General features: G+C 34.8%; 94 protein-coding genes (1 of these 94 running past the window's edge). 54 read left to right on the top strand and 40 right to left on the bottom strand.

The window, feature by feature from the left end; translation table 11 throughout:
• Positions 1-8: 8 nt before the first annotated feature.
• Entirely contained in the window at positions 9-482 is a 474-nt protein-coding gene (locus tag QWY92_RS05005) for a lipocalin family protein (RefSeq protein ID WP_290268982.1), read from the top strand.
• Between the two features lie 9 nt (positions 483-491).
• On the top strand, positions 492-1,196 hold the full coding sequence (locus tag QWY92_RS05000) for a YiaD family glycine zipper/OmpA-like lipoprotein (RefSeq protein WP_290268980.1): 705 nt from the start codon (positions 492-494) through the stop codon (positions 1,194-1,196).
• Between the two features lie 129 nt (positions 1,197-1,325).
• Here the strand turns inward: QWY92_RS05000 and dinB are convergent, their stop codons facing one another.
• Positions 1,326-2,543: a DNA polymerase IV gene (dinB, locus tag QWY92_RS04995; protein WP_290268978.1), complete on the bottom strand. Its 1,218-nt coding sequence runs from the start codon at positions 2,541-2,543 to the stop codon at positions 1,326-1,328.
• Positions 2,540-5,548 (bottom strand): DNA polymerase III subunit alpha, encoded by a 3,009-nt coding sequence (locus tag QWY92_RS04990; protein WP_290268976.1) that lies wholly within the window; start codon positions 5,546-5,548, stop codon positions 2,540-2,542. The genes dinB and QWY92_RS04990 overlap by 4 nt, the downstream gene beginning before the upstream one ends.
• 69 nt (positions 5,549-5,617) lie before the next feature.
• On the opposite strand from QWY92_RS04990, the gene QWY92_RS04985 reads away from it, so the two are divergent.
• A complete protein-coding gene (locus QWY92_RS04985) occupies positions 5,618-6,397 on the top strand; it encodes an XRE family transcriptional regulator (protein WP_290268974.1) in 780 nt (259 codons plus the stop codon).
• A gap of 74 nt (positions 6,398-6,471) precedes the next feature.
• Positions 6,472-6,918, top strand: coding sequence for a LexA family protein (locus QWY92_RS04980; RefSeq protein WP_290268972.1), 447 nt, complete (start codon positions 6,472-6,474; stop codon positions 6,916-6,918).
• Positions 6,919-6,999: 81 nt separating this feature from the next.
• Here the strand turns inward: QWY92_RS04980 and QWY92_RS04975 are convergent, their stop codons facing one another.
• The 7 genes from QWY92_RS04975 to QWY92_RS04945 all read right to left on the bottom strand — a co-directional run bounded on the left by QWY92_RS04975 (position 7,000) and on the right by QWY92_RS04945 (position 18,001).
• Positions 7,000-7,278, bottom strand: a complete 279-nt coding sequence (locus QWY92_RS04975; RefSeq protein WP_290268970.1) for a F0F1 ATP synthase subunit delta/epsilon — start codon at positions 7,276-7,278, stop codon at positions 7,000-7,002.
• Positions 7,279-7,353: 75 nt separating this feature from the next.
• On the bottom strand, positions 7,354-8,862 hold the full coding sequence (atpD, locus tag QWY92_RS04970) for a F0F1 ATP synthase subunit beta (protein ID WP_290268967.1): 1,509 nt from the start codon (positions 8,860-8,862) through the stop codon (positions 7,354-7,356).
• 169 nt (positions 8,863-9,031) lie between these two features.
• Positions 9,032-10,603 carry an SGNH/GDSL hydrolase family protein gene (locus tag QWY92_RS04965; protein ID WP_290268965.1) on the bottom strand — a complete coding sequence of 524 codons (1,572 nt, stop codon included), beginning with the start codon at positions 10,601-10,603 and terminating at the stop codon, positions 9,032-9,034.
• Between the two features lies 1 nt (position 10,604).
• Positions 10,605-13,388 (bottom strand): TonB-dependent receptor, encoded by a 2,784-nt coding sequence (locus QWY92_RS04960; RefSeq protein WP_290268963.1) that lies wholly within the window; start codon positions 13,386-13,388, stop codon positions 10,605-10,607.
• Positions 13,389-13,610: 222 nt separating this feature from the next.
• On the bottom strand, positions 13,611-15,464 hold the full coding sequence (gene glmS, locus QWY92_RS04955; protein ID WP_290268961.1) for a glutamine--fructose-6-phosphate transaminase (isomerizing): 1,854 nt from the start codon (positions 15,462-15,464) through the stop codon (positions 13,611-13,613).
• An 11-nt stretch (positions 15,465-15,475) separates the two neighbouring features.
• Positions 15,476-17,164, bottom strand: a complete 1,689-nt coding sequence (locus QWY92_RS04950) for a BamH family beta-barrel-assembly machinery protein (protein WP_290268960.1) — start codon at positions 17,162-17,164, stop codon at positions 15,476-15,478.
• Positions 17,165-17,191: 27 nt separating this feature from the next.
• Positions 17,192-18,001 carry a glycogen/starch synthase gene (locus QWY92_RS04945; protein WP_290268959.1) on the bottom strand — a complete coding sequence of 270 codons (810 nt, stop codon included), beginning with the start codon at positions 17,999-18,001 and terminating at the stop codon, positions 17,192-17,194.
• Positions 18,002-18,164: 163 nt separating this feature from the next.
• Here QWY92_RS04945 and panC point away from each other — a divergent pair, with 163 nt between their 5' ends.
• The 10 genes from panC to QWY92_RS04895 all read left to right on the top strand — a co-directional run bounded on the left by panC (position 18,165) and on the right by QWY92_RS04895 (position 33,439).
• Positions 18,165-19,016 carry a pantoate--beta-alanine ligase gene (gene panC, locus QWY92_RS04940; protein ID WP_290268957.1) on the top strand — a complete coding sequence of 284 codons (852 nt, stop codon included), beginning with the start codon at positions 18,165-18,167 and terminating at the stop codon, positions 19,014-19,016.
• Between the two features lie 13 nt (positions 19,017-19,029).
• On the top strand, positions 19,030-19,380 hold the full coding sequence (gene panD, locus QWY92_RS04935) for an aspartate 1-decarboxylase (RefSeq protein WP_290268955.1): 351 nt from the start codon (positions 19,030-19,032) through the stop codon (positions 19,378-19,380).
• Positions 19,381-19,383: 3 nt separating this feature from the next.
• Positions 19,384-20,346: a lysylphosphatidylglycerol synthase transmembrane domain-containing protein gene (locus QWY92_RS04930; protein WP_290268953.1), complete on the top strand. Its 963-nt coding sequence runs from the start codon at positions 19,384-19,386 to the stop codon at positions 20,344-20,346.
• Positions 20,347-20,652: 306 nt separating this feature from the next.
• Positions 20,653-21,804: an alpha/beta hydrolase gene (locus QWY92_RS04925; protein ID WP_290268951.1), complete on the top strand. Its 1,152-nt coding sequence runs from the start codon at positions 20,653-20,655 to the stop codon at positions 21,802-21,804.
• Positions 21,805-21,847: 43 nt separating this feature from the next.
• Positions 21,848-23,206 carry a DNA repair protein RadA gene (gene radA / locus QWY92_RS04920; protein ID WP_290268949.1) on the top strand — a complete coding sequence of 453 codons (1,359 nt, stop codon included), beginning with the start codon at positions 21,848-21,850 and terminating at the stop codon, positions 23,204-23,206.
• Positions 23,207-23,399: 193 nt separating this feature from the next.
• A complete protein-coding gene (locus tag QWY92_RS04915) occupies positions 23,400-24,218 on the top strand; it encodes a T9SS type A sorting domain-containing protein (protein ID WP_290268947.1) in 819 nt (272 codons plus the stop codon).
• 712 nt (positions 24,219-24,930) lie between these two features.
• On the top strand, positions 24,931-28,764 hold the full coding sequence (locus QWY92_RS04910; protein WP_290268945.1) for a LamG domain-containing protein: 3,834 nt from the start codon (positions 24,931-24,933) through the stop codon (positions 28,762-28,764).
• 117 nt (positions 28,765-28,881) lie between these two features.
• Positions 28,882-32,355, top strand: coding sequence for an isoleucine--tRNA ligase (gene ileS / locus QWY92_RS04905; protein ID WP_290268943.1), 3,474 nt, complete (start codon positions 28,882-28,884; stop codon positions 32,353-32,355).
• A 4-nt stretch (positions 32,356-32,359) separates the two neighbouring features.
• Positions 32,360-32,737 (top strand): TraR/DksA family transcriptional regulator, encoded by a 378-nt coding sequence (locus tag QWY92_RS04900; RefSeq protein WP_290268941.1) that lies wholly within the window; start codon positions 32,360-32,362, stop codon positions 32,735-32,737.
• Positions 32,738-32,818: 81 nt separating this feature from the next.
• Entirely contained in the window at positions 32,819-33,439 is a 621-nt protein-coding gene (locus QWY92_RS04895) for a lipoprotein signal peptidase (RefSeq protein ID WP_290268939.1), read from the top strand.
• 18 nt (positions 33,440-33,457) lie between these two features.
• Here QWY92_RS04895 and QWY92_RS04890 read toward each other — a convergent pair whose 3' ends face one another.
• From QWY92_RS04890 to QWY92_RS04875, 4 genes are read right to left on the bottom strand one after another with little or no spacing between them, the layout of a single operon-like run.
• Positions 33,458-34,027 (bottom strand): 5-formyltetrahydrofolate cyclo-ligase, encoded by a 570-nt coding sequence (locus QWY92_RS04890; protein ID WP_290268936.1) that lies wholly within the window; start codon positions 34,025-34,027, stop codon positions 33,458-33,460.
• Positions 34,028-34,066: 39 nt separating this feature from the next.
• Positions 34,067-35,041: a succinylglutamate desuccinylase/aspartoacylase family protein gene (locus tag QWY92_RS04885; protein WP_290268934.1), complete on the bottom strand. Its 975-nt coding sequence runs from the start codon at positions 35,039-35,041 to the stop codon at positions 34,067-34,069.
• Positions 35,042-35,917: a 30S ribosomal protein S6--L-glutamate ligase gene (rimK, locus tag QWY92_RS04880; RefSeq protein ID WP_290268932.1), complete on the bottom strand. Its 876-nt coding sequence runs from the start codon at positions 35,915-35,917 to the stop codon at positions 35,042-35,044.
• Entirely contained in the window at positions 35,917-36,339 is a 423-nt protein-coding gene (locus QWY92_RS04875) for an ATP-dependent zinc protease family protein (RefSeq protein ID WP_290268930.1), read from the bottom strand. Before QWY92_RS04875 ends, rimK begins: the two co-directional genes overlap by 1 nt.
• A 346-nt stretch (positions 36,340-36,685) precedes the next feature.
• On the opposite strand from QWY92_RS04875, the gene uvrC reads away from it, so the two are divergent.
• From uvrC to QWY92_RS04825, 10 genes are all read left to right on the top strand, one after another.
• The gene (gene uvrC / locus QWY92_RS04870; RefSeq protein ID WP_290268928.1) at positions 36,686-38,494 is read left to right on the top strand and encodes an excinuclease ABC subunit UvrC; all 1,809 of its coding nucleotides are present in this window, start codon (positions 36,686-36,688) and stop codon (positions 38,492-38,494) included.
• 53 nt (positions 38,495-38,547) lie between these two features.
• Complete coding sequence (locus QWY92_RS04865) at positions 38,548-40,779, top strand: patatin-like phospholipase family protein (protein ID WP_290268926.1); 2,232 nt, start codon at positions 38,548-38,550, stop codon at positions 40,777-40,779.
• A gap of 293 nt (positions 40,780-41,072) precedes the next feature.
• Positions 41,073-42,230 carry a homogentisate 1,2-dioxygenase gene (locus QWY92_RS04860; RefSeq protein ID WP_290268924.1) on the top strand — a complete coding sequence of 386 codons (1,158 nt, stop codon included), beginning with the start codon at positions 41,073-41,075 and terminating at the stop codon, positions 42,228-42,230.
• Between the two features lie 308 nt (positions 42,231-42,538).
• Positions 42,539-43,699, top strand: a complete 1,161-nt coding sequence (hppD, locus tag QWY92_RS04855) for a 4-hydroxyphenylpyruvate dioxygenase (RefSeq protein ID WP_290268922.1) — start codon at positions 42,539-42,541, stop codon at positions 43,697-43,699.
• A 455-nt stretch (positions 43,700-44,154) separates the two neighbouring features.
• Positions 44,155-44,937, top strand: coding sequence for a DUF3108 domain-containing protein (locus tag QWY92_RS04850; RefSeq protein WP_290268921.1), 783 nt, complete (start codon positions 44,155-44,157; stop codon positions 44,935-44,937).
• 3 nt (positions 44,938-44,940) lie between these two features.
• Positions 44,941-45,861, top strand: coding sequence for a tryptophan 2,3-dioxygenase family protein (locus QWY92_RS04845; protein WP_377878549.1), 921 nt, complete (start codon positions 44,941-44,943; stop codon positions 45,859-45,861).
• Positions 45,819-47,135, top strand: coding sequence for a peptidoglycan DD-metalloendopeptidase family protein (locus QWY92_RS04840; RefSeq protein ID WP_290268919.1), 1,317 nt, complete (start codon positions 45,819-45,821; stop codon positions 47,133-47,135). The genes QWY92_RS04845 and QWY92_RS04840 overlap by 43 nt, the downstream gene beginning before the upstream one ends.
• A 21-nt stretch (positions 47,136-47,156) precedes the next feature.
• Entirely contained in the window at positions 47,157-48,776 is a 1,620-nt protein-coding gene (gene pgi, locus QWY92_RS04835; protein WP_290268917.1) for a glucose-6-phosphate isomerase, read from the top strand.
• Positions 48,777-48,947: 171 nt separating this feature from the next.
• On the top strand, positions 48,948-52,232 hold the full coding sequence (locus QWY92_RS04830; protein WP_290268915.1) for a TonB-dependent receptor: 3,285 nt from the start codon (positions 48,948-48,950) through the stop codon (positions 52,230-52,232).
• A gap of 173 nt (positions 52,233-52,405) precedes the next feature.
• Positions 52,406-52,843, top strand: coding sequence for a hypothetical protein (locus tag QWY92_RS04825; protein ID WP_290268914.1), 438 nt, complete (start codon positions 52,406-52,408; stop codon positions 52,841-52,843).
• 133 nt (positions 52,844-52,976) lie between these two features.
• Here QWY92_RS04825 and QWY92_RS04820 read toward each other — a convergent pair whose 3' ends face one another.
• The gene (locus tag QWY92_RS04820; protein ID WP_290269987.1) at positions 52,977-53,999 is read right to left on the bottom strand and encodes an endonuclease/exonuclease/phosphatase family protein; all 1,023 of its coding nucleotides are present in this window, start codon (positions 53,997-53,999) and stop codon (positions 52,977-52,979) included.
• Between the two features lie 126 nt (positions 54,000-54,125).
• Here QWY92_RS04820 and QWY92_RS04815 point away from each other — a divergent pair, with 126 nt between their 5' ends.
• From QWY92_RS04815 to QWY92_RS04800, 4 genes are all read left to right on the top strand, one after another.
• Positions 54,126-56,927, top strand: a complete 2,802-nt coding sequence (locus tag QWY92_RS04815; protein WP_290268912.1) for a TonB-dependent receptor — start codon at positions 54,126-54,128, stop codon at positions 56,925-56,927.
• 29 nt (positions 56,928-56,956) lie between these two features.
• The gene (locus QWY92_RS04810) at positions 56,957-58,390 is read left to right on the top strand and encodes a DUF5689 domain-containing protein (protein ID WP_290268910.1); all 1,434 of its coding nucleotides are present in this window, start codon (positions 56,957-56,959) and stop codon (positions 58,388-58,390) included.
• Positions 58,391-58,444: 54 nt separating this feature from the next.
• Positions 58,445-59,956: an alkaline phosphatase D family protein gene (locus tag QWY92_RS04805; protein WP_290268908.1), complete on the top strand. Its 1,512-nt coding sequence runs from the start codon at positions 58,445-58,447 to the stop codon at positions 59,954-59,956.
• A gap of 95 nt (positions 59,957-60,051) precedes the next feature.
• Positions 60,052-60,429 carry a hypothetical protein gene (locus tag QWY92_RS04800; protein ID WP_290268906.1) on the top strand — a complete coding sequence of 126 codons (378 nt, stop codon included), beginning with the start codon at positions 60,052-60,054 and terminating at the stop codon, positions 60,427-60,429.
• Between the two features lie 73 nt (positions 60,430-60,502).
• On the opposite strand, the gene QWY92_RS04795 is transcribed toward QWY92_RS04800, so the two are convergent.
• Positions 60,503-61,471 carry an endonuclease/exonuclease/phosphatase family protein gene (locus tag QWY92_RS04795; protein ID WP_290268904.1) on the bottom strand — a complete coding sequence of 323 codons (969 nt, stop codon included), beginning with the start codon at positions 61,469-61,471 and terminating at the stop codon, positions 60,503-60,505.
• Between the two features lie 62 nt (positions 61,472-61,533).
• On the opposite strand from QWY92_RS04795, the gene hflX reads away from it, so the two are divergent.
• Both hflX and QWY92_RS04785 read left to right on the top strand, forming a co-directional pair.
• The gene (gene hflX / locus QWY92_RS04790) at positions 61,534-62,751 is read left to right on the top strand and encodes a GTPase HflX (protein WP_290268903.1); all 1,218 of its coding nucleotides are present in this window, start codon (positions 61,534-61,536) and stop codon (positions 62,749-62,751) included.
• A gap of 22 nt (positions 62,752-62,773) precedes the next feature.
• A complete protein-coding gene (locus tag QWY92_RS04785) occupies positions 62,774-65,029 on the top strand; it encodes a penicillin-binding protein 1A (protein ID WP_290268901.1) in 2,256 nt (751 codons plus the stop codon).
• Between the two features lie 69 nt (positions 65,030-65,098).
• Here QWY92_RS04785 and QWY92_RS04780 read toward each other — a convergent pair whose 3' ends face one another.
• From QWY92_RS04780 to QWY92_RS04725, 12 genes are all read right to left on the bottom strand, one after another.
• Positions 65,099-66,040 (bottom strand): DUF3078 domain-containing protein, encoded by a 942-nt coding sequence (locus QWY92_RS04780; RefSeq protein WP_290268899.1) that lies wholly within the window; start codon positions 66,038-66,040, stop codon positions 65,099-65,101.
• Between the two features lie 138 nt (positions 66,041-66,178).
• Entirely contained in the window at positions 66,179-66,685 is a 507-nt protein-coding gene (locus QWY92_RS04775; protein WP_290268897.1) for a DUF2480 family protein, read from the bottom strand.
• A gap of 39 nt (positions 66,686-66,724) precedes the next feature.
• The gene (locus QWY92_RS04770) at positions 66,725-67,051 is read right to left on the bottom strand and encodes a DUF59 domain-containing protein (protein ID WP_290269985.1); all 327 of its coding nucleotides are present in this window, start codon (positions 67,049-67,051) and stop codon (positions 66,725-66,727) included.
• Positions 67,052-67,140: 89 nt separating this feature from the next.
• The gene (locus QWY92_RS04765) at positions 67,141-67,563 is read right to left on the bottom strand and encodes a SufE family protein (RefSeq protein ID WP_290268895.1); all 423 of its coding nucleotides are present in this window, start codon (positions 67,561-67,563) and stop codon (positions 67,141-67,143) included.
• Between the two features lie 37 nt (positions 67,564-67,600).
• Positions 67,601-68,005 carry an META domain-containing protein gene (locus QWY92_RS04760; protein WP_290268893.1) on the bottom strand — a complete coding sequence of 135 codons (405 nt, stop codon included), beginning with the start codon at positions 68,003-68,005 and terminating at the stop codon, positions 67,601-67,603.
• A 45-nt stretch (positions 68,006-68,050) separates the two neighbouring features.
• Entirely contained in the window at positions 68,051-69,265 is a 1,215-nt protein-coding gene (locus QWY92_RS04755; protein WP_290268892.1) for an aminotransferase class V-fold PLP-dependent enzyme, read from the bottom strand.
• 112 nt (positions 69,266-69,377) lie between these two features.
• Positions 69,378-70,583, bottom strand: coding sequence for a sensor histidine kinase (locus tag QWY92_RS04750; protein ID WP_290268890.1), 1,206 nt, complete (start codon positions 70,581-70,583; stop codon positions 69,378-69,380).
• Positions 70,584-70,676: 93 nt separating this feature from the next.
• Positions 70,677-71,990, bottom strand: coding sequence for a Fe-S cluster assembly protein SufD (gene sufD, locus QWY92_RS04745; RefSeq protein ID WP_290268887.1), 1,314 nt, complete (start codon positions 71,988-71,990; stop codon positions 70,677-70,679).
• A 132-nt stretch (positions 71,991-72,122) separates the two neighbouring features.
• Positions 72,123-72,875 carry a Fe-S cluster assembly ATPase SufC gene (gene sufC / locus QWY92_RS04740; protein WP_290268886.1) on the bottom strand — a complete coding sequence of 251 codons (753 nt, stop codon included), beginning with the start codon at positions 72,873-72,875 and terminating at the stop codon, positions 72,123-72,125.
• 72 nt (positions 72,876-72,947) lie between these two features.
• A complete protein-coding gene (locus tag QWY92_RS04735) occupies positions 72,948-73,337 on the bottom strand; it encodes a hypothetical protein (protein WP_290268883.1) in 390 nt (129 codons plus the stop codon).
• Positions 73,338-73,356: 19 nt separating this feature from the next.
• Entirely contained in the window at positions 73,357-74,805 is a 1,449-nt protein-coding gene (sufB, locus tag QWY92_RS04730) for a Fe-S cluster assembly protein SufB (RefSeq protein WP_290268881.1), read from the bottom strand.
• Positions 74,806-74,823: 18 nt separating this feature from the next.
• Entirely contained in the window at positions 74,824-75,153 is a 330-nt protein-coding gene (locus QWY92_RS04725; protein WP_290268878.1) for a HesB/IscA family protein, read from the bottom strand.
• A 747-nt stretch (positions 75,154-75,900) separates the two neighbouring features.
• Here QWY92_RS04725 and thiL point away from each other — a divergent pair.
• The gene (thiL, locus tag QWY92_RS04720; RefSeq protein ID WP_290268876.1) at positions 75,901-76,944 is read left to right on the top strand and encodes a thiamine-phosphate kinase; all 1,044 of its coding nucleotides are present in this window, start codon (positions 75,901-75,903) and stop codon (positions 76,942-76,944) included.
• On the opposite strand, the gene QWY92_RS04715 is transcribed toward thiL, so the two are convergent.
• From QWY92_RS04715 to QWY92_RS04700, 4 genes are read right to left on the bottom strand one after another with little or no spacing between them, the layout of a single operon-like run.
• The gene (locus QWY92_RS04715) at positions 76,941-77,063 is read right to left on the bottom strand and encodes a hypothetical protein (protein ID WP_290268874.1); all 123 of its coding nucleotides are present in this window, start codon (positions 77,061-77,063) and stop codon (positions 76,941-76,943) included. The two genes, thiL and QWY92_RS04715, sit on opposite strands and share 4 nt — an antisense overlap.
• Positions 77,050-77,352, bottom strand: coding sequence for a DUF1660 family phage protein (locus tag QWY92_RS04710; protein ID WP_290268872.1), 303 nt, complete (start codon positions 77,350-77,352; stop codon positions 77,050-77,052). The genes QWY92_RS04715 and QWY92_RS04710 overlap by 14 nt, the downstream gene beginning before the upstream one ends.
• A gap of 58 nt (positions 77,353-77,410) precedes the next feature.
• Positions 77,411-78,190, bottom strand: coding sequence for an alpha/beta fold hydrolase (locus QWY92_RS04705; RefSeq protein WP_290268870.1), 780 nt, complete (start codon positions 78,188-78,190; stop codon positions 77,411-77,413).
• A gap of 50 nt (positions 78,191-78,240) precedes the next feature.
• Entirely contained in the window at positions 78,241-78,897 is a 657-nt protein-coding gene (locus tag QWY92_RS04700) for a hypothetical protein (RefSeq protein ID WP_290268868.1), read from the bottom strand.
• Between the two features lie 115 nt (positions 78,898-79,012).
• Between QWY92_RS04700 and QWY92_RS04695 the strand changes: the two genes are divergently transcribed.
• Positions 79,013-80,335, top strand: a complete 1,323-nt coding sequence (locus QWY92_RS04695; RefSeq protein ID WP_290268866.1) for an aspartate kinase — start codon at positions 79,013-79,015, stop codon at positions 80,333-80,335.
• Positions 80,336-80,422: 87 nt separating this feature from the next.
• On the opposite strand, the gene QWY92_RS04690 is transcribed toward QWY92_RS04695, so the two are convergent.
• Positions 80,423-81,715, bottom strand: coding sequence for an aminopeptidase P family protein (locus QWY92_RS04690; protein WP_290268864.1), 1,293 nt, complete (start codon positions 81,713-81,715; stop codon positions 80,423-80,425).
• A gap of 154 nt (positions 81,716-81,869) precedes the next feature.
• Here QWY92_RS04690 and QWY92_RS04685 point away from each other — a divergent pair, with 154 nt between their 5' ends.
• The 5 genes from QWY92_RS04685 (at position 81,870) to QWY92_RS04665 (ending at position 88,342) form a co-directional block, all read left to right on the top strand.
• Positions 81,870-83,630 (top strand): T9SS type A sorting domain-containing protein, encoded by a 1,761-nt coding sequence (locus QWY92_RS04685; protein ID WP_290268862.1) that lies wholly within the window; start codon positions 81,870-81,872, stop codon positions 83,628-83,630.
• Between the two features lie 187 nt (positions 83,631-83,817).
• Positions 83,818-84,495: a succinate dehydrogenase cytochrome b subunit gene (locus QWY92_RS04680; protein ID WP_290268859.1), complete on the top strand. Its 678-nt coding sequence runs from the start codon at positions 83,818-83,820 to the stop codon at positions 84,493-84,495.
• Between the two features lie 12 nt (positions 84,496-84,507).
• On the top strand, positions 84,508-86,520 hold the full coding sequence (locus QWY92_RS04675) for a fumarate reductase/succinate dehydrogenase flavoprotein subunit (protein WP_290268857.1): 2,013 nt from the start codon (positions 84,508-84,510) through the stop codon (positions 86,518-86,520).
• An 11-nt stretch (positions 86,521-86,531) separates the two neighbouring features.
• Positions 86,532-87,272: a succinate dehydrogenase/fumarate reductase iron-sulfur subunit gene (locus tag QWY92_RS04670; protein WP_290268855.1), complete on the top strand. Its 741-nt coding sequence runs from the start codon at positions 86,532-86,534 to the stop codon at positions 87,270-87,272.
• 152 nt (positions 87,273-87,424) lie between these two features.
• The gene (locus tag QWY92_RS04665) at positions 87,425-88,342 is read left to right on the top strand and encodes a M28 family peptidase (protein WP_290268853.1); all 918 of its coding nucleotides are present in this window, start codon (positions 87,425-87,427) and stop codon (positions 88,340-88,342) included.
• Here the strand turns inward: QWY92_RS04665 and QWY92_RS04660 are convergent.
• Positions 88,339-91,761, bottom strand: coding sequence for a DUF8818 domain-containing protein (locus tag QWY92_RS04660; RefSeq protein WP_290268851.1), 3,423 nt, complete (start codon positions 91,759-91,761; stop codon positions 88,339-88,341). The two genes, QWY92_RS04665 and QWY92_RS04660, sit on opposite strands and share 4 nt — an antisense overlap.
• Positions 91,762-91,935: 174 nt before the next feature.
• Between QWY92_RS04660 and QWY92_RS04655 the strand changes: the two genes are divergently transcribed.
• The 3 genes from QWY92_RS04655 (at position 91,936) to QWY92_RS04645 (ending at position 94,417) form a co-directional block, all read left to right on the top strand.
• Positions 91,936-92,697 carry an exodeoxyribonuclease III gene (locus QWY92_RS04655; protein ID WP_290268849.1) on the top strand — a complete coding sequence of 254 codons (762 nt, stop codon included), beginning with the start codon at positions 91,936-91,938 and terminating at the stop codon, positions 92,695-92,697.
• Between the two features lie 27 nt (positions 92,698-92,724).
• A complete protein-coding gene (locus QWY92_RS04650) occupies positions 92,725-93,684 on the top strand; it encodes an OmpA family protein (protein ID WP_290268847.1) in 960 nt (319 codons plus the stop codon).
• Between the two features lie 262 nt (positions 93,685-93,946).
• Entirely contained in the window at positions 93,947-94,417 is a 471-nt protein-coding gene (locus tag QWY92_RS04645; RefSeq protein WP_290268845.1) for an Lrp/AsnC ligand binding domain-containing protein, read from the top strand.
• Positions 94,418-94,591: 174 nt separating this feature from the next.
• On the opposite strand, the gene QWY92_RS04640 is transcribed toward QWY92_RS04645, so the two are convergent.
• Positions 94,592-96,133: a glycine--tRNA ligase gene (locus QWY92_RS04640; protein WP_290268844.1), complete on the bottom strand. Its 1,542-nt coding sequence runs from the start codon at positions 96,131-96,133 to the stop codon at positions 94,592-94,594.
• Positions 96,134-96,206: 73 nt separating this feature from the next.
• Between QWY92_RS04640 and QWY92_RS04635 the strand changes: the two genes are divergently transcribed.
• Both QWY92_RS04635 and QWY92_RS04630 read left to right on the top strand, forming a co-directional pair.
• Positions 96,207-96,884, top strand: coding sequence for a ComF family protein (locus QWY92_RS04635; RefSeq protein ID WP_290268842.1), 678 nt, complete (start codon positions 96,207-96,209; stop codon positions 96,882-96,884).
• Between the two features lie 56 nt (positions 96,885-96,940).
• The gene (locus QWY92_RS04630) at positions 96,941-98,545 is read left to right on the top strand and encodes an Ig-like domain-containing domain (RefSeq protein WP_290268840.1); all 1,605 of its coding nucleotides are present in this window, start codon (positions 96,941-96,943) and stop codon (positions 98,543-98,545) included.
• A 119-nt stretch (positions 98,546-98,664) separates the two neighbouring features.
• On the opposite strand, the gene tyrS is transcribed toward QWY92_RS04630, so the two are convergent.
• Complete coding sequence (gene tyrS, locus QWY92_RS04625; protein WP_290268838.1) at positions 98,665-99,960, bottom strand: tyrosine--tRNA ligase; 1,296 nt, start codon at positions 99,958-99,960, stop codon at positions 98,665-98,667.
• 380 nt (positions 99,961-100,340) lie between these two features.
• Entirely contained in the window at positions 100,341-101,657 is a 1,317-nt protein-coding gene (gene ahcY, locus QWY92_RS04620) for an adenosylhomocysteinase (protein WP_290268835.1), read from the bottom strand.
• Positions 101,658-101,788: 131 nt separating this feature from the next.
• On the opposite strand from ahcY, the gene QWY92_RS04615 reads away from it, so the two are divergent.
• The 7 genes from QWY92_RS04615 (at position 101,789) to QWY92_RS04585 (ending at position 108,754) form a co-directional block, all read left to right on the top strand.
• Positions 101,789-102,421 carry a 4'-phosphopantetheinyl transferase family protein gene (locus tag QWY92_RS04615; protein WP_290268832.1) on the top strand — a complete coding sequence of 211 codons (633 nt, stop codon included), beginning with the start codon at positions 101,789-101,791 and terminating at the stop codon, positions 102,419-102,421.
• An 83-nt stretch (positions 102,422-102,504) separates the two neighbouring features.
• On the top strand, positions 102,505-103,215 hold the full coding sequence (locus QWY92_RS04610; protein WP_290268829.1) for a phosphoglycerol geranylgeranyltransferase: 711 nt from the start codon (positions 102,505-102,507) through the stop codon (positions 103,213-103,215).
• A 47-nt stretch (positions 103,216-103,262) separates the two neighbouring features.
• The gene (gene pnuC / locus QWY92_RS04605) at positions 103,263-103,886 is read left to right on the top strand and encodes a nicotinamide riboside transporter PnuC (RefSeq protein ID WP_290268826.1); all 624 of its coding nucleotides are present in this window, start codon (positions 103,263-103,265) and stop codon (positions 103,884-103,886) included.
• Positions 103,847-104,413, top strand: a complete 567-nt coding sequence (locus tag QWY92_RS04600; protein WP_290268824.1) for an AAA family ATPase — start codon at positions 103,847-103,849, stop codon at positions 104,411-104,413. The genes pnuC and QWY92_RS04600 overlap by 40 nt, the downstream gene beginning before the upstream one ends.
• Positions 104,413-105,960, top strand: coding sequence for a DUF4301 family protein (locus QWY92_RS04595; RefSeq protein WP_290268823.1), 1,548 nt, complete (start codon positions 104,413-104,415; stop codon positions 105,958-105,960). The genes QWY92_RS04600 and QWY92_RS04595 overlap by 1 nt, the downstream gene beginning before the upstream one ends.
• Positions 105,961-105,962: 2 nt before the next feature.
• The gene (arfB, locus tag QWY92_RS04590) at positions 105,963-106,370 is read left to right on the top strand and encodes an alternative ribosome rescue aminoacyl-tRNA hydrolase ArfB (protein ID WP_290268822.1); all 408 of its coding nucleotides are present in this window, start codon (positions 105,963-105,965) and stop codon (positions 106,368-106,370) included.
• A 248-nt stretch (positions 106,371-106,618) separates the two neighbouring features.
• Positions 106,619-108,754: a TonB-dependent receptor gene (locus tag QWY92_RS04585; RefSeq protein WP_290268819.1), complete on the top strand. Its 2,136-nt coding sequence runs from the start codon at positions 106,619-106,621 to the stop codon at positions 108,752-108,754.
• Between the two features lie 51 nt (positions 108,755-108,805).
• On the opposite strand, the gene QWY92_RS04580 is transcribed toward QWY92_RS04585, so the two are convergent.
• The gene (locus tag QWY92_RS04580; RefSeq protein ID WP_290268817.1) at positions 108,806-109,243 is read right to left on the bottom strand and encodes a hypothetical protein; all 438 of its coding nucleotides are present in this window, start codon (positions 109,241-109,243) and stop codon (positions 108,806-108,808) included.
• 171 nt (positions 109,244-109,414) lie between these two features.
• Between QWY92_RS04580 and greA the strand changes: the two genes are divergently transcribed.
• Positions 109,415-109,888 (top strand): transcription elongation factor GreA, encoded by a 474-nt coding sequence (gene greA / locus QWY92_RS04575; protein ID WP_290268815.1) that lies wholly within the window; start codon positions 109,415-109,417, stop codon positions 109,886-109,888.
• Between the two features lie 100 nt (positions 109,889-109,988).
• The gene (locus tag QWY92_RS04570; protein ID WP_290268813.1) at positions 109,989-110,378 is read left to right on the top strand and encodes an HIT family protein; all 390 of its coding nucleotides are present in this window, start codon (positions 109,989-109,991) and stop codon (positions 110,376-110,378) included.
• Here the strand turns inward: QWY92_RS04570 and QWY92_RS04565 are convergent.
• Together QWY92_RS04565 and QWY92_RS04560 are read right to left on the bottom strand one after the other, a co-directional pair.
• Positions 110,362-110,727 carry a hypothetical protein gene (locus tag QWY92_RS04565; protein ID WP_290268811.1) on the bottom strand — a complete coding sequence of 122 codons (366 nt, stop codon included), beginning with the start codon at positions 110,725-110,727 and terminating at the stop codon, positions 110,362-110,364. The genes QWY92_RS04570 and QWY92_RS04565 overlap by 17 nt on opposite strands.
• A complete protein-coding gene (locus tag QWY92_RS04560; RefSeq protein WP_290268810.1) occupies positions 110,714-111,877 on the bottom strand; it encodes a sensor histidine kinase in 1,164 nt (387 codons plus the stop codon). Before QWY92_RS04560 ends, QWY92_RS04565 begins: the two co-directional genes overlap by 14 nt.
• A gap of 119 nt (positions 111,878-111,996) precedes the next feature.
• On the opposite strand from QWY92_RS04560, the gene QWY92_RS04555 reads away from it, so the two are divergent.
• From QWY92_RS04555 to aat, 3 genes are all read left to right on the top strand, one after another.
• Positions 111,997-112,866 carry a flavin reductase family protein gene (locus QWY92_RS04555; RefSeq protein WP_290268808.1) on the top strand — a complete coding sequence of 290 codons (870 nt, stop codon included), beginning with the start codon at positions 111,997-111,999 and terminating at the stop codon, positions 112,864-112,866.
• A gap of 47 nt (positions 112,867-112,913) precedes the next feature.
• Positions 112,914-113,291, top strand: coding sequence for a DUF3127 domain-containing protein (locus QWY92_RS04550; protein ID WP_290268806.1), 378 nt, complete (start codon positions 112,914-112,916; stop codon positions 113,289-113,291).
• A gap of 117 nt (positions 113,292-113,408) precedes the next feature.
• A complete protein-coding gene (gene aat, locus QWY92_RS04545; RefSeq protein WP_290268805.1) occupies positions 113,409-114,032 on the top strand; it encodes a leucyl/phenylalanyl-tRNA--protein transferase in 624 nt (207 codons plus the stop codon).
• A gap of 73 nt (positions 114,033-114,105) precedes the next feature.
• On the opposite strand, the gene QWY92_RS04540 is transcribed toward aat, so the two are convergent.
• Positions 114,106-115,343, bottom strand: the 3' portion of a protein-coding gene (locus QWY92_RS04540) for a M48 family metallopeptidase (RefSeq protein ID WP_290268804.1). The gene runs 256 nt beyond the window's last position; the window shows 1,238 of its 1,494 coding nt (coding positions 257-1,494); the start codon falls outside the window, past its right edge; the stop codon is at positions 114,106-114,108.

Below are 115,343 nucleotides of genomic sequence, written 5' to 3'. Positions count from 1 at the left end.
TAATAGCAATGAAAAAAATAGCAATTTTATTAGTATTGGCCTTGGCCTTAGTCGCATGCGGCACGTCAAAAGTAGTGCGTACTTCAAAAAAAGTAATGAAAGGGGATTGGACGTTAAACTCCATTTCTTATAGTGAAACAGGAACCTTTAACGTGTCTCTATTAGACGATGTTTCAAAAGCATGTTTCGAAGGTAGTGATTGGCAGTTTATTCCAAATAATAATTCTGGAGTTTACACCATTAACGATACTGATTGTAGTATTGGAGCTCGTAACTTCATTTTTACTATTCAAGAAATTGATCCAACAACCGATTTATACGATTTTCTTTTAAAACCTACAGATGAAAAGGGGAAATCGGCAACTAATTCGGGTTACAGAATGCAACTTGCACAACTTTCTGAAACTAACATGCAGTGGCAACAAACGCTAAACGTCGAAGGTAAGCCGTTTACAATTACAATGAATTTTATAAAAAAATAAAACCTACTTATGAAAACAATATTTAAAAAAACAGGATTAGTACTTTTAATGGTCGCATTAACACTAAGTGCAGCGAGTTGTAAAACCGTTGAAAATGCAAACAACAAACAAAAAGGAGGCGTTATTGGCGCAGCTGGAGGAGCCATTTTAGGCGCTATTATAGGAAACAACATTGGTAAAGGAGGTAATGGTGAATTAGGTGCTGTTATTGGTGGAGCTATTGGTGGTGGAGCAGGTGTACTTATCGGAAATAAAATGGATAAGCAAGCGCAACAAATAGAAAACGAAATACCTGGAGCAACCGTAGAACGTGTAGACGATGGTATTGTAGTAACTTTTGATGAGAATAGTGGTGTGTATTTCAATACAGCAAAGTATGATGTAAATACAGCTTCTCAAGAAACTTTAAATAAATTAGTAGCTGTTTTTCAAGAATATCCAGATACTAATGTTTTAGTTGTTGGACATACGGATAGTGTTGGTAGCGAAGCTTCTAATATGACTTTGTCTAAAAATAGAGCCAATGCGGTTACTAATTATTTTTTAGGAAAGGGACTAAGTGCTGGTCGTTTTACAACCAATTGGTTTGGTGAAGCTCAACCAACGCACGATAACGCAACTGCAGAAGGGCGTGCTAAAAATAGGAGAGTAAACATTGCTATTCTTCCAAATGAAAAAATGATTGAAGATGCTAAAACTGAAGCTGGACAATAAGCTGAATTTTTATATCGATTAATTTAAAGGCTATTCTGAAAAGAGTAGCCTTTTTTTGTTTTAATATGAAAGGCCTTTGGCTATTCATTTTCAAGAGGTTTATATAAGTTGATGGGGTTGCTTCCTTTTTTACTGACGTCTATTGGGAAGTAAGGGTGGTGGTTCGCCATTAAAAGGATTCCATCGGCTAATGCTTTTAGCGCCCATGCCGGCAGCACTTATTACTGCACGGTCACCGTAACGTTGGCGCATATTATCAATAGCTTGGGTTAAATGAAGTTGTTTTTCATTGTCTTCAAATAGATTAATTTGATAGCCACCTTCTACTAAATGGCTAAATTTAACACCAATTAATCGAACCAATAATCTCCGATTGTATATTTTTTTATACAAATCTAACACTACGGGAATAATACTGTGATCCATTGAGCTATATGGAATACGTTGTTGTTGGGTATAGGTTTGAAAATCGGAATACCTAATTTTAAAAGTGATGCAAGCCGTTAATTTATTACCACGCCGTAATTGATACGCCAAGTTTTCGGTCATAGCAATAATAATTCCTTTTAGTTTTAAAACATCTGTGGTGTCTTTATTAAAAGTCCGTTCGGTGGAAATAGATTTCCGTTCTTGGTATTGTACCACGGGGCTGAGGTCGATACCGTTCGCTTTTTTCCAAATACTTAAACCGTTTTTCCCAAGTACTTTGTGCATTAAATCCATAGGCATATCTTGCACGGTTTTAATGCGTTTTACGCCTAAATCGCAAAGAGATTTATAAGTAACTTCGCCAACCATAGGGATTTTTCGAACGGAAAGTGGCGCTAGAAATGGTTTTTCGGTACCCGATAAAATTTTAATTTCATTGTTCGGCTTCGCTTCACCTGTAGCTATTTTAGAAACCGTTTTATTAATAGATAGTCCGAAAGAAATGGGGAGTCCGGTTTCCTTCATAATACGTTGTCGTAATTCCGAAGCTAATTTATGGCAACCAAAAAACTTATCCATGCCTGTTAAATCGATATAAAATTCATCGATGGACGATTTTTCATAAAGTGGGACACTGTCCTTTATAACATCGGTAACGTTTTTAGAAAAATTACTGTAGATACCAGCGTTTCCGCGTAAAATAACCGCTTCGGGACAAAGTGATTTGGCTAAACGCATGGGCATAGCAGAATGAATGCCAAATTTTCGTGCTTCATAACTACAAGATGCTACAACGCCGCGGCTAGATGTACCTCCAATAAGTACAGGTTTACCAATTAATCGGCTGTCGAGTAGGCGTTCGCAAGACACAAAAAAAGTATCTAAATCCATGTGAACTATGGAGCGGTTTTTATTCATTTTAAATGTCGATTTGTAGGTGTTTTTTTGTTTTGGGTGATAAATTTTGGCGATGGATCACTATAGCGTGGATCTTGGACTATGGCTAGTTTTTCCATGGCAATAACCTCAATAGTAACACAGTCGAATTCTTCTATAACTTTCCCTGTAATGGTATAAATTCCTTTTCCTCTGAACGGATATTTACTTGCTACTGGTGGAAAATGAACGGTGTCAATAAAATGCCCATCATAATCTAAAAAGGTTCCAAAATGCATGTATTTACCGTTTGATGTTCGTGTGTTTTTTGTAGTTACCAAATAGCCTTCGATAGAAATAATACGGTTTTTAAATTTTGTGAGTTGAGTGGCGCGTAACGGTTGCACTGCAGTTTGTTCTAGTAAATAAAAAGGATTACAGAGTGTAAAACCTAAAAGTTCCAAAGCGTCAAAAGCATCTTCTAATGTTGTACTTGGCAGCTCGGGTGTTTTATAATCTATACGTTTGGTTTCAAATAAATTAATAACATGGTCTTGAATTACTGTTTTGCTGGTTTTTAAATGGGCTTCCCAAAGTAATTCACGCTTATTAACACCCGTAAACCGAAACGCATTTATTTTAATAAGAAGTGCTGTTTGCTCTACGGATATCGATAGGCGCTCAATAAAGTCATCCAAACTTTTAAAAGCGCCATTTTTTTCGCGTTCGAAAAGTAATTTTTTAATGGTTTTAACCTCTAAACCATGTAAAAACATAAAGCCTAAATAAATCGTTTTTCCGTTAATAATAGTGTCATTAAAACTCGTGTTAACACAGGGGGCTTCAATACTGCCACCGTGCATTCGCGCTTCGTGAACGTAAAGTTCTGTGCTGTAAAAACCGCCAAAATTATTAATGGTAGCCACCATATATTCCAAAGGAAAATAAGCTTTTAGGAAAAGACTTTGATAACTTTCTACCGCATAAGACGCCGAGTGTCCTTTTGCAAAGGCATAACCAGCAAAACTCTCAATTTGTTTCCATATCTCTTCAACAACATGTTGAGGTTCTCCTTTTGCTTTACAATTATTAAAGAAGAGCTGCTTTACAGATAAAAATTCGTCTCGCGATCTAAATTTACCCGACATACCACGACGTAATTTATCGGCTTCCGCTAAAGTTAAACCGCCAAAATAGTGGGCTACTTTAATTACATCTTCCTGATACACCATTACGCCATAAGTTTCGGGCATAATATTAAGTAATACTGGATGCGCCGTTTTACGGCGTTCGGGATCCCGATAACGTAAAATATATTCTCGCATCATTCCTGATTTTGCAACACCTGGACGAATAATAGAACTTGCCGCCACTAAACCTAAATAATTATCTACTTGTAACTTTTTAAGTAGCATGCGCATGGCGGGCGATTCTACATAAAAACAGCCAATAGCCTGTGCATTTCGTAATATGTGCTTTATGTTTTCGTCGGTTTTAAAACTTTTAATATCATGGATATCAATAGGTGGTTTTTCGGGGTGATTATATTGTACAATGGCTACGGTATCTTTTATTTTTCCTAAACCACGCTGACTTAAAATATCGAATTTATACAATCCAATATCTTCTGCAACTACCATATCGAAATGGGTGGTAGCAAAGCCTTTCGGCGGAAAAAATGTGGCTGTATAATAATGAATAGGCTTTTCCGAAATGATAATGCCGCTAGCATGGATACCCAAATAATTAGGAAACCCCTGAATATATTCACTATAAATAAGGACTAGTTTTGATAACTTATCTAGAGTTTTAATATTATAATGGCCTTTGCTTAGTGTATCAATTTCCGATTTTGGTAATCCGAATACTTTACCCAATTCGCGCACCGATGCTTTAAATTTAAAGGTGTTGTAAACCGCTAAAAGTGCCGTGTTTTTAAATGTTTTAAAGATGAATTGTGTAATATCGTCCCGATCGGTCCATGAAAAATCGATATCAAAATCGGGTGGATTTTTACGATATAGGTTTATAAAACGTTCAAAATATAAATCGAGTTCTACGGGATCCACATCGGTAATACGCAGCAAATACGCCACAATACTATTGGCGCCACTACCTCGGCCTACGTAATAATAGTTTTTACTTCGGGCATATTTGAGAATTTTCCAATTCATTAAAAAATAAGACACAAAATTTTTCTCCTTAATAATACCAAGTTCTTTTTCTATACGGTTAAAAATAACAGCATCTGGTTTTTGGTACCGATAGTCTAAACCATCGTAAGTGAGTTTCTTCAGTAATTTAAAATCTAAATCTTCACTTTTTGTGTACGATTTTTGATTGTTTGGTGTATCTCCCGAAAAATCGAAATTTATAGTACATTGTTTTAAAATAGACTTTGTGTTTTCAATAAGTTCGGGGAATTCATTGTAAACTTCACTTAATTGTTTAGCGGAAAGCATATTGTCGGTTTCTTGACCTTCTTCACTTTTCGGTAATTTACTTAACAAGCAATTATTGGCTATGGCACGAAGTAATCTATGTGTGTTGAATCCTTTTTTATCTTCAAAAGAAACGGGTTGTAAAATGACTAATTTGCTTCTGTTGTTATTTGTTTTAGAGAATTTAAGTTTGTTTAAATCTTGTGGTTTTACACCAATATATTCATGTGTTTTTAGATTGAAATTTTTTCCATGTATATATGGGTAAATCACATAGGTGTCTTCTAATGTTGGAGCTTGCTCTGGTATTATTAAACTGGTATCGTGTAAAAAAGTTGATAAATACGTGTTTATATTATGAAAGCCTGTATTGTTTTTGGCGAGTATTATAAATTGCTGTTGTGCACCGTTTCTAAAATCGACACCTAAAACAGGATTTATATTATATTTGTCTGCAAGCCGGGCAAAATCTAAACAAGCCGATGTGTTATTAATATCGGTTAATGCCATGGTTTTAAACCCATTTGCTGCAGAAAGAGCAAGGAGTTTTTCAGGACTAATAGTCCCGTAACGAAGGCTGAAATAGGAATGACAATTTAAATACATAAGTTTTGCAAAATTAGCTACATTTAAAAGTAATTGTTGCTTACATTTGTAGTAAATAGTATTTATTATATGAAATTCATTCAAACCAATATTAAACATTTACGAGCTCTGAAAAGTTTTTCGCAAGAACGTTTTGCTGATGAGTTGGGATGGACACGTTCCATTGTGGGTTCGTATGAGGAAGGGCGCTCAGAACCTCCAATAGATCGTTTAGTGGAGCTTTCTGCTTATTTTGATATACCTATCGACATCTTGGTGAAAAACGATTTGAGACGCACTAAAAACACGTCGTTTATTGAAGTAGGGAACAAGCGCGTCTTATTTCCAGTAACGGTAAATGATATGGATGAAGATTTAATTGAAATTGTGCCAACAAAAGCTTCAGCAGGCTATTTGCAAGGTTACGCCGATCCAGAATATATTGAGCAACTTCAAAAAATAAAATTACCTTTTTTGCCAACAGGAACGCATCGGGCTTTCCCAATTAGCGGAGATTCTATGTTGCCCGTAAAAGACGGATCGTTTATTGTTGCTAAATTTATAGATACTATAGATGAGGTGAAAAGCGGACGAACCTATATTGTACTCACTAAAGATGATGGACTTGTTTACAAACGGGTTTATAATAAAATTAAAGAAAACGGTTGTTTGGAATTACGTTCAGACAATAGATTATACACGCCTTATGATGTGAAAACCGAAGATATTGTTGAAATATGGGAGTTTACCTGCTGTATTAATACTCAGGAATATTCTGCAGAAGAACTTAAATTAAGCAGTATTCTGAATATGTTTCAGGAGCTTAAGGTTGAGTTAAAATCTATTAAAGGTTTAGAGCCTTATATTTAGTAAAGAACAAAAAATAAGAAGAAAATTATCAATCAATAACGACCAACCAGAAGTATTAACCAAAACCCACCGCTATGTTTTTACCAAAATCGTCACCTTTAACTATTTTTAATCCTGAAGAAGCAGATCATGAAGGAGCACTTTTTTTCGATACAGGAATTTCTGCGGGTTATCCGGCACCGACTGAAGATTTTAGTCATCAACACCAACATTTATCCTTAGATACAGAACTTGTTCGGAATCGAGAAACTACGTTTTATGCACGTGTTAGCGGGCAATCTATGATAGGGGCAGGGTTAGATGATAATGATTTATTAGTAATTGATAGAAGTTTAGAGCCTTCAAACAATAAAATAGCTGTTTGCTTTTTAGACGGGGAGTTTACAGTAAAACGCCTAAAGGTTGATAAGGATGAAATGTGGTTAAAACCTGAAAACCCAGATTATCCTATTATAAAAATAACGAGCGATAATAAGTTTCTTATTTGGGGGATTGTAACTAACGTGATTAAGAAGGTTTAATAATTAATAGGGTTAAGTTTAAAGCAAAAAAAAATGCGAAGTGTAAAACTTCGCATTTTTTATATGGTATAAATTAATGTTTTAGTCTGCTAAAACAATTAATTTATTGTCTTTTAATTCTAACGTTCCAGAGTTAATTTTTAATAAAGTAGCTCCTTTATCGTTTTTAGTAAACTTATCTTGAACCGCTTTATCTATTTCAACGTTTCCTGAAATTTTTACAAAACCGGCTTTCAAAATAGAAATAATCGGTACGTGATTATTTAACATTTCGAATTCGCCATTTACGCCAGGAACAGCAACGCTAGTTACTTCTCCGCTAAATAATGTGGCCTCTGGTGATACAATTTCTAAATACATATTCTTTTAGTTGTGTGTTATTAGTTAATGGTTATTGGTAATACTAGTAACCAACAACTGTAAACTATTAACCAATTACGCTTCAGCTAACATTTTATCTCCAGCTTCAATAGCTTCTTCGATAGTTCCTTTAAGGTTGAATGCTGCTTCTGGTAAGTGATCTAATTCACCATCCATAATCATGTTAAAACCTTTAATAGTTTCTTTAATATCAACTAACACACCTTTAAGACCTGTAAATTGTTCTGCTACGTGGAAAGGTTGAGATAAGAAACGTTGTACACGTCTTGCTCTACCTACGGCTAATTTATCTTCTTCAGATAATTCTTCCATACCTAGAATAGCAATAATATCTTGTAATTCTTTGTAACGTTGTAATAACTCTTTAACTCGTTGTGCACAGTTATAGTGATCGTCACCTAAAATTTCCGCAGTTAAAATTCTTGAAGTAGAATCTAATGGATCTACCGCAGGATAAATACCTAACTCAGCAATTTTACGAGATAATACTGTTGTTGCATCTAAGTGAGCAAAGGTTGTAGCCGGTGCAGGATCCGTTAAATCATCCGCAGGTACGTATACCGCTTGTACAGATGTAATAGAACCTCTTTTAGTTGAAGTAATACGCTCTTGCATAGCACCCATTTCTGTTGCTAATGTTGGTTGGTAACCTACCGCAGAAGGCATACGACCTAATAATGCAGATACCTCAGAACCAGCTTGTGTAAAACGGAAGATATTATCTACGAAGAATAATACATCTTTCCCTTGTCCTTCTCCAGCACCATCACGGAAATACTCAGCAATAGTTAATCCTGAAAGTGCTACACGAGCACGAGCTCCAGGAGGCTCATTCATTTGTCCGAATACGAAAGTCGCTTTAGATTCTTTCATTCCAGATTTATCAACTTTAGATAAATCCCATCCGCCTTCTTCCATAGAATGCATAAAGTCATCACCATACTTGATAATTCCAGACTCTAACATCTCACGTAGTAAATCATTTCCTTCACGAGTTCTTTCACCCACTCCAGCAAATACAGATAAACCACCGTGTCCTTTTGCTATATTGTTAATCAACTCCTGAATTAATACTGTTTTACCTACTCCAGCACCACCAAATAAACCAATTTTACCACCTTTTGCATAAGGCTCAATTAAATCGATTACTTTAATACCTGTAAATAAAACTTCAGTAGAAGTTGATAAATCTTCAAATTTAGGTGCTTGACGGTGAATTGGTAACCCAGCAGAACCTGCTTTAGGTAAATCTCCAAGACCATCAATAGCATCTCCAATTACGTTGAATAAACGTCCGTAAACATCATCACCAATTGGCATTTGTATAGGTGCACCAGTAGCGTTAACTTCTGTACCTCTACTTAATCCATCCGAAGAATCCATAGCGATAGTACGCACAGTATCTTCACCAATGTGAGATTGTACTTCTAATACTAAAAGTGTTCCATCAGCTTTTTTAATTTCTAACGAATCATAAATTTTTGGAAGTTCAGCACCAGCTCCGAATTCAACATCGATAACTGGACCTACTATTTGTGCAACTTTACCTGTAACTTTAGACATTACTTATGTGTTTAATATTATGCGTTTTATTCAATGAAAACACTTTGAGTTTTCGCGTGCAAATATAGGGGTTTTAATTTAAAATGAAAGTTGTTTTTTGAAGCTTTTTTAGAATAAAAAAAACGCATCCCATTGGAATGCGTTTTTTGAATAATTTTTAAGGATACTTTTATTGTAATGTTGGCGAGTAATTTGTTGGATAATCTCCCGCTTTTGTTATGTTTCCAGAGGCTACAAAATTAGAATTAAACGTAGCATCTATAGCTTCTAAAAATTTATTAGCCATTAAAGCGTAACCTCTTGCTGTTAGGTGTATACCGTCTAAACTAACAGCGCCGCCAGTAACTAAGCTGGCACTTAAGTTATAATTGTCAAACATGATACCTGTTGATGCTAATTCATTTAAAATAGCATTTAAATCTACTAATGCTACATTATCATTTGCATCTGAAATAGTTTTAATGGTTAAGTTGTATGCGTCTGTAGCGTCTTTAATGGCGAGTTGTTCTTCAGGTGTTAAAACCCATTGATCGGTTAATGGACGGGCTACTCCATTTACAGTTTGTGGATTTCCAGGAATAGCTTCTGTACCTATAAAAGAAGAAGCGCTTAGCACTAGTAAGTCGTCCGCCGTTGCTTGTCTAATATTAACTAATGCGGAATTTATAGCTGTTAAATCGGTTAAATCTTCATCCATAATTACAACAGCATTTCCTGCTCCTGCTGTAAATGTAATGGTTCGTTTTGCTATTTCAGCATCGGCTAATTCTTGTGTAAATGGTGTGTTTGCTACTAAATAATCAAAGGCTTGCACAATCCCCGCGTTGTATGCTCCATAAACATTAGCACTATTTAAATAGGCTGCTGTATCTGCATCTAAAGGGATTGGGTTGTGTGGTACCGTTGTAAAATGTGGTAAATCTGTTATATACGGTACATTTGTTACTACGCCTTTTGCGCCACCACTAGTTAAAGTGGTTAATAAACCATTAAAAACACTAGCAAAAATATTAGGATCGGTGATGTCATTAGATCCGTAAGTGGTTAGATCTAGGTTACCTTTTTGATCTTTTCCAAGTCCGCCAGAAAGCGCAAAACTTAGTACATCATTTCCTCCCATTTCCGAAAGGGTAAAAAACGTTGGACTTTGAGCCATGGCATCTTCTATGATTGAAGCATTAGAACTAGATGCCATTCTAATAAAGTAAGGATTAGCGGTAGATCCTAAACCTGCTAAATTTCCATAATCTGTTGAAAGTAAATGAAAACTTTTAGCTCCAGGAACTCCCATATTATTGAAGGGTCCTGTTGGTTTATTTAAAACAATATCTGTAGATACCGTTACTGGGCCAACCACAGTTTCTAAAGGTACTGGAGTAGAACCGCCAAAAACAAGTCTTGGTTCTGCTATTCTTGTGCCGCCTGCCGCTAGTCCTCCAAAATTATCATTGGTTATTGGTTGTGTAAAGTTTCCACCTCCTGCAAGGGCAAATTGATTTGCCAATAAGTTTGGAAAAGAATTGTTTTGCCCCGCCATAAACAACGCGCCATCAGTATATCCTGAGGTAAATGAAGCGCCTAATGAAACATAATTTGAGAAATCGGCAGAACCAGAGGTGAGTTCTGGTAAAATTTCAACGGTTTCTTCTCGACTAACATCTTCAATTTCGTTACAACTTGTAAAAGCTATTAAGGCTGATAATACGACTATATATTTTGAATTTATTATTGTGTTCTTCATCTTATAAATTATTAATTGTCCATGAAACATAGTACATTGATCCGATATGACCTGTACCTACTGCAGTGAAATATTCATCTCCTAAAAGATTGGTGGCACCGGCTTTAAAAATAGATTTCATAGATGGAACCTTCAAGTTAATTTGTGCATCTACTACATGAAATTCTGGAACAACACCATCAGCAAAAGTTGCTTCCCAATAATAATCATCACTAAATCTATAAGCGATGTTAAATCCGAAGTTTTCAAATAAATCGGTATTACCAAAAGAGGCTTTAAATTTATGTTCTGGGGTATTAAAGTTTGTTGCAAAATCTGGATATGCTTCGCTATCAAAATCTAATTTAGCATAAGTATAACTTCCGCTTAAATCGAAATCACCAAATACTTTAGTAGAAACGCCGATAGATGTACCATACGAGTTTACGTTAGCCTTAGAGTTTGTATAGGTGCTATATGCTTGGCTATCTCCATTTGCTAAAGCCAGTACTGATGCTCCACCATCACCAACTGTTCCATAAAAAGGAGCCACAACAACTTCTTGAGATATAAAATCTTTATAACTATTGTAATAAGCACTAAGGTCGACAGTGATTTTATTAAATTTACCTCTGTATCCAACTTCTCCTGATGTTACTTGTTCTGGTTTTACAACATCTGGATTTGCAACTTCTAAAACAGCAGGGTTTCCTGTTGCGGCTAATTCTAAAGCAGAACTTGCCGTATATGAATTATTATAAGCTGCAGCTCCTGTTTGATTAACGGTGGTGGATTGTAATATAGCAGCTCCTCCCGGTGATAAATCGTAATTTCTAGTCCAACGATCTAAATTACTAGGAGCAGAACCTACTAAAATGGCTCTACCCGCATTTAGGCCGATAAATAAATCTTGAGTTGTAGGGTTTCTAAATCCTGTTTGCACAGAAGCTCTAATATTATGGTTTTTATTAAGTGTAAGTGCTGCAGAAATTCTGGGAGATACAAAACCATCGAAAAACTCTGACTTATCATAACGCGCAGACCCTGTTAATTTCAGTTCCATTTCGTCGTTAAGCTCGAGGTTTTTCTGAATTTGAGTATAAATTCCATATTCTGAATACGTAATAGGTGCGTCGATATCAGTATAAATAGTACCTGAAGAGTTTAAACTATATTCTCTAAAAGAACCACCAACTTGAATATCTGCAAAATCGATAAGATGACTGAAATTATAATTAGCATCTGCATGGTAATATTTAGAAGCATCTTGAAATTTGGAGCCTGTAGTTAAATCTGGATCTGCTATACTTTTGTTAAAAGCAGCAACAAACTCATCAGAACCTGGAAGAAATCTTCCTGTATCAGCAGCTGCTCTGGCTGCGGCATGTGCTTGAGTTTCATCCGCACCACCAAGGGTTGCCGAAATAAAGGCACCTGTATATTCGCCAAACCATGTATTATTATCTTTCCAGGCACTATTAATGTTTATACCAGTAAAAACCATATCGTAAGAATCTCCAGCTTTATCTGATACTACATAACCCCTAACAAAGAAGTTATCGTTTCTAATTTCAAGTTTATGTTGTTCTTGAAAAAAGTTATTAATGTTATACCTGTTAGTTCCTTGATAAATAGTTGAACCTGTTCCAACTTTACCAACATAAGATACTTCAAAATCATTTTCCCATGGGCGATAGTATAAACCCCAATCAGATTTAATACTGCTCGCATCATAATTTGTTAGATCTTTCTCATCATACCCCGTTCTACTTACATCAACAAGTGGTACTAATTTTGCTAAATCCCGATTTGGCAACTGTGCTAAAAAAGTTTCGCTTTCTATTACATTTTTTAAGTTTGTAGAAACCTCATCGCCATAAACATTTACACCGTCGTAATCTATATTTGCTCTTGTTCCTCCTATATTGGTTTTGTCATCTTCATTAACTGCAGCCCAATCGGTTCCTTTTAAGTAACCAAAGTTAATTTTAGCTGCAAATTTATTGCTGAATTTATAAGCAGCTCTAATACTAACATCTGTATATGTATTATCGCCAGAAGCTTCTTGTGAAGTAAGTCCTCTTTTTACCGATGCACTCAGTCCTTGATGATCGAAAGGGTTTTTACTTCGCATAAATAAAATTCCATTAAAGGCGTTTGCGCCATATAAGGCTGAAGATGCTCCGGGAAGTAATTCTACACTTAAAACATCCGTTTCTGTCATGCCTACCAAGTTTCCAATAGGGAAGTTTAAAGCGGGTGTTGAGTTATCCATGCCATCTACCAATTGCATAAATCTGTTATTAGCAAATGTGGCAAAACCTCTCGTGTTTACTGATTTGAAAGTTAAACTATTCGTATTTACATCTACGCCTTTCAAGTTTTCTAGACCATCATAAAAATCGGCAGAGGCTGTGTTTTTAATTTCTTTTAATCCGAAGCGCTCAACGGTAACAGGAGATTCAAATATGCGCTCTGGTGTTCGTGAAGCGGAAATTACAACTTCATCTAAAGAAGTTCCTTCTTTCAATACAAAGTTTACCTTTTGTTTGTTAACGGTAATTTGTATAGTTTGAGTTTCAAAACCAACGCTACTAGCTTGTACCGAAAAAGGTGGTGCTTGGTTATACGTTAGAGAGAAATTACCATCGAAATCGGTGACATTTCCAGTGGAAGTTCCAACAACGATAATATTTGCTCCAGGAATGGGTTGGCTGTTATCATCGACGACAGTACCGGTAATAGTTGTTTGCGAAAACGATAATCCACAAAAAAACAACATGAGTAAAGGAAGAATTCTTTTCATTGCTTTCAATAAGTTTTGGGTTTACATTAGCACAATATATAGATATTAAATATCATTTTTGCATAAATTCGCAAAAAACTTATGCATGCATAGTATAAATTAGCAAAAATAGGTGCTTTAAATTGCGAAATATACAATTGAAGTGTTTTAAAACGAAAAATCAGCATAATTTATTTCTAAACTATGCTGATTTGTTTTTAACTTGAAAAGAAGAGGTTTCTTCTATTCCACGGTAACCGATTTTGCTAAGTTACGTGGTTGATCTACATTTTTATCAAGAAGTACCGCAATATGATACGATAATAATTGAAGTGGAATAGTTGTTAATAATGGTGAAAGTGATTCTAAAGTTTCTGGAACTTCAATGACGTGGTCGGCCAATTCCCTAACCTGTGTATCTCCTTCGGTAACTATACCTATAATTTTTCCTTTTCTAGATTTTATTTCCTGAATATTGCTTACAACTTTTTCGTAATGGCCTTTTTTAGTTGCGATAACTACAATCGGCATATTTTCGTCTATTAAAGCAATTGGCCCGTGCTTCATTTCTGCGGCAGGATAACCTTCAGCATGAATATACGAAATCTCTTTAAGTTTCAATGCGCCTTCTAGAGCTACAGGGAAGTTAAAACCACGACCTAAATAAAGGATATTTCTAACATCTTTATAAATGTCTGCTATCATTTTGATATGTTCGTCCGATTTTAATGCTTCTTCAACTTTCTTCGGAATCATTTCTAATTCAAGTAAGTGTTGACGGAAGTCTGAACTACTAATAGTGCCTTTGGCTCTAGCTAATCGTAAAGCAATAAGAGTTAATACTGTTATTTGTGTTGTAAATGCTTTTGTTGATGCTACTCCAATTTCTGGTCCAGCATGTGTGTAAGCTCCAGCATCCGATTCTCTAGCGATAGATGAACCAACTACATTACAAACTCCAAACACAAAAGCGCCTTTAGATTTTGCTAGTTTTATAGCTGCTAAAGTATCTGCTGTTTCACCAGATTGTGAAATAGCAATAACGATATCTTTTTCTGTTATTATTGGGTTTCTGTATCTAAATTCCGAAGCATATTCAACTTCAACAGGAATTCTAGCTAAATCTTCAAAGATGTATTCAGCGACTAATCCGGCATGCCATGATGTTCCGCAAGCTACAATAATAATACGGTCGGCATTAAGAAAACGTTTCATGTTATCTTCAACACCTGCCATTTTAATAATAGCTTCGTTTCTTAATAATCTACCACGATATGTATCGGTGATGGCTTTTGGTTGCTCATGAATTTCTTTAAGCATGAAATGATCGTAACCCCCTTTTTCAATTTGCTCTAAATTTAATTGAAGCTCCTGAACGTAGGTTGGTACTATAGTATCATCTTTTATTTTTCTAACTTTTATGCCTTTATGGAATCGAATAACAGCCATTTCTTCATCTTCTAAATACACGGCGTTTTTGGTGTATTCTAAAAATGGAGAAGCATCACTAGCAATAAAAAATTCGCTTTCATCTTCGCCAATACCAATAGCAAGTGGGCTACCTAAACGGGCAACGACAACTTCTTCTGGTTTGTTTTTATCGAAAACAGCAATAGCATAAGCGCCTATAACTTGGTTAAGTGCTACTTGAACAGCTTTACCTAATTTTACGTTTTCTTTCTTTTTTACGTCTTCAATTAAATTAATAAGGACTTCTGTATCTGTATCTGATTGGAAGGTGTATCCTCTAGTAATTAATTCTTGTTTTAGAGCGTCGTAATTTTCTATAATTCCGTTGTGAACAATAACCAATTCACCGGAATTTGAAACGTGAGGATGTGAGTTAACATCGTTTGGTACACCATGAGTGGCCCAACGTGTATGTCCAATACCAACATTACCGGTATTAGAAATCTCTATTTTAGCACGAGCTTCTAAATCGGCTACTTTTCCTTTAGTTTTTGATACTTTTAAGTCGTTGCCATCAAAAAGGGCAATACCTGCGCTATCGTATCCTCTGTATTCTAGTCGTTTTAATCCTTCAATTACAATCGGGTAAGCTTCTCTATGGCCAATATAGCCTACAATTCCACACATAAGTTAAGTCATTAGTTATTTGGCGCTGTATAAAACACCTTAAGTTTCATTCTTGTTTTGTCATCAACATTAACGTTAGAACCATATAGTATAGTGCCCTCAGGTGTTATAATAGAAGCTGCTGGTACGTTAGTAACATCATCACTTTCACTATCAGCGATAGCAGCATTTGTTGTGTAATTTACATTGCTTGATAACACTAAACCTATTTTGGTGTTTGTTGAATTCCGGACCAATATATTGTTTAAATGTTCTGTTAAACGAATTTTATATTTGTAATTGTCGTTTTCATCGATAACACGTTGTCCTAAGCTAATAAGCTTAGAATTAAAGGGATCTGTGCTAGATTCGATCACATCGTTAGAATAATCACTAGTAATAAAGCTGTTTTCAATATCGTAAGCATAAATTCTATTGTAGTGACTAAAGTCATTACCATTTTCGTCTTGTGGGAAGTTGGCACCTTGCATAAGGTCGTTTTCAAAAACAATAAGTTGTGCATCATTGATCAGTCTAGATAGAAGGAAATTTCCATCGTCGTCGGTTTTATAACCTCCCGCACCGTCAGACACTCTGTAATCATCAATAAAGTTGGCTTTAGCATCTTCATCTTCGAATAAATCAACAACAACCATTGCGTTACCGGCTCCTTTTAAGTAGAGCGTTTCATCGCCATCAACATCATCGCCATCAGCTAAAGTAACTTCAGTAATATCGTTTGTAAACGAGTTAAGTGTATTTCCTGAAAAGGTTAATACATAAGTGCTTGCTACTGTTTCTCCATCGGTAGCAGAATCTTGTTGGTAATAAATGGTAATATTTGCAGCGGTAGTTCCCATGTTTAATAGAATCATGCTGCCATCGGCAGCTTCGGCTTCAGCTTTAAAGAATAGACCTCTAAAGTAGTTGCTAAAGTTATTTGAGTTACTCAATTCTGTACTGTTATTTTTCTTGATAATAGTATTATGCCAGAATGTGGTATCTAATTTCACTCTAAAAGCAGGCACCGATCGTGTTATTACTTCATCATCGGTATCTCTATCTGTAACTAGAATGATAGGGTTTGCGCTTGGTGTAACACTGGTTGGTTCTAAAATAGTTTCGCCAATATTAGCATCAAAATTAATAGGAGATGTGCCGTTGTAAACAAAATTATCTGAGCTACCATCTGAATAAGAATAGTATTTTTGAGAATCTGTTAGCTCGCCAGCAGGATCAAAATTTCTTAAAAAGTAATTATTCTGATAAATAGATAATTTAAAAGGCTTTGTTGTGCCGTTATAATCACCATATAATGAATCTTGAATGGTGTAAAGCGCATTACCGTCATCATCGAAGTCGTTCGTTCTGCTGTAATAAGGAATAGAAACAACAACAGAATCTATCGTAGGGTTATCACCAAGTTCGCCACTTGTGTTTGAAGGTGATACTTGCGTTATAATACTTGCCGTGGTTTGCCCGTAAGCAGGATCGTTATATACCCCAAGTAAATACGATGCTAAACCATTAACTTGAACAGATTCTAGTTTTTTGTTATAAGCCGTAATAGGAATTTCCTCAACGTTTGTATTAAAATTTGAATTATTTTCTCCTAAAACATTACTTTCTATTACTGTGAAATCTTTGTCGCAGGCAACAAAAGCAGCTGTTGAAAATAGGAAAATTGCAGAAAATTTAAGGGCTTTAAATGTCTTTTTCATAAGTTGTTTTAAATGAATCTGAGAAGGCTAGCCTAAAACTTCGTTGTTAAAGAAATTTGTATAAGCTTCGCCAAATTCATCTTTGCTTTTATACTCTAAAATAGGTTTGTCCGATGCTTTTATGTAAGCATCAACTTCTTCTGTTAATTGTTCAGACCCTACTATTATGGCGTCAGAATAATCGATAGCAACTTTCATCAAGTTGTTATAAGTTGGTTCTTCGAGCACGCTAATAGCGTCATCCTTAATATTGTCAAATTTAATCTTATTAATCATATCTTTATTTAACGTATTGTTAAAACTTTGATTGTATACCGAAGTCACAATTTTGCTTTCGTTAAATAAAGGCTCATCCTTGTAATATTCTTTTAAGTAAACAGGAAGTAGCGATGCTAACCAACCGTGAACATGAATAATATCTGGAGACCAGTTTAATTTTTTTACCGTTTCTATAACGCCTTTTGCGAAGAAAATAGCACGTTCGTCATTGTCAGAAAATAATTTTCCTGCTTCATCCGTAAGTGTGGCTTTTCTTTTAAAATACTCGTCGTTATCAATAAAATAAACCTGAATACGCTCTTTTGGGATAGAGGCAACCTTAATAATTAGAGGCATATCTAAATCGTTTATCACTAAATTGATACCCGATAATCTGATTACTTCGTGTAATTGGTGTCTTCTTTCGTTAATATTGCCATATCTTGGCATGAAGATTCTTATTTGTCCGCCTTGTTGATTTACAAGTCTTGGCGCCTCGAACGACATTGACGAAATCTCTGTTTCTGGTAAATAAGGAACTACCTCAGATGATACGTATAATACCCTCTTATCTTTCATATTTTTATTTTTGATGACTTTTAATTCATTTTTGAATGAAAATTCTTGACAAAAACGCAATGTTTATAGCGAATTCTCATTAAAAAACACGCAAAAGTACAAAATTTTATGCAGATTGCCTGTAAAAATCTTAAGTTTGCAAGCGTTAATTTTTTTATAGAAAGTGGAAGTTTACTCAGAAAAACAACAAATTACGGCAGCAATAGATGCGCTAAAAGCAGAAAAGCTAACCGTAGGTCTAGTACCAACGATGGGTGCTTTACACGAAGGACATTTAGAATTGGTTATTAAGGCTTTGGAAGAAAACGACCATGTTGTGGTTAGTATTTTTGTAAATCCTACCCAATTTGATAACCCAGACGATCTCGACAAATATCCGAGAACGCTAGAAAACGATGTTAAATTATTAAATACAGTAAGCGATAACAAAATACTTGTTTATGCGCCTACGGTAGATGATGTTTACGATGGAAATACCGTATCGGAGCACTATGATTTTGATGGTTTAGAATTTGAAATGGAAGGCAAATTTCGTCAAGGGCATTTCGATGGTGTAGGTACTGTAGTTAAACGTTTGTTTGATATTGTGAAACCTCATAAAGCTTATTTTGGCGAAAAAGATTATCAGCAACTTCAAATTATTAGAAAGCTCGTAGAAAAACACCAAATGCCATTAACTATTGTGGGTTGCGAAATCCATCGAGAAGCCAATGGTTTAGCTATGAGTTCGCGAAATACAAGGTTGAAACCCGAGTATGCCGAAGCTGCGCCTTTCATTTATGAAACCTTAAAAACTGCCAAAATAAAATTTGGCACAAAAAGTGCTACTGAAGTACAGGAATGGGTGGAGAAGCAATTCGCAAAACATGATTTATTAGAATTAGAATATTTCATTATTTCCGAAGTAGAAACCTTGAAGCCTTTAAAACGAAAATCGAATAACAAATCATATAGAGGTTTTATAGCCGTATATGCCGATGATATTAGACTTATTGATAATATCGCATTAAATTAATTATCTTTGCCACATGCAAATTACAGTAGTAAAATCGAAAATTCATAGAGTAAAAGTCACTGGAGCGGACTTAAATTATATTGGTAGTATTACTATTGATGAAGATTTAATGGATGCCGCCAATATTATTCAAGGAGAAAAAGTTCAAATTGTAAATAATAACAATGGTGCCAGATTAGAAACTTATGCTATTCCAGGGCCAAGAAACTCTGGAGAAATTACATTAAACGGCGCTGCTGCACGATTGGTAGCACCAGGCGATGTTCTTATTTTAATCACTTACGGTATCATGGATATTGAAGAAGCTAAGGTGTTTAAGCCGTCGTTGGTTTTTCCAGACGAAGCTACCAATTTACTTAAATAGCTTTTGAATAAACAAATAAAAAATATCTTAAAAATCACACTCCCATTAGTACTGGGAGTTTTTTTGGTTTGGTACTCACTGGCCAAAGTATCGCTTTCTGAAATTTTGGAATACGCGAAAAATGCTGATTATGTCTGGATATTTTTCGGTGTCTTTTTAGGTTTACTTAGTCATCTATCACGTTCATATCGATGGTTGTTTATGTTAGAGCCTATGGGGTATAAGGTGAAATTTGGTAATAGCGTTATGGCTGTTTTTGCAACCTATTTAATAAATTACACCATTCCTAGAGCAGGAGAAGTGGCTCGAGCCACCATTCTTACAAACTATGAAGGAGTGCCGTTCGAAAAAGGTTTTGGCACCATTGTCGCAGAGCGTATTGCCGATTTAATTGTTATGCTCGGTATTATTGCCATCACTTTGTTTCTGCAATTCGATTTTATTTATGGCTTTTTAGTCGAAAAATTTAATCCTGTAAAAATAGGGATAGGACTGGTTGTATGCGTTATTCTAGGTTTTTTATTCTTAAGAATAATCAAAAAAAGCAATTCAAAAATTGCTTTAAAAATTAGAAATTTTGCAAGCGGTTTAATAGAAGGTGCTTTAAGTATTTTTAAAATGAAGAAAAAGTGGGCATTCATTTTTCATACCCTTTTTATATGGGGTATGTATTTGCTTATGTTTTATGTTACCACATTCTCAATGTCAGAGTTAGAGGGGATTTCCGCAGGTGCCATTTTAATCGGGTTTATTTCAGCAAGCTTTAGTATTGCTGCAACAAATGGCGGTATTGGTTCTTACCCATTAGCTGTTTATGCAGCGTTTTCTATTTTCGGAATTGCCGAAGCGCCAAGTATCGCTTTTGGTTGGATTATGTGGGCATCGCAAACCTTAATGGTTATTCTTTTTGGCGGTTTATCGCTTATTTATTTACCCATTTATAATCGGAAAAAGACTAATAGTTAACGTTGTTTGTCTTTGGGCGTTCCCTAAAAAGGTCGCGCTTTCCGCTACAAGTCCTCGCACTTCCTCCGTCAGGCTGTGGGCTTTTCACTGCAATCCCTAACGCAAGCGCTTGCTAGGTTTGGTATATTGTTAATGTGTTTTTTATTTAATGTATTCGGTTTTAAAACTCCATTTTAAATACATTCAATAGTATTTACTACCCTTAAAAAAAAGGACTAAAAGTATAGTTTTCAAAATATCACTTTTCTTGAATGCTAATGTCATATTTCATACCTTGCCGTAATTAATTCTCAAATCTTTTTTAACATGAAGAAATCCATTCTTATAGTTTTCTTGCTTAGCCTAGCTTTTAACGGTGTAAATGCTCAAGTAAAATACGAAACACTTAAATCAGAAAAATTAGGAGATACCCGCGAATTAAAAATTCAATTACCTCGTGGTTACGATTCTAGCAGTAGTAAAAGCTATCCACTTTTTGTGGTGCTCGATGGTGATTATATGTTTGAAGCCGTTGCCGGAAATGTAGATTATTATTCCTATTGGGAAGATATGCCAGAAGCTATTGTGGTTGGTGTAAATCAAATGAAAACCCGATATGAAGATTGTTTATATTCTGAGCAAAACTCCTTTCCTGTAGAAACAGGAGCTGCTTTTTTCGAATTTATAGGCATGGAACTTATTCCTTATATCGAAAATAAATACCATACAGGAAGTTTTAAAGTGGCTGTGGGGCATGGAGAAACGGCTAATTTTATCAATTATTACTTGTTAAAACCGCAACCTGTATTTCAGGCTTATATTAGTATTAGTCCATCTTTAGCACCAAGCATGATTGATTATATTCCGGAAAGTTTAGGGAAATCGCAATCTAAAATTTTCTACTACTTAGCAAATACAACTAACGATGTGAGTTCTACGGTTAAAATGACAACGACTTTAAATGCCGATCTTTCGGCTATCGATAATGATAATGTGGTTTATAATTTTGATAGTTTTGACGGTCCTTCTCATTATTCAGTACCAACACATGCTATTCCAAATGCTATTGAAAATATTTTTCATGTCTTTCAACCTATTTCAAAAAAGGAATACAAAGAAACTATTTTAGAATTAGAAATTTCACCTGTGTTATATCTTCAAGAAAAATATGAAGCCATAAAGAGTTTATTTGATATTGATAAACAAATTTTGATCAACGATTTTAAAGCCATTTCTGCGGCTATCGAAAAAAATGAAACTTTCGAGTATTACGAAGAACTTGGTAAAATGGGACGAAAAGCTTACCCGGAAACCGTTTTGGGACCATATTATATGGCGCGTTTTTATGAAGAAACTGGCGAACCTAAAAAAGCGATGCGTACTTATCAATCGGCTTATACCTTAAAAGAAATTGGCGGTATTACAAAGGATGAAATGTTAGAAAAAGCAAATTTAATTAAAGAAGATTTTGGGTATTAAACCAAATGAATTTAAATAAAGTATTCAAAATCAAAAACACATCATGGCTAAAGTAAAAACTACTTTTTTCTGTCAAAATTGCGGTACACAATACGCAAAATGGCAAGGGCAATGCAATGCTTGTAAAGAATGGAACACCATTGTAGAAGAGGTTATTCAAAAACCCGAAAAAAGCGATTGGAAAACACCAACATCACCCACGAAGCGTGCTTCTATGCCGTTGCGAATTCAAGATATTGATGTTTCTAAAGAACCCCGATTAGATACTTTTGATGGGGAATTTAACCGTGTGCTTGGTGGTGGTATTGTGCCTGGATCACTTACGCTTTTAGGTGGTGAGCCTGGAATTGGAAAGAGTACCTTATTGCTTCAAATTTCATTAAAATTACCATATAAAACCTTGTATGTTTCTGGTGAAGAAAGTCAGAAGCAAATAAAAATGCGTGCGGAACGTATTAACCCTAATAATAACAATTGTTATATTTTAACCGAAACTAAAACCCAGAATATTTTTAAACAAATTGAAGCTTTAGAGCCCGATATTGTAGTTATAGATTCTATTCAAACTTTGCATAGTGATTATATTGAGTCTTCCTCAGGAAGCATTTCTCAAATCAAAGAATGTACTACGGAACTTATTAAATTTGCTAAAGAAACTGCAACGCCTGTTTTGCTTATTGGGCATATTACCAAAGACGGAAATATCGCTGGGCCAAAAATTTTAGAGCACATGGTGGACACTGTTTTGCAATTTGAAGGCGATAGAAATCATGTTTTTAGAATTTTACGAGCCAATAAAAACCGTTTTGGTTCTACCAACGAATTGGGGATTTATGAAATGCAAGGCTCAGGTTTGCGAGAAGTTTCTAATCCTTCTGAAATTTTAATCTCCAAAAAAGACGAAGAACTTTCAGGGAATGCCATAGCAGCTACGTTGGAAGGGATGCGTCCGTTAATGATAGAGGTACAGGCTTTGGTGAGTACTGCGGTTTACGGAACACCACAGCGAAGTGCTACGGGGTTTAATGCTAAGCGTTTAAATATGCTTTTGGCGGTTTTAGAAAAACGAGCAGGCTTTCGTTTAGGTGCGAAAGATGTATTTTTAAACATTACAGGAGGTATCACGGTTGATGATCCAGCTATTGATTTAGCTGTAGTGGCAGCCATTTTATCGTCTAATGAAGATGTGGCTTTGCAAAAAGATTTTTGTTTTGCTGCAGAGGTGGGATTGTCGGGTGAAATTAGACCTGTGCAACGTGTGGAACAACGTATTTTGGAAGCGGAAAAGTTAGGTTTTGCAAGCATTTTTGTGTCTAAATACAATAAGATTTCTTTGAAAAATACAGCTATAAAAATTCAATTAATTTCCAAGATTGAAGATTTAGTATCGTATCTAGTTTAGTGGCTTGAAAATTATCATCTATACTTTTTTTTGTAAGTTTAGTTTTTCTATTTATTCGGTAAAACACACTTAATCGTTTAAATATGTACTTAATCTGTGTTTTATTTAGGTTTTAGGTTATGTTTGGATTACTATTGTAATAAGTTAAATAGTTCGTCTTGTTTATGTTAGACCAAATTAAACCTAATCAACCATGATAAAAGCATCAACTCTAAACATTATTATTCTGCTGTTCTTTATCTGCGGAAATAGTTTTGGGCAACATAGTAGTCATTTGTTTTTTGAATCGGAAAATAAACAAGTTGCTTCAAAAGGAAGTGTGATGCAAAAAATTAGATTAGAGTTTTATTCTAAATCTGGTAGTTCTTTTGCAAAGGAGCTTTTAATGGGGTTTAGTGATTACACTTCTGATGCCTACGATTATGGGTATGATGCTGAATGTAATGAGACTAGCGCTGATGATTTTTGTTTAGTATTGAATGGTATGGAAATGAGTATACAGGCCTATGCTGGAATTACAGAAGATAAAGTGGTGCCGCTAAATTTTGAGTCTTCAGGAGATCATGAGTTTGAAATTAAAATTTCCGAAACAATGAATTTGGGAGAAGGGCAATCGGTATATTTAAGAGATAACTTAACTCAAACATACTTTGATTTAAGGCAAGATGCGTCATATAGTTTTACTTCCAAAGCAGGTGTTTTTAATAATAGATTCGAAATGGTATTTCAAATAAGTGCTATTTCATTAAGTAGCGATATTGATAAATTTACCGAAGCGTCTATAAGATTTGTAGGTCGCAGCAATACACTTTATGTCAAAACTAAAAATAGCAATAAAACTCAGCTTATTTTATATAATATGAATGGACAAGTTGTTTTTCAACAGGGAAATTTATCATCAAATCAATTGAAAGATGGTGTTGTGTTTAACGGTTTAAAAACAGGTGTTTATGTGGTTGCTTTAAATTCTGAAAATAATACAATGGTTACCAAAAAAATTGCTCTACTTTAAAAACGAGTGTCGTTCGTCGATGTTTCTCATAGCGTACTAAAATCTTTTTTTAGTCTAAATAAGAGAGTTTAAATAATATTAGATTTTATAAAAATATGTGAATTATGGAGTGGGTGAAGTTGGTTTTTTAATTTACTGATAATCAAATGTTTGTCTTGTTTTTTATCTGAGTGGTTTTTATAATAATATTGATCAAAATTAAGAAGCTTTAATCTCTGAAATTGAGGGGTTTGGAGCTGGATTTTAGTTGTTTTTGAATAAAAAAAACAAGGCTTTTGGTTTGTTTTTTATTTGTGGAATCTGATTTTTAGACTATTATTGCACTGTAATTCATACATAATTACATTTTTTTTGATTTTTTAATCGAAATTATCTTCCCTCAAGTATATTTCAATTGTTCGTTTTTTTTGTTGCAACCTATATGGTGGTGGCTCTAGTTTTATATAATTTTTCTCAACTTTTATATTTTTTATGAAATGTAAAAGCACAAACGTTATTAAAAATTGAATTTTAAAATTGTAAATGTGTTTCATGTAAATTGTTTTATAATCTCTTTAAAAAAAAGAGATTATACGTTTTTTGTTAGAAGATTTTAATAGGATTAATTGTTTGAATTATCAGCAATTGTATTTTATTAAAAAGTAGTAAAACACTTTCATTTCAAACTTAGGAACGGTTTGTGATTAAAGGATAGTAAATTAAATTAAGTAGTATGGGGATAACATTATTAGTTAGAAAGGTTCAGTTGCTAACCTTGTTCACTTTTTTATGTGCATTTGCACTAAGCGCACAGTGTGGCTTTGGCTGTGATGTAGATGATGATAATGATGGGATTCTAGATGTTGATGAAATGTATGTGCCTACGGGTTATGTCGACTTAGGAAAAACGTTTAGTGATAACACGTCTAATCCAGGAACTATTAATGGTATATATCCTTTTGGCGGTGTTTCTGCCGATTTAACTTTTGCCTTAGAAGGCGGTGCAGCTTGGAATTCAGGAGTAGGTTCTAAATCAATTGGTAGTATTTCTGGAGATTATTTGAATTTGCAAGTTAAAAACTCCGATTTTCCTGCTGGAGATGTAGCTGTTTATACTTTCGATTTTTCAGATACCGCTTACGATTTAGAATTTAAATTTGGAGGTTTTGATTATCAGGACAGAGCCGATTTAGTGGCTACTATAAATGGTGTAAATGTACCTATTACAATCACTGATATTAATGTAACTACCGGAACATTTTATGATCAAACTATAATTGGAACAAATAGTTCTTCTAGTAATGCACCAAATAATTCTGCATTAATTAATATCCCTGGCGGAATAGATAAATTGGAGATTAGGGTAGCAAAAAATAATGGATCTAATTCTAACGCCACATTGCAAATTTTTGAATTATCATATAATGCGGGTGTTCATTCCGATTCCGATGGTATTCCAAATCACTTAGATTTAGATTCCGATGATGATGGTATTCCTGATAATATTGAAGCTCAAAAAACCAAAGGGTATATTTTACCAAGTTACACTTATGATGCTCAAGGATTAGATAATAACTATCCAGGCGGTTTAATTCCGGAAGATACTGATGGAGATACTGTAGCCGATTTTATGGATACAGATGCTGATGACGACGGTATTCCAGATATTTTGGAAAACGGATTAGCTAATGCTATTTCTAATGTTGATACCGATAATGATGGTCTTGATGATGCTTTTGAAACTAACGGTGTTAATGATACTACTTTAGATGTAAACGAAGATATTGAAGATCCTACCGACTTATCCATATTGCCTGATACTGATGGCGATTTAATTTCTGATGGCGATTTAGATTATCGTGATGATATGACCACGTTTGTATCAAATGCAACCATTGATTTTGATGGTGTGGACGATTATTTAGATACTGAGACTTTTATTACAAACTGGCGTTCAGGAACCTTAATGGCTTGGGTTAAAATTAAAAGTGATGGGGGGGCGAATTTGCCAAATATGTATAGTATCGCAGGCCAAGAAAGTATGCGTTTGTATATTACAAATGGACGTACGCCTGCATTTTTAATTGTGGCACAAAATGATGTTACGGCTTCTAGTAATTATCCAATGAATAACTATCAAGCACAACCTGATCCTTCATTCGGTATATCGTTGGAAGATGATATTTGGTATCATCTTGCGGGTGTTTTTGATGCGGATACTGAAAGTGTGAAAATTTACCTTAATGGAAGATTACTAAATACGGTTACAGATCCTGGGATTAATTCTGAATTAATAACCAAAAATTTCAATGGGACAAAACATGATTACACCAATCGAAATTTCAGGATTGGACATTACCCAACAAATAGGCTTCCAAGTTTTGGTCACTTTCGAGGCAATATCGATGAGGTTCGTGTATTCCAAAAAGCACTAAGTGATGAGCAGATTCAGCAAATGGTTTATCAAGAAATAGGGGATAACGGCGGCAATGTTATTGGTAAAGTGATACCTAAAGATATTCAAGATTTACAAACTAGTGATAAAGTCGCTTGGAGTACATTAGAGGGGTATTACCCAATGACAGACATTGTGAATGTAACAACTGCCGACGCTTCTAGCAATAACAATACGCTTACATTACATAATATTACAACAATACAAGAGCAAACGGCACCAATGCCTTATGTGTCGGTTGCTGATGGCGATTGGTCGAACAAAGCAACTTGGTTACATGGCGATGTTTGGGATATTACAGATGAAGTGAATAATAAAGATTGGTCTATTGTAGATATTCAAAACGATGTTACCACCTCAAAGTCCCACACCACTTTAGGTTTGTTAATTAACGACGGAAATACACTGAAAGTAAATGGTGATAACGAAGTTGCAAATACATGGTATTTTGAACTTAATGGAACGTTAGATCTCATGGACGATTCACAACTTATTCAAACCATGGATAGTGATTTAGTAACCTCTGCAAACGGGAAAACACTGCGTAGGCAAGAAGGAACTGCAAATCCGTATTGGTATAATTATTGGGCGTCTCCAGTTGGAGCTGCTGGTGTTACAACGTTATCTAATAATAATGCATCAACAAATAACCCTAATAATGAAGTGTTCAAAATGGATATGTTGAAATTTGATACTGGATTAAACCCTGCGTTTACTTCCGGATATACTGGTAGTAATAGTATAAGTACGTATTGGTTGTATATTTATATCAACGGATTATCATATTGGGATTGGGCACAAGTAGCTACTAATACAGATATAAAATCAGGTGTTGGGTACACTCAAAAAGGATCTGGTAATGGTGGTTTAGAACAGCAATATATTTTTGAAGGAAAACCAAATAACGGTACCATTTTAATAGATGTAAAAGACAAAGGAGGCGATGGTTCTGTAGCTTCGGTTTCAAAAACAGAATTCCTTTTAGGGAACCCTTATCCATCAGCATTAGATATTCATGCATTTATAGATGATAATGCAGGAGTTATTGATGGGCCGATACAAGTTTGGCAACAATGGAGTGGAAGTTCTCACAATCTTAATGAATATAATGGAGGGTATGCACAGATTACAAAAGTAGGTTCTGTGCGTGCGCGTCAGTTTGTAGGATTAGAAGGAGCAACCACAGGTGGTGGTGTTTCAGGTTCTCAATTACCAACAAGATACTTGCCTGTTGGTCAAGGGTTTATTGTTGAAATTGTTAAAGACGGAAATATAATGTTTAATAACGGACAACGTCTATTTGTTAAGGAAGCTGATGCTAACGGAGGAGATTCTGAAGGTTCTACATTCTTGAAATCTGCCAATGGAAAAGCGGTAAAAAATACCACTGTAGCTAAAAGTACTTCGGAAGAAGACGATAGTATGAAAAAGCTACGCTTAGAGTTTAATTCGGTAACTGGGCCAGCTTCTAAAAGAGAATTATTACTTGGTTTTAGTGAGTATACTACAGATGGTTTCGATTATGGTTACGATGCTAAATGTGAGGAATGTAGTAACAACGATTTAAATTTAGAGTTGGATGGTTTAAGTATGAATATACAAGCTTACGCTGCAATCACAGATGATAAAGCGGTGGCATTAAACTTTAAGTCGTCGGGCGATTATACTTTTGAAATCAAACTCACAGAACAAGTGAGTTTAGATAGCGATCAAGCAGTTTATTTAAGAGATAACCTCACAGGGACGTATTTCGATTTAACGCAAGAATCAGCGTATCGTTTCACTTCTACTCAAGGTATATTTAATAAAAGATTCGAAATTGTATTTCAAGACGAACAACAATCTTTAAGTAATCAAGAAGTTTTGGTAGATGATAATTTTGTGTATTATCAAAATAATACCAAAACATTTTACGCTAAAAAACTGTCATCAGATGTTACTAAGTTGGCTTTGGTTAATATGCGAGGTCAAATAGTTTTCGAGCAGAGTAATGTGTCGGCCAGTGAGTTAGATAGCGGTATTCAGTTTAGTAATTTAGAAACAGGTGCCTATGTAGTTTGGTTAAGAACCGACGCAGAAAATGTGGTAAATAAAAAAATAATCATAAATTAAATATATAAACAATATCAAAATTTAAAAGACTGCTGTGATGCAGTCTTTTTTTTGTTATAAAATTAATGGTTTAAGTATAATTCCTTAAATTCGCGTTCTTATAAGAATTACTGATAGATGAGCGCTAAATTTCCTGAATATAAAGGACTTGACTTGCCAAACGTAGCAGATCAAATCTTAAACTACTGGCAAGAAAATAACATATTTGAAAAAAGTGTAACCACGCGAGAAGGCAATAAGCCTTTTGTGTTTTTTGAAGGACCTCCTTCAGCAAACGGATTGCCAGGTGTACACCATGTTTTAGCACGTGCTATAAAAGATATTTTTCCACGTTACAAAACCATGAAAGGTTACCAAGTTAAGCGTAAAGCTGGTTGGGATACCCACGGTTTACCTATTGAGTTAGGTGTAGAAAAAGAACTTGGCATAACCAAAGAAGATATTGGTAAAACCATTTCTGTTGAAGATTATAATGCGGCATGTCGAAAAGCTGTAATGCGTTATACTGATGTTTGGAACGACCTGACCCAAAAAATGGGCTATTGGGTAGATATGGACGATCCATACGTAACTTACGAACCAAAATACATGGAAACTGTTTGGTGGTTGCTGAAAGAAATTTACAGCAAAAACCTCATGTATAAAGGTTATACCATTCAACCGTATTCGCCAAAAGCAGGAACAGGTCTAAGTTCGCACGAGGTTAATCAACCTGGAGCCTATCAAGATGTAACCGATACAACTATTGTTGCTCAGTTTAAAGCCGTAGAAAGCACATTGCCAGATTTTTTACAAAACGAAGGCGATATCCATTTCACAGCATGGACTACTACACCTTGGACATTACCGTCTAATACGGCGTTAACCGTAGGGCCAAAAATAGATTATGTTTTAGTTGAAACATATAACCAATACACATTCAAACCTATGAATGTTATTTTGGCAAAAGCTTTGGTTAACAAACAATTTGACGGAAAATTTAAAAGAGTTGAAGAAAAATCAGCACTTTTAGAATATAAAGATGGTGATAAAAAAATTCCATATTTCGTAGTAAAAGAATTCATAGGTAAAGATCTAGTTGGTATTAAATACGAACAATTATTGCCATACGCCTTGCCAAACGATAATCCTGAAAATGCTTTTAGAATTATTGCAGGAGATTTTGTAACCACAGAAGATGGAACCGGAATTGTACATACGGCCCCAACTTTTGGAGCTGATGATGCCTTGGTGGCAAAACAAGCTGTGCCTGAAATTCCGCCAATGTTGGTGAAAGATGAAAACGATAACTTAGTACCACTTGTAGATTTACAAGGTCGTTTTAGACCCGAAATTAAAGATGATATTTATGGTTTTTCAGAAGAATATGTGAAATCTGAATATTTAAGTGAAGAAGATCTTATTGTAGAATTGGCAAAACAACAAGAGAAATTAAAACCAGTTATTGCTGATTTAAAAAGCTATTTGAGTGTCGATGAGAGATTAGCTCTTAAATTGAAAAATGAAAACAAGGCCTTTAAGGTTGAAAAATATAAGCACAGTTACCCACATTGCTGGCGTACCGATAAACCAATTCTATATTACCCTTTAGATTCTTGGTTTATTAAAGTAACCGATATTAAAGGGCGCATGCACGAGTTAAATACAGGTATTAACTGGAAGCCAAAATCGACTGGAGAAGGGCGTTTTGGAAATTGGTTAGCAAATGCAAACGACTGGAATTTATCGCGTTCACGTTATTGGGGAATTCCTTTACCAATCTGGAGAACAGAAGATGGTAAAGAGGAAATTTGTATAGGTTCTGTTGAAGAACTTAAAGCAGAAATGCAAAAAGCAGTTGCAGCAGGTGTACTGGCAAAAGATATTTTTGAAGAGTTTGAAGTTGGAAACAATTCCGAAGAAAACTACGCAAAAATAGATTTACATAAAAATATAGTTGACGAAATTACTTTAGTTTCAGCAAACGGACAACCCATGAAACGCGAAAGCGATTTAATTGATGTTTGGTTCGATTCTGGTTCTATGCCTTATGCACAATGGCATTATCCGTTTGAAAATAAAGAGAAAATTGACGAAAACAAATCGTTTCCAGCAGATTTTATTGCAGAAGGTGTCGACCAAACACGTGGATGGTTTTATACCCTTCACGCCATCGCAACCATGGTTTTCGATTCTGTAGCATACAAAAACGTAGTGTCTAACGGATTGGTACTAGACAAAAACGGACAAAAAATGTCTAAGCGTTTAGGTAACGCCGTAGACCCTTTTGAAACTTTAGGAACATATGGTGCCGATGCTACACGTTGGTACATGATTGCTAATGCAAATCCGTGGGATAATTTAAAATTCGATTTAGAAGGTATAGAGGAAGTAAAACGTAAATTCTTCGGAACACTTTACAACACCTATTCATTCTTTCAGTTATATGCTAATTTAGATAATTTCAACTATAGCGAAGCCGATGTGCCATTAAACGAACGTCCTGAAATTGATCGATGGATTCTTTCAGAATTACATACATTAATTCAGAAAGTAGATGCGTTTTATGCCGATTACGAACCTACAAAAGCAGCTCGTGCTATTTCAGATTTCACGCAAGATTACGTAAGTAACTGGTTTGTACGTTTAAGTAGAAGACGTTTCTGGAAAGGCGATTATCAACAAGATAAAATTTCAGCTTACCAAACACTTTATACGTGTATGGAAACTATCGCTAAATTAGGAGCGCCAATTGCACCATTCTTTATGGATAAACTGTATTTAGATTTAAATTCAGTTACCAAAAAAGAATCTTTTGAGAGTGTACATCTATCAACTTTTCCAGTATTTGATGAAAATTTTGTTGATAAGTCTCTAGAGAACAAGATGGAAAGTGCTCAAATTATTTCATCATTAGTACTGTCTTTACGTGCTAAAGAAAAAATTAAAGTAAGACAACCTTTACAAAAAATAATGATTCCTATTGATAGTGAATCGCAGAAAAATGAAATTTTAGCTGTTGCAGACCTTATAAAATCGGAGGTTAATGTGAAAGAGGTTGAAGTTTTAGAAGATGCTTCTGATATTTTAGTAAAACAAATAAAACCAAATTTTAAAGTCCTTGGGCCGCGTTTTGGAAAAGACATGAAAGCTATTGCGCAACTCGTTAATAACTTCAGTGCCAATGATATAAAAAATATTGAGCAAAATGGTATTTTAGACGTCGAAGTTAATGGTAAAAATATTACCTTAGAGCGTGGAGATGTAGAGATTACATCACAAGATATCGAAGGTTGGTTGGTTGCAAACGAAGGCGCTTTAACAGTGGCTTTAGATGTAACAATTACCGAAGATTTACGCAAAGAAGGTGTGGCGAGAGAGTTGATAAATCGCATACAAAACTTACGTAAAGATTCTGGTTTTGAAGTTACAGATCGTATTACCGTAACGTTCCAATCCGACGAGCATATTGTGAAGGCTGTAGAAGCTAATCTCGCGTATATTAAGTCGGAAACATTAACGAACGAATTAAAAATTGTTGATAAACTAGAAGATGGTATAGAAATTGCTTTCGATGAAGTAAATACTAAATTATTTATAGAAAAAAACTAAAATTATGGCAGAAAATACGGTAAGATACTCGGATGCTGATTTAGCAGAATTTAAAGTGCTAATAGGCGAAAAAATAAAGAAAGCACAACACGATTTAGCACTTATTCAAAGTGCGTATATGAACGACCATAATAATGGAACGGAAGATACATCGCCTCAATTTAAGGCTTTTGATGAAGGAAGTGCTGTAATGAGCAAGGAGTCTAACTCGCAATTGGCTATTCGTCAAGAAAAGTTTATTCGTGATTTAAAAAATGCTTTAATCCGTATTGAAAATAAAACTTTCGGTATTTGCCGAGTTACAGGAAAACTGATAAATAAAAAACGTTTAGAGCTGGTGCCGCACGCTACATTAAGTATCGAGGCTAAAAACATGCAATAAACCCGTTTAAAATTTATATTAAAAACGTCTCGACTATATAAGCGAGACGTTTTTATTTAAACCAAAACTAGCATTATATTAATGTCGTTAAAAAAATCTATCGCACTTATTGTTTCTATTTTACTTATCGACCAGGTGAGTAAAATTTATATTAAAACCACTTTTACTCTTCATGAAAATGTGGAGGTTTTTAGTTGGTTTAAAATATATTTTATTGAAAATGATGGTATGGCTTGGGGTACAAAAATTAGTGATTTTGTGTCTTTTATAGATGATAGAACGGCCAAAATAGCCTTAACGCTATTTCGAGTTGTCGCTATTTTCGGAATTGGTTATTGGTTGGTAGATGCTACAAAAAAAGGCAGTTCTAAAATTTTAATTGCAGCCATTGCTTTAATTTTTGCTGGTGCATTAGGAAACATTATCGATTCGGTATTTTACGGGGTGCTGTTTGAGGATAGTATGAGCCAAGTGGCTACATTTTTACCAGAAGCAGGCGGATACGATAGCTTATTGCATGGTAAAGTAGTCGATATGCTTTACTTTCCTTTATTCGAAATAGATTTACCACAGTGGCTTCCAATGTATGGTGGAAAACGTTTCAATTTCTTCGAACCCGTTTTTAATGTTGCTGATATGGCTATTAGCACCGGTTTCTTAATGCTTATTGTATTTAATAAAAAGGCATTTGCTAAAAGTTAATTATCAAGTTATAGAGTTTTAATCTCTAAATTTATAAATCTGCTCAGGTGTTACGCAAAAATCCAGTTTTACATCTGTATCAAAAACATCGGTAATTTCGTTTTCAGCTTCAAAAAAAGATAAACCTATTTTAATGGTTTCAGGTTTGCATTTCGCTAAAAAGCGATCGTAAAAACCTTTGCCATAGCCCACGCGGTTTCCTGTTTTATCAAAAGCTAAAAGCGGAATAAAAACAACATCAACTTTATTGTCGGCAATTTCAATACCATCAACAGGTTCCGGAATATTGTATTTGTTTTTCTTAATAGGTGTATTATCGGTGAGTAAAAAATGCGTCATACCTCCTGTTTTAAAATCACTTTTAGAAATTAAAACGTTCTTATCCTTTCCCGATAAAATATTCAAAATATAATCGGTGTTAATCTCCTTTTGTTCTGTAATAGCAAGAAAAACATGATAAAACGAATATTCCCAAACCGGCAATTTTAAAAGCTGATTGGCAATCGCTAAACTATAATCGTCCATTTCGTGGGCCGATAAGTTGCTTCTAAGGGTTTTATATGTTTTTCGTAAATCGTTTTTCGTCATGTTGAGGTTGTCCGAAGTGGTTATAAAAGGTTCGCAAATTTAATGTTGCAAACGTGCCGAAATATGAAATAAAGCATCGCCTTGATATACAATCGGCGATTCGTTTACATTAATAATATATCCTGAATTTGGGGCTTTCACCAAGTGGGTGAACTTTCCATACGGATCGGTAATGTTTCCTAGTACATCACGCTTATTCACGTAAGATCCTATAGGGACTTCAGCCTTAAACATACCCGAAAGTTTGGCGCGCTGCCATTTGCTATCTTCAATAAAAATAGTAGGTTTTTTCGGGTTCGAAGTTTTAAAATGTGTGGCTAACATGCCTAAATGTTTTAAAACGCGTTTACTACCATTCACACCAGAATTGGTAACCGCCTCATCAATATGATTCGATTTACCACCTTCAAAAAGTAATAAAGGTTTGTCCAATTTATAGCACGTGGTTCTAAACGATTTCGATAAGTTTTTAGAATACAACACAAACGGTGCATTAAAAGCTTTTGCTAAGTCGTTAAGTTTTATGTCGTCCTTTACGTAACGTAATTGAGGTGCATTAAACCGGCCAGATCCGCCGGTATGAAAATCTAAAATAATATCCACAAACGGAATAATCTCATTCACCAATTTAAAGGCTACACGAGCTGCCAAAGATCCCGAAGGGCTCCCTGGGAATACACGGTTTAAATCGCGGCCATCAGGAAATTCACGTTTTAAGTTTATAAACCCAAAAACATTAATTACCGGAATACAAATTACCGTGCCTGCTTTCGGTTTGTTAATTCCTTTTGCAATAAGTTGACGTACAATTTCAACACCATTAACCTCGTCGCCATGGATACCGGCTGTAAAAAGTACAGTTGGTCCAGGTTTTTTTGCGCGTTCAATAATAACGGGCACATTTACAGGGGTTGATGTGTGCAAATTAGCCACATCAAAATTAACCTCTCGGCTTTCTCCGGGTTTAATATCTTCACCTAAAATCGTTAAAATGTTGTTGCGTAATTCTGGCATTTATTTTGTGTTTTTCTCAATAAATACAATAATATTTTTAGCAATATTTCTGCCAGTAGCACCTTCTATACCTTCTAAACCAGGTGTAGAATTCACTTCTAAAAGTAGAGGTCCACGAGCCGATTGTAACATATCAACCCCACAAACAGGAAGCTCTAATGCTTTCGCAGCATTCATGGCAACCGTTAATTCTTCGTGATTAAGTTTTACAATTTCAGCCGATCCACCACGGTGTAAATTCGAGCGGAACTCACCTTCTTTACCTTGGCGTTTCATGGCTCCAACCACTTGGCCATCCACAACTAAAGCACGTAAATCTGCACCTTTAGCCTCAGCAATATATTCCTGAACCAAAGCGCGAGCTTGCAAACCATTAAAAGCTTCTAAAACAGATTCTGCAGCATTTTTAGACTCTGCCAAAACCACTCCTAGACCTTGTGTGCCTTCTAAAAGTTTAATAATGACAGGTGTTCCGCCAACATGTTTAATCACACGTTCCACATCACGAGAATAATTAGTAAATACTGTTTTAGGCATCCCAATTCCTGCTTTTGATAAACGTTGAAAACTACGTAATTTATCGCGCGAACGGATAATCGCATCAGAAGTTACCGTTGTAAAAACGCCCATCATTTCAAATTGACGTACCACAGCACATCCAAAAAACGTAACCGACGTCCCAATTCTAGGGATAATCGCATCTACATAATCTAAATATCGATCCTTATAAAAAATGGTTGGCTTCTGTTTTTCAATAATAAGGTCACATTTCAAGGGGTCAATCACCTCAATTTTGTGGCCTCTTTTTTCGCCTTCTTCAACCAAACGATCAGTAGAATACAATTGCGCATTTCTTGATAAAATTACTATGTTCATTATTTTTTCAATTTAAAAGAAACGTTTTCTAAATCCACATCAACCATGAATTTTTGCTTCAAAAACTGCCTGCCAATCAAGACTGGAAATTTCATATCGCTTCTCGTGCTTAAAGTTAAGTTAATCCTATACGTTTTACCAAAAAATACCACGTCCGATTTCACTTTATATCTATTTTCCTTATTTCCGTTACTGCTTTTTACGTTCGTGCGCCAAAATTGGTCGAAAACAATCTCTGTTTTGCCAAAATTCTCGTGAGAATGGCTATTAAAAATACAACGTAACGTATCATTTTCTTCGATAATATCCGAACAATGGATGGCCGAAGTATAGGCGCCCGTATCCATTTTCACATCAATATTAAACAAACCTAATTTCGGGAAATCCACAACATCGTGGCGTCCCAGAATCTTTTTACTCATTTTTTTCAATTCATTAATTTGGGCGTTACCACAAGGGTCGGGCTTTCAGCAGTCGCTTTTTTGTGTTGCATAGGTGCAACAACACAAAAAGAGCTTCAACAAAGCCTCAATCCCTAACGCGGGTTTATCCGCTAACACCAGGTTTTAATTCAAAACACACCGTTTTTTCTAATAAAAAAAACGTTTTTTAAAAGTGGCGAATGTATGCAATTAGTCTATTCAAAAAACATTTTTAAAAAATAAATTCAACAGGCAAACAAAGCACACTCAAAGCGATAAGGTAAAACTTAAAATTCGACTATTAAAAGCAAGGCAAAAAAATAATAAAATAATTACCTTTGAAACAATGGAAACCCCCAATTTAGAAATACAGCTAAAAACCCTGCCAAACCAACCTGGCGTGTATCAATATTTCGATAAAGACGACACCATAATTTACGTTGGTAAAGCCAAAAATCTAAAAAAACGGGTCAGTTCTTATTTTACCAAAACCCACGACAATGGTAAAACACGGGTGTTAGTAAAAAAAATAGTTAACATAAAACACATTGTTGTAGATACTGAAACCGATGCGCTTCTACTCGAAAACAACCTTATAAAAAAATACAAACCACGGTATAATGTTTTACTAAAAGACGATAAATCGTACCCGTGGATTTGCATAAAAAACGAACGTTTCCCTAGAGTGTTTTCCACACGCCGTGTGTTTAAAGATGGCAGCGATTATTTTGGGCCATACACCAGTGGGAAAACCGTGTACACGCTACTTGATTTAATAAAAGGACTTTACAGTTTGCGCACCTGCAACTATAATTTATCGCAAGAAAAAGTAAATTCTGGCAAGTATAAAGTGTGCCTTGAATACCATTTAGGTAATTGTAAAGGCGCTTGTGAAAACCGTGAAACAGAAGCACATTACAACGAAAATATAAAAGCTATAAAAGAAATTTTAAAAGGGAACTTTAAAGATTCTTTACAGCAATTTAAAGTGCAAATGCGGGAGCTGGCCGATAATATGCAGTTTGAAGAAGCGCATAAAATGAAAGAGAAAATTGAAGTTCTGGAAAATTATCAATCACGTTCTACTATTGTAAACCCTAAAATTAGTAATGTCGATGTGTTTTCTATCATGAGCGATGAAGGTTATGGTTATATCAATTTTTTACAACTGTCTTATGGTTCTATTATTCGTTCGCATACCTTAGAAATTAAAAAGAAATTGGATGAATCTGACCAGGAATTACTCGAATTGGCTATTACTGAAATTCGTCAGCGTTTCAACTCTAATTCGAAAGAAATATATGTGCCATTCAAAGTTAATATAGGAGAGAATTTAAAAGTTACCGTTCCTCAATTAGGTGATAAAAAACATATTTTAGACTTATCACTTCGTAATGCGAAATACTTCCGAATGGAGCGTTTCAAACAAATAAAAATAGTGGATCCAGATAGGCATGCCAACCGAATTATGGCACAAATGAAAGTTGATTTACGCCTTTCCGAAGAACCTCGACAAATAGAATGTTTTGATAACTCGAATATACAAGGTACCAACCCTGTTGCTGCTTGTGTGGTTTTTAAAGATGGCAAGCCGAGTAAAAAAGATTATCGCCATTTCAATATAAAAACTGTTGTAGGTCCCGATGATTTTGCGTCTATGGAAGAAGTGGTGTACAGGCGTTACAAGCGTTTGCTGGAAGAAGATGAACCATTGCCACAACTTATTATTATTGATGGTGGAAAAGGGCAACTTTCTTCCGCATTAAAAAGTTTAGATGCGTTAGGTTTGCGTAACACCATTGCTATTATTGGTATTGCAAAACGTTTGGAAGAATTATTTTATCCCGACGATCCTATTCCGTTATATTTAGATAAAAAGAGTGAGACTCTAAAAATTATTCAGCAATTACGAAACGAAGCACACCGTTTTGGTATCGAGCATCACCGAAATAAAAGAAGTAAATCGGCGTTAAATACCGAATTGGAAAACATTCCTGGAGTTGGTGATAAAACTATTGTGGAATTGTTAAAACATTTTAAATCGGCTAAACGTATCGCAAATGCCAAATTAGATGAGTTGGAAGATGTTGTTGGGGTGTCGCGAGCTGAAAAAGTTTATAATTTCTATCACGAAAAAAATAAAATAAAGCCGTAAGTTTATTCAGATATTCCGAATGCCTTTTTATATAAAGAAAACCTTAGAAATCTGTGATTAAAAAAATCATCATATTAACTTTTGTATTAGCGGTTTCCTTTTCCGCGAAAGCGCAAACCGAAACTGAAAACCCTAGGCCTAAAGTTGGTTTGGTGCTCAGTGGTGGTGGTGCAAAAGGTTTGGCTCATATTGGTGTTTTAAAAGTGATAGATAGTTTGGGAATTCAAATTGATTATGTTGCTGGAACATCTATGGGAGCTATTATTGGCGGACTTTACGCGGCTGGATATTCAGGGAAAGAACTTGATTCTATTTTTCAGGAAATTGATTTCAATAAATTAATAAGCGACGATTTACCTAGGATTTCAAAAGCATTTTACGAACGTGATAATGCAGAACGTTATGCTGTAAAATTACCAATCAAAAATTTTAAAGTACGTTTGCCTTCGGCACTTTCACGCGGACAAAATACCTATAATTTATTTTCAAAGTTAATATTACCGGTTAATAATATTAACGATTTTAGTAAGTTGCAGGTGCCGTTTTTCTGCGTTGCTACAAATATTGAAACCGGTAAGCAGGTGGTTTTAGAGTCAGGCGATTTAACACAAGCAATTATGGCTAGTGGTGCGTTGCCATCCTTATATCAGCCTGTTGTTATTGATGGCGATATGTTGATTGATGGTGGTGTGGTTAATAATTATCCTATTACAGAGTTACTTGCCAAAGGCATGGATAAAATTATTGGTGTTGATGTGCAGGACGATTTACAAAAGCGTAAAGGCTTGGTTTCGGCTACTGATGTATTATTCCAGATTAATAATTTTCGAACCATAAGCGATATGCAGTTAAAATCGAAAGAAACCGATGTGTATATTAAGCCAGATATAACCGATTATAATGTAGTTTCTTTTGAGGAAGGAAACGAAATTATTGAAAGTGGAAAGCATGCAGCTATCGCAAATATTGAAACTTTAAAAAGTTTGCCTAAACGCGAAAATAATCAACATTTTGCTCTAGTATCACCAGATAGTTTGACTATTAGTGGTTTTTCAGTAAAAGGTATCGACCGTTATACGCGGGCTTATGTTTTAGGGAAGTTGAAGTTGAAACCGAATGAAAAAATAAGTTACAACCGTTTTGTGTCTGGTGTTAATAATTTAGTGGCCACTAATAATTTCAATTCTTTTCGGTATAATTTAAAAAAATCGAGTAGCAGTGATTCGTATCATTTAGAAACGCAATTAGCCGAAACTAAGAATACAACCTTCTTAAGGTTGGGGATTCATTTCGACGATTTATATAAAAGTGCAGCTCTTATAAATATCACAAAAAAGCAGCTTTTGTTTAAGAATGATGTCGCTTCTTTCGATTTTATTTTAGGCGATAATGTGCGGTATAACTTCGAGTATTTAATAGATAAAGGTTTTTATTATAGTGTTGGTTTTCGTTCTAGATATAATACATTTAATAAAAATATTAGTGCAGAATTGTTGCTGGAAGACAGTGAAATAGATGCCACAGGATTAAATAAAATTGGAACAGAATTAGAAGATTTTACCAATCAGTTTTACTTGCAAACTTTATTTAGAAAAGATTTTGCGTTGAGTCTTGGTTTGGAGCATAAACGATTAGAATTGAGTTCGGAAACGTTTTTAAGTAGTCGGAGTGACGATGAGTTTATTTTTGAACAAACAGATTACCTAAGTGTGTTTAGCGGTTTAAAATTGGATACTTATGATAATAAATATTTCCCTAAAAAAGGTATGTATTTTAATGGCGATTTACATTGGTATTTATTGGCTTCAGATTTTAACCAAGATTTTGATGGCTTCTCGATAGCCAAGGCCGATTTGGGTTACGCCTTTAGTGTTTCCGATAGAATGGCTTTAAATTTCCGAAGTAGTGGTGGTTTTAAAATGGGTGATAGATCTACTAAATCACTAGATTTTGCACTCGGTGGTTTTGGCAACGATTTAATAAATAATTTTATTCCTTTTATTGGCTACGATTTCATTTCCCTTTCGGGGAATAGTTTCGTGAAAACTTATGCCAGTGCCGATTACGAGGTGTTTAAAAAACATCATATTCTGCTAGAGGCAAACTGGGCAAACGTAGACGACGATATATTTGAAACTGGCGAATGGTTTTCATTACCCGATTATCGCGGTTACGGTTTAGGTTACGGTGTAGAAACACTAGTTGGTCCTTTACAGGTAAAATACAGCTACTCTCCCGAATCTAAAAAGAGCATTTGGTTTTTTAACTTAGGCTTTTGGTTTTAAGATAAATTAATTAAGTCTTCTTTTCTTATGCTGCCAGAGTCACAGCCTCTAATTATATACAGGATACTACTCTAGAGGTTCTAAAAAGTTGGTCCTTTTTACGGAATAACCAAAATATTTACGATATTTGTAGTAATATGGCATTGTATTGGGTTAATTTACTGCAACATCTTAATTTTCTTCTCAAGAGAAATCCTGAATAGTCAGGCATTTGTGTATCTTTATGTAACTATCTGAAGATTAAAGTTTTTTGCTTTAAAACTTTTAATGATTAACTTATAATTTAAGAAATTATGCCTTTTTATCATAAATTAGGGAATATTCCACCCAAACGTCACACCCAGTTTAGAAAACCCGATGGCAGTCTGTATGCCGAGCAATTGTTTGGCACCATTGGTTTCGATGGTATGTCTACAAACAGTTATCACGAACAGCGACCAACACAAGTAAAAGCGATTAAAAAGCAATACAGTGTGGCGCCAAAAATTGCATTAAAAAATAATATAAAATCCTATCGACTAAAAGGTTTTCAAGTAAAGCCCGAAAACGATTATCTTGAAAGCCGAAAAACCATTTTGGTAAATAGCGATTGTGCCATTATTTTAGCTGCTCCAAAACAAGCCACACAAGATTATTTTTATAAAAACACCGATGCCGACGAGCTTATTTTTATTCATAAAGGCTCTGGTAAGTTGCGCACACACTTAGGAAATATCAATTTTAAATATGGCGATTACCTTTTGGTGCCACGCGGTGTAATTTATAAAATGGATTTCGATACCGAAGATAATCGTCTTTTTATTGTCGAATCGCGTCGGCCAATTTACACCCCAAAACGCTATCGAAACTGGTTTGGGCAACTCCTAGAACACGCACCGTTTTGCGAACGCGATATTCGCCAACCGCAGGAGTTAGAAACCAATAATGAAAGTGGCGATTTTCTTATAAAAGTAAAAAAACAAGACGATATTATCGAAATGGTTTACGCCTCGCATCCTTTTGATGTTGTTGGTTACGACGGATATAATTACCCGTATGCCATTTCCATTCACGATTTTGAACCCATCACGGGGCGCATCCATCAGCCACCACCAGTACATCAAACTTTCGAAACCGATGCCTTTGTAGTTTGCAGTTTTGTACCCCGTCTTTACGATTACCACCCGCAGTCCATTCCAGCGCCGTACAACCATAGTAATATTGATAGCGACGAGGTTTTGTACTATGTTGATGGCGATTTTATGAGCCGAAACGATGTCGAGGCTGGGCATATTTCTGTGCATCCTGCAGGTATTCCGCACGGGCCGCATCCCGGAGCCACCGAACGTAGTATTGGTAAAACCAAAACCGATGAACTTGCCGTAATGGTAGATACTTTCAAGCCACTTATGCTTACCGAGGAAGCTATGGAAATTGCAGACGAAACCTATTATAAATCATGGCTCGAATAGCTTGAAAATTATTGTTTGAAGCTCATCCTGCTTTCCGTTATATCTTTTTATGTGCTAAGCTAATTTTTAGCAGCTTTTTAAGTGAAATCTGCAAAATAAAGTATCAGTTCTTCTTTAAAAATGGTTAAAGCACACAAAAAGGATGCCACTGCAATCAGGGCTAAACCATCAATAAAGTTCAATCTTAACCAAAAAACATTCAAATCCAACAGAATATTACGAGTATTAAGAAAATACAGAGTCAGCCAATTCATTACAGATAAAAGCGACTCAAAAGGGAAGTAAACAAATAATTAAATAAAAACAACATGGCAAAAGATATAAAATCAGTAAACTACGGTTTAGAAAAAATATTTGAAGGTGCGCAAGATTTCTTACCGCTTTTAGGTACCGATTATGTGGAGTTTTACGTGGGTAACGCTAAACAAGCTGCACATTTTTATAAAACGGCTTTTGGATTTCAGTCATACGCTTATAAAGGTTTGGAAACAGGCTCCAAAGATTCTGTAAGTTATGTGTTAAAACAAGATAAAATTAAATTGGTACTTACCACGCCGCTAAATAGCACATCTAAAATAAACGACCACATTGTAAAACATGGAGACGGCGTAAAAGTTGTGGCATTATGGGTGGATGATGCACGTCAAGCTTATAAAGAAACTATAAGTCGTGGTGCGAAATCGTACATGGATGTTACGGTAGAAAAAGATGAGCATGGCGAAGTGGTTCGTGCGGGTATTTATACATATGGAGAAACGGTGCATATTTTTGTAGAACGAAAAAATTACAACGGTACTTTTTTACCTGGATTTCGTGCTTGGGAATCGGACTATAATCCAGAATCAGCCGGACTGAAATACATTGATCACATGGTTGGTAATGTAGGTTGGGGACAAATGAATACTTGGGTGAAATGGTATGAAGACGTTATGGGCTTTGAAAACTTTTTATCCTTTGATGATAAACAAATCCATACCGAATATTCTGCACTTATGAGTAAAGTGATGAGTAACGGTAATGGCCGCATAAAATTTCCGATAAACGAACCTGCAAAAGGAAAAAAACGTTCGCAAATTGAAGAATATCTCGATTTTTACGAAGGTGCTGGCGTACAACATATAGCTGTTGCTACGGATGATATTATTGCTACGGTAAGCCAATTAAAATCTAAAGGCGTGGAGTTTTTGTCTATTCCACCAGAGGAATATTACCGTGCTGTACCGGGAAGATTGGAAACCTATAGCCATGAGTTACGAGAAGATATTGAAGCTTTGAAAAAATTAGGTATCATGATTGATGCCGATGAGGAAGGTTATTTACTTCAAATTTTCACAAAACCTGTGGAAGACAGGCCAACGTTGTTTTTTGAAATCATTCAGCGTATGGGAGCAAAAGGTTTTGGAGCCGGTAATTTTAAAGCCTTGTTTGAATCTATCGAACGCGAACAAGCGAGTAGAGGAACGCTTTAGAGATTGAAGGATTTGTAATTTCTGATTCTAATTGATGTATAATATAAAGCTTGTCTGATTTTTTAAATTAGACAGGCTTTTTTTTGAGTGTAATAAAACGCTGTTGGCAGATTGTCCTGATTTAGAGATTGAAAGGTTTGTTTTGAAATCCTGTTTGTTTTCTTAAAAAAAACAAACAGAATGAGTAGTGAAATAGTTATATTCATAAGTTTCCTAATTTAAAATAGAAACCCACTAATAAAGCCGATCCAACGGGGAACACCTAAATTATTTTTATAGAAACAAATAGGTTCGAAGCCTTTATTCACTTGTAGATGTAACATTTTAATGTTAAGAGCTTCTTATAAATACGGGCAGTTGATTTAATTTTTCTATTTTTGGAATAGTAATTGTAATTTCTTGCTTGTTACAATATTTGTACAATTAAAAAGTTACATGATATGACTCAGATACAGATGAAAAAAATACTACTTATATTCACTTTAGTTTTTGTTGCGCAAAGCGGGTTTTCGCAAAAGGAATCGGCGTTTCAGGATGGTGAATGGTTTAAGTTTAGAATGAGTTATAGTAATTGGCTTAAGGCAGGAAATGCAACGTTGACGGTGAATGATAAAACTTTAAACGGGAAGCCAGTGTATCATGTGGTTGGAAAAGGCTGGACTACAGGTATGATTAAGTGGTTTTTTAAGGTGACAGATCGTTATGAGAGTTATTTTGATAAAAAAACGATTCTGCCTTATAAATTCATTAGGAATATTGATGAAGGTGGGCATACCAAAGATTTGGAAATTGATTTTGATCAGGTAAACAATAAAGCGCACGTTAATAATAAAAAACATAATACCAAGATGGTTATTGATACCAAACCTAATATTCAGGATATGGTGTCTACGTTTTATTACTTGCGAAATAATTTAGATACCGAGAATTTAAAAGTGGGCGATGAGGTTAAAATTGATATGTTTTTTGACGAGGAGAATTATGGATTTAAATTGCAATATTTAGGTGAAGAAGTTATTGAGACTGATTTTGGATCTGTAAACACCTTAGTTTTTAGACCATATGTTATGGCAGGTCGCGTTTTTAAAGAGGAAGAAAGTTTATCGCTTTGGGTTTCTAAAGATAAAAATAAATTACCTTTGCGCATCAAGGCCGATTTGGCTGTGGGCTCGCTTCGAGCAGATTTAGAAGCTTTTAAAGGCTTGAAACATCCGTTTAATATTGTTGTTAAAAATTAAAAAATTTTGAACACTAAAATATCCAATCAACTTAAAGAAAAGTACGATGCCATTGACCAAGACGTTAATGTGCATTTAGAAGGACTTCTGCACAGTAAGCCCATTAATTATTGGGATTATATACAAACGGATGCTTTGTTAAATTTACAGGTACAACGCACAGTATTTCCAGACGAGTTGGTTTTTATTATGTATCACCAGGTGAATGAGCTATTGTTTAAAATGGTGCTTTCGGAAATGGAACAAATTGCCAATCACGACAATATTGATACCGAAACGTTTACCATTAAAATAATGCGTATAAGTCGCTATTTTGATGTGCTTACATCGTCTTTTAGTATTATGAAAGACGGCATGGATGTGGAACAATACAATAAATTTAGAACTACATTAACACCAGCAAGTGGTTTTCAAAGTGCGCAATACAGAAAAATTGAATTTGCTTCTACAGAGTTAATCAACTTGATTGATAAACGTTTTAGAGATACCATTGATAGAGAATCATCGTATGAGAATGCTTTTGAGCATTTGTATTGGCAAGCCGCGGGTAAAGATTATTCAACGGGTAAAAAAACTCGGACATTATCAGATTTTGAGGCGCGATATAAAGATGAATTTATTAGATTTACAAAGTTTTATCAGCATAACAATTTATGGACTAAATTTAAGGGTCTTCCGGAAGCTTCGCAAGCTAATGAAGACTTGATAAATGCTATGAAACATTACGATTATACGGTAAATATAAAATGGGTTATGGCTCATTATAAAACGGCAAATCATTATTTAAATATTAACGGCAAAACCGCCGAGGCAACTGGTGGCAGCGAATGGGTGAAATACATGCACCCAAAATATCAAAAAAGAATATTTTTTCCAGATTTATGGACAGAGAAAGAGAAAGAAGAGTGGGGCACAGATTTATAATTCTATTAGTATTTACAGTGTTTTTTGTGAGTTGTAAGGATGATGAAAAACAAGTTGAGGTTGAAGAGGTAGCCGTTGTTGAAGAACCAGAAGAAAATATTGAGTTTGGTTTTAATTTAGACGATTTTATTGTAAAACGTGACACTATTAAAAATGGTGATACTTTTGGTAAAATACTAGACCGTAACCATGTGTCTTACCCAAAAATATTTAATATTGCCGAAAAAGCTAAGGATACTTTTGATATTCGATACCTTCAAGTAGGAAAACCGTACACGCTTTTGTGCGCTAAAGATTCTTTAGAAACACCTAAATGTTTTATTTATCAGCCTAATGTTGAGGAATTTGTGGTGATTAATTTTCAAGATTCGATCCATGCTTATACTAGCAGAAAGGCTATAAAGTATGTTGAAAAAACAGCAACAGGTGTTATTAATAGTAGTATTTCTGCAACTTTGGAAGAACAAGGTTTAAGTCAACGTTTAGCTTATAAAATGGCTGATGAAATTTATGCTTGGACTATAGATTTTAGACGGTTGCAAAAGGGCGATCGGTTTAAAGTTATTTATACTGATAAGTTTATTGATGATACTATTTATGCCGGAGTTCATAATGTAAAAGCGGCCTATTTTGAACATAATAGCGAACCTTTTTATGCCTTTAAATTTGTTACCGATTCGGCTAAAGGTATTGTAGATTATTTTAATGATGAAGCTAAAAACTTACGTCGCGCCTTCTTGAAAGCGCCAGTTAAATTTAGTAGAATATCGTCACGTTATAATTTAAATAGACGTATTGCTTATTACGGATTTAAACTGCGTCCGCACAAAGGAACCGATTTTGCAGCACCAGTTGGTACGCCTATTATGGCAACAGCCAACGGAACAGTAAGTAAATCGGACTATGCTGGTGGTAACGGAAATTATGTAAAAATACGTCACAATGCCACTTATGAAACCCAATACTTGCACATGCAAAAACGTAATGTAAAACCTGGGCAATTTGTAAAGCAAGGTGATATTATTGGTTGGGTTGGTATGACAGGGAATACCGGTGGACCCCATGTTTGCTATCGTTTCTGGAAAAACGGAAAACAAGTGGATCCGTTTAGAGAAAAATTGCCTGAAGCTAAAGGCATTTCCGATTCATTAAAAGTAGAATATTTACAATTTATAGAACCTATAAAAAAACAGTTGGATGCTGTTGATTTCTTAGATGAAGTTTTTGAAGATCAAGATCCAGCGAAACCAACAATAAAACAAAGTATTAACTAAACTAAACTAAACGATTAATCTATGGCATTACCTAACGTAAACCCGACTACAACAGCTTCTTGGAAAAAATTACAAGCGCATTTTGAAGCCGTAAAAGATGTGCACATGAAAGATTTGTTTGCTAAAGATGGTGAGCGTGCAAATAAATTCACAGTAAAGTGGGATGATTTTTATGTTGATTTTTCTAAAAATAGAATCACTGAAGAAACGCTAAAGTATTTATTACAGTTAGCCGGTGATGTGAAGTTGAAAGATGCTATTAAAAGTCAGTTTTCAGGTGAAACCATAAATGAAACAGAAGGTAGATCTGTTTTACATACCGCATTAAGAGCGCCAAAGGATGCCGATTTTAAAGTGGATGGTGTAAATGTAATGCCAGAAATATATCAAGTAAAACAAAAAATTGAAGGGTTTACAAATGAAGTGGTAAGCGGAAGCAGAAAAGGCTATACCGGAAAAGCATTTACTGATATTGTAAATATTGGTATTGGAGGTTCCGATCTTGGACCTGCTATGGTTGTCGATTCGCTTCAATATTATAAAAATCATTTAACAACGCATTTTGTAAGTAATGTAGATGGCGATCATGTTAATGAAGTCATTAAAAAACTAGATCCAGAAACAACGTTGTTTGTTATTGTGTCTAAAACATTTACAACCCAAGAAACACTTTCTAATGCCAATACATTAAAAGCATGGTTTTTAAAAACCGCTAATGATGATGCTATTGCAAAACATTTTGTTGCGGTGTCAACTAATATTGAAAAAGTAAAAGGTTTTGGAATAGATGGCAACAATATTTTTCCAATGTGGGACTGGGTTGGTGGTCGTTTTTCATTATGGAGTGCTGTAGGGTTAAGTGTTAGCTTGGCTGTGGGTTACGAAAATTTTGATAGCTTACTGAAAGGAGCTAATAAAATGGACGAGCATTTTAAAAATGAGGATTTCGATTCAAATATTCCTGTGATATTGGCTTTAATCAGTGTTTGGTATAACAATTTCTTTGGTGCCGAAAGTGAAGCTATCATTCCATATTCTCAATACTTAAACCAGTTTGCGACCTATTTACAACAAGGTATTATGGAAAGTAATGGTAAAAGTGTAGATAGAAATGGAAACCCAATAGATTACCAAACGGGTACTATTATTTGGGGAGAGCCAGGAACCAATTCGCAACATGCCTTTTTCCAATTAATACATCAAGGAACAAAATTAATTCCTGCCGATTTTATTGGTTTTACAAAGTCGTTACACGGTAATCAAGATCATCAAGATAAGTTAATATCTAACTTTTTAGCACAAACCGAAGCTTTATTAAATGGTAAAAGTGAAGCAGAAGTTGTTGCTGAAGGTACAAGCCCAAAAATAACACCGTTTAAAGTATTTCAAGGAAACAAGCCAACAAATACTATTTTCATTAATAAATTATCCCCAGAAAGTTTAGGTAAACTGATTGCGATGTACGAGCATAAAATATTTGTGCAAGGTATTATTTGGAATATTTTTAGTTATGATCAGTTTGGTGTAGAGTTAGGTAAGCAATTAGCCTCTAAAATTTTACAGGAATTTAGTGGAAATGAATCTAATACTCACGATTCTTCAACTCAAAACTTATTGAGCTATTATAAGCGATCTGAGTAAAAGGGTATAAAATTCGTATAGAAAACAGGATAAGGCGTTAATATTTTTAATATTAACGCCTTATTTTTTTTGAAAAATGTTAAATTTATTAACATTTACTTAATGTTGGACGCATAATTATGCGTAATTTTGCAACGACTAATTTCAAAAAATTAATACATAATTAAAATTATGAAGAAAATCAAACAATTTTTATTAATGTCTGTAGCATTGCTATGCACAACAGTCATGATGGCGCAAGTAACGACCTCAAGGATGAGTGGGCGCGTTACAGATGCTGAGGGTCCTGTTATGGGAGCAACAGTAGTTGCTACGCATACACCTTCAGGTACTGTATACGGAAGTATTACTAATCCAGAAGGGCGTTTTAATTTAGCCGGTTTACGTGTAGGAGGTCCTTACACGGTTGAGGTGTCTTTTATGGGGTACGGAAGTAACATTACTAGTGATATTATAGTAGGTTTAGGTGCTGCTTATGTTCACGATGTTGTTTTAAGTGAAGAAAACGTTTCTTTAAGTCAAGTGGTTATTACTGCAAAAAGAACCAAGTTTTCAACAGAAAAAACAGGTGCAGTAACTAATATTTCTAATACGCAATTAGCTTCAATGCCAACTGTAAATAGAAGTATTTCTGATATTGCTCGTATTTCACCTTATGCAAACGGAATGAGTATGTCTGGAGGCGATGGTCGTTCAACTAACTTTACTGTTGATGGTGCTAACTTTAATAATAACTTTGGATTAAGTTCTAGTCTTCCAGGAGGAGGAAACCCAATTTCTTTAGATGCTATTGAAGAAGTGCAAGTAGTAATTGCTCCTTTTGATGTACGCCAAACAAACTTTATTGGTGGTGGAATTAATGCTATTACTAAGTCGGGAACTAATAAATTTAAAGGTTCTGCTTATACTTACTTTAATAACCAAGATATGCGTGGTAACAAAATTAACGGTGTTGATTTTGGAGTACGTAATGAGGAATCTACAACAACTTATGGTATCACTTTAGGAGGTCCAATTATCAAAAATAAATTATTCTTTTTTGTTAATGCAGAATCTGTTAAAACACCTGGTCAAGTTGTAAACTGGAGACCATCTGAAGATGGTGTTGCTGATTTAGACTTATCACTTTCTCGTACTAGTATTGCAGATATGGAATTGGTTAGAAATCACTTACTTGATAATTATGGTTATGATCCAGGATCATACAGTGATTATCCTGCAGATGAAACTAACAAAAAACTTCTTGCTCGTATTGATTGGAATATTAATGATGACCACAAATTGAGTTTACGTTATAACTACGTTAAAAATCAAGGGTGGAATGCTACTAATGGTAACTCTAATAACGCAGGATCTCGTAATAGATCAATGAACCGTATTTCTGAAAACTCTATGGCGTTTTCTAACTCTACCTATTCAATGGATAACATTGTAAATTCAGTCTCATTGGATTTAAATAGTAGAATTTCAGATAACTTATCAAATCAATTTTTAGCTACATATTCTAAAATTCAAGATGCACGTGGTACTAATTCTTCTCCATTCCCTTTTATTGATATTATGAATGGACTTGATGAGTTTGATAATCAAATTGACGAACCATATATGTCTGCTGGTTACGAGTTATTTACTTGGAATAATGCTGTTAATAACAATACTTATACAGTTACCAATAACTTAACGTATTACTTAGACAACCACACTATTACAGGAGGTGTTAGTTTTGAGCACCAATTAGCTAATAACTCTTACATGAGAAATGGTACAGGTTATTACCGCTATGCAAGTATGGAAGACTTCCTTAACCAAGCAGCTCCAAGAGATTTTGCTTTAACTTATGGTTATGATGGTGAAGAAAACCCAAATGCAGAGGTTGCTTTTACGCAATTAGGTATTTATGCTCAAGATGATTGGAATGTTAATGATAATTTCAAATTATCTTTCGGTATTCGTGCTGATTATTTGAAATATAAAGATAACTTAATTACAAATAATGCAATTAAAGCATTAGACTTTGGAGGAACAAGTATTGATACAGGAGAATGGCCTGAAGCTAATGTTCAGTTCTCACCAAGAGTTGGTTTTACATGGGATATTAAAGGAGATCAATCTATGAAACTTCGTGGAGGAACAGGTATCTTCTCTGGAAGACTACCATTAGTATTCTTTACAAATATGCCAACCAATTCAGGTATGGTACAAGGAAGTTACCAAGCTAATACAAGATATAATTCTGATGGTTCTGTAAGTTCTGTAGATCCTGCTTTAGCTGGATTAGCTGGTCCTATGATTACAGATGTAAGTGAAATGATCGATAGATTAAACTTACCAAACACCATTTCTCCAGAAGACGGAGAGTTACCAAGTGATGTTAATGCTGTAGCTACAGATTTTAAAATGCCACAAGTATGGAAAACATCTTTAGCATTTGATTATCAAGTTCCAACATCTTTTCCAATGCAAGTTACTGTAGAAGGAATTTATACAAAAACGTTGAATGGTGTTATGCTTAAAAACTATAACCTAATGCAACCAGATGCTACATGGGATCGTTTTTCAGGTTCAGATAATAGATATATTTATCCTGATGAGGCTGATATTACTTATACAGATAAAGATGCATACGTTTTATCAAATACTAGTGAAGGATGGGGTGCTATTGGAAACATTACTGTAAAAGCACAACCAGTACAAGATTTAAACTTAATGGCTGCTTATACTTATACTGAGTCAAAAGAAATTTCTGGTATGCCAGGTAGTAATGCATTTTCTGCATACTCAGGTTTAGAAGCTGTTAACGGACCACATTTACCAGAACTTCAACGTTCTCAGTATGTAGTGCCTAGCAAAGCAATTGCTTCAGCTTCATACAAATTACCTTGGTCTAATAATGCGTTAAAATCGGCAACTTTAATTAACGTATTCTATTCTGGTTATTCTCCTAGTGGATATAGCTATACTTATACAAATGATATGAATGGCGACGGTGTTTCTACAGATTTAATTTATATTCCTAAAGATAGAGGAGATATTAATTTTGTTAGTACTGCCGATGAAGATGCTTTTTTCAATTTCATGGCACAAGACGATTACTTAAGTTCTCATAAAGGAGAATATGCTGAAGCAAATTCAGCACGTAATCCTTGGGTACATAGTTTTGATTTAAGATTATCACGTGAGTACTATATTAACGTGGGTGAATCTACAAATACATTACAATTTACTTTTGATTTCATTAATGTAGGAAATCTATTAAATTCTAAATGGGGTGTAGAAAAAATTAATCGTATCTCAAACAATAGTCAAATTTTAACTTTCGAAGGTGTAGATGGAAATAATGAACCTACGTTCTCTTTCCCACAAGTTAGTGGTGAGTATCCTGTTGATTCTTATGATTATGATTACTACTTTGGAAATGCATGGAAACTTCAAGTTGGTGTAAAATACTCTTTCTAAACAAAGAATATGGTTTTCTTAGATTAAAGGAAACAATCAACTAATATAATTTTAAAAACCGCTTCATTCGAAGCGGTTTTTTTATGCACGATACTCAATATTATCCCCGTAATTTAAAATGGTAAATGAGATTAAATTACTATTTTTGCAACAATCATTAAAAACACATCTTTATGTACAATACGTTATTAACACTCCACTCATATTGGGCTTATTTAGTCTTCGTTATTTTAATCATTGCAACGCTAAACGCCATTATAAAAACGGCTGGAGATAAGGAGTATGAAGCAAACGATTTCAGAAAATCATTATTCACCTTAATCGTAACACACATTCAATTAACCATTGGTATTGTACTTTATTTTGTGTCGCCTCGATTTCAATTATGGAGTGAGCTTGGTGGAAAAGTAATGAGCAATTCTATCGCAAGACTTTACTTAGTAGAACACCCATTTGTAAATATCGTAGCCGTGGCATTAATTACCATCGGTTATTCAAAACATAAAAAGAAATTAACATCTAGAGCTAAATTGAAAACCATCGCTATATTTTACAGTCTTGGTTTAGTATTATTACTATCGAGAATTCCTTGGAGCACTTGGATCGGATAGAGGAATAAGCTATTTAAAATATTCAGACCTTTCAAATTATATCATTTGAAAGGTCTTTTTTTATGTATTAAAATAGGTTAGACAGCGGAAGGTTGAAAAAGTCTTACGTCTCGTCTTATAGTGAAGCGCTATTTTAATCTTCTATAACTGCTTTTATCAAATACACATAAACCGGAAAATGATCGCTAAATCCATTAGTGAAGCCATTATAACCAAAGCTTCGCATGGGATAGCCTTTATAAGCACCACTTTTAGTAATGATGTAATTTTTATTATAAATACCAGCCTTATAAAACTGAAAGGTTGAATAATTTTTTTCCAACAAAGGTTTTGTTACCATAATTTGATCGAACAAACTCCAGGCATCGCGATAGGCGGTAGTCCCAATACCGTTTTTAAAGAAATTTTCATACGGATTGTAAATCCCTTTCAGTCCCACTTTTTTAGATCGTTTAGCTTTTAAAACATCTTTAACACTGGCATTATTGGGGTTGTCATTCAAATCTCCCATAATAAATACTTTGGCATACGGATTTATTGCTTGTAAAGAATCTACAAGCGTTTTAGTGAGTTTTGCGGCTGCCACACGTTTTGGGCGACTCTTAGCTTCACCTCCACGTCGCGAAGGCCAATGGTTCACTATAATATGGATGGTTTCGTCTTCTAGTTTGCCGCTCACCAACAATTGTTCTCTAGTGTACACCCGTTTTTGAGTATCGGCATCGTAAATTTTCAGTTCATGGGTGCTGGTGTGCAATGGCGTAAATGCTTTTTTCTGATACAATAACGCCACATCAATCCCTCGTGCATCAGTAGAATTGTAATGCACAATACCGTAATCTTTATCAACGAGCAATGGGTCGTTTATTAAATCTTCTAAAACCGATTTGTTTTCAACTTCAGAAACACCAATAATACTCGGTGCATTTTTCGAAACATCTACACCAATATCAGAAATTACTCGCGCCATATTGCGTATTTTCTGTTTGTAAACCACTGCTTTGTCAGTTTTTAGCTCCATTATCGGGCTATATTCATCAAATTTTATAGGATCATTTATAGTATCAAATAAATTTTCTAAATTGTAGAAGGCAACGGTGTGGATTTTAAACTTTTTTTCCTGAGCATATCCATTTTTGAAAAGCAAAATCAGCATTATTAAAGCCCATTTTAAACTATAGAAATTAACAGAAGCAGAAGCTCCAGGTTTGTAAAAAAAAGTATTTAAATGTTTGATCATTAAAGTGTTGTTTTTCCTAAATTAGTTAAAATATAGATATACATGAATAAAATAACCCTCATTTTTTTATTCGGAATTTTTTCATTTACGCTCCATGCGCAACAAACTTTAGTAAAAGGTAGTGTTTTAGATGAATTAACTTTTGATCCCATTCAAGGCGTTTCTATAGCTATTGAAAATACAGATTTTTCAGTGATATCAGATGATTTAGGCGACTTCCTATTTGATAAAGATTTGCCTTTAGGCGAACAAGTTTTAAAAATATATAAAGCGGGATACCTTCCGAAGCGGTTTCCTATCGTTATTAATGAAGGCAAAATAGTCGATATTTCAGGAATAACTTTAGAAAAGAACACGGCTGATACTAACGATTTATTCGTGATTACTTTAACCGATGACGAGTTGAATGACGATTCCAGCGGAGCTGATAATATTTCAGGCTTATTAGCTTCATCACTCGATATTTTTCAGCGTACGGCAGCTTTCGAATTTAGTCAATCTTTTTTCCGGCTTCGAGGCTTAGATTCCAAAAACAGTACTGTTTTAATCAATGGTATCGAAATGAATAAAACGTATAACGGCAGGCCGCAATGGAGTAATTGGGGCGGACTGAATGATGTGTTACGTAACCAAGAATTAACATCGGGTTTAGTGCCTTCAAACTACAATTTTGGTGGTGTTTTAGGGACTACAAATATGAATATTCGTGCTTCTAACGCTCGTGCTGGTGGACGTTTAACATATTCGTCTTCTAACCGAAGTTATAGCAATCGACTTATGGCAAGCTACGCTTCGGGTGTACTAGAAAATAATTGGGCATACACATTTTCTATCGGACGGCGTTGGGGAGACGAAGGCTATCAAGATGCAACCAGTTACAATTCAAACTCTTTTTTCTTTTCTGTTGAAAAAATATGGAATAAACAGCATAGTTTGAACCTTTCTGCTATTTATACACCAAATCGTCGTGGAAAATCATCTCCAAATACTCAAGAAGTTTACGATTTAAGAGATATTAAATACAATGAATATTGGGGGTGGCAAGATGGAGAAAAACGAAATTCGAGAATTAAGGAAGTCAGCGAACCCATCGTGATGCTTAACCATTACTGGGACATAAATAGTAAAACTCAATTAAATACCAATGTCGGGTTTCAATTTGGGAAAATGGGTAATAGCCGATTAGATTATCACGGAAAAGATCTTATAGATGGCTTTCCGCAAGGTAAAGGCGCTAACCCAAGTGCAAGTTACTATCAAAAATTACCGAGTTATTTTGAACGCAATTTTCCTAGCGATTTAGGGTATGCATATCAAGCATTACAAACTTTTCAACAAGACGGGCAGTTGGATTGGAATGCCATGTATAGCGCCAATATTGCCAAAGCCCAAAACGGTGGAAATGCTACTTATGCCTTATATGAAGATCGTGTGGACGACACACAATTAACTGTGAATTCCATTTTAAATATGAATGTTAATGCGCATGTTCTGTTTAATGTTGGTGTGAATTTTAAAAGTTTAAATTCGGATAATTTTGCAGAGGTTATAGATCTTTTGGGAGCCGAAACTTATTTAGATATCGACGGTTTTGCAACGAATATTGACGAAGCTCAAAACGATTTATTAAACCCCAACAGAATAGTGCGTGTGGGCGATAAATTTAAATACCATTACAGTATTCTTGCGAATGATATTGGTGCTTATGCGCAAACACAATTCACTTATAATAAAGTTGATTTTTATGCATCTATAAGTGCTAAAAGTACACAATATCAAAGAGATGGAAAATATCAAAACGGCGGATTTCCCGATAACTCTTTTGGTAAAGGTGAACAACTCAGTTTTTTAGGGTTTGGAGCTAAAGCGGGGGTTACGTATAAACTATCAGGCAAGCATGTTTTTGATTTTAATGCAGGATATATTACTAGAGCACCAACCTTGCAAAATACCTTTTCTAACTCTAGAGAAAACCACAATATAGTGCCGGATATTACTGAAGAAAAGGTGGCTTCGGTCGATGCTAGTTATGTGTTTCGTTCATCAAGTATCAAGGCGAAACTTACAGGGTATTACACCAAAGTTATGGATGCTAGCGAAATATCATTCTTTTTTGCTGATGGTATTGGTGGCGATAATTTGGTTTTTGTTCAAGAGATTTTACAAGGTATTGAAAAAAAACATTTGGGTGCCGAGTTTGGTATTGAAGCTCAAGTTACACCAAGTATAAAATTGAAAGGTGCTGCAGCTATGGGGCAGTTTACTTACGATAATAACCCTAACTTATATCTATCTACCGAACCAGATGCTGAAGCTGAAGCGGCTGGTTTTATTAATGGTTTTAAGGAATTTGGTGAGTCTAAATTAAAAAATTATAAACTCGCTTCAGGCCCACAAAATGCTTATTCCGTAGGATTTGAATATCGAGATCCTGATTATTGGTGGTTTGGTGCTACGGCCAATTTTTTTAGTAAAACTTATATTGATGTGAGTCCGTTAACACGATCGTCAAACTTTACAACCGATTTTGATGGCAATGTTTTTAATGATTATGATGAAACTTTAGCACGAACACTTCTAGAACAAGAACGGTTTAATGATTATATGGTAGTAAATTTAGTCGGTGGAAAATCATGGAAATTAGGCGATTATTATGTCGGTTTTTTTGCAAGCATTAATAATTTACTAGATGAAGTTTATAAATCGGGTGGTTTTGAACAAGGCAGAAATGCCAATTATCGCGAGTTACGAAACGATAAAGCCTTGGATACTCCCGTTTTTGGGTCGAAATATTGGTATGGTCGTGGTACCACTTATTTCCTGAATTTGAATGTGAGATTTTAAAAATAGGATTAACATTAAAGTATAAACAGATGAAAAGACATATCATATATTCCGTTTTTCTAATAACCTTTTTCGTAGGCACAAGCTGTGTAAAAGATGATGATTACAGCGTTCCTGATCTTTCTATCGTAGATCCGGTGATTCCTCAGGAGAAAATAACCACATTTAAAACTATAAAATCACTTTACGATCAGGCGATAAATAGTGGAAATGCTACGGCTCAAATTGATGATGATTCTGAACTTTATATTGAAGGTTATGTGGTGTCTTCCGATGCATCGGGAAACTTTTTCGAAGAATTAATTATTCAGAATAAAATAGATGATGCCAATCCGGATAACGACCCTAGATTAGGATTTCGCATAGAAATAAATGTCTCAAGCTTGTCAGATACTTATCAATTTGGTCAAAAAGTATATGTAAAAATGGCAGGTTTAACCATTGGAGAAAGCAGTGGTTTAATTTCTATAGGAAAAGGTGATGGCGTTCAGGTGAAACAAATTCAGCCTTCGGAATATAAAAACATTGTTATCAGAACCAATGACATTGTTGAAATTCAGCCTAAAGTAGTAAGTATTACTGATCTGACAGATTTCGATCAAAACACCTTAATCCAATTAGAAAACATGCAATTAAATCGTTTTGAATTAGGAGGCACATTCGCTAGTGAATCAATCGATGAATATGATGGATTGCGCATTTTAGAAAGTTGCGATTCTGGCGTTTCCATACTCATGCAAACCAGCACATTTTCCGATTTTAAATCTTTAATTATTCCGCAAGGAAAAGGCAGTGCAACGGGTGTTTTTAGTCGTGATTATGGTGATGATTTTAATGTCCTTATTTTAAATAATTCGGCTGGTATTCAATTTGATGAGGAACGCTGCGATCCTATAGAATTAACCTGTGGTTTGACTTCGACTTCAGGAGCAGGGAATTTATTTTATGAAGATTTTGAATCTCAAAGCAATAACAAACCTATTGACGGGAACGGTTGGACCAACTATATTGAAGCCGGTTCTGAGGCTTGGGAAGGTTATTCTTCTACTTCTTCAAATGCGTCTTTAGGGCGTTCAGCAAGGTTTCAGTGTGCGAGTTCTGGCGATGATGCTAATGTGGGGTGGTTGATAACGCCAGCTATTAATTTAGATGCTCAAGATGGTGAAACACTCCGATTTAAAACCTCTAATAGTTTAGCCGATAGTAGTTTTATGGAGGTTTTATATTCTTTGGATTGGGATGGTTCCGAAGCGACCGTTACAAGTGCAACTTGGGGTGTGTTATCCGATGCTTATGTGGTAAAAGATTCCGACTCTTTTGTGCCGTGGTTTAATTCAGGAACCGTAGATTTATCCTGTGTTACAGGAACTATGCATATTGCGTTTAAATTTACCGGAAGTGGGCAAGATACCTTCGATGGTGTTTACGAGTTAGACGAAGTAAGTATTGATTTTGTGGAGTAAAATTTCATATTTCAGACCATAACCTAACAAACCCAAATTCTAAAGAAGCATAAAATGAGATTGAATAAATTAATCTACCTAGTCGTATTTAGTACCACGACTTACTTAAGTAGCAATTGTTATAGCCAAACAACGGATACAGTTTTAGCTCGTTTTAATGTTACTTTGAAACAAGCGCATGTTGGAAGTTTAGAGATTGATAGCCTGCTGCTGAATAGTTATGAAACGGTACCTGAAAACATCAGCACGTTTTATTTTGATACTAGAGCTTTATTTGAAGGAAACGAGATTGATTTTACTCACACAGATATTGTTGCCTCTGCATTAAATAATGAGATGAAATTAATGGGTGGTCCTATGCTGGGTGATGTAAAATCGAATGGAATAAGTATTTGGCTTAGACCATCAAATAAATTACCGATTTACATAAGAGTAACGGCTTTAAACAGTAATAAGCAAAATATTTATTCAGTAATTCCTATTGCTGCAGGTATGGCGCAACGTATGGTTTTAGATGATTTGAATCCTGCAACAAAATATAAATATGCTGTAATATCACAAGATGATATTGTAGCTGAGGGGACTTTTCAGACAGCACCTGAATTGTTGAAAAATGATGAAATAAGATTAACGTTTGCGTCTGGTTTTCATAAAATAGGACTTCATAATCCTAACATTATTAACGCCATATTAAAAAGAGAACCAAACGCCATGTTGCTTTTGGGCGATCTTGCCGTTGATGATAGGGAAAATAATTTTAGTATGCATAGGTCTGATTATTTACTTCGTGATATTTCTAAACCATGGAAGAAACTTTCGGCTAATATTCCTTTATATGCTAGTTGGGATGATCATGATTATCTTGATAACGACCTAAGTGGCATTCCAGAGAAGTTCACTAAAAATGATAGAGATGAACTCCGAGCCATATGGCGAGAAAACTGGAATAATCCTGAAAATAACGAAGAAGGAATTTACTTTAATACTAGAATAGGTCAGGTCGAAGTTATCATGCTCGATACGCGATCTTGTCGTACTATTGAAAAAAGAGGTCAGTATGGTTCATATTTGGGTTTAGAACAACAAACTTGGTTGAAAAATATTTTGAAAAATTCTACTGCGGCGTTTAAAATTATTTCTAGTGGCACCATGTGGTCCGATGATATTTCGAATGGAAAAGACTCATGGGGAACTTGGGATACTTTAGCACGTGAAGAAATTTTTAACTTCATAGAAACTGAAAATATTCTTGGGGTTTTATTGATAAGTGGCGACCGGCATGGAGCACGGGGATTTACAATTCCAAGACCTTCAGGGTTTAAGTTTTTTGAATTTGAGCCAGCATCGCTTGGTGGTGTGCCGGGACCTGAGGCTATAGCTAAAAATGCAAAAAATCAATTATTTGGTTATCCGGGTTTGGACTTAAAAGCTTTTGGTGAATTCACTTTTAAGACTGAAAATAATGAGCCTCAAGTAATTTTTAGATTAATTGATGAATTTGGGAATATAATGGAAGAGCATAGATTATCCTATGATATGTTGACGCCAAAAAAAATAAAGAGGTAGGTAGAAATTATTAGATGAAAAATAAAGTGAGCAGAAAAAACAGCTTTATGAATAAAAGTTTCAAATACAACATAAAATAATCCTAATTTCGCCGCATGGATACATTCGATATTTTATTCTATCATATTTTTCAGTACTACAAAGCTCAAAAAAGTAAAAAGGCAAACCAAATAGCCACGTTTTATGTGTCTTTTTTGCAATGTAGTTTATTGTTACTTTTGGGCGTGTTTTTTGCAAAATTTTTCGGAAAAATGCACATGGATACCATGTCGTCCGATAAAGCTTGGACGCTTTTCGTGCTGGTTACCATTTTTATTTTCTTTAAAAACTGGATGCAATATGGCGGGAGAAAGCGAAAAGTACTGAATGCGAAAATGCTTAAAAATAAAAAACTAAGCTACAATATCTGGATGATTTGGCTTTTACCAGTCGCTATTCTTGGGCTAACAGGGGTGTTTTTACAAGCTTTTTAGTCTTATTAATATTTTTAAAATCAGGTCTGTATTCTGAATTCTCACAGCGCAGCGGTACCTAGTCTAGTTTTTCTTATTTCTTGAAAATAGCATACACCGGAAAATGATCGCTATAACCTCCATTGTAGCGTGTGCCGCCGTAGGTTCTGTAGGGGGTGCCTTTATATCTACCGTCGCGGGTTTTTAGAAAATCTTCATCAAAAATATTAGCTTTACTGTATTCAAATAAATTATCTGACGTTTTAAAAAAGTTGGTAGAAATCAAAATCTGATCGAATAAATTCCATTGACGATTGTGTTTCGTTGTACCTCTAGTAAAAGAACGTAGCGTTTCCATAGGATTGAAAAGGTTAAAATTATCAACCAAACGTTTGATACTGTTGTTTTGGGGATCATCATTAAAATCGCCCATCATGATAATTTTAGCTTCGGAATCTTCTAATCTTAAATTCGAAATAATTTCACCTACTTTATCCGATGATGCTATGCGTTTGTGTTCTGTTTCTTTTTCACCTTCGCGCCTAGACGACCAATGATTTACAAGTATATGGACCTTTTCGCCATCTAAAATACCTGAAACTAATAAAATATCGCGTGTGTAATCAGGCAAGCCTTTATCGTTTGTTAATTCAACAAAAAATGGTTCAGAATGCAATACTTCAAAAGCATTTTTATCAAATAGTAACGCTACGTCAATACCTCGCTCGTCTGGCGAATTGTAATGTACATAGTCATAATCGTAGTTTTTTAAATGTTTAGAGGCTAATAAATCTTTAAGAACTTTAGCATTTTCAACTTCTGCTAAGCCAACAATAGCAGGATGTTTTCCTGTTTCTCGTCTCCCGATAAGCGAAATGGCATAACCCAATTTTCGTAACTTTTTATGGTAGCGCTTTGGAGTCCAATTTCTAATCGATTTCGGTAAAAAATCACGATCGAACGTATGTTTATCATTAAAAGTGTCAAACAAATTTTCTGTATTGTAAAAGGCAACCGTTTGCAAATCGGTATGCACTGGAATATCATCAAAGGGGTCTATCATATTTCAAAAATAGGCTTTAAAAAATTAAAAATAAAATCGAAGCAATTATGTAACTTTGCAATATGATAGAAGAGAAAGATATTTCTTTAGAACGCACTGTTTTAATAGGCGTTATAACTAAAGAGCAAGACGAAGAGAAATCTAGAGAGTATTTAGATGAGTTGGAGTTTTTAACCTTTACTGCCGGCGGTTATGCTATTAAGCGTTTTACGCAAAAAATGGATATGCCTAACCCGAAAACCTTTATTGGTACCGGGAAAATGGAAGATGTAAGGTTGTTTATTGAAGAGAACGATATTAGCACGGCTATTTTTGATGATGAATTATCGTCTGCTCAAGAACGTAATATTAGTAAAATACTAAACGTAAAAGTTTTAGATAGAACCAATTTAATACTCGATATTTTTGCACAACGTGCACAAACTAGTTATGCTCGTACCCAAGTAGAATTGGCGCAATGTCAATATTTACTACCGAGATTACGTGGTATGTGGACGCACCTTGAGCGTCAAAAAGGGGGTATTGGAATGCGTGGACCTGGTGAAACAGAAATTGAAACGGATAGACGTATTGTACGCGATAAAATTGCGCTTTTAAAAGATCGTATTAAAACCATTGATAAGCAAATGGCTGTGCAACGCGGTAACCGTGGTAAAATGGTGCGTGTGGCGTTAGTAGGATACACAAACGTTGGTAAATCAACATTAATGAATGTCATTTCTAAAAGTGATGTTTTTGCTGAAAACAAACTTTTTGCAACTTTAGATACTACGGTGCGTAAAGTGGTTATTCAGAATTTACCATTTCTTTTGTCGGATACCGTTGGATTTATTAGAAAATTACCAACCCAACTGGTGGATAGTTTTAAAAGTACGCTAGACGAAGTTCGTGAAGCCGATTTATTACTTCATGTGGTAGATATTTCGCATCCCAATTTTGAGGAACATATCGCTTCTGTAGAGAAGATTTTAGGTGAAATAAAAAGTGGTGATAAACCTACCATCATGGTGTTTAATAAAATTGACGCATACCAAGCGGAACATTTAGACGACGACGATTTAGAAACTGAACGTAGCGAAAAACACTATAGTTTAGAAGAGTGGAAAAGCACTTGGATGAGCAAAGTAGGTAATAATGCACTATTTATTTCGGCACTAAATAAACAAAATTTAGAAGATTTCAAAAAGCGTGTTTATGATGAAGTTCGTGAAATTCACGTAACACGTTTTCCATACAATCAATTCCTGTATCCCGATTATAATTACGAGGATATGGAATAAATAAATCCACTTATTTCATTTTATGACATTAATTAAACGCGTACTGAATAATAAATGGGTAAAATGGACATTGATTTGTTTTACTGCGGTTCTTGTGTTTTTTATCGGACTCTATATTAGTATTTATTTAGGGTTTTTTGGTAAAGTGCCAACGGCTACAGAATTAAGTTTTATAAAGCAAGAGGAGGCCACTCAGGTTTTAGATCAAGATGAAAAACTTATTGGTAAATATTATATTTATGATAGGCAGCCTTTACATTTTGAAGATTTTCCGAAACACCTTATTGATGCCTTGGTGGCTACTGAAGATGTTCGTTTTTTTGAACATGACGGTATCGATAATGTTAGCTTAATGCGGGTTTTTGTAAAGAGTATTCTATTGCAAGACAAGTCGGCTGGCGGTGGAAGTACCATAACTTTACAACTGGCTAAAAATCTATACGGCAGGCGGAATTATAAGTTTTTCAGTATGGTGATTAATAAGTTTCGAGAAGCTATTATCGCCAAACGTATTGAAAATATTTATTCCAAAAAAGAGATTCTAACCATGTATTTTAATACGGTTCCTTTTTCTGATAATACCTATGGCATTGAAAGTGCAGCTCGTAAATTCTTCAATAAACCAGCTTTTGAATTGACAAAGGATGAAGCGGCTACGCTAGTGGGCTCACTAAAAGCAAACAATTATTATAATCCAAGATTGAATCCGGAACGTAGCGCGGATAGACGAAACGTGGTGCTGAATCAAATGGTGAGATATGGAAATATGCCTCAAGATTCTGCTGATTATTATTCAGAAAAACCATTGGGGTTAGATTATAAATCTTTTAATCATGATTTAGGTATCGCGCCTTATTTTAGAGCGCAAGTTAAAAAGGAATTAGCGGCTATTTTAGATAGCATTAAGAAACCAAATGGGGATTCTTATGATTTATACCGCGACGGACTTATAGTGCATACTACGTTGGATATTGGCATGCAACAGATGGCGGAAGACGCCATGAAAGAGCATCTTGCTGTATTGCAAAATAACTTTGAAGCATCCTACGGAAATAGAGCGCCTTGGAAAAACAATAAAAAACTCATTGAAGGTGCTTTAAAAAGATTACCACTTTATAAAAAATATAAGGAAGCAGGTTTATCTGAGTCCCAAATTCATGATTCGCTTGCGGTAAAACGTGAAACAGAATTGTTTCAATGGAAAGGTGATACCATTCAAAATATAAGTGTTTTAGATAGTTTACAGCACTATTTAAAGTTTTTAAATACAGGTATGTTGAGTATTGCTCCTAAAACAGGTGCTATTCGAACTTATGTTGGTGGGATTGATTATCGTTACTTTAAATACGATCATATTTCGCAAAGTGAGCGCCAAGTGGGTTCAACATTTAAACCGTTTGTGTATACTGCTGCTATTGAAAATGGAATGGAACCTTGTACTTACTTTTCTTTAGCAGAAGTAACTTATAGTAATTATAATGGTTGGACGCCTTCGAATTCTGGTGGTGAAAATGAAGATGAACACCTTAACTATAATTTGGAAATGGCTTTGAGTAATTCGGTTAATACCATTGCTGTAAAGGTTTTAAATGAAGTTGGAATTCCTAAAGTGCTAGAACAGGCAAAAAAAATGGGGATTAATAAAGCGTTGCCCAACTTACCATCTATAGCTTTAGGAGTTGCAGAAATTAACTTGAAAGAACTTACGGGGGCTTACGCCAGTTATGTAAACAATAGCAAACCGGTTACACCTTATGCAATTACTAAAGTTACGGATAGAAACGGTAGAGTTATAGCTGAGTTTGAACCAGAAGTGGCTGAGCCTGCTTTTAAAGATTATACTCGACAGGTGATGTTGGAAATCATGCAATCTACAGTGAATAAAGGAACGGCTTCAAGGTTGAGAACAGCTTATGGATTACGAAATGATATTGCTGGGAAAACCGGAACAACACAAGATAATAAAGATGGTTGGTTTGTTGGAATTACACCAAATTTAGTGACTGTAACTTGGGTTGGGAACGATAACCAAGCCATTGGTTTTAGAACCACAGGGCTAGGGCAGGGTGCAAATTCAGCACTTCCTATATTTGCCAAGTTTTATTCTAAATTGAATGAAGACTCTACGTATAACGGCATAACAAAAAGTCGTTTTGAAGCACCTGCAGACCAAGTCATTTCCGATTTAGATTGTAATGAAGAAAAACGAGATGGTTTTTTTAAAAGAATATTCAGTAGTAAAAAGAAGAAGCGGAAATTTAAAGGCAATAAAGACTAGTTAAAACAAAAAAAACGCACATCCATTGATGTGCGCTTTTTTTTATTTCTTCTGTAAAAGAGAAAGTTATTAGAATTTATAACTTAAACCAACAGTGTAATAAGTTTGTAATTTGTTATCTACAGAGTCAAATGTTTCGGCTGGGTTACCACCATCTACTATTGCTAAGTTTTGGATATAATCTAAAGCTTCTTGTTTGTTACTTCTTAATCCAAAATCGAAACCAACACCAATCATTTTCCATAGTGTGTAGCTAAACGAGTTGGTCCAAGTAAAGTTGGATAAATCGCTAGATTTGTAGCTTTGGAATGTAGAGAAGTTTGTTTTGAAGTTAATTGCTCCAATTTGTCTTGTATAGTCTGCAACTATTTTAGCACCTAAAGACGATTCGAAAACTGAATCACCATCAGCAAATACAAAGTTGTAGTTTAAAGGATGAATAACAACAATTAAGTTTTCAATAGGTGTCCATGTAGCACCAATACCTACGTCTAAATATCCAGGATCGTTAAAGTTATCTAGTAAAGTTGTTCTGTATTCCAATAATCCAGAAGCCGCTAATGTTTTAGTAATATTTCTACCGTATAAAGATGAAATATTAAATACATCAGTAGTTGGACTAAAACCTTTATCGTCATCCGTATTGTTGTCTTTGTTATCTAGTTTTACCCAGTTTAAATTTGTGTTTAACGAGTTTCTCCAAAAGAATTTATCTTCAATTAAATTTGCGTAAGCGTTTAAAGTAAACCCAATGTTACCAGATGCGTTGTTTGGTGTGTCTTGCGAGTACCAGTTGTTAAAGTTAGATAAGCTACCACCAATAGTACCAAAAGCACCTTTTCTCCAACCTGGAAGTGCGTCAATTTTTGCTTGTATGGCAGTTGCTTCAGCTTGAGCAGCATCGGCTATAGCTTGTTTTTCTTCTTTTTGAGCGTGTAATTCTTCTTTAGTTTGCGCATTTACGGAAACCATTCCGATACAAAATGCCAATAATAATAACGTTTTTTTCATTTTTCAGTTTGTTTTAATTTGCGTGCAAATATAAGTTATTTTTAAAGTTTGATACAAAACGATAAAGCGGTTTATAACGTATTTGCTTTTATTGTTTGGACACTAAATTTGCTATTAAGTCACAATGAAATTAGGGAATTATCTCTTTTTGAAAAGGGGTACAGAGGAACATGCTTCGCCGTACATAATAGATTTGGCAACGGGTTGTAATTTTGTGGCCAACATGATGTATGCGTTTTGTGGTACCGGTTTTTTTGAGCAACCTTTTATAATAATGGGTTTGTCTTGAAACTCGGAAACATCTAAATTTCCAATAATATCTTGATAAATTGCGGTTTCTAAGTTTTCTAAGTCTCCTATAATGGTTTTATTGACGTAAGGTTCTAAATGAATGCTTAAAAGCATATAGGCCCAACCCGGAATTATAGCATCTGTACTGCAGGTTAAAGCAACGTACTGGCCTTGGTGTTGCGACCAATCGTATTCGGAAACTTGTAGTCTAAAATCTTTTTCTCGTAGCACAAAGCCCTCAAAAAGCCAATCTTTGATATCAAAAAGTACACGGTTACCTTGTGGATAATAATCTTCAAGATTAACCGTGATTAATATACTATTCGCAACGCGATTAATGATTTCGTCTGCCATAATTATTTTAGAAAATATAATAGAAACTTAATACTGTTTTTAAAGCATTCCAAGTTCTAATTTGGCTTCTTCGCTCATTAATTCTTGTGTCCATGGTGGATCGAAAGTAATTTCAACTTCGGCACCTTTTACTTCGTTTAATGATTTTACTTTTTCTTCAACCTCTAAAGGCAAAGTTTCTGCAACAGGGCAGTTAGGTGTTGTAAGTGTCATTAATATTTTAACGTCGTAATCTTCGTTTACGAATACATCGTAAATTAAGCCAAGTTCGTAAATATCAACAGGGATTTCTGGATCGTAAATTGTTTTTAAAACATTTACAATTTTTTCGCCTAATGCGGCTGTATCTATGGCTGGTTCACTCATGGTAATTTCTTTTTTACTCATTGCTCTAATTCTAAAATCTTATTGATTTAGACTCCAAATTGGAGGAGAGCAACAGGTTGATTTAAATGTTATTTTATTTGCGTTTGGTAAGCAATAGCATACAGTTTAAGCTGCTTTACCATACTAACTAAACCATTTGCTCGTGTGGGAGACAAATGTTCTTTCAATCCTATTTTGTCAATAAAATCGGTGTTGGCCTCAATAATATCTTTAGGATGCTGGTCGTTAAATACACGAATTAAAATAGCGATAATACCTTTGGTAATTATGGCATCACTATCGGCAGTGAATTCAATTTTTTCATCGTTCATTTCGGCATGCACCCAAACTTTACTTTGGCAACCTTTAATAATGTTGCTGTCGGTTTTATATTGGTCGTTAATTAAGGGTAAATCTTTCCCTAAATCAATCATATATTGGTAACGTTCTTCCCAGTCTTCAAACATGGAGAATTCGTCAATTATTTCGTTTTGAATAGCTTCAATAGTCACAATCTCAAATTTTTATGTAAAAATACAATAATAGAATTTACTGAACGGCTTTAATCAAAGTTTCAGTACCCGCTTTTAGGCTTAATGTTTTTCCTTCAATTGAAAAGGCATTAATTTTAGAAAGTAATGATAAAGTTTGGCTTTCAATAGCATTTGCTTCACCACGGCACATTTTTCGTGTGGTTGCTAAAGGGCCGAAGGCGATGGTTTCGTTTTCTACGGAATAAGTTCCAGAGAATCGGTTACATCCTGAGAAACCGGACACCGTATTTTTTTCAGTATCAAAACTAATACTTAGTTTTTCTGGAACTTCAGTATTAGCTTCTAGTGCTGTAATATGGAATTCTCCATTAAGATTCAAACTAGAGGTTTCTGCAGTAGTGGTATCTCCACAGGATTTAATAGAAATAAGGGTAATAAATAATAAACTTAATAATTTCATGATAAATTTTTCTCTTTTAATTTCAAAAATGAAGCCAAACTAATTTTATGACAGCATCATTTTAGCTTTTTTAATTCCTGCCACTAAAACATCAATTTCTGCTTTGGAGTTATAGAATGCGAAGGATGCTCTAACTGTACCTGGAATGCAATAAAAATCCATAATAGGTTGTGCACAATGGTGTCCGGTACGTACGGCGATGCCTAATTTATCGAGAATAGTACCCACGTCATACGGATGAATACCTTCTAAATTAAAAGAAATTACTGAAGTTTTATGTTTGGCAGTGCCGTAAATTTTTAAACCTTCAATGTTTTCTAATTGTTCGGTGGCGTAGGTTAATAACTCGTTTTCGTAGGTCGCAATATTATCGAAACCAATGTTATTCATATAATCTAAAGCGGCTCCAAAGGCGATGCCACCACAAATATTAGGTGTACCGGCTTCAAATTTATGAGGTAAATCGGCATAGGTTGTTTTTTCAAAAGTAACTTCGGCAATCATTTCACCACCTCCTTGGTAGGGTGGTAATTTTTTTAACCATTCCTCTTTTCCGTAAAGCATACCAACACCTGTTGGGCCACACATTTTATGTGCAGATGCTACGTAAAAATCAACATCTAAAGCTTGCACATCTGGTTTAACATGTGGGCAGGCTTGAGCGCCATCAATCAACACTGCGGCTCCTACTTCGTGTGCCTTTTCAATAATATATTCAATGGGGTTTATAGTGCCTAAGGCGTTCGAAATGTGGTTTACAAATACTAATTTGGTTTTGTTTGAAAGTAACATGTCGTAAGCATCCATTTCTAGATCACCTTCAATATTCATGGGGATTACTTTTAAAATGGCACCGGTACGCTCGCATAGCATTTGCCAAGGCACAATATTGCTATGGTGCTCTAAAGCCGAAACAATAATTTCGTCGCCTTTTTCTAGTAAAGACGTAAAACCATTGGCCACTAAGTTGATACTATGGGTGGTGCCCGAAGTAAATATAATTTCGTGTGTATGTTTCGCGTTGAAATGGGCCTGGATTTTCTGGCGTGCCATTTCGTATTTATCTGTAGCTTCTTGGCTTAAGCGGTGCACACCTCTATGGATATTAGCATTGTAATTACTGTAGTAATCTACTATACTATCTATTACAGCCTGTGGTGTTTGCGATGTTGCTGCATTGTCGAAATACACCAAAGGTTTGTTGTTTACTTGTCTGGATAGAATAGGGAAATCGGCTCTTATTTTGGATGCATCAAGCATAATATTTTATTTTAAATACAAAAGTACTAACTAATAATTTTAGTACGTTGTATATTCTTTTTTTTTGTGTGATTTGACGATTTTTTAGCTTAAACCTTAAGTTATTACGGACTTATTGTTCGAAAAACGTAAAATAGATTGAAGTTCCATTTTTTGCATTGGAAGTAGCCCAAATTTTTCCGTTGTAAAAAGAAACTATTTTTTTGCAAATGGCTAAACCTATGCCGGTACCTGACGGATTGGTATTCAATGATTTAAAATACAAATCGAAAACGGATTTTCTGCTGTCTTCAGGAATGCCAATGCCGTTATCTGAAATGCAAAATTGATAACCATTATTATCGATTTTTTTTGCTGAAACGTCTACATAAGCATCGCTATCTTGTTTAGAATAACGCACGGAATTTCTTATGATATTCGCGAAAATTTGAAAAAACAAATCTTTATTAGCTCTTATTACAGGTAGGTTAGTATGGGTTACTGTTAGTTTTTTTGTGGTTTCTAAATCTAATTCTTCTGCAATGTTGGAAATAAGTTCACCTAAGTTAAAATCCTCGGCTTTGTTTACTTCTAAGCTCTTCGAGTTGGTGTGAAAATTTAAGGTATTATCAATAATTTGCGTTAAATTTTCCAGTTTTCGATTACAAAGTTCGAGTAGTTTTTTATCCTTACTTTCTAATATGTTTTCGTATTTATCGGTAATTTTTCTATTTAAAGTTATGGTTGAAATTAATGGTGATTTCAAATCGTGAGCGGCAACTTGGGTAAACAGCGATAGGTCTTTGTTAGAGGTTTCTAGTTTCTCTAAGTTAGATGAAAGTTGTTTGTTTAAAGCTTCGAGTTGTTGAGATCTTGATTTAATTTTATTTTCAATTTTCAATTTTTCTCTTTGATAAGGATCAAAAGGAAATACTTCATTCGGTTTTGGAAATATAAGTGAAATGGAATGGCTTAGATGACTTATTTTAAATGATTCGTTGTGTTTTTCTATGATGAAAAGTGAACGAATATCTCCATAATCAAAAACACCGTGTAATAGTGGAATATCCCAATGCGCAACAGTGGTTACACGATAGATGTTGGGTGCTATTTTAGCCGATTCCATATCCTGTATTTTGATATTGAATGGTTCTGGAACCTGCTTAAAATCTTTGTCTATAGCTAATAACCAGCTTTTGTAATTGTATAAGGTTGTAGAAATGCCGTCTAAGCCAGAAAAATGTTCGGCCCATACTTCTTTTATGGCTAAATTTCGTTTGCTGTAAAGTTTAAGATAATGAATAACAAACTGTTCGGCGCTTGTTTGGAGAGTTGTCATATCTAAATGTACGAATTTTATTTAAACCGTAAGTAAAATCAACAAAAGATAAAAATCGATTGTTGATTTATGGTATTAGATTTGACTTATAATCTATAAGTCAAATCCGATATTTACACCTAATTTATTGGCGATAATTTTAGTAATACGTTGTTTCATTTCTGGTATTTTAACCGAGTTTAAAACATTGTTACTAAAAGCATACATTAATAAGGCTTTTGCTTCCTTTTTTGGAATTCCTCTAGATTGCATGTAAAATAAGGCGCTTTCGTCTAACTGCCCAATAGTACAACCGTGAGAACATTTAACATCATCAGCAAAAATTTCTAATTGCGGTTTGGTGTTAATACTTGCTTTGTCGCTAATTAATATGTTGTTATTCGCCTGAAAAGCGTTTGTTTTTTGAGCTTCTTTTTCAACAATAATTTTACCATTAAATACGCCTGTAGCGTTTCCTCCGAAAATACCTTTATAATCTTGGTGGCTTTCGCAGTTTGGTTCAATATGGTGTACTAAAGTGTTGTGATCTACATGTTGTTTTTCACCTATAATAGTTACGCCTTTTAAAATAGAATCAATACGTTCACCGTTTTGATAAAAGTTAAGGTTATTACGGGTTAATTTTCCTCCAAAAGTAAAGGTGTGTACCGAGGCTACACTTTCACGTTTTTGTTGGATGAATGTATTATCGATAAGTGAAGCGTTTTCATTATCGTTTTGGATTTTGTAATAATCTACAATAGCGCGTTTGCTAGCAAAAATTTCGGTAACACTATTGGTTAATACCGCATTATCACTTAAACTTTGGTGGCGTTCGATAATTTGAACATGGCTATTTTCACCTACAACAACTAGGTTGCGTGGTTGATGCAATGCAGCCTCATTTGTACCTGTTGAAAAGTGTATAATTTGAATTGGTTTTTCAACCAATTTATTTTTTGGAATATGGATGTATGCACCTTCTTGAGAAAATGCCGTATTTAACGATGGCATACTATCTTTAGTGGCAGCTTTGTTAAAATAGTTTTCTATAACCAAACGGTATTTTGGTTTGGATAATGCCGCAGACATTAAACAAACATCAATACCATCGTGAGTGGTTTCTGAAAGGTAAGAAGAGTATTTTCCATCTATAAAAATAACTTTATAAGAATCGATATCGTGTATAAAGTATTTTTTTATGTCTTTATAGTCGATTGAGGTGTCGTGTTTAGGAAAAACACTATAATCTTCTTTTAAAATCTTATTTAAAGAGGTGTATTTCCAAGCTTCCTCTTTTTTAGTAGGAAAGCCCTTTTCTTCAAATGTTTTTATAGCTTCGTTTCTAATATCGTGTATTTGAGTGTCAACATCAACGTTGTTTTCAAATGCTAGAAAAGATGATACTAATTTGTCTTTTAAATCCATTGTTTTCAGTTTTCAGTCGTGGCCTCAGTTTTTAATAAAAATTGAAGGTTTATACTGTTTACTATATTTTATAATCTTGAGGAATCAATTTTAAGTAGACATTGCACAGTGTGCCTGAATACTGAAATTGTTTTAAGCGTTTGCTTCTTCTTTAATCCAATCGTAACCTTTTTCTTCTAACTCATGAGCTAGTTCTTTTCCACCCGATTTTACAATTTTACCATTGTATAAAACGTGTACAAAATCTGGAACAATATAGTCTAACAAACGTTGGTAGTGCGTAATTACTACTACAGCATTGTCTTTGCTTTTTAGTTTGTTAACACCGTTTGCAACAATACGTAAGGCATCAATATCTAAACCAGAATCGGTTTCATCAAGTATTGCTAATTTTGGCTCTAACATGGCCATTTGGAATATTTCGTTACGTTTTTTCTCACCACCAGAAAAACCAGTATTTAATGAGCGAGATAAAAATTTACGATCCATTTCTAATAAATCTGCTTTTTCACGAATAAGTTTCAACATGTCTTTAGCAGGCATATCGTCTAATCCTTTTGCTTTACGCGATTCGTTAATAGCAGTTTTTATAAAGTTAGTAACAGATACGCCTGGAATTTCAACAGGATATTGAAACGATAAAAATACGCCTTTGTGTGCGCGTTCTTCAGCTGCTAATTCGTCAATGTCTTCACCTTCAAAAGTAATATTACCATCGGTAACTTCATATTCTTCCTTTCCTGCAATAACAGATGCTAATGTACTTTTTCCTGAGCCATTTGGTCCCATTATAGCGTGAACTTCTCCTGCTTTTACCTCAAGGTTAATGCCTTTAAGAATGCCTTTATCTTCTACGCGTGCGTGTAAATTATTTATTTTTAACATACTTTATATTTTAAATTCGATTGATTAGAATCACTTCTGTTCAAGTTAGAATTTGGTGTTATTTTATTTTTATTAATTACCCAGTTTTATAACGTTTTGTTCGTCTTCAGTTTGTTGTGGTGCTACGTTTATAATGTCTATCACTTCAACTTTCTGTTCCCAAAGAATTTTTTCGTCTTTTGCTGTGGTTACTTTTCCGCGTATTTCAACGGTAACCATATCGGTTTTTTGGTTTTTAAATTTTTGAGCTTCTTTATCCAGTGCTTTTAATTTCTCTGTAATAAATACGCCATAAATTTGATTGGTAGTTTGCAATACTGCTGCGCCATCGTAATAAACAAACTGACCTTTTAATAAGGTAAGATTGTCGTTTTGGTAAGCGGTTTCATTTTCTTGCTTGTTATTATTTTTACAGCTTATTAATACTGAAAAACAAAAAACTAAAAGACCAATTTTTTTCATTTATATTGCTTTATAGATGTTATCCTACAGAACCTTCTAAACTAATTTCTAATAATTTTTGAGCTTCAACAGCAAACTCCATTGGTAGCTTATTTAATACCTCTTTACTAAAACCGTTTACAATTAATGCAATGGCTTTTTCGGTATCGATACCACGTTGGTTACAATAGAAAATTTGATCTTCACCAATTTTACTTGTTGTTGCTTCGTGCTCTATTTTGGCTGTTTTATTTTTCGCTTCAATATATGGGAAGGTGTGGGCACCACATTCATTACCCATTAATAAACTATCACATTGCGAAAAGTTACGTGCATTATCAGCTCTAGAACCTATATGCACTAGTCCACGGTATGAATTTTGCGATTTTCCTGCTGAAATTCCTTTCGAAATAATAGTAGATTTTGTGTTTTTTCCTAAGTGAATCATCTTCGTACCGGTATCGGCTTGTTGATAATTGTTAGTTACAGCAATAGAGTAAAATTCGCCTACTGAATTATCACCTTTTAAAATACAAGATGGATATTTCCATGTTACGGCCGATCCCGTTTCAACCTGTGTCCAAGAAATTTTAGCGTTTTTCTCGCATAAACCTCTTTTGGTTACAAAGTTGTAAACTCCACCTTTACCTTCTGCATTACCAGGGTACCAGTTTTGTACGGTTGAGTATTTTATTTCAGCATCGTCTAAAGCAATAAGCTCTACAACGGCAGCGTGTAATTGGTTTTCGTCACGGCTTGGTGCAGTACAACCCTCTAAGTAACTTACGTAACTACCTTCGTCGGCAATAACTAAAGTTCTTTCGAATTGGCCTGTTCCTGCTTGGTTTATTCTAAAATATGTTGATAATTCCATTGGGCATCTTACACCTTTTGGAATGTAACAGAAAGAACCATCACTGAATACAGCCGAGTTTAAAGCTGCATAAAAGTTGTCCTTTGTTGGTACAACGGTTCCAAGATATTTTTTTACAAGTTCTGGATGCTCTTTTATAGCTTCAGAAATACTCATAAAAATAATTCCTTTTTCTCCTAAAGTTTTCTTGAAAGTTGTTGCAACAGAAACTGAATCGACTACGATATCCATAGCGACATTGTTCATTTTTTTCTGTTCATCAACAGAAATACCTAGCTTTTTGTACATCGCCAATAAATCGGGATCTACATCGTCTAAGGTTTTGTTTGGATCTACAGATGTTGGCGCAGAATAATACGCTATAGCCTGAAAATCTGGTTTAGCATAATGCACATTAGCCCATTCAGGTTCAGTCATTTCTTTCCAAACTTTAAAGGCTTCTAATCTCCAATCGGTCATCCATTGTGGTTCGCCTTTCTTTTTAGAAATGGCGCGCACAATATCTTCATTTAAACCAATAGGAAATGTTTCAGATTCTATATCGGTAAAAAAACCGTATTCGTATTCTTTGGTTTTTAGCTCTTCGCGTAAATCATCCTCGGTATACTTCGACATAATTCTTTTCTTATTTTGTTATAATGAAAACGATTCGCCACAACCGCAAGTACGGTTTGCGTTAGGGTTATTAAACACGAAACCTGTTCCGTTTAATCCTCCTGAATATTCTAGGGTAGTCCCTATTAAATACAAGAAACTTTTTTTGTCAACAATAATTTTTACACCATTATCTTCAAAAACCTTATCGCCTTCTTGATTTTCTTTATCAAACTTTAAATCGTAAGACAAACCAGAGCAACCACCACTTTTAACGCCAACACGTACAAAATCTACGGTAGGGTTGTAGCCGTCGTCTGTCATCAGTTCGATTACTTTCTTCTTAGCTGTATCAGAAACTTTTATCATAATTCTTAAATTAGATTTGCTCTAAATAGAGTGCAAATATACAATATAAGTCATGCATTTCAATAGAACCTAACATTATATTAGTAGATAGTTTTATAGAGTTTCTTTATGGTAGGATATTTATGGGGTATGTTGCGTTTTTAAGAATGGAATTATATGGCGTTGCAAGAGATTAGCGTAGGTGAATTATAGTTTGATTTAGGGAGGATTTTTGGATGAATGTTATTTTGGTTATGGGGTTATTTGTAATAAAACCTCATATAAATCATTGTAATATTTGGGCGCTTCGGTTATTTCGTTTTTATGGTTGTAGTTGAACTGCTTATTGCAAGATTTACAAATTAAACGAGGCGCGTTTGGGCTTGTCCGGTTGGGTTTAAAATAGTTGTGTCCAAAAGTCGCACAAAACAAATTTTTGTATGAATTTTTTATCATAGTTAGTAGTATTTGGGGATTACAAATGTACTGATTAGATTTAAAATAACCGATTAAATACCAAATAATTCGATTAAAAGTAGTTCAAAGTGTTTTTAATCGTTTGTTTTCTGCGGTTTTGCCTCGGAAGTTTGTGTGAATAGGTTTTTATACTACGATTTTAGTTGAATTTATTTTTTTTAGGTTGGGCTGTGGTCTATTTCTTTTGAAATAGAACAAGTTTTTGATGTATTTTGGATTCATTTCAATAATTCCGTAACGTTTGATGCTAAATTTCTATTAAAAACAAAATGAGCTTCTTATTTTTGCAGCATGATAGAAGATAAAAATCAACAACGTACACCATTAAGTACTTTAGGCGAATTTGCGCTAATAGATCATTTAACCAAGAATTTTGAGATTTCGCATACCTCTACTGTAAAAGGAATTGGAGATGATGCGGCTATTTTAGATTTTGGAGATAAAAGCATCGTAGTTACTACCGATTTATTGGTTGAAAACGTACATTTCGATTTAAGTTATATGCCATTAAAACACTTAGGTTATAAGGCTGTTGTGGTTAATTTATCTGATGTTTATGCAATGAATGCCGAAGCGACTCAAATAACGGTATCTATTGCGGTGTCAAATCGATTTCCTTTAGAAGCTGTAGAAGAATTATACGCAGGTATTGAAACGGCGGCAAAAATTTATGGTATCGATGTTGTTGGTGGAGATACAACGTCGTCTACAACAGGATTATTGATTTCTGTGACCGCTATAGGGCAGGTGCAAAAAGATGAAGCGGTTCGTAGAGATACAGCAAAAGTAGGCGATTTATTAGTGGTTACTGGAGATTTAGGTGCTGCTTATATGGGCTTGCAGGTGTTGGAGCGCGAAAAGGAAGTATATAAAGTAAATCCAAATAGTCAACCAGATTTAGAAGCGTATACTTATATCATAGAGCGTCAGTTAAAACCTGAAGCTAGAAAAGATATTGTTAAGCTGTTGAAGGATTTGGATGTGAAGCCAACTTCAATGATTGATATTAGTGACGGATTGTCTTCTGAAATTTTACACCTTTGTAAAGGAAGTAAAGTAGGTTGTGATTTATACGAAGATAAAATTCCTCTAGATCCTACCGTGATTACAGTTTGCGAAGAGTTTAATATCGATAGTACTACAGTGGCGCTAAATGGTGGAGAAGACTATGAGTTACTTTTCACAGTTTCTCAAGCCGATTTTCCTAAAATAAAAGCGAATCCACATTTAAGTATTATAGGGCATTTAGTGGAAGAAAGTGCAGGAGTGCATTTAGTAACACGTGCTAATACCAAAATTGAACTAAAAGCACAAGGCTGGAAAACTTTCGATTAATCGTCTGTTCGGGCTGTTCTGCTTTTTGCGGTATAGGATATGACTACAATTTGCATTAAATCGATAACTTCTTTTTGGTGTGGTCTTAATAATGTTGTAGGAAGTTTATAGTAAAACATGATTTTTGGGGTTAAGCGTTAATAATTCTTGTAATGGGTTGTGATTGTTTTTGCTGTGCTTGGCAACTTTGCTGTTGTGGATGCGTTCTAGAATACTGTTTATTTCTTTAAATTTTGGAGTAAGCTCAATTAAGCTGCCGTTACTGCTTGTTGTTAATTGCTTTTTGCAATGTGAACAAGTGTATTCGTTTACATGATAGGTTACTTTTTTTGAAACCTTGTAATTATGACCAAATATGTTGCAAAACATTTTTGGAATAAGTGCTGGTTTTTTTGGTGGGTTTTTCATAATATTCTGATTTGGTGTTGTGAATATAATGAAAAAAAGAAATTAAAACGATGAAAAGTTATATTTTTTCGATGAAATGCATTATTTCTAGTAAGAAAATGTCTTTATTTTCGATATGTGACATATGTCCGTCCGGAAGTGTTACTAAATGGACTTCAGTGTTTTTGGTTTGTTGAACAAGATTGTCGTAGTTTAAAACGGGGTCTTTTTTTCCGGCAATCATCATTTTTTTAAAAGGTGTAAAGTGTAGTAAGGCTTCACGATCGTTTCTAATTTTCATGCCTTCCAGTGCTGCAATAATGCCTTGTAACTGTGTTTGTTGTGCTTTTTGAGTGGTTTCTTTTATTTTATCAGCAAAGAGTTTACGGTTTTTTGGGCGGAATAAATTTCCGATAGCCATTCTAATAAAGGTTTTATGATTTTGTTTTACCGCTAAAATAGCGCGATTCCGGTTATGTTTCTTTTCTTCGGTGTCGGCACTTGCGGTGGAATTCATTAAACATAAACCTTTTAAGGCGTCTGGGTTTTCTTCCGCGAAAGCGAGCGCCACATAGCCGCCCATAGAATGACCAATAAATGTAGAACGACGAATTTTTAGGTGTTTTAAAACGGCACTTACCGCATCGGCCATGAGTTCCATGCTATGTACGTAGCCTAAACAGTCGGTGTTGCCGTGGCCTAATAAGTCGATGCAAATCACCCGATTCTTTTTTATGAGAGTTGGAGTGATATCGTCCCACATGCTGCTGTTTTCTAGAAAACCGTGAAGGAGAACAATAGCACTTCCGCGACCTTGATCAGTATAATATAGGTTTATGCCTTTGTAATTTAAAATCATGAATTTTTAATAAGGAGGGCAAAGATACGCTATCGAATAGGAATTAAAAATTAAGATTTCACACGTTTAATGGCGGCAAATGCTTGGTCTACATATTCGTCTTCAACTAAAATGGTGAACTCATTTGTTGTAGAAATAACTTCGTAAAGTACAATGCCTTCCCAAGCTAAGCGTTTAAAAAAATGATAATATAGGCCTGCGATTTTAGAGTTGTCTTGTGGTAAATTTATGCTAATAGCAGATAAACCTTCTTGCACTGCTAAAAAGCTTTCGTGTTTTAAGGAGGTTTGTATAAAATCGTTTAAGCTACTGGAAATAATGATGTTGCTTTCGTGAATGCCTCTAGTGAAGGTGTAAAATAATTTTGATTCTTCGTTAATTCTTGCTAAAATTTTCGCATGATTATCAATGAGCGTTCCTGAATTCTTAACCGTGTAATCGGTAAGGTTAGAGCGTACGGTAATGTCTCCTAAATTTTGAATTACCCGTTTCATTTTAACCGAATTGGTTAGGGTTGTAGGTGGATTGTATCGGCGTAAAGCCATCATTATAGCGCCTGCTTTTACATCTTTTTTCAGCATTTTACTTATCGGTTCGGTAAGTTCTAATGCTAATGCGCTAAAATTTATAATGTTTCTAGATAGTGCTTCCTCTAAGTAAGGTTGCGATATTAAAATGTCTTCTACACAGTTGGATACCGTTTTCACGTTAATTATTTAACAATTTGTGCAAAAATAAACATATTTTCGAATAAATAGCGTTTTTCCGATTAGGAGTTTTAATTTTGTCTATAATATTAAACTAATAAAGAAGTAATAGCGTATGAAAGTTTTAAAATTTGGAGGGACTTCGGTCGGGTCGGTTGAGAATATGCTTAATGTTAAAAACATTATTAACGACGGCACTAAAAAAGTGGTTGTGCTTTCTGCAATGTCTGGAACCACAAACCAATTGGTGGCTATCGCGAAGGATATTAAAAGTAATCAATCGAGTTTAGCGATAGATCAAATAAGTAAGTTGAAAAACACTTATTTTGAGGTTATTGATACCTTATTATATAATGAGGCGTTAAATAAAGAAACGAAAAGTTATGTTTCTGAAGTGTTTGGGTTTTTAACGGAATGTGCTTCAGGTGTGCCTTCTGTTTTGTTGGATAATCAAATTGTTGCTCAAGGCGAATTACTTTCAACCTTTATGTTTAATAGTTTTTTAAAGCAAGAAGGTGTGCAGTCGGCTTTGTTGCCAGCTTTAGATTTTATGCGTATTGATTCTTTTAAAGAGCCAGATATTGATTATATAAAAGAAAAATTCCAGGTGGTTTTAAATGAAGCTGGATCGGCTGATATTTATATTACCCAAGGTTTTATTTGTTTAGATGCTGATGGTGAAGTGTCAAATTTACAACGTGGCGGAAGTGATTATACAGCGACTATTATTGGTGCTGCTATACTTGCGGAAGAAGTGCAAATTTGGACTGATATTGATGGGATGCATAATAATGATCCTAGATATGTTGAAAACACCAATCCGATTTCAAATTTATCTTTTGATGAGGCAGCGGAGCTCGCTTATTTTGGAGCAAAGATTTTACATCCACAAACGGTAACACCTGTAAGGGCAGATAGTATTCCGGTAAGATTAAAAAACACGATGAATCCAGAAGCGCACGGAACTTTAATATCAAGCAAAACTTCGGGCGATGGTATTAAGGCTATTGCAGCAAAAGATGGTATTACGGCGATTAAAATTAAATCGGCACGTATGTTACAGGCGCATGGTTTTTTGAAAAAGGTGTTTGAAATTTTTGAAACGTATCAAACTTCAATCGACATGATTACAACTTCAGAAGTTGCTGTATCTTTAACTATTGATGATGATGAAAATTTAGATAAAATTTTAGTAGAGTTACAAAAAATAGCATCTATTGAGGTTGATAAAAATCAAAGTATTGTGTGCTTAGTAGGGCATGCGGTTGTTAATCATCAAGAAACTTATAAGTTATTTCAGATTTTACAAGACGTAAAAATCAGGATGATTTCTTATGGAGGAAGCAATAATAATATTTCGTTATTGATAGATTCTAACGATAAAATTAATACATTACAAAGATTAAATAATTATTTGTTTGAATTAGTCCCTCAATAAACATTTTAATAATTATTTTTTTTCTAAGCAAAAAGGGTCGTTTTTTTAACGACCCTTTTTTTATTGAATTATTTTTTTTGTGTTGGTTTAAGCGTTCATGATATCTTCAATTTCATCAGCTTCCAACGGAATGTTTCTCATTAAATTAAAAGGTTCTCCGGTTTTTTGAATCACCACATCATCCTCTAAGCGAATACCAAATCCTTCCTTCGGGATATAAATAGCCGGTTCTACAGTAAACACCATGTTTTTTTGCATTGGCTCTGTGAGTATGCCGTAATCATGTGTGTCTAATCCCATGTGGTGGCTTGTGCCGTGCATGAAATATTTTTTATAGGCTGGCCAATCTGGATCTTCATTTTGAACATCGGCTTTGTCTAACAGGTTTAAATTTAAGAGTTCGCTGGTCATTATTTTTCCAACTTCAGCATGATATTGTGCCCAGTCCGTTCCGGGAACCAGCATGCTTGTTGCTTCAGTTTTAACTTTTAATACGGCGTTGTATACTGCTTTTTGTCTATCTGTAAAACGTCCAGAAACAGGGATGGTTCTGGTCATGTCGCTAGAGTAGTTTGCGTATTCTGCACCAACATCTAGTAAAATTAAATCGCCTGCTTTACATTGTTGGTTGTTTTCAACATAGTGAAGCACGTTAGCATTGTTTCCGGAGGCTACAATGGGAGTGTACGCGAATTTTTTAGAGCGATTTCTTAAAAATTCATGCATAAATTCTGCCTCAATTTCAAATTCCCAAACACCAGGTTTTGTGAAACCTAAAATTCGTCGGAATCCTTTTTCTGTAATATCACATGCTTGTTGGATTAAGTCTAATTCAATCGGGTCTTTTATAGAGCGTAATCCTTGTAGGATGGGGTTGCTTTTAGCAACTTGATGTGCAGGGTATTTATCTTTTAACCATTTAGAAAAACGATCTTCTCGGGTTTCTGTCTCTACGTTAGCGCGGTAATGTTCGTTGGTGTTTATGTAAACGGTTTGGCATTGTGTCATAATTTCGAACATGACTTTTTCCATATCTTGGAGCCAGTATACCGTTTTTATTCCACTGGTTTCAAAAGCTTTGTCTTTGGTTAGTTTTTCGCCTTCCCAAATAGCAATATGTTCGTTTGTTTCTTTAAGAAATAAAATTTCTCGGTGCTTTTCTTTCGGGCAATCGGGGAATATTACCAAAATACTTTCTTCTTGGTCTACGCCGCTTAAGTAAAAAATGTCTCGGTGCTGCTCAAAAGGCATGGTGCTATCTGCGCTAATAGGGTAGATGTCGTTAGAGTTAAATACAGCTAAGCTATTGGGCATCATTTTATTAGCGAAATTTTGTCTATTCTTGATGAATAAGTCTGAATTAATTGGATGATATTTCATGCGGTATCTTTTATTGTGTAATTTGAAATACAAAAATAATGATTTATTTATTGGTGTTTTTGTGAAAAAAAAGCATGGAAATAACATCAAAAAACAGTAAATTGCGCATCTCTAATTAGCTCTCCCTCATCCATTTGTAAATTAAATTGTTATTATGAAGAAAATTACTACAAAAAAAATACTTCTTACAGTATTTTCTAGTTTTATTGGGCTCGCTAGCTTAAGCGCTCAAGTTATGTTGAAGGAAATTCCCTTGGAACAGCAAATTGAAGCGTCTAGCTTAGTTGTTGAAGGAAAAGTGATTTCGAAAGAATCTTTCTGGAATGCAGAACACACCGAAATTTATACAGTTAATACTGTAGAGGTTTATAAAGTATTCAAAGGAGAGCAATCTCGAACAGTAGAAGTTGTGACACCGGGAGGGATTGTTGGTGACACGGCGGTGAAAATTATGCCTAATTTAAATTTAAATTTAAACGACGTTGGGGTATTTACCTTGTATAATGACGAATCGTCTAAAAGTAATACGTTTAAAGCGTATAGCGGAGTGCAGGGTTTTTATAAATATAATTTAATCGAAGATGTTGCAACAAATCCTTTTAATAAAAAAGAAGGTATTCAGGCGGTGCTTTATAAAGAAATAACAAATGAAACCAAAGTAGGTGTTTCTGAAGTTTTAGAATTTAGCGTTGCGAAGTTTTTAAATAAGACGGCTCAAAGTAAAGGACTTTTGGCTGCTGAAAATATATCGTTTTCTGAAAAGCCTGTAACGGCAGGAACAGGAGAGGTTTTAGCAATTACAGGTACCGATTTTGGTACTGAAAAAGGAAAAGTTGGATTTGCTAACACTATTGACGGTGGTGAAAGTGTTGTATATGCTTTAGATTCTCAAGTTTTAACATGGAAAGATACTGAGATAACAGTAGAAGTGCCTTCTTTAGCGGGTACTGGTGCTGTAACTATTGTTGATGCAAATGAAGGTTTAGCGCAGTCTGATGGCATATTAACGGTGTCTTATGCAGTGCTTAATTATGATGATGAAGTAAATGCTTTTATGGTTCAGCATTATGGTGCTAATGGTGGTGCTTTCGTTTGGAATAGAAGTACGAGTTTAATAAATAATGCTCCAGCTTTAGCATCTTTTACGAGGGCTTTTGAAAACTGGCGTTGTGAAACTGGGATTAATTGGGTTTTCGGTGATAATACATCGGTTTCTAAAGCAGGAATAGATGGTTTAAATGTTATTGGTTTTAGCGAAGGTTTAGGTGATCAAGGCTATTTAGGACTTACCACTTTAGTGTATAAGAGGAGTTGTAACGGTGATGGAAACTGGGTTGTTGCAGAAATTGATATGGTTTTTGCCGATCTTGATAATGATGATGGTTTTGAAGAATGGTATTTTGGTGAGAATCAAAATGGAATATTTTTCGAGATAGATTTTGAAAGTGTTGCGCTCCATGAGCTTGGGCATGCGCAATTGTTAGATCATGTTAATGATAATAATGATGCTATGGATTTTAATTTCGGTAGTGGTCAAGTGATAAGAACTCTTAATGATGGAAATAAAGAAGCAGGTCATCTTATTCAGGAGTTGAGTAGTACTAATGTAGTTTGTGAGTATCCTTTAATGGCTACTTATAAATGTACATTAGGTATCGATGAAGATGTTTTAGAAAGTAGTATTGAATTATATCCAAACCCAGCAAAAAATGAGTTTTTCATCAAAAATGCGTCTTCAGTAAATGTTGAAAAAGTAATGGTTTACGATGTTAATGGGCGTTTAGTGTCTAAGGTTGATGTGTCTAATAATTCAGGTCTTAAAACCATCAGTTTATCCGGGGTTTCTAGCGGACTTTATTTCGTTAATATTCATTCAGATATCACATCTATTACTAAAAAATTAGTAGTAAAATAAAGCCTTTCTTTTAAGGTTTTAAATACAAAATAAAACTCATCCTATGTTTTCTGTATAATTATAGATTTCATAGGATGAGTTTTTTAATTATAATCATTCTAAATACAAAATAAAACCCGCTTTAAAGCTTGTTAAAAATACATGTGGTCATTACCTTTGTTAGTATATATAAACTAATTTTAAAATAATGAGCGGATTTTTTAAATCTTCAATTGGAAGAAAAGTTGCTATGGCACTTTCTGCATTCTTCCTCATGTTTTTCTTGTTACAACATTTTGCAATTAATATCCTGTCGGTATTTAGTCCAGATATTTTTAATGAAGTGTCACATTTTATGGGGACAAATCCTTTAGTGCAATTTGCCTTGCAACCTGTTTTAATTTTTGGTGTGGTATTCCATTTTATTATGGGTTTCATTTTAGAACTTAAAAACAAAAAAGCAAATGGCGTTAATTACGCTAAAAATAATGGTGCTGCAAATTCTTCGTGGATGAGTAGAAACATGATTTGGTCTGGTGTAGCTATTTTGGCCTTTGTGGTATTGCACTTTATCGATTTTTGGTTTCCAGAAATTAACACGAAATTTATTCAAGGCGATTGGTCTGGAACCATGGAAGGTGTTGAAGGTTTTCGTTACTATGAAGAATTGGTTCATAAATTTGCAAACCCTGCACGTGTTATTGCTTATGTTATTGCTTTTGTGTTTTTAGCATTACACTTAATGCATGGATTTACATCTGCTTTCCAATCTATGGGATCTACAGCAGGAAGAAAACAAACATTACAAAATATTGGTAAAGCCTATTCTATTATTATCCCATTAGGGTTTATTTTTATAGCACTTTATCACTTTTTTAACCATTAATCTTATAATAGTATGGCTTTAGATTCAAGAGTACCAAAAGGTCCAATTAAAGATAAATGGACAGATTATAAAAATCATATAAACTTGGTAAACCCAGCAAATAAACGTCACATCGACATTATTGTTGTAGGTACAGGTTTAGCAGGTGGCTCAGCCGCTGCAACCTTAGCCGAGTTAGGATATAATGTAAAAGCATTTGCTTATCAAGATTCGCCACGTCGTGCGCACTCTATCGCCGCTCAAGGTGGTATTAATGCCGCGAAAAATTACCAAGGTGATGGCGATTCTACATATAGATTATTTTACGATACCGTAAAAGGTGGCGATTATCGCTCACGTGAAGCTAACGTTTATCGTTTAGCTGAGGTGTCTGCAAATATTATTGATCAATGTGTGGCACAAGGAGTTCCTTTTGCACGTGATTATGGCGGACTTTTAGATAACCGTTCATTCGGTGGTGTATTAGTATCCAGAACATTTTATGCTAAAGGACAAACTGGACAGCAATTATTATTAGGAGCATATTCGGCAATGAACCGCCAAATTGCGCGTGGTAAAATTGAAATGTTTAACCGTCACGAAATGCTAGACGTTGTAAAAGTAGACGGGAAAGCACGTGGTATTATTGCTCGTAATTTAATTACTGGTGAAATAGAAAGACATTCAGCACATGCTGTTGTTATTGCTTCTGGTGGATACGGAAATGTATATTTCTTATCAACAAACGCTATGGGGTCTAACGCTACTGCAGCTTGGAAAATTCATAAAAAAGGAGCGTATTTCGCTAATCCTTGTTATACTCAAATTCACCCAACATGTATTCCGCGTTCGGGAGATTATCAGTCTAAATTAACGTTGATGTCTGAGTCTTTACGTAATGATGGACGTATTTGGGTTCCAAAAAACATGGAAGATGTTATGGCAATTCGTGAAGGTCGTAAAAAACCAACCGATTTGTCTGAAGAAGAAAGAGATTATTACTTAGAAAGAAGATACCCTGCTTTCGGTAACTTAGTCCCTCGTGATGTTGCATCTCGTGCAGCTAAAGAACGTTGTGATGCTGGTTATGGTGTTAATGCTACAGGCGAAGCAGTGTATTTAGATTTTGAATCTGCTATTTCACGTTACGGAAAAGAGCAAGCTAAAATTCATAATATTACAAATGCTTCTGAAGCTAAAATATACGAATTAGGGCAAGCGATTGTTGAAGCTAAATACGGAAACTTATTCCAAATGTATGAGAAAATCGTAGATGAGAATCCATACAAAACACCGATGATGATTTATCCTGCAACACACTACACAATGGGTGGTGTTTGGGTAGATTATAACTTAATGACAACGGTAGATGGTTTATACTGCATTGGTGAAGCTAACTTCTCCGATCACGGTGCCAACCGCCTTGGAGCTTCAGCTTTAATGCAAGGTTTAGCCGATGGTTATTTCGTGTTACCTTATACTATTGGTGATTATTTATCAAATGATATTCGTACCGGAAAAATTTCAACAGAAACTAAAGAATTTGACGAAGCTGAAAAAGCAGTTAAAGATCAAATTAACTTCTTTATCAATAATAAAGGATCAAAAACTGTCGATCATTTCCATAAACGCTTAGGTAAAGTAATGTGGGATAAAGTTGGGATGGCACGTAACGCTAAAGGTTTAACAGAAGCTATGGCTGAAATTAAAGCCATTCGTGAAGAATTCTGGAAAGATGTTATGGTTCCTGGAACTGCTGATGAAATGAACCCAGAGTTAGAAAAAGCCGGTCGTGTTGCCGATTTCTTAGAACTTGGTGAGTTATTCGCTAAAGATGCTTTAGTTAGAGAAGAATCTTGCGGTGGACACTTTAGAGAAGAATCTGCGGAGTTAGATGGTCCTCAAAAAGGAGAAGCAAAACGTAACGATAAAGATTTTGCTTTTGTTTCAGCTTGGGAATATAAAGGAGAACCTGCCGATGCGGTTTTACATAAAGAAGAATTAGAATTTAAAGATATTGAACTTAAACAACGTTCATACAAATAATAAAAGGCACTATGAATTTAACACTTAAAATTTGGAGACAAAAAGACTCAAATGCAAAGGGTCAAATGGTCGATTATAAAGTAACTGATATTTCAGATCATATGTCTTTTTTAGAAATGATGGATGTTCTAAACGAGCAACTTGTAAATTCTGGAGAAGAGCCTGTGGCTTTCGATCACGATTGTCGTGAAGGAATTTGCGGTATGTGTTCTATGTATATCAATGGCGAAGCGCACGGTCCTGATCGTGGGGTAACAACCTGCCAGTTACACATGCGTATGTTTAAAGATGGCGACACCATTACTATCGAGCCATTTAGAGCAGCAGCATTTCCAGTAATTAAAGATTTAGTTGTCGATAGAATGGCATTTGAACGTATTCAGCAAGCTGGCGGATTTATTTCTGTTAATACTTCTGGAAACACTCAGGATGCTAACTCACTTCCTATTTCTAAAATAGCAGCCGATGAAGCGATGGATGCAGCAACCTGTATTGGTTGTGGAGCTTGTGTTGCTACGTGTAAAAACTCGTCAGCGATGTTGTTTGTTGGTGCTAAAGTATCTCAATATGCATTATTGCCACAAGGTCGCGTAGAAGCTACAGAACGTGTGCAAAACATGGTAGCGCAAATGGATTTGGAAGGTTTCGGAAACTGTACAAATACAGGTGCTTGCGAAGTGGAATGTCCAAAAGGTATTTCATTAGATAATATTGCTAGAATGAATAGAGAGCTGATGAAAGCGTCTATTTAATTTTATAATAACATTTTAAAAAATCGTCTAAAAAGAAATTTTTAGGCGATTTTTTGGTTCATAATGGTTGTGATATTGCGAAAAAAGCCGCTGTTATTTTACCAAATATGAGTATATTCATTCAGATGAAAAATTAAATATCATTGCTTTTTATGCCCAAATTTTTAACAATTATTATATCGATTTGCCTCTTGTTTTCGATTGAAGGAAATTCACAAATTTGTACTAATGCCGATGCTTTATTTAGTAAAACAGCCTTGTTGAAACACTTAAAATCCTTATCATCTGATGCTTTTGAAGGGCGACGAACCGGTACAGATGGAGGAATAAAAGCTAGAAAGTATATTGTAAACCAGTTTTATAGTTTAGATGTTTTACCATTAGTTCAAAATTACGAGCAAGCATTTCAGTTTTCTAGAAGTAATAAGGATTATGATGGTGTTAATGTTTTAGGTTTAATTAAAGGTTCAGGTTTTGAGAAGAAATACATCGTTATAAGTGCGCATTACGATCATGAAGGGGTAAAGCGCGGTAAGATATATAATGGCGCAGATGATAATGCTTCGGGAGTATCAGCTTTATTTAGTTTTGCTGAATATTTAAAAAAGTACCCGCCTAAGCACAGTGTAATTTTAGCTGCTTTTGATGCTGAAGAATTAGGTTTAAAAGGTTCTGAGTATTTTGTGAAAACTGCTATAATGACAAACAATAACGTGGTTTTAAACATGAATATGGATATGATTGGGCGTAGCCATCAAAATGAATTATTCGTTGTAGGAACAGCTTATAATGAAATTTTAAAAAACATGGTTTCTGAAGTTGAAATCAGCAAAAAGATCAAGCTTGTCAAAGGGCATGATGGTTTCGATGGCTTAGAAAATTGGACTTACTCTTCCGATCATGCCAATTTTCATAAAAAGAAAGTGCCTTTTTTGTATTTTGGAGTGGCCGATCATGAAGACTACCACGAACCAACAGACGATTTTGAGAATATTCAACCTGAATTCTATATCCATGCTGTGGAAACTATTATGAAGGTATTCGAAAAAATAGACCAATCTGGGTTTTAGAAATACGCTTTCAGTTGAAACGATCCTGTATGTATGGTTTTACTCGTTTCTGTTTTTCTTCCGAAGTAGCTAAAGTTTAAATCTAAAAAACGAGTCAGTTTTTTTTGAGCTAAAAGCGTCCAAGTATAGTTTTTTCCAGGCTGTAAACCTTCAAGCATTTGGTAGGCTACAGGTGTGCTTGCGGAACCTTCAAACTGATTGGAAAGAAAGTTAAACTCACCATTTATCGCTCCTTTATCTTTATTGTTTAACGTGAAAGATGCGCCATATTTTTGTTGTTGTAATGATTCTAAATCACCGATAGTATTGGTTTTATCTTCAAACTGATAGAAGATATCAAAACTAGAACTATCATTAAATAAATATGATAATTTTGGGTTCAGTCTGGTTTCATCAAAGTTGTAATTCCGACTTGAATAATTTTCACTAATACTCTCGTTATTTTCAAAAGTTGATAGTAAATTAACGAGCCAATTTCCTGATATTTTATGATTGAAATGCAGTTGATGGCTTTGAACACTGTTTTCAATAAACCCTATGGAAAGCACACTGCGCGTGGTATTGTCTAAATAAGTGTACGACGTAGTGTAATGTTGTTTACCTCTATTAAAAAACAATACGTTTCTAAAATTTAGCTGCAGCCCCAGTTGGTCTTTGGAGTTTTTTTCAAAAGGATTCAGGTTGAATTGTGCACCTTCACGCTTTATTTTCCGATCAATTAAATAAGCGGTTTGTGTGTAGAAGTGCGACCAAAACTGCTCAAATTTCTTTTTTGAAACCGTCCATTTCGATGGGTTTATAGTTAACGTTTGGCTCAACCTGTTCTGGTGCGTTTTAATATAGACTTGATTGGGTAGCAATACACGTACATATTTTCCTTGATCTTGAAATGCTGCAATTTCAAATTCGTCTAGTTCCTGAATGCCGTTTTCGTTATAATCTATCCAAGCGTAGGTGCCTTGCCCAGCTTCAACTTCCACGTAAGTGAAATCTTGTTGCGGTAAAGTGCCCGAATTGGTTTCGAAAATAGTATTCCATTGTACCACTTGCTTAAATAACTTTTGATTGAATTGCAATCGAGAATTTAACGATTGCTCGTTTTCTACCGTGTTGTCTTCACTTTTCAGCGTTCTGTAATTGGCAAATAAAGCGAGGTTGGTATTTTTATTCTGAACTAATTTTGAATCTAAGTAAAACGTGTTCGATGTGTTTACTTTTTGCAGTATGTTGTTTCTTAAACTATCGTTTACACGATTTTTATAACCTATTTCGGCAAAGACTTTAGTGCTATCACCAACACCAAAAAATGCCTCGTACGATTTATATTTCTGACTTAATGCTGTTAGTTGTCTGGTGCTAATATCAGTTTGCTGATTATCCTCAATGGCCAAAATAGCGCCAACCCAACTCGATTTCAAACTATAAGAAAAACGATTATACGAGCGTAAAAACGTTGAAGTATTTTGGTTTGAATTTGCGTTTAGAAAACTGGAATTGGACGTAATCTGAAATTTATCAAAAAATAAATTAGCTTGTGCTATATGACGATTCCCGTTGAAACCATCAGAAAAATTTAAATGTTCAAATTGATAATTAGCCGTTCCTTTAGTAGGATGAAACACCCGAAACCCTGAATTTACAAGTAATTGGTTGCCAAGGTTTGTGCCAATACCATTGAGGTTGGTGAGGTCTAAATTCCAATCTCTATTAAATTCGGGGTTGTAAAGGCCTTCAATATTTCTGAAATTCGAACTGATATAATCACTATCAAAAAGCGCATTTACATTCCAAAGACTATCCGTTTTTATAAGTTGCTGTTCGATATTTAATTTTCCTGCAAAACCGTCGTTGTTGGTGTCGTCAGTTTTCGAAAATAAGTTTAAATCATTTTTACTTCCCGAAGCTTCAAAATTAATCATTGTTTTTTCCGAAGGATGATAACTTCCGTTAACCACAGCAATTTGTAATTTTGTAGGCGCTATAAGTTGCACAACAGGGGCGTAGTTTCCCTGAGAAACTCCAACATATTCATAAATGTTATTGATAGCGTTGGTGCTGCCTAAATTATAATCGCCCAAACCAGTTCCAACGAAAGAGAAGGTAACCCTGTATAATTCATCAGCTTCGTTATTAGAAAACACGAAAGCTTCAGCGCCATCAATAAATTCTTTTTTGTATAAAATCCGATTGTCATTTAAAGCTTCTTGAACGGCAGAAGGTGCGACCATTAACGATTTATCATCACCAGCATTAGCTAAAATGTTGACTTGTTCTTCGGAAAGGTTTTGCTGTAAAGGTTGGTTTTTGGCATCGTTTTCAGAATAAATCGAAACTCCAAGTTTTAGTTTATCACTCTCAAAACCACCTCCACCATAGGCTACAAATCGCGAATAATTTCTATCGCTAAATTGATAATCGACGGTAATACGCATTTCCGAAGTTATTGGGAACGTGGAGTTAAATATAATTTCGCCAGCGTTATAATCAATAATGTAATCTTCGCCTTCACCGCGACTCACTGCAACGCCGTTAACATAAACGGTTTCGCTGCCCGAAACAATAAGGACAAACAATTCGCCATTGGTGCCTTGTAATTTATAAGGGCCTTGGTTGCCTTCTTGAGCTGTAAATTGACTGGTTGTAAATTGGCCTCTAACTAATGCACCGGCGGCAAATAAATCGGTTTTAGAGTTATCCTCTCCCAATTTTAAATTAAAGTTTAAACCTTGTACACGTTTGGAGAAATTAGCAAAATAGGAATCGGTATTAACCAAATCGATATCGCCTGCTCTAATTTGCCACTCATTGGTAAATAATTCAATAAAAACTTGATCAAACTCATCTAAACGCTGGCTGTATCCGCTTTCCTGTAACGGAATATTAGCATCTTGAATGGAAGCGCGAAGCGAAACTTTATCGTTGAGCTTTCCTGTAATTTGAAGATCGAGTTCGCTGTTTAAAACTGAATTTTGATTATTACCAATAGTCACCCCACGAGAAATACTTCCGGAAGTCGTCAAACCATCAAAAGGAATAAAGGTTTTAGAGGTGTTAGGCTGTGATAGTTTATATAAATTATTGAGGTTACGCGTATTTTTAACAATAATATGTTCGTCTAATTGACGATAAGTTTTGGTTAGAAACTCCGGGAATTTTAAATAATTTATAATTATCGAATCTATTTCAATCGGTTCTTTGAACATCAATACAGCTTTTGGAAAATTGACAGTGTAAAAGCTAGAATCAATTAAAGTACTATCCGTTTTTTGTACAGAAAACCTACTCGAATTAATGCTAACACTATCAATTTGGATAATGGGTTTTACTGCAACTTTTTTCGTTTTATAAATGGAAGTTTGGTTCTGCGCCATGCCACAAAAACCAATTAAAACCATTATTATGCTTGTAAAAAACTTCATTAAACTCTTAAACTGAAAAAAAATTGAAATATTTTATTGATACCTTCGTTAAAACTCCTTCGCTTATTTTAGTGTAAAAGTAGGGTATTATTTATTTTAGCTAAAATTTCATTTTACAGGTAAGTAAAATCATAATTAACCTTGATTAATAGGGTTTTAAAAAAATAAGACAACATGAAAATTATATCATATAACGTTAATGGCATTCGTGCGGCACTAAAAAAAGATTTTATTGGTTGGTTAAAAAGTGCGAATCCAGATGTGATTTGTTTACAGGAGATCAAGGCCATGAAAGACCAGTTGGATATGGCGATTTTTGAAGAAGCGGGGTACATTTATAACTATTGGTATAGCGCACAAAAAAAAGGGTACAGCGGTGTGGCTATTTTAAGTAAAATTGAACCAAATCACGTCGAGTTTGGCACGGGAATTGAATCAATGGACTTCGAAGGTAGAAATATTCGAGCAGATTTCGACGGCGTTTCGGTAATGAGCCTGTATTTGCCATCCGGAACCAACGCGGCCAGATTAAGCCATAAATTTGAATACATGGATATGTTTCAAGAGTATATAAACAGTTTAAAAAAGGACATTCCGAACTTGGTTATTTGTGGCGATTATAATATTTGTCATGAAGAAATTGATATTCATAACCCTAAGATGAAAGGTGTTTCAGGTTTTTTACCCGAAGAACGCGAGTGGTTAGGTAAATTTATCGATAACGGTTTTACCGATTCTTTTCGTTTCATTCATCCAGAAACCCAAACGTTTAGCTGGTGGAGTTACCGTGCTAATTCACGCGCCAATAATAAAGGCTGGCGTTTAGATTATGCTTTAGTTTCAAAGCCTTTACAAGAAAACATCAAAAGAGCCGTTATACTTACTGAAGCCGTGCATAGCGACCACTGCCCAATTTTAGTAGAAATAGAAAATTAAAACAACCAATATTTATTCGCATTAAAAATGATTAAAAAAACCGCACTCACACTATTAACCGTTGCTTTTTTAACAAGCTGCGTTTCTCCAAAAGTTTATAAAGATTTAGAAAGTAAATACGCTAAATTAAAACAACAAAATCGAAAGCTATCCGATGCTAACGAGCTCTTGTCTAGTGAAAAAAATACAGCCGAAAGCGAGTTAAAGCAATTACACACGGCTTATAATGAGGCTGTAGCACAACGCGATAAATTACAGTCAGATTACAGTACAACCAAGGCTAACTACGATAATTTAAAAAATTCGTACGATGCTTTAGAAAAAAATAGTTCGGCAGCTATTGCTTCTAATTCTCAAAAAAACCGTGAATTATTAGCGCAATTGGAAGCTAAAGAACAAGCCTTAGCCGATGAAAACGATCGACTGAATAAGCTTAAAAAAGAACTTGAAGATCGTTCAAATCGTGTGGCCGAGTTAGAAAATGTTATCGCGACCAAAGACGCGGCTATGACAGCGCTTAAAGAGGCGATTTCAAAAGCCTTAACCGATTTTGAAGGTAAAGGGCTAACCGTAGAGCAACACGACGGAAAAGTCTACGTATCTATGGAAAATAAACTTTTATTTGGTTCAGGAAGTTGGGCTGTTGGAGCCGAAGGTACACGTGCCGTAAAACAATTGGGTAGCGTATTGGGTGATAATCCAGACATCGCTGTGTTAATCGAAGGTCACACCGATAACGTGCCTTATAAAGGTAACGGAGTTTTAACCAGCAACTGGGATTTGTCTACAAAACGTGCTACGGCAATTGTAACTATTCTTCGTGAAAACGAAAATATTAATGCCGAAAACTTAACCGCAGCCGGTCGTGGCGAGTTTGCACCCGTTGCAACCAATGAAACTGCAGAAGGTAAAGCGAAAAACCGTCGTATTGAGGTGATTTTAACACCAAAATTAGACGAATTATCAAAGTTATTAAACGATAACTAAAATTATTGGGGCGTTACCCTTTTGTATTTCTACGCTTTTTAGGCGTATAAAAACAAAAGGGTCGGGCTTTCTCTACTCGCTCCCGCCTAAAAAGTCGGGGAGCTCAAACAGGCCGTTCAATCCCTAACGCAACAGCCGCTAAGGTCCGTTTTAAACTATTCAGTTTTTATTATTTTGCCGTTACTGTAATCAAAAACAGATAAAAGGCTTTCATTTGACAAGGAAATTGTTATTTTTAACTTTTAAATCGAAATAAAAGCGAATGAAACCAAAAAACAAAAACCTCACGATAGACGGAATAGACAAAAAAATACTACGTACTTTAATGGAAGATGCTAGAATACCAATTCTAGAAATCGCTAGAAATGTAGATATTTCCGGGGCTGCCATTCATCAACGTTTGCGTAAACTCGAAAAGTCTGGAATTATTTCAGGGTCAAAATTTGTAATCAATCCAAAAATGTTAGGTTACGAAACCGTGGCCTTTATTGGTGTGTATTTAGATAAAGCCATACAAAATCCAGAAGCCATAAAACAGCTTAAAAAAGTACCCGAAGTATTAGAGTGTCATTACACCACAGGGAATTGGAACGTGTTAATTAAAATTTTATGTAAAGATAATGCCGATTTAATGCACTTACTTAACAATGAAATACAGACCATTTCAGGAGTTTCTCGCACTGAAACTTTCATTTCTTTAGATCAGCAAATAGATAGACAAATTACTATTTAATTTAAGTGTCTTTGGCGTATAGCCTAAATTGTAACTAACTAATAATATCATTATTCTGATTGTACACTTTTCGGGTGTTAAAACCTGTTGCGTGTTCTCAAGAAAATAAGTCATAAAAAATCCCGAACTATTTAATAGTTCGGGATTTTTTTATAAATATCAATTAACCCAATATTACATCTTCATTAACCAAGTACGTACATCAACTTCTTGTTTAATAATTTTTTGTAAATCGGCAATATTAACACGTTCTTGTTCCATAGAATCTCTATGTCTAATAGTAACTGTGTTATCGTTTAAGGTGTCATGATCTACAGTAATACAAAATGGTGTTCCGTTAGCATCTTGTCTTCTGTAACGGCGCCCTACAGCATCTTTTTCATCGTAAATTACGTTGAAATCCCATTTCAATTCTTCTACAATTTTACGAGCAACTTCAGGTAAGCCATCTTTTTTAACCAATGGTAAAATAGCAGCTTTTACAGGAGCTAAAACACTTGGTAATTTTAAAACCGTCCTCGTTGTTCCGTTTTCTAATTCTTCTTCTTGTAAAGCATTAGAGAATACAGCTAAGAACATACGATCTAAACCAATAGAGGTTTCTAAAACGTAAGGTACATAGCTCTTGTTTTCTTCATGATCGAAATATTGTAATTTCTTTCCAGAGAATTCTTCATGAGCTTTTAAATCAAAATCAGTTCTAGAGTGAATTCCTTCTAATTCTTTAAACCCGAATGGGAATTTAAATTCAATATCAGCAGCAGCATCAGCATAATGCGCTAATTTATCATGGTCGTGAAAACGGTAATTGTCCGCGCCCATGCCTAAAGATAAGTGCCATTTCATACGAGTTTCTTTCCAGTGCTCGTACCATTCTTTTTGTGTGCCTGGTTTAATAAAAAATTGCATTTCCATTTGTTCAAACTCACGCATTCTAAAAATAAACTGTCTTGCAACAATTTCATTTCTAAAGGCTTTTCCGGTTTGTGCAATTCCAAAAGGAATTTTCATTCGTCCCGTTTTCTGAACATTTAAAAAGTTAACAAAAATACCTTGCGCTGTTTCTGGACGTAAGTATAAATCCATAGCAGACTCTGCAGAAGCACCAAGTTTGGTTCCAAACATCAAGTTAAATTGCTTAACATCTGTCCAGTTTCTACTTCCTGTTAAAGGATCTGCAATTTCTAATTCTTCAATTAGGGCTTTTACATCAGCTAAATCTTCTTTTTCCAAAGATTGACCCATCCGCGAAAGCGTAGCATTTATTTTTTCTTGATACCCAACAACACGTCCGTTTGTGGCTAAAAATTCTTCTTTATTAAATGCTTCACCAAAACGTTTTTCAGCTTTAGCAACTTCTTTATCAATTTTAGCTTCAATTTTAGCACAATAATCTTCAATTAAAACATCGGCGCGGTAACGCTTTTTAGAGTCTTTATTGTCAATTAATGGATCGTTAAAGGCATCAACGTGTCCCGATGCTTTCCAAGTTGTAGGATGCATAAATATTGCGGCATCGATACCTACAATATTTTCGTTCATCTGTACCATGGCTTTCCACCAGTAGTCACGTATGTTTTTCTTTAATTCAGCACCATTTTGTGCATAGTCGTAAACGGCGCTTAAACCGTCGTATATTTCGCTACTTTGAAATACATATCCGTATTCCTTTGCATGCGATATTACCTTTTTAAATTTATCATCTTGATTTGCCATAATGCAAAAATAAAAAAGCGTTTGAAACTATTCGTTATAATTAACTAAATTTACAGAACTACTTTTATTTTAAATGATTAAATCGGTATTAAATATATTTTTCCCTAAAGTTTGCTATGCCTGTTTGGGTGTATTGCATGATAATGAAGATACTATTTGTACAGATTGCAGGCATGATTTACCGGTTACTAATTTTCATTTTGATGATGCCGATGCCATTCAAAACGTACTTTATGGACGATGCAAAGTGGAACATGGTACGGCGCTTTTTAGGTTCGAAAAAAAGAGTTTGGTGCAACAGCTTATTCACGGCTTAAAATATAAAGGTTACGAAAATATTGGTTTTGTGCTTGGTAATTGGTTGGGGAATGAGTTGGCCGATGTGGAGGCTTATAAGGATATTGATGTGGTTATTGGCGTACCATTACATAAAAAGAAACTGAAATCGCGCGGATTTAATCAGGTTACTAAATTTGGCGAACAAATAGCCGAGGCTTTAGGAGCTGATTATTTGGAGGATGTTCTCATAAAAATTTCAAATAATAAATCGCAAACTAATAAAGGTCGAATTGCCCGTTGGGTAAATAGTGACGACTTGTTTACACTTAAAAATAAAAAAGCCATTGAAGGGAAGCATATTTTAATTGTGGACGATATTATTACTACAGGAGCTACTTTGGAAGCTTGTATTTCGGTTTTAAACGAAGCCGAAAACGTAAAAATAAGTATAGCAACCATGGCAATTGCTTAGGCTTTTAAACGTTATATGTTTAAAATTATGTAGGTTTGTGAAAATTTTAATTGGTAATGAATAAAACACTTTCAAATTTTATTTTAGCTGCGGTTATTGGTCTCATTTTTGTTAATTGTGCCAATAGAGGTACGCCAGATGGTGGTCCAAAAGATGTGACACCTCCAGTTATTGTTAAAACAGTGCCGGCGAATTTAACCACCAATTTTAAGGGTAATGAAATAAAAATTTATTTTGATGAATACGTTAAAATAAAAGACTTAAATAAACAGCTTATTATTTCACCTCCGATGGAAAATCAACCAGAGATTACGCCGCTTGGTACGGGAAGTAAATACATTACTATTAAAATTCACGATACGCTTGCGCCAAACACAACTTATGCGTTTAATTTTGGAAACAGTATTCAGGATAATAACGAAGGCAACGCTTATCCGTATTATCGTTATGTGTTTTCTACTGGGGATTATATCGACTCGTTAAGTGTAAAAGGGAATGTTGTAGATGCTTTAAAAGCAAAGCCAGATACTTTTATTTCAGTCATGTTGTATGAGGTAGATTCTACTTTTACAGATTCTGTTTTTTATCAGAAAAAACCAAAATATATTACCAATACCTTAGATAGTGTTACTACGTTTTCTGTGGATAACATTAAGGCAGGGAAATATTTACTTGTAGCTTTAAAGGATGGGAATTCTGATAATATATTTCAACAAAAAACTGATGAAATTGGATTTTATAAAGACTTTATAACGGTACCTACAGATTCGCTTTATACCCTGAAATTATTTAAAGAAACCCTAGATTATAAAGCCACAAGGCCCATGATTATTGGAGGTGAAAAAATTGCTTTTGGTTTTGAAGGTGATTATGAAGGAATGAAAATACAGGTAGATTCAGAAGTTCCAGAAGATTTTGAATATCGCATTGTGAAAGATGTAAAAACCGACACGCTTAACTTTTGGTATAAACCAAAGCTAGAAGTTGATTCGTTATTATTTACGGTTACTAATCAGGATTATGAAAAGAAATATTCTGTTAGAATACGAAAACTAGATCGCGATAGTTTGGTGATGCAATCAACACCATCGGGTTCAGTGGCATATAATACGCCGTTTTATATTTCAGGAAGTACGCCTTTGGTAAATTTTAATGCTGAAAAAATGACGGTTTTAGATAAGGATTCGACTAAGGTGGCTTTTACTACCAAGTTTGATACGATTAACAATATATATGAATTTGATTTTGTTAAAACAGCTAATAATAAGTATCAAATACAAGTATTGCCAGAAGGGTTCACCGATTTTTATAATGATAAAAACGATACGTTAAACTATTCGTTTAGTACAAAAAAAGAATCGGAATTTGGTTACGCTAGGTTTACTTTGGTTAATGCTACTTTTCCGTTAATTATTCAATTAACAACGGATAAAGGCGAAGTTAAATATGAGCAGTATGCCAAAACAGATGGGGTTGTCAATTTTTTAAATGTAGCACCTGCTACTTATAAAATTCGGGTAATACATGATGCTAATGGTAACGAAAAGTACGATGCGGGAAGTTATTTGAAAAAGATACAACCCGAAAAGGTGAGTCATTTTAATGCGGTAGAAATTCGTGCCGATTGGGGTTATCCTGAAACATTGACGTTTAAGAAATAGGGTTTTTAATTGTTTAAAAGACAATAACGCTTTCGCGGAAAAAATAAAAATAGAGCATAAAAAAAACTCAGGTTAATTTAACCTGAGTTTTTTATTTTATAAAGTGATTGCCTTTGGTGTTACACCACACGCAATACAAAATAGTTCTTTTTGCCACGTTGAAGTAGTACAAACTTATTGTTTATTAAATCATCTTTAGTAATGCTGTAATCGTCTTTTACTTTCTCTTTGTTTACAGCAATAGAGTTTTCTTTTAATGCACGACGCGCTTCACCGTTCGATTTTAAAAAGCCTCCTTTTTCTGCTAACGCAGCTATAATATCCAAACCATTATCAATATCGGCTTGAGATATTTCAGTTAATGGAACACCATCAAAAATGTCTAAAAAGGTTTGCTCGTTTAAAGCTTTTAAATCGTCTCCTGTAGATTTTCCAAAAAGAATATTACTCGCCTTTATGGCATTCTCTAAATCTTCTTTAGAATGTACCATAGTGGTTATTTCTTCAGCTAAACGCTTTTGTAAAACACGTAAATGTGGTGCTTCTTGATGTTCTTCTATCAAAGCTTCAATCTCTGCTTTGGATAAAAATGTGAAAATCTTGATATATTTTTCAGCATCAATATCACTGGTGTTTAACCAATATTGGTAGAATTTATAAGGAGATGTTCTTTCGCTATCTAACCAAATATTTCCGCCTTCGGTTTTACCAAATTTAGTGCCATCGGCCTTTGTAATTAATGGCCAAGTTAAGGCATAACCTTTTCCGGCATCAACACGACGAATTAATTCTGTTCCCGTAGTAATGTTTCCCCACTGGTCGCTTCCGCCCATTTGAAGGGTACATTGCTTTTCTCTATATAAATGTAAAAAATCGTAACCTTGAACCAATTGGTAGGTGAATTCGGTAAAGCTCATTCCTACAGAAGACTCAGAGGACAAACGTTTCTTTACAGAATCTTTCGCCATCATATAGTTCACGGTAATGTGTTTACCCACGTCTCTAATAAATTCTAAGAATGAAAACTCTTTCATCCAATCGTAATTATTTACGATAATAGCTGCGTTTTCTGCATCGCTATCAAAATCTAAAAAGCGAGATAGTTGTTCTTTTATGGCATTTTGGTTATGCAAAAGAATGTCTTCGGTAAGTAAATTACGTTCAGCAGATTTTCCAGAAGGATCACCAATCATTCCCGTTGCTCCACCTACTAATGCCACTGGTTTATGTCCTGATAATTGAAAATGTTTTAAACCCATAACACCAACAAGATGACCAATATGTAAAGAATCGGCCGTAGGATCAATACCTACATACGCCTTACGCATGGCTTCTAATAAGTGTTCTTCCGTTCCTGGCATACTATCTTGTATCATGCCTCTCCACGTTAATTCTTCAACAAAATTCTTTATCATTTTTAGGTGTATTTAGTAATCTTAGGCAAATATAAAAATACGTGTAGAATTTGTTATGTTTTAAATGAAATTCTTTGCGAATAGATTTGCCGTTGTGGGATGGTAACTTTTGCGATAGGGATTGCAGCGGCATCCTTTTTGTAAAGCTTTTAAATAGACTATGCTTTAATTTTTAGCTGAAATTTCTATGGAATTGAACAGATCCTGAAACAAGTTCAGGATTGCTTTGTAAAAAGATATAGCGGAAAGCGCGGTTTGTTTTGGGTTTTTCTCCCAAAACAAAATTGCCCAAATAAAAAAAATCCCAAACATTGCTGCTTGGGATTTAATTTATTATTGAGATACTGAAACAAGTTCAGTAGAAAAAAACTATCGTTTTTTTAGTATCTGTAATGTTCTGGTTTGTATGGTCCTTCTACAGTTACACCAATATAGCTTGCTTGGTCTTCGCGAAGTTCAGTAAGCTCTACACCAATTTTTGCAAGGTGTAATTTGGCTACTTTTTCGTCTAAAGCTTTTGGTAACATGTACACATCGTTTCCGTATGCTTCTGCGTTTGTCCAAAGTTCAATTTGAGCTAAAGTTTGGTTTGTAAATGAGTTAGACATTACGAAACTTGGGTGACCTGTAGCACAACCTAAGTTTACTAAACGACCTTCTGCAAGGATAATGATATCTTTACCGTCGATAGTATATTTATCAACTTGTGGTTTAATTGTGTTTTTAGTGTTACCGTGGTTTTTGTTTAACCACGCCATATCGATTTCGTTGTCGAAATGCCCAATGTTACACACGATAACTTTATCTTTCATGGCTTCGAAATGACGCCCTTGGATAATGTCTTTATTTCCTGTTGTTGTGATAATAATATCTGAATTCCCTACTACAGTCTCTAGTCTTTTAACTTCAAAACCGTCCATTGCTGCTTGAAGCGCACAAATTGGATCGATTTCTGTTACTGTTACAATAGATCCTGCACCTTTAAAAGAGGCAGCTGTACCTTTACCAACATCACCATAACCACAAACAGTTACACGTTTACCAGCAAGCATAAGGTCTGTTGCACGACGAATAGCATCTACTGCAGATTCTTTACAACCGTATTTGTTATCGAATTTAGATTTTGTTACAGAATCGTTTACGTTGATTGCAGGCATTGGTAATGTTCCGTTTTTTACACGCTCGTAAAGACGGTGAACTCCTGTTGTAGTTTCTTCTGAAAGTCCGTTAATTCCGGCTGCTAATTCTGGGTATTTGTCTAAAACCATGTTGGTTAAATCACCACCATCATCAAGAATCATGTTTAATGGTTTTCTATCTTCACCAAAGAAAAGTGTTTGTTCGATACACCAATCAAATTCTTCTTCCGTTAATCCTTTCCAAGCGTAAACTGCTGTTCCTTCTGCTGCAATGGCTGCTGCTGCTTGATCTTGCGTAGAAAATATGTTACAAGAACTCCAAGTTACTTCTGCACCTAAAGCTTGTAGCGTTTCAATTAAAACGGCTGTTTGTATCGTCATGTGTAAACATCCTGCAATACGCGCGCCTTTTAAAGGTTGCGAGTTGCCGTATTCTTCACGAAGACTCATTAAACCTGGCATTTCGGCTTCGGCTAATTCTATTTCTTTTCGTCCCCATGCTGCAAGAGAAATATCTTTAACTTTGCTAGCTACGTAAGGAATTGTTTTTGTGCTCATATCAATATTCTTTTTTATTTAATAACTTAAACAGGATTGCGATTCGTGTTAAAATGGTTAAATTCGCTCGTCGAAATCGTATAATTTGCCTAAGATTGTGCAAAGATAATCAATAACATTCAGAATATTAAATGCCGCTTTATAAAACCATAACGCCAAATTCACAAACTGTTGTTAAATTGTGGAAGATCACGGAGTCTTTCGACGATTTAATGGCGCCACTAACTTTGAAACCAGAAACCTTAAAACGGGTTTTAGGAATGAAAAGTGAACTACACCAACGTGGGTTTTTAAGCGTGAGACATTTGTTGGCCGAATTTGGGTATGAAGATGCCGATTTATTTTATGATAAAAATGGAAAACCCCATTTAAAAGATGGGAAACAGATTTCGATAACACATTCTTTTCAGTTTTCGGCTGTCATTATTAGTAATGGGATTGTAGGTGTTGATATTGAAAAGCAACGTGATAAAATTACTGTAATTGCACATAAATTTGTGGGATACGAAGCTGATTATTTAGATAAGAACGCTGCTGATTATATTAAAAAACTCACTGCTGTTTGGTGCGTAAAAGAATCTTTATATAAACTTTTTGCTACGCCTGGAGCTAGTTTTAAAAATTGCTTTTTAGTAATTCCTTTTGAATTGAAAGATGAAGAAACCGTGGCTTGGATAGATTATGAAGATGTGAAATACCGCTATTTGGTACACTTTTTCGAGTTCGAAGGCTTTACTTGTGCTTTTGCTTTAGGTGAAGAATAATTAAAATTTTAATGAAGCATTGTCTTTTTTGAATTCAAGACGATTCAATAAAAAAGTTTTCCCTTACGGGGAAATAAAACAAAATGAACATATTAAATTCAATAAAAAATAACGAAAAGCAGTTGGCGGTTTTAATAGATCCGGATAAGTTTTTGGTTGAAAACACTGCAAGTTTTATTGAAAAAGTAAATCGATCTATAGCCACTCATATTTTTGTTGGTGGTAGTATTGTGGACAAGCATGCTACTGAGGTTTTAGTGATTGAAATTAAAAAATATACTCAATTACCTATCGTTTTATTTCCTGGCGATGTTTCACAAATAACCGAAAGTGCTGATGCTCTTTTATTCCTGTCCTTAATTTCTGGTAGAAATTCAGAATATTTAATAGGGAAGCATGTTAAGGCGGTTTCTAAATTAAAGAATACGAAATTAGAGGTGATTCCTACAGGGTATATTTTAGTTGAAAGCGGAAAAGAAACTGCTGTTGAGCAGGTTACTAAAACAATGCCAATGGCTACTGAAAATATTCAAGATATTGCAGATACTGCAAAAGCAGGAAGCTTATTAGGAATGAAACTTATATATTTGGAGGCTGGAAGCGGTGCGAAAGTTCCTGTTTTAGAAACTATTATTGCCAAAGTAAAAGCGGTTTTACAAGTGCCTCTAATCGTTGGTGGTGGTATTAGAAATTTAGAACAATTAGAAAAAGCCTACAGTGCCGGAGCCGATTTAGTGGTTATTGGCACAGCTTTTGAAGATGACGAATTGTTTTTTGATGCATTGCAGAAATAAATTTTGAATATGTTTTTAGTATTGATATAAGTAAGTTAAATAGTCCCATGATCGATTTTTTTTTCAAACAATATGCCGATTACGACACCATGGATGTTATCCTCGAAATTGTAGCTGTAATTTTCGGATTTCTCTCGGTATGGTATTCTAAGCAAAACAAAATTTGGGTATTTCCAACAGGTATGGTAAGCACGCTTATTTTTGTGTATTTACTGGTGAAATGGGAACTTTTGGGAGACATGATGATCAATGTTTACTATTTTGTTATGAGTATTTATGGCTGGTATGTTTGGACTAGAAAAGTTGATGATGCCGATATGAATCCCATTTCTAGAACCACTTTAAAAGAGAAAAAATTAAGTGTACTCATATTTATTGCCACTTTAGTTTTTGTTTATATAATTTATCAGGTATTCGGTAAATGGACCAGTTGGGTGGCTTATGTAGATACCTTAACTACAGCTATATTTTTTGTTGGTATGTGGCTTATGGCACGACGAAAAATAGAAAATTGGATATTTTGGATTGTTGGCGATATTATTTCAATACCATTATATTTTCATAAAGGATTTACGTTTACAAGTTTTCAATATTTAGGATTTACATTTATTGCCATTTTTGGCTATTTAGCATGGAAAAAGATTATCAACAAGACCCCGCAGACTGTATAAAAGTGGTTTTGTTCGGCCCGGAATCTTCTGGAAAAACAACACTTTCTCGACAATTAGCACGGTATTATCATTCTGTATGGGTACCCGAATTTGCACGCGATTATCTCCAAGAAAAATGGAATAATGAGCGAAAAACATGCGAAGCTAACGATTTGTTGCCTATTGCTAGAGGACAAATGAAATTGGAAAATGCATTGTCTAAAAAAACAGATTCGGTATTGATATGTGATACTGATTTACTGGAAACTAAAGTGTATTCAGAAACCTGTTACTTAAAGACTTGCGACCCATTGCTTGAAAAATATGCTGTAAAAAACACTTACGATTTGTATTTTTTAACTTATATTGATACGCCTTGGGAAGCAGACGATTTACGTGATAAACCCGAGGAACGATTAGCGATGTTTAACGCTTTTCAAGATGAATTAATTAAATATAACAGACCTTATGTGTTGTTAAAAGGCGATAAAAAAACGCGCTTGGCAACAGCCATTAAACATATAGATCAACTTTTAAATAAAAAATAATGTTTTCTAAACAAGACGTTCAACAGTTTGATAATAAAGGAATAACGATAAAAGAAGTAGAAGCACAAGTGTCGCGAATTAAAAACGGCATGGCGTATTCTAATTTAATAGCTGCTGCCAATATTGGTACGGGTATTGAGGGTTATTCCGAAGCAGAACATAAAAATTATATCGCACTTTTTGAAGCTAGACAAAACAGCTTAAATATTGTAAAGTTTGTGCCTGCTTCTGGTGCGGCAACGCGAATGTTTAAGTTTTTGTTCACTTTTTTGAAGGATTTTGATGCTCAAAAGGAATCTATTGAATCGTACATTGAAAAATCAAACGATGGTTTAATTGAAACTTTTGTTTCAGAATTGAAAAATCTTCCTTTTTATGATGAGGTTTTAGCGAAAATTGAATCTGAAAATTCAGACTTCAACAGTTTAAACAAAGGCGAAGCATGTTTTGAGTTTGTGAGAACTATGTTGAACGAAGAAGGCTTGAATTATAGCTTTTTTCCGAAAGGTTTATTGCCTTTTCATACGTATAAAACTGGTGTTGTTACAGCATTTCAAGAGCATTTGCTAGAATCAACATTATATGCATCTTCTAATAATGAAGCGCATCTTCATTTTACGGTTTCTGAAAAGCATCATAAATATTTTAATGCTGAATTTGCTAAAATAAAAAGTATCTTAGAGAACAAAACAAACACAAATTTTCACGTTACGTTTTCATATCAAAAGGAAGAAACCGAAACGTTGGCATTAACAACAGCGAATGAGGTTTATAGAAAAGATGATGGTTCTATCTTATTCAGACCTGCTGGTCATGGTGCATTGTTGGAGAATTTAAATGATTTAGATGCCGACCTTTTATTTATTAAAAACATTGATAATATTGTTGTTTTTGAAAAGAACAAAGACGTTTCAGAATATAAAAAAATGCTTGCAGGTGTTTTAGTTGAAGCACAAGAAAAGGCTTTTGAATTCTTAAATCAGCTTGATCAAGAGCATGTTTCCGAAGAAGATTTACTCGCGATAGCTTTGTATATCACTAAAAAAATGAATGTGGCTTTGGTTGATGAGTTTGATGATTTTACTTCCGAAGAAAAGAAAAATTATTTAAAAAATAAGTTGAATAGACCCATGCGTGTTTGCGGTATGGTAAAAAATGTTGGAGAGCCTGGCGGTGGCCCGTTTTGGGTAAAAGCTGAAAATGGAGATGTATCATTGCAAATTGTGGAGTTTGCTCAAATTGATATTGCAAATAAAGCACAGGCAGAAATTGTTAATAATGCCACGCATTTTAACCCAACAGATTTGGTTTGTGCGGTTAAAAACTACAAAGGCGAAAAGTTTAATTTACTAGATTATGTTGATCCAGAAGCGGCTTTCATTACTATGAAAACACAAAACGGGACTGATATTCAAGCTTTAGAACTTCCGGGTTTATGGAATGGAAGTATGGCCGATTGGATTTCTATTTTTGTTGAAGTACCATTGCATACATTTAGCCCTGTGAAAACTGTAAACGATCTTTTGAAACCAGAACATCAAGGGTAATTATGCTTAATAGTGAAGTGCTTGTTCAGGAATTACAATTTAAAGCCGTTCGAAGTTCGGGAGCGGGCGGGCAGCACGTTAATAAGGTGTCCTCTAAAATAGAGTTGAGTTTCGATTTAAGAAATTCGGCGGCGTTTTCCGAAAGGCAAAAAGAACGATTGTTGGCAAAGTTGAACCACCGTTTAACTAAAGATGGCGTGCTTTTAATGCAATGCGGGGAAAGTAGAAGTCAGCATAAAAATAAAGACCTTATTATTAAACGGTTTTTGGCTTTAGTAAAAGCGTCGTTGGTGGTCCCGAAAAAACGAATTCCTACAAAAATTCCAAAATCTGTTATTCGAAAACGATTAAAAAATAAAAAGAACCTTTCTGATAAAAAAGTAAATAGGCGTAAACCCGATTTGGATTAGAAATAATTCATGCATTCTGTAGGGTTAATTCTAAATTGTTAACTACTTTTGCAGCGTTCTCAAAAAAGGGGTGCCTAATATCGGCTGAGATCATACCCATTGAACCTAGAACAGGTAATGCTGTTTAGGAAATGTTACATCATGAAAATGGTGTGAATAGTTATGCTAAGCTGGGCTAAGCATTTCGAAAACTAATTAATTTTTAAAGAATAATTACCTCTTTTTATTCGGTTATAAATATAATCGTAATGAAAAACATTTTTCTTTTATTAACACTCTTGGTGTTAACCGTTCGTGTAAATGCGCAACAAAATCCAGTACAACAAGATTCTACTAAAACAGAAACACTCGATGAAGTTTTGGTGAAAGCCGTTCGTGTAAATGCCGATTCGCCAATTACACATTCTAATCTTTCTAAAGAACAACTAGCAAAACGTAATTTAGGGCAAGATATTCCTACCCTTATTAATTTTTTACCTTCTGTAGTTACCACTAGTGATGCCGGTGCTGGTATAGGTTACAGTAGTATTCGTGTGCGTGGTACCGATGGAACGCGTGTTAATGTAACTATTAATGGTATGCCGTATAATGACCCTGAAAGTCAAGGTTCATTTTTTGTAAATTTGGGCGATTTTGCGTCTTCAACAGAAAGTTTACAATTGCAGCGTGGTGTAGGTACTTCAACAAATGGCTCTGGTGCTTTTGGTGCAAGTTTAAATCTTTTAACAGATGCGTTTTCGGAAGAGGCTTCAGCAGAAATATCAAACAGTTTTGGTAGTTTCAGTACGCGAAAACATACCGTAAAATTAAGTACAGGTTTATTAAATGATCATTTTGAAGTCTCAGGACGTTTTTCAAAGTTGTATTCGGATGGTTATGTAGATCGGGCTTTTACCGATTTAAAATCTTATTTCCTACAAGGGATTTATAAAGATGGTAACACTTTAATTAAAGCTTTAACTTTCGGAAATGAAGAACGCACGTATCAAGCTTGGTACGGTTTAACGGCTGATGAGTTGAAGGAAAATCGTCGTCAAAATCCATATACTTATGAGAATGAAACCGATAATTATTGGCAAGATCATTACCAATTACACTGGAATGAGCGTATTAATAATCATTGGTCTACAAATATTGGTCTAAATTACACTAAAGGAAAGGGGTATTTCGAGCAATATAAATCGGAAGAATCTGCGGAAGATTTCGGGAATTTAATTGAAGAAGATTCTGATGTTATCGTACGTCGTTGGTTGGATAATAATTTTTATGTGGTAAATGCAAACGTCACTTATAAGAAAACTGGACTAGAGATTATCAGCGGAATATCATACAGTTCGTATGATGGCGACCACTTTGGAGAAATTGTTTGGGGAAGCGACCTAGCCGAAAACACAGGTATTAGAGATCATTATTATTTCGGCGATGCTTCTAAACATGATTTTAGTGCATTTTCAAAAGTGACTATTAAATTTGGTGAAAAGTGGACTGGTTTTTCTGATTTGCAAGTCCGTTTAGTGGGGTATAAAACCAATGGGTTAAATTCTGATAGAACACCATTTGTTACCGATGCTGATTTTAGTTTCTTCAATCCAAAAGTGGGTTTAACTTATAAACATTCGCCTTTTAATAGTTTCTATACGTCGTTTGCTGTTGCGAATCGCGAACCAAATCGAGATGATTTTGAAGCTGGTGTTACCGAAAACGAAAGTTTAAATGATATTGAATTAGGATGGCGTTTTCATAAAAATAAAGTCCGTGTAAACTCCAATTTATACTATATGTTTTATCATAATCAATTGGTGTTAACTGGTGAGTTGGATGATGTTGGAAGTCCTGTTAGAGCTACCAGCGGAAAAAGTTACCGTTTAGGTTTAGAGGTAGATGCGAATATTCAGTTTACTGAAAAATTCGGTATCGCGGCTAATGCGGCATTGAGTACTAATAAGAATAAAAACTTTAGTTCATCTATAAATGGTGAAGTTGCCGAATTAGGAAATACAAATATCTCGTTTTCACCAGAATTGGTTATCGGAAATTCTATTAATTTTTCTCCTATAGAAAATTTAAATCTCGCACTTTTAAGTAAGTATGTAGGGAAACAATATATGGGGAATACTGATAACGAAGATTCTGTTTTAGATGCTTATTTTGTAAACGATTTTAGTATTAATTACCTTATTAAAACCGAAAAAATATTCAAATCGATTACATTATCGGCGTTAGCTAACAATATTTTTAATAAGAAATATGTGTCTAATGGTTATTTTGGATCTTATGATTATGACGATTCAGGAAGCCAAACAGGAACAACTACTGGTTATTTTGCTGGGTATTACCCGCAAGCCACAGCCAATTTTCTAGTAGGCGCTACCTTTAAGTTCTAATTATTATTTGAAAATTTTCATAAAAAAAGCGACTCAAAAGAGTCGCTTTTTTTAGTTGTTATATACTCTAATTAATGAGCCTGAAACTTCAACACGGTAACGAATTAGAGGATAAGTGCCCGTGGTGCCTTCTCTTCTAATACCGTTTAAAAGGTCGTATGAATTTCCGTCGTCGCAATCGCAAGTCGCAATAAGACCATTAACACTCATCGTCGAGCAGGCACTTATTTGATGGTTGGGATCGGTAAGTTCAAAAGCATTGTAATTATCGCCTCCTGCATAATAAACCACCACGCCATTTATGCCATAAGGGCTATTCAAAATAATAGAGTTTGCAGCAAATTTTAGTTGGCTGTATTCTGGTAAGTTGGTGTTTATTAGACTTCCGGTATTAAAACTGTAGTTTGGTAAATATGGGTTTTTTTCAACACTATCACTACTGCAGGCAGCCAAGAAAACAAAGCAAAAGAGGTATAATATAGATTTCATAATTTATTGTGAAAATTGATTTGCAATTTACAACAAAAAGCAAATTGAGTTAATTATTTTGTATATTTGTTATCAGATCTCGTGCAAGCGAGATTTTTTTATTCCGAAAGCTTTAATAACTGTTATTAAAAGGTATTTCGGAATCTTTTTTATTAAGTAAACGATGAAGTTATGAGTAAAGTATCATACTATACACCTGAAGGGCTAAAAAGATTAAGAAGCGAGCTTAAGCAGCTTAAAGATGTAGAACGAGTGAAGGCTTCACGCGCTATTGCTGAAGCTAGAGATAAAGGCGATTTAAGTGAAAATGCCGAATATGATGCAGCGAAAGAAGCTCAAGGGATGTTAGAAATGCGAATTTCTAAGCTTGAAGATGCTTTAGCGGGAGCACGTGTTATTGATGAATCGCAAATGGATAATACTAAAATTTTGGTGTTATCTAAGGTGAAAATAAAAAATCAAACCAATGGTATGGAAATGAATTATACCTTGGTAGCCGATGGTGAAGCCGATTTAGCAACGGGAAAAATATCAGTAAACTCTCCTATCGGGAAAGGTTTATTGGGGAAATCGGTTGGTGATGTAGCCGAAATTCAGGTGCCAAATGGCGTTATGAAATTCGATATTGTTGAAATTTCTAGATAGGCACGTGTTGTTCTATTTCCGCGAAAGCGAAAAACTTTAAATTAAAAAAAACCAGCCTGTTTGATTTTAAAAATGAAACAGGCTTTTAAAAAACTATATTATGGCATCTATTTTTACTAAAATAATAAACGGCGAAATACCTTGTTACAAAGTAGCAGAAACGGACGGTTTTTTAGCTTTTTTAGATGTTAATCCAAATGCAAAAGGCCATACGCTTTGTATTCCGAAGCAGGAAGTTGATAAAATTTTTGATTTAGATGAAGCTACCTATAACGGTTTAATGTCTTTTTCTAGAACGGTTGCTATAGCACTGGAAAAGGCGGTACCTTGTAAACGTATTGGTGTTTCGGTTATTGGTTTAGAGGTGCCACATACACATGTGCATTTAATACCCTTGCAATCTATGGAAGATGCACGGTTTATTCAAAAACAAAAATTATCTACGGAAGAGTTCCAGGCGCTTGCCGAAGCTATTAAGGCTCAGTTGTAGTACCGTTATAAATTAAAATAGCGGCTATACCGATGAGAGCTACAGCTACCAAAGCAAAAATAATATAAGCTGGTTTTTTGAACTGACGTGATGCTTTTTTAGGGGTGAAAGCCTTTTTCTGATACTCAAAAACACGTTCGATATGTTCGTCCCATTGAACAGGATAAATTACCGAATCGCAAGTTTTACACGAAATAATATGTTTAATATCATTTGTAATACGTCTGTAAAAAGTAGTTTCAATAAAACGTTGTTTAAATGTGAGTTGCATGCCTTCGTTGCTATAGCATTCGGGGCAGTAGTTTTTTAAAACAACTTCTTTTACTGTAATGAGCTTATCTTGCTTCATGAGGTGCACATTTTAGAGTAATTAAAAACGTTGTGCCGACGCCTTTTTCTGATTGTAATACTTTTATGTTTCCGTTATGAAAATCTTCAATAATACGTTTTGTTAATGATAAACCCAAGCCCCAACCTCGTTTTTTTGTGGTGTAACCGGGTTCGAAAATTTTATTAAAATCCTTTTTTGCAATGCCTTTCCCTGTATCGGAAATTCTAATAAACACCTGTTGTTCAAGTTGCGAAATTTCAATGTTGAGCTTTCCGCGTCCTTTCATGGCATCAATGGCATTTTTAACTAAGTTTTCAATAGTCCAACTGTAAAGTTGTTTATTTAAATTCACTGGAATAACGTCGTCTGGGATGTTTATTTCAAACTCTATTAACTTTGAAGAACGCGATTTTAAATACTCAAAAGAATCACGGGTTTCTTTAGTAATATCGACGATTTCAAGAGTGGGTAAGGAGCCAATTTTACTAAAACGCTCCGTAATAGTTTGCAGTCTGTCGATGTCTTTTTCAATTTCTAGAATATATTCGGGATCTACATTTTCGGTTTTTAATATTTCGGTCCATCCAATTAAAGAGGAGAGTGGCGTGCCAATTTGGTGGGCGGTTTCTTTAGCCATTCCCGACCATAACTTATTCTGTGTTGCAATTTTATTACTACTATAAAAAAAGTAAATAACGGCAGCAAACAGAAAAATAATGAGGAGTAATGCTAATGGATAATATTTTAATTTGTTAAGTAGCGGTGAGTTTCCGTAGTAAATAGTGCTTACTATGGTGTTGCCCATTTTTACATGTTTTGGGGTGTTTTCTTCCTTAAATTTTGCAATTAGTTTTTGGACATAAAGGGAGTCGTTAATTTTAGTTTCGTCAATATTATTATAGTCACCTAGGCTGCCGTCTTCATTAATTACAAGCATTGGCGTGGTTTTGTTACTACTTAAAATTTTAAGGGTGAGCTCTAAATCACCATTACTTTCATCGTTTATAAAATCGGTTTGAGCAAACGACCAATTTTCCATTTTTATGTCTTCTTCGCGTTTAAAATGCTGAAAAAATTCATAAGTGTTCCATAAAATTAAGGAGACAATTATGAAAGAAGCCACTATCATGACCCAACGGAAGGCCGTATTATATTTGGTGAAAATCATGTTTCGGTTAATTAACAGGTAATATTACGGAAATCTGTTAATATTATTGTTCAACTTGTTAGTAAATCTGTTTTTAGTTCCCCAAGAGAATAGTTACATTTGCAGAAATTAAAAACTTTATGGTATCTATAGACCCCAAAAGTATTTCAACAAGTAAATTACATGGTTATTTGTTAGGTGCAGTAGCACCGAGACCAATAGCTTTTGCAAGTACTGTCGATGCTGAAGGGAAGCCTAATTTATCGCCGTTTAGTTTTTTTAATGTGTTTAGTGCCGACCCCCCGATATTGATTTTTTCACCAGCAAGGCGTGTTCGTGATAACACGATAAAGCACACGTTAATGAATGTTGAAGCCACAAAAGAAGTGGTTATTAATGTGGTTAATTTTGATTTGGTGCATCAAATGTCGTTGGCAAGTACAGAGTATGCAGATGGTGTAAATGAGTTTGATAAAGCAGGATTAACTATGCTGAAATCGGATGTAGTTAAGCCTTTTCGAGTAGCAGAATCGCCAGTGCAATTTGAATGTAAGGTGAACGATATTATTAAGCTTGGAGACAATGGTGGTGCTGGGAATTTAGTGATTTGTGAGGTTGTGAAACTTCATATTGATGAAGCTGTTTTAAATGAAGATGAAACGCTAAATCAAGAAAAATTAGATTTGGTTGCGCGAGCCGGCGGTAGTTTTTATAGCCGAGCAAAAGAAGGTTTTTTTGAAATTCCGAAGCCAATTAGCAGCTTAGGTATTGGAGTTGATAATTTCCCGGAGGATGTTAAAAACAGCATGATTTTAACAGGAAACGATTTAGGCATGTTGGGTAATGTTGAAATGTTGCCAACTATTGAATCTGTTAATGACTTTATTGATACGTTAAGGAAGAAGAATCCTGAGTTTAGTTTGGAAACGCGTCGGGAGAAACATAAACTAGCTCAGAACTATTTAAGTTTTGGCGACGTTAATAACGCATGGAAAATATTGCTGTCTTAATAAAATAAGGCATTTTGAAGTTACGAATACAAATAAATATATAGATAATGGAAGTTCAAGGAAAAGTAAAAATGATTGGAGAAACTCAAACTTTTGGTGGTAATGGGTTTAGAAAAAGAGAAATTGTTGTGACAACAGAGGAGCAGTATCCACAACATATTATGGTAGAATTTGTACAAGATAAAACAGATTTATTAAATAGTTATAAAGTAGGTCAACAAGTAAAAATTAGCATTAACTTACGTGGTAGAGAATGGGTTAATCCACAAGGAGAAACTAAATATTTCAACTCTATTCAAGGTTGGAGAATTGAAGCAGTACAAGCAGAAGGTTCTGGAGCAGGCATGCCAGCTGTGCCACCAGCAGATGCTTTTGAGCCTGCAGGAGATTTAAAAGAAGAAGATCACGACGATTTACCTTTCTAATAAATAAGAAATAGAAAACCACTTGGTGGAATTCTTTTTAAATTTAACCTCAATATTTTAATAAATGTTGAGGTTTTTTTATTTATGAAATATCAATTTAAAATGAAGGTTTAATAGATGCAATATTTAACAAACGAAATCGTATTTCCCGATGTCTCGGAAGCATCCCCCGAAGGTGTATTGGCCATTGGAGGTGGTTTGGAGACCGAACGCTTGTTGCTCGCATATCAATCCGGTATTTTTCCTTGGTTTGATGATGATGAACCTATTGTATGGTGGTCTCCCGATCCACGATTTGTTTTATTTCCGAAGCAATTGAAAGTTTCAAAAAGTATGCGTCAAGTTTTAAGGAATACTGATTTTGAAGTCACCATAAACAAAGATTTTAGAAGCGTTATTACCGAGTGCTCAAAAATGAAACGTCAAGGACAAGCCGGAACTTGGATTACGGAAGGGATGATAGATGCTTATGTAAAATTACATGAATTAGGTTATGCAAAATCTGTAGAGGTGTGGCGAAATGATGTTTTAGTTGCCGGACTTTACGGCGTAGATTTAAATAACGGCGTGTTTTGTGGAGAAAGTATGTTTACTAAAGAAAGTAACGCGAGTAAAGTGGGATTTATTACGTTTATTCAGAATACAAATTATAGATTAATTGATTGCCAGGTGTATACCAATCATTTAGAAAGTTTGGGTGCCGAAGAGGTTGATCGAGAGGTGTTTTTAAGTTATCTGTAATGATTAAATTAAAAAAGAAAAGCTCAAGATTGAATCCACCCTGAGCTTTAAATTTTTTTATTGAAAAAGTATATTAATTCACACCTTGAGCATCGCTAATAACACGATCTATAAAATCGGTGTTAATATATAATAGCCTTGCCAAATTGTGTAAAACGTTAATTTCGCTATCATCTATTTCACCATCGGCATAGGATATAATAGATAAATCTCTAAGGATATTTAGTTTTTGCATCACCGATAATACAATATCCAAATCTTTGGTTAGTTGCTGTACTTCGTCTATCATTTCATTTTCTGTAAGACCTTTGATAGTCATCATACAATTGGCGAAAATTTTAGGAGCAACAATACTACTTAATGCTTGTATTTCAGAATCGTCAACAACGCCATCTGCATTCGAAATAAGGTATCCACCTAAGAACATTAATCGTTGAATTTTTTCAGAATGTTCACTTTCATCATCTAGGTTTTCTGGTTCCATTAACGACATAATGCGCTTAATTTCAACCTCCATAGCTTCTTCCGTAATTTCACCGGTAATATTTGTGTTAAATTCAGCATAGGTCTCACTTTTATTAAAAAGTTCTAAAGCTTTAATTCTTAGCGGGCTAAATGGATGACTGCTATACCAATCGGAAGGATCGTGGTTGGCATCGTTTAAAACTTCTTCTAAATCTACAAATTGTTCGATGTAAGCATTAAGTTGAAAATCTAAAGAATCTGTAGTAACTCCCGAAGACAGTTTGAAGAATGTACGGCCTACAGCTTCAAAATCTTGACAGCATAATAAGCCGGCTCTATCTGCGCTTATTTCAGCATTTCTATTCCATGCATATAATTTCATGGCGTGTATAGGTGCAAGATGGTTCTCTCCTTCATCTAAAATTTGACGAACTGGATAATCAAAATGTTCGAAAAGTACATGTCCGATTTCATGACCAACAACAAAAATTAATTCTTCCTTAGAAAAACGTTCTAAAATTCCTGAAGATAAAATAATGTATAATTTATTGTCGTCTGGCGGATAGCACGATGCGTTAAAGATGTCACTTTGGTATACAAAAAACTCAATATCAGCTTTTAATTTTAGTGTGTTTTTGCAATGCTCCCCTATTTCATGAAGCATTGGTGCTAGGGTTTTTGTAAGTCTTAAGCTTGATTTTAACAAGTGTTTTCTAGACTTAAACTTACCGCTGTTTTCGTTTACACGCTTTAAGGTGTCTTGTATTAATTCGTCTTTTTGAAATTCAATAACAAAGTCTCTATCACCATCATAAACCAAAAGGTTTAAATCGATATTTGCACGAT

The organism is Algibacter miyuki, assembly GCF_030409805.1.
GTDB lineage: Bacteria > Bacteroidota > Bacteroidia > Flavobacteriales > Flavobacteriaceae > Algibacter > Algibacter miyuki.
The sequence above is the reverse complement of the archived record's forward strand: the minus strand, read 5'-3'. Positions and strand labels throughout refer to the sequence as shown.

Bases quoted from the DNA above. Each gene is read 5' to 3' on its own strand.
- QWY92_RS04985 (WP_290268974.1), top strand. From the start codon at position 5,618: ATGAAATTCATTCAAACCAATATTAAACATTTACGAGCTCTGAAAAGT.
- QWY92_RS04785 (WP_290268901.1), top strand. From the start codon at position 62,774: ATGACATTAATTAAACGCGTACTGAATAATAAATGGGTAAAATGGACA.
- ahcY (WP_290268835.1), bottom strand. From the start codon at position 101,657: ATGAGCACAAAAACAATTCCTTACGTAGCTAGCAAAGTTAAAGATATT.
- ileS (WP_290268943.1), top strand. From the start codon at position 28,882: ATGAGCGCTAAATTTCCTGAATATAAAGGACTTGACTTGCCAAACGTA.
- aat (WP_290268805.1), top strand. From the start codon at position 113,409: ATGCAATATTTAACAAACGAAATCGTATTTCCCGATGTCTCGGAAGCA.
- QWY92_RS04980 (WP_290268972.1), top strand. From the start codon at position 6,472: ATGTTTTTACCAAAATCGTCACCTTTAACTATTTTTAATCCTGAAGAA.
- QWY92_RS04665 (WP_290268853.1), top strand. From the start codon at position 87,425: ATGCCCAAATTTTTAACAATTATTATATCGATTTGCCTCTTGTTTTCG.
- QWY92_RS04860 (WP_290268924.1), top strand. From the start codon at position 41,073: ATGCCTTTTTATCATAAATTAGGGAATATTCCACCCAAACGTCACACC.
- QWY92_RS04850 (WP_290268921.1), top strand. From the start codon at position 44,155: ATGAAAAAAATACTACTTATATTCACTTTAGTTTTTGTTGCGCAAAGC.
- sufB (WP_290268881.1), bottom strand. From the start codon at position 74,805: ATGTCGAAGTATACCGAGGATGATTTACGCGAAGAGCTAAAAACCAAA.
- QWY92_RS04580 (WP_290268817.1), bottom strand. From the start codon at position 109,243: ATGAAATCTATATTATACCTCTTTTGCTTTGTTTTCTTGGCTGCCTGC.
- QWY92_RS04645 (WP_290268845.1), top strand. From the start codon at position 93,947: ATGAAACCAAAAAACAAAAACCTCACGATAGACGGAATAGACAAAAAA.
- QWY92_RS04910 (WP_290268945.1), top strand. From the start codon at position 24,931: ATGGGGATAACATTATTAGTTAGAAAGGTTCAGTTGCTAACCTTGTTC.
- QWY92_RS05000 (WP_290268980.1), top strand. From the start codon at position 492: ATGAAAACAATATTTAAAAAAACAGGATTAGTACTTTTAATGGTCGCA.
- QWY92_RS04570 (WP_290268813.1), top strand. From the start codon at position 109,989: ATGGCATCTATTTTTACTAAAATAATAAACGGCGAAATACCTTGTTAC.
- QWY92_RS04685 (WP_290268862.1), top strand. From the start codon at position 81,870: ATGAAGAAAATTACTACAAAAAAAATACTTCTTACAGTATTTTCTAGT.
- QWY92_RS04895 (WP_290268939.1), top strand. From the start codon at position 32,819: ATGTCGTTAAAAAAATCTATCGCACTTATTGTTTCTATTTTACTTATC.
- QWY92_RS04795 (WP_290268904.1), bottom strand. From the start codon at position 61,471: ATGATAGACCCCTTTGATGATATTCCAGTGCATACCGATTTGCAAACG.
- pgi (WP_290268917.1), top strand. From the start codon at position 47,157: ATGGCATTACCTAACGTAAACCCGACTACAACAGCTTCTTGGAAAAAA.
- QWY92_RS04565 (WP_290268811.1), bottom strand. From the start codon at position 110,727: ATGAAGCAAGATAAGCTCATTACAGTAAAAGAAGTTGTTTTAAAAAAC.
- QWY92_RS04560 (WP_290268810.1), bottom strand. From the start codon at position 111,877: ATGATTTTCACCAAATATAATACGGCCTTCCGTTGGGTCATGATAGTG.
- QWY92_RS04655 (WP_290268849.1), top strand. From the start codon at position 91,936: ATGAAAATTATATCATATAACGTTAATGGCATTCGTGCGGCACTAAAA.
- QWY92_RS04695 (WP_290268866.1), top strand. From the start codon at position 79,013: ATGAAAGTTTTAAAATTTGGAGGGACTTCGGTCGGGTCGGTTGAGAAT.
- rimK (WP_290268932.1), bottom strand. From the start codon at position 35,917: ATGAACATAGTAATTTTATCAAGAAATGCGCAATTGTATTCTACTGAT.
- thiL (WP_290268876.1), top strand. From the start codon at position 75,901: ATGATAGAAGATAAAAATCAACAACGTACACCATTAAGTACTTTAGGC.
- QWY92_RS04725 (WP_290268878.1), bottom strand. From the start codon at position 75,153: ATGATAAAAGTTTCTGATACAGCTAAGAAGAAAGTAATCGAACTGATG.
- QWY92_RS04925 (WP_290268951.1), top strand. From the start codon at position 20,653: ATGAAGAAATCCATTCTTATAGTTTTCTTGCTTAGCCTAGCTTTTAAC.
- QWY92_RS04680 (WP_290268859.1), top strand. From the start codon at position 83,818: ATGAGCGGATTTTTTAAATCTTCAATTGGAAGAAAAGTTGCTATGGCA.
- QWY92_RS04840 (WP_290268919.1), top strand. From the start codon at position 45,819: ATGGACAGAGAAAGAGAAAGAAGAGTGGGGCACAGATTTATAATTCTA.
- greA (WP_290268815.1), top strand. From the start codon at position 109,415: ATGAGTAAAGTATCATACTATACACCTGAAGGGCTAAAAAGATTAAGA.
- QWY92_RS04975 (WP_290268970.1), bottom strand. From the start codon at position 7,278: ATGTATTTAGAAATTGTATCACCAGAGGCCACATTATTTAGCGGAGAA.
- atpD (WP_290268967.1), bottom strand. From the start codon at position 8,862: ATGTCTAAAGTTACAGGTAAAGTTGCACAAATAGTAGGTCCAGTTATC.
- QWY92_RS04600 (WP_290268824.1), top strand. From the start codon at position 103,847: ATGGAAAAAGATTATCAACAAGACCCCGCAGACTGTATAAAAGTGGTT.
- QWY92_RS04890 (WP_290268936.1), bottom strand. From the start codon at position 34,027: ATGACGAAAAACGATTTACGAAAAACATATAAAACCCTTAGAAGCAAC.
- QWY92_RS04735 (WP_290268883.1), bottom strand. From the start codon at position 73,337: ATGAAAAAAATTGGTCTTTTAGTTTTTTGTTTTTCAGTATTAATAAGC.
- QWY92_RS04780 (WP_290268899.1), bottom strand. From the start codon at position 66,040: ATGAAAAAAACGTTATTATTATTGGCATTTTGTATCGGAATGGTTTCC.
- hppD (WP_290268922.1), top strand. From the start codon at position 42,539: ATGGCAAAAGATATAAAATCAGTAAACTACGGTTTAGAAAAAATATTT.
- QWY92_RS04760 (WP_290268893.1), bottom strand. From the start codon at position 68,005: ATGAAATTATTAAGTTTATTATTTATTACCCTTATTTCTATTAAATCC.
- QWY92_RS04960 (WP_290268963.1), bottom strand. From the start codon at position 13,388: ATGAAAAGAATTCTTCCTTTACTCATGTTGTTTTTTTGTGGATTATCG.
- QWY92_RS04775 (WP_290268897.1), bottom strand. From the start codon at position 66,685: ATGGCAGACGAAATCATTAATCGCGTTGCGAATAGTATATTAATCACG.
- QWY92_RS05005 (WP_290268982.1), top strand. From the start codon at position 9: ATGAAAAAAATAGCAATTTTATTAGTATTGGCCTTGGCCTTAGTCGCA.
- QWY92_RS04770 (WP_290269985.1), bottom strand. From the start codon at position 67,051: ATGAGTGAACCAGCCATAGATACAGCCGCATTAGGCGAAAAAATTGTA.
- glmS (WP_290268961.1), bottom strand. From the start codon at position 15,464: ATGTGTGGAATTGTAGGCTATATTGGCCATAGAGAAGCTTACCCGATT.
- QWY92_RS04820 (WP_290269987.1), bottom strand. From the start codon at position 53,999: ATGCTGATTTTGCTTTTCAAAAATGGATATGCTCAGGAAAAAAAGTTT.
- QWY92_RS04555 (WP_290268808.1), top strand. From the start codon at position 111,997: ATGGTATCTATAGACCCCAAAAGTATTTCAACAAGTAAATTACATGGT.
- pnuC (WP_290268826.1), top strand. From the start codon at position 103,263: ATGATCGATTTTTTTTTCAAACAATATGCCGATTACGACACCATGGAT.
- QWY92_RS04650 (WP_290268847.1), top strand. From the start codon at position 92,725: ATGATTAAAAAAACCGCACTCACACTATTAACCGTTGCTTTTTTAACA.
- arfB (WP_290268822.1), top strand. From the start codon at position 105,963: ATGCTTAATAGTGAAGTGCTTGTTCAGGAATTACAATTTAAAGCCGTT.
- QWY92_RS04945 (WP_290268959.1), bottom strand. From the start codon at position 18,001: ATGAAAGATAAGAGGGTATTATACGTATCATCTGAGGTAGTTCCTTAT.
- QWY92_RS04715 (WP_290268874.1), bottom strand. From the start codon at position 77,063: ATGTTTTACTATAAACTTCCTACAACATTATTAAGACCACACCAAAAA.
- QWY92_RS04670 (WP_290268855.1), top strand. From the start codon at position 86,532: ATGAATTTAACACTTAAAATTTGGAGACAAAAAGACTCAAATGCAAAG.
- sufC (WP_290268886.1), bottom strand. From the start codon at position 72,875: ATGTTAAAAATAAATAATTTACACGCACGCGTAGAAGATAAAGGCATT.
- QWY92_RS04830 (WP_290268915.1), top strand. From the start codon at position 48,948: ATGAAGAAAATCAAACAATTTTTATTAATGTCTGTAGCATTGCTATGC.
- QWY92_RS04915 (WP_290268947.1), top strand. From the start codon at position 23,400: ATGATAAAAGCATCAACTCTAAACATTATTATTCTGCTGTTCTTTATC.
- hflX (WP_290268903.1), top strand. From the start codon at position 61,534: ATGATAGAAGAGAAAGATATTTCTTTAGAACGCACTGTTTTAATAGGC.
- QWY92_RS04825 (WP_290268914.1), top strand. From the start codon at position 52,406: ATGTACAATACGTTATTAACACTCCACTCATATTGGGCTTATTTAGTC.
- QWY92_RS04550 (WP_290268806.1), top strand. From the start codon at position 112,914: ATGGAAGTTCAAGGAAAAGTAAAAATGATTGGAGAAACTCAAACTTTT.
- QWY92_RS04875 (WP_290268930.1), bottom strand. From the start codon at position 36,339: ATGAGTAAAAAGATTCTGGGACGCCACGATGTTGTGGATTTCCCGAAA.
- QWY92_RS04885 (WP_290268934.1), bottom strand. From the start codon at position 35,041: ATGCCAGAATTACGCAACAACATTTTAACGATTTTAGGTGAAGATATT.
- tyrS (WP_290268838.1), bottom strand. From the start codon at position 99,960: ATGATAAAGAATTTTGTTGAAGAATTAACGTGGAGAGGCATGATACAA.
- QWY92_RS04710 (WP_290268872.1), bottom strand. From the start codon at position 77,352: ATGAAAAACCCACCAAAAAAACCAGCACTTATTCCAAAAATGTTTTGC.
- QWY92_RS04585 (WP_290268819.1), top strand. From the start codon at position 106,619: ATGAAAAACATTTTTCTTTTATTAACACTCTTGGTGTTAACCGTTCGT.
- QWY92_RS04800 (WP_290268906.1), top strand. From the start codon at position 60,052: ATGGATACATTCGATATTTTATTCTATCATATTTTTCAGTACTACAAA.
- QWY92_RS04950 (WP_290268960.1), bottom strand. From the start codon at position 17,164: ATGAAAAAGACATTTAAAGCCCTTAAATTTTCTGCAATTTTCCTATTT.
- QWY92_RS04640 (WP_290268844.1), bottom strand. From the start codon at position 96,133: ATGGCAAATCAAGATGATAAATTTAAAAAGGTAATATCGCATGCAAAG.
- QWY92_RS04675 (WP_290268857.1), top strand. From the start codon at position 84,508: ATGGCTTTAGATTCAAGAGTACCAAAAGGTCCAATTAAAGATAAATGG.
- sufD (WP_290268887.1), bottom strand. From the start codon at position 71,990: ATGGATTTAAAAGACAAATTAGTATCATCTTTTCTAGCATTTGAAAAC.
- QWY92_RS04815 (WP_290268912.1), top strand. From the start codon at position 54,126: ATGAATAAAATAACCCTCATTTTTTTATTCGGAATTTTTTCATTTACG.
- QWY92_RS04705 (WP_290268870.1), bottom strand. From the start codon at position 78,190: ATGATTTTAAATTACAAAGGCATAAACCTATATTATACTGATCAAGGT.
- uvrC (WP_290268928.1), top strand. From the start codon at position 36,686: ATGGAAACCCCCAATTTAGAAATACAGCTAAAAACCCTGCCAAACCAA.
- QWY92_RS04750 (WP_290268890.1), bottom strand. From the start codon at position 70,583: ATGACAACTCTCCAAACAAGCGCCGAACAGTTTGTTATTCATTATCTT.
- QWY92_RS04755 (WP_290268892.1), bottom strand. From the start codon at position 69,265: ATGCTTGATGCATCCAAAATAAGAGCCGATTTCCCTATTCTATCCAGA.
- QWY92_RS04810 (WP_290268910.1), top strand. From the start codon at position 56,957: ATGAAAAGACATATCATATATTCCGTTTTTCTAATAACCTTTTTCGTA.
- QWY92_RS04615 (WP_290268832.1), top strand. From the start codon at position 101,789: ATGCCGCTTTATAAAACCATAACGCCAAATTCACAAACTGTTGTTAAA.
- QWY92_RS04635 (WP_290268842.1), top strand. From the start codon at position 96,207: ATGATTAAATCGGTATTAAATATATTTTTCCCTAAAGTTTGCTATGCC.
- radA (WP_290268949.1), top strand. From the start codon at position 21,848: ATGGCTAAAGTAAAAACTACTTTTTTCTGTCAAAATTGCGGTACACAA.
- QWY92_RS04660 (WP_290268851.1), bottom strand. From the start codon at position 91,761: ATGAAGTTTTTTACAAGCATAATAATGGTTTTAATTGGTTTTTGTGGC.
- QWY92_RS04690 (WP_290268864.1), bottom strand. From the start codon at position 81,715: ATGAAATATCATCCAATTAATTCAGACTTATTCATCAAGAATAGACAA.
- panD (WP_290268955.1), top strand. From the start codon at position 19,030: ATGCAAATTACAGTAGTAAAATCGAAAATTCATAGAGTAAAAGTCACT.
- QWY92_RS04900 (WP_290268941.1), top strand. From the start codon at position 32,360: ATGGCAGAAAATACGGTAAGATACTCGGATGCTGATTTAGCAGAATTT.
- dinB (WP_290268978.1), bottom strand. From the start codon at position 2,543: ATGAATAAAAACCGCTCCATAGTTCACATGGATTTAGATACTTTTTTT.
- QWY92_RS04805 (WP_290268908.1), top strand. From the start codon at position 58,445: ATGAGATTGAATAAATTAATCTACCTAGTCGTATTTAGTACCACGACT.
- QWY92_RS04630 (WP_290268840.1), top strand. From the start codon at position 96,941: ATGAATAAAACACTTTCAAATTTTATTTTAGCTGCGGTTATTGGTCTC.
- QWY92_RS04595 (WP_290268823.1), top strand. From the start codon at position 104,413: ATGTTTTCTAAACAAGACGTTCAACAGTTTGATAATAAAGGAATAACG.
- QWY92_RS04610 (WP_290268829.1), top strand. From the start codon at position 102,505: ATGAACATATTAAATTCAATAAAAAATAACGAAAAGCAGTTGGCGGTT.
- QWY92_RS04965 (WP_290268965.1), bottom strand. From the start codon at position 10,603: ATGAAGAACACAATAATAAATTCAAAATATATAGTCGTATTATCAGCC.
- QWY92_RS04990 (WP_290268976.1), bottom strand. From the start codon at position 5,548: ATGTATTTAAATTGTCATTCCTATTTCAGCCTTCGTTACGGGACTATT.